This is a genomic window from Sphingobacterium sp. UBA7625 (assembly GCF_002484085.1).
Lineage (GTDB): Bacteria > Bacteroidota > Bacteroidia > Sphingobacteriales > Sphingobacteriaceae > Sphingobacterium > Sphingobacterium athyrii.
Genome location: NZ_DLJD01000059.1, coordinates 57,672 through 173,014, shown reverse-complemented (window position 1 = coordinate 173,014; position 115,343 = coordinate 57,672). Strand labels below are relative to the sequence as shown.

Sequence of the window (115,343 nt, the reverse complement as noted above, 5' to 3'; positions counted from 1 at the left end):
TTTTTCCCTTAAAGAATACAGTCAACCTAGATGAAGTCCGAAAGGTAAAAGATTATACAAGTTACATGCACTATTACAATGCGCATCGGGAGGAAATACGGACATTGGACAAAGTGGCCAATTATAAAAATTATCTTATCATGGAGCTCAAAAAATCAGATAGTTTTTGGATCGCCCTAAATCTGTCGAATAAAAGAATAATCGGGCTAACAAATATTCTCCCCGACAAAAGCAGCGACTATCTCAAATTTATGAGCGGAGATTTCTTACGCAGCAATGGTGAATACCTCTTCTCATTTCTTTCTCCTCAAGACATTCGCATTGCTATCAGTAAATCAAAAGAAGAGTTCCACCCCGTTAGCGAACGGCTCAAAGCCTTGGAAAAATCCAATAATCCTGTATTCGTCCGATTCAAACTCAAATGAGATCCATGACCAAAGCATATTTTCAAACTTTACTACTACTTACCTTTCTTATCTTATTAAACGTATCCAGTTTTGCTCAAACCAAAATCGAAGGTATTGTTATCGATACAACACATAATAATGTCCTACGATCCGCGACAGTATCCGTTTATGAGAAAGGCAATAAATCCGTAGACAAAATTACACTGACCGATACCTATGGAAAATTTTTCATTAACGATCTAGGCATCAATAAAACCTACTTATTGGAATTACGCTTTCAGGGTTTTAAGAAAGCGACACGAGAATTTATCTTAAAGAAAGATGAATCCAAAAATTTTGGAAAAATCCACATGGATTTTATGGAAAACGAATTGGAAGAAGTCGAAGTACTCCCTCCCGTCCGAATGAATGGGGATACCTTGGAATTTAACGCCGATGCTTTTAAGCTAGATAGCAATGCCGTAGTAGAAGATTTACTACGTAAACTTCCCGGCATTGTGGTGTGGGGTGATGGCAGTTTGACATACAATGGGAAAGAGATTCCCAACATACTTGTCAATGGCAAGGAATTTTTTGGATCCAGCAAAGCGATCGTATTACAGAATCTCGCCAAAGATGCCGTCCAGAAGCTGCAGATCTACGATAAGCGTGATGAAAAGGAAAAGAAAGAAAACCCGCTTAATGTGTCACTTGAAATGAATGTAACATTAAAAAAGGGTAAGGAAAAAATGTACTTCGGAAGTCTATCGTATGGTAGGGGTACAGGTAAACGTTACCAACAACATGCGAACTTTAACTTGTCAACCGGTAAATCACAATATACACTCGCCTATTCTGGGAATAACAGCAATAAATACCTGCAAAGCACAGATCAATTATTAAAAAATACCAGCTTTAAAGGCGTCGGTATCAACGCGGATTTTGATTCAGATTTTTTAAGTACAGGGATCAACAATCAACATGTACTTAGTGGCCGGTATCAGTATGATATTGTAGGAACCAACCAAGTCAATAGAAAACACCTATTGACAAGCAATGTGTTGAGCCGCTGGGATAATACACTCAATAAAGACCATTCAACGACCTCTTTTCTTTCCGATGACAATGCTGTTAATAATCAGCGTACGAACGATAACGAAAGCCACAACAAAAGGAGAAGCCTCGTAGCCGCCCTAAATTATACCAATACTGGCGGAAAAGTCGGCAATCGATTTACGAACCTAACAGCAGATGCTGATTTTGAGCACATCTCCAACTTAGATAATTCGGTCATCTTCAACGAATACAATTACACCAACGAACATGCACAAAATACAGTTCGAAATAATGGTGAATACCGCAAAAATAAACTATCCTATAGTACCAACATAGATCTGTATGACGTCAATTCAAGTCCTACGATGAGTATGCGTATCAAGAACGGAAATTCATTTGGCGAGCTCCTGACCTATAAATTGAAATGGAGCGGATCAGTCTCCGAAACACAACAATTCAATGAAATGCGGAGTGCCTATACGAACGCCGATAAACAGGAATTAAATAGACAGGATCATCGAACCTACGACAAATCACTCAAAGAATTTAGTCAAAATATTAACCTCAGTGTTCGATATCTTGATTGGACACTCGAAAATAATCTCAGTTTCTATCATACAACCACTAATGACAATGTTGTAAATTTAGTAGAAGACAAACCACAGATCAACTTGGATTTAACTCACTTGAGCAGGTTCAATCAGCTTCAATACGAGCCAAATCTTGAAAAATCCTTTCGCCTAAAAAGCCACTATCTACAAGGAAGAAGTAGCTCCTCTACAAATCTAACATTAGGAGCCGGACTACGTTTCTATAAAGCAGAGAATCGCTCGACACTCGATTATCGCAACCTAGAACAAACTTTCACAACATTTTTGCCGCAGGTTCGCCTCAGTCGATATTATAGTAAAAGCGGCCAATACTACATAAACAGCTCCTTAACTGTAAATTATGATGAAGAATATCCAAACCTGGACCAGCTTAGGCCCATTTATGATAACAGCAATGTTGCTTACCGCTTTTTTGGCGCAACACAACTTAAAAAAACACAGCGTGCTAAAGCAACCTTTTTGACGAGCTTTAATGAACAACGTCAAAATGGCTATTCGGGCAACATAAGCCTGAGTTATACGCAGTATAGACAGGGACTGACAGACAGTATTTTATTTAAAGAAGGGCAGCAACAAAGATATCTTGTTCAGATTGCTACTCCAATGCCCCTATTAGCTGTTAATGGCTATTTAAATAAAAATTATCCCCTCAGCAAAACACAAGCATTAAATTTTCAATTTAATGTTGGCCTCAACTGGGGAAATAAAATTCAATTTATCGATGCAATAAAACAAGAAATGGGTACAAATAGCCAAAATATCAGCTTAAAAAGCTACTACACCATTCTGGATCGTTATCAAATTGGCTGGATCAATGGCTGGAACCGTTATGCACGGCACAATAAACTATCCGAAAAAAACAATGACTATGTATCCAATTATTGGACTTCGGGAATAAGTATGAGCTATTCATTGTCGAAACGCTGGCAACTAAATAGTAACGGTACAAGTCGGTTATCCTACGCTAACAATTACAAAGATCATGCTTTCATCTGGAACATGAATACAACATATCGTTTACTCCCGGGAAATAATCTAGAACTAAAATTATCCGCCTATGATTTACTCAAGGAGAATAAAGGGTTATATATTAATAATGGACTTACCGAATTTACACAGGGCTATCGCAATAATTTAACGCAATATTTTATGCTATCTTTAACTTATTTCCCTCGGAAATTCGGTTTCAAATAAGATGCAATAAGAATAATAAATTTTATCAAGAAAGCCAGTAACTAAAATTTAAGAACCATGCGCCTTATTTTACTCACCATAATTACTCTATTTGCTTCACTGCACTTAAAAGCACAAAACCGCAGCATTTATATTCACACCGACAGGGATTATTATATTCCTACCGACACGGTCTGGTTTAAAGCCTACCTGCTCGAAGATGGAAGGCCTGCCAATACAGTATTCAACCTCTATATGCGCATGGCCAATGACGAAGGAATAGAATTTCAACGATCTGTCGCGATGGTCACCGAGGGCATAAGTGCAAGCTTTTTTATTATTCCTCCAGACTTCAAAGGAAACAATATTTACATCAACGCTTACGCACGAAATCAGCCATATTGTGTACAGAAACCTTACTTTAAAAAACTAGGCGTATTACATTTCGATGAGGCACAAACACCATCTGCTGCTCGCCCAAAATCCAAACAAACATTCTTACATATAAAGCCCAGCGGTGGAATATTATTAAGCGGAATTGAAAATCAGGTTCTATTTCATGCACTCGACCAATCTGGTTTACCTTTTATGACAAAGGGGAGTTTGCTGGACGATCAAAACAAACAGATCACGACATTTGAAACCGATTCAGCAGGACTAGCCGAAGTAACCTTCATCCCATCGACGTCAGCCCGCTATAGGATCGAATGGGTAGACACAAAAGGGGATTTTCGAAGAAATAGCTTGCCGCAAGCAGTATTGGGCATTAAAGCCCATATTGTTGCAGACACAAATTTGACAAGCACTCAATTACAAAGTAATAATGAAGCACAAAAAGTCTATATAAAAGCGAGTATTGGTCAACGGCTCCTGTTTTCGCAGAACATTGAGGTGCCACGCGCCAAGAAAACCAATATTCCAATTCAAAATAGTGATTTGGAATACGGAATTATGCAAGTACAAATAAGCGATATTCATGGAAATGTACTTTCCAAACAAAGTCAGCTGATTGGGCAAAATACAATCGAAATCACGCCTCGAGTAAGTATTGAGCAAGGCACAGGAAGCAAATCTGCAAATAGGCTGTCTTTAACACTTCCGAAGACAATTGAGCGAGCAAGTTTGTCAATTTCGATCACCGACATCGACGTACCTATTGACAGCTCTAGTAATATCGTAACCGATCTTATTTTCAAACCCATAACTGCATATGAAATTCCAAGTGCATTAAAAATCTTGCAATCGACCAAACATAAAGACCTTTTTATTAAAAGCCAATCCTGGCTTTCGGAGGTTTGTCCTACAGACTCAGTTATACAACCTGATACCTTGATTGTATTAAGCGGTCAGATCAGCATGCAGGCTAATACATGGCCAAAATTCTACAAACGCTATCTGAAATACAACCAGCGCAACTTCAAAGAAACCGGAAAAAGAAGGGGGATCTCTTTTGGTTACAAAGATTTTCAAAGACTTGGGTTCAAGTACACCGAAGCCGAAATGGATTCTCTCGGTAGGTTTACAGTGCCCAACTTAATTGTCTTTGATTCTATGGACACGCGCGTCAGCCAGATCCATTCTTTATTGAAATTTTATCCTTTCAAAGTCAATTACACTTTTGTAAACCCAAACAAATATAAGACTCCTTTTTACATCCCTATTTCTAAAGCAGGTCAAAAGCCAGGATATTCTGAACCGCAGGAGCATACAAATTTTAAGAGTTATTACTATACAGATGCTAAAGGAAATCGCATTCTCCCAACTGTTAATGTTAAACGCTTAACAAAGAGACAACGTGAGATCCAACTTTTAGAACAACGGTTTAAAATGCAGGATATTCCAACCAATCTCGAACCGGATCAAATATTGCTTCCATTACTAGACGAGGAAGTCCAGAAAAGAGACATGTCCTTGTACGATTATCTCCGTCGACATTTGAATGGATATAATTACGTGACTTATCTAAATGGACAGAGAAAACGTGATCCAGACCGAGCTTTTTTAATGGCCGACGTTTCTAACTATGCCTATATCAAATGTTATCGCTCATTTCCGCCTGCAAACGGAGCTGCAGCAGTCTTAATTTTCGAACTAGCACCATCAGAAAAAGATCGAGATTTTGGTAAATATGTAGACGAACAGACCATATTGGGTTATATGCCTATCAAACAGTTCACTCAACGCGACTATTCCAGTGAGGCTGACAAGGAACTGACGCCGGAGGATAATCGCATGACACTCTATTGGGATCCATTTGTTTCCATAGATAGTACTGCGGCATCCAAGCAGATCAAATTTTTCAACAACAGTAAGGCCAAAGGGTTCTATATTACTATCCAAGGTGTCTGCAACACCGGTCAGCTTGTTTACTATCGCCGTATCTTCAATAGTCCAAGATCTGAACGCCCAGAAAAGTAGGAATACGATTCACTTAGCCTATGGCTCCGGAATCCCGTCGAAATACTTACTGGATTAAAATCCTTCTGTCACTCATCGGAGGAACCAAAAAAAATTTCCCCAGAAAGTCATTCACTCGCTGGGGAAATTCAAATCAGACATCTTATCCCGGTATATGGATTAGCCGGGTTGTCTTTCCTTTTTTAGATTTAAAAACGGATTATTTAAGCACTATCGGGGCATATCCCCCAGCTCTAAATTCCGCCAAATGCGTTGATGTCGCAGTAGAACTCATCGGCGCCGTCATAGTTATACGGACATACCTGGCTTTGACCATCGATACATTATAATCATGCCATACTGCTGGACCAGCCGAATCAAAAAACAGATCTTTACCAACCATAGTCCAACTCGCTTTGTCCAATGACGTTTCAATATTGAATGTTTTAAAACCACCCGTATTATTATTATGTCGCCGTATCATTCCAAACTGCGCAAAATTTTCCACTTTCCCTAAATCAACAATAAACCAATGGGGGTAGACCGGATTATTTGACGAAGACCAGGTCGAATGCCAATATGTTCCAATATCACCATCAATCAACGAGCTCGCTTTCCCATTTGCGGCCCCCTCCTGGGATTCGGTCGAAGATACCTCTGCAGACCAGGTCGACCTACTCAACAACGTGGGTGCCTTTACTTCAGCATCTTGTACGGGTGAGGTCAGTCCGTCCGTTTCTATTGTGAAGGTAAAAGCTGTAGGCTTACCTTGAAGGTCGAATAATACTCTTTTTTCGACATCTGTGCTGTTATCTATCCGTACCGTTTTCGACTGGCCATTCAATTGGTAATTCACGATAATAGTAGCCGGATCCTTGCCCAGATTTGTCCAAGCCAGCCCCCCATTATTCCCGTCCATAAAGGCAACCATTGTTTTTAGTATTCCTTTATAAGCCAATACTCCGGGCGCTTGCTTCCGCTCATCCACAACTGCTACTTTCAATTCTTCATCCATAGTTAAGATCTTGAAAGCTACTTCCTTGGTTTCGTCTGTCAGATTCGAGATAACGACCTCACTCTCTTTATTCGAATCAAAGGTTCGAACGACCTCTTTACCATCTAGCACATAGCTAATTTTTGTTGCAATGGCTCGATCTGAAGTTTTAGGGAATACAAATTTTATTCCTCCGGGAACGGGTTCCAAAGTAAGTCCAGTAAGTTTATAGGCCGCTTCATAAGGTCCCGGCTTCAATGAAACCTTACTTAATTTTGATGCAGTTCCGTCCGAAGTGAAATATTGAACTGTAACCGTATAATCCTTATAATCTTTGAGAGTGATAATTGTCGGCTCATCAAATTTGCTCACTGTAATCACTTTCTCCTCAGCTCCCTCGGTATAGCGAATCTCTGCTTTAACGACTCGATCTGATAAAGCAGGCCAATGTATTTCTAATTTTTGGTTAAAAGCCGATACAAAAGTCAAATTTGTAGGCCTTGCTGTTGGGCGTGTCTCCGTCACAATGGTATCTTGATCCCCTTGCTTCGGAAAGGTAAGTTCCTCTTCTTTACAACTCCCCATACTTAGCAAAAAAGCTCCTAAAATGACATTAAATGCCCAGCTCATTTTAAAATTCCTTTTCATCTTTAAATAACGTTTATTCCACCAGTACGATGGAGCTTAGTTTATAATCTATTTTCTTATTGCTTTGGCAAGAGGAACTCTACTTCGTATTTATTTAAAAACACCTGCCCTTCCAATTTCCAATCTTTTAACGTCCGCACTTCCAACCAGTAAAATATCTGTGGGAAAAAGTCTGCTGCCTGAATAAAAACTGCATTGTCGCCCATCTCACAAGGCACTACTTCGGACGTCATTCTGGATTGGAAATCTCCACTAAGTCCCATTGCACTCTTACCCGCTACCTCATTCTGAATCGATCCGGTTTCAGTAGGTGACATCTTCCAATACCCTTTCAGGTTATTGGCAAAAGGAGATTTCGTCAATTCGTCCGTAGAACATAATGAATTACGGATTTCATCTTGTGTAAAAGCCTTATTAAAGATGGATACATTCGACACATCAAAATCCACCAAATCATAGGATATATTTGGTCTATAGCCAAAAATCAAGGGATCATTTGTTTTTATATTGGCTACATTCATTCCAGATGTCGTCGTTTCTTGGGCTAATGTCCCATTGTTATAAATCTTGATATTTACTTCGTCATTTCCGATCGCTTTGATGACTGTGGTCATGGTATACCACTCGCCATTGACTTTCGCTGTTTGGCAAGTAGCCTCCTTAACGCCATCACTGATCTTCACTTGCAAATCATTTCCCCAAGTATAATACATCCAACCTGGAGTACCCAACGATGTATTCGAATCCTTGCCGAATATACCGGAGTACCAATAGTTATACGTATTTGGAGAATAGGTCGATGAAATAATCGTATTGTTCAAATTAAATCTAAAACGAGCTGATATGGTTAACTCTTTCGTTGTGGCAAGATCATAATCACTTGAATTACCAATATCGCCACTTACTGCTCTTACCCCCAAAGGTTTATTTCCAGTACCGTCGTATCCCCACATCCGAACATAGCTCATAGGTTTTCCGGTTAGTTCGGCCCCTTTAAAGTTTTTATTCTGAAATATGGCAAAGGTATTCCGTTCTTGCATCGTTTTACCCCCGTAGGAACTTCCAACACCCCCATGATTTGACGTTAAGATAATCAACCAGTCTTCATTTTGATAATTTTTGCGGGCAGCCAGTCCTTTTGTTATTTCACCAATATAACCATCAACTTTCTTTAGGGCATTCGCATAATCGTTATTGCTCATTGTAAACCCACCTTTTTCGCCCGCTTCCAATAACGAGGTGAATTGTACGATCATACAATCCGTATTTTTGGTATTAAAAAGGTCTAGCACCTTTGTCTTTACATCTTCGTCGGTCGCTCCATTATAGGTTTCATTCGCGCTAACAAGCAGTTTGTCATTCATTGTCGCCGACCGTGATACAACGGTCGTTTTCAGTGAAGGTGCTATTGTAGCAATACGATACAACATGGACGGATAACCGGCAACATTTTTATGGGGATCATTTTCATCCGGTTTCGGAATAAAAGAGTCATCATTAATTTGGTGATTGGAATAGGTCACTCCACTCATCATGGTCATCCAAGACGATGGATCACTGGTATTCTCATCGGCCAATGCACTAAAGGTATACTTACTTGTCTTGAGCAACTCTGCCATATTAGCGGGTACACTCTTTTTTAATTCCTGCCCTACCAAGCCGTCCACGGAGATAAAAAGCACCTTCCGTTTAACTGCTTGTTGCAGATTCTGCTCATAGTCTTCATAAACTGCGGGTGGGTTAGCATATTTTGTACAGCCAACCAATAACGACACCGCACCTACGACAAGCACTAAGGCTCTCATTATATTGAATAATCTTTTCATAACTTAAGTTTATATATCGTAAAACACCCCTAACTCGGCAATTGCTACGTGTATATCTCCACCAGTATTTGGATCCGGGAACACAAATTTCACGTACTGCGCCTCCACGAGATTTGAAAAAGTAAACTCTTTCATTGCTGCATTCTGAGCCGTTGTTTGGGAAGCGCTAGCCAACGCATATTGCCCCATATCAGTCCAGTTTTTGTTGTCCTTGCTGATAAAAACGTTAACCTTAGTCGCGAAGGTTGAATTCGCTCTATTTTTATAATAAAAGCCTTTAAAGACATTAACTTCCTTCATATTCATGGTTAATTCCACAGGTAAAGTCGTCGGGATAGAACAGCCAGACCAGCACGTATGCCAATAGGTATTTGGATCGCCATCCGTCATTGCACTAAACTTACCGGTACTTTCGTTGGTTGCTGTCGCAACATTGGCCGTAAATTCAAACAAACCGCTAGGTAAGAAATAACGCGGTTGCAATACGCCCTCGCCCCCTGTAAATGTCAATGGATTGTATTCCCAAATCGCGCGATCCATTGGTGGATATTTCTCACGCATTTCACGTTTGGCCGAGCTACTTACCGGAATCCCCCAAGCGATAAAGAATCGATTAAAGTCTTTCCCTGTAAAGTTACATAGCTGGCGATAGAAATAGTCTCGCTTACCTTGATCCAAAGAACTTGTAAAATTTTCATTCCTCGCCTTACTATAGATATAAGGGAAAAAATCCCATCCTGACTCCCCATTTTTACCCTTTGTCTTATCGAAAATCTGAAGAAATGGCGTTAATCGTGCAAAAGGATCATCGGCATCGATACCCAATTCTTCAGGGAAATTGGAAAAATTCTTCGCCGAGGTCAGCGCAGCAAATTTCAGGGCCGCAGGAATCGATGTCTTTAAGGCATGAGCAAAATCAATCCGAGAAGTCACACCGCGATTGCGTGCCGCATTAAAAATAAACAAGTTGTTTGTTGTTTCTCCCAAATCCGACCAGCTCCAAGCCCATGTTGCTTGGTAATTATGTCCAACCTCATGATACGACCCCCATGAAGTTCCCTTTTTGATCGTGTTTGGATTTGTCAATTCATCCAACCAATATTCATCCTCCTGCATTATCCATGGACTACCACTATGGGCATAACCTAAGGATGGATGGATATCCATCACACCTCTCTCCCAAAATTCCGGATAGCGATTTTTTGGATCGGCGGCATCTGCAGACAATCCCATCCAATTGTAATAATCTTTGACATAAGTATCGTCCCACAAACGCAGCGCTTCATCCACCTGATCCATTTTTCCCGACTGGATGAATTTAACAACCAGTGAACGCGGAACGGAGAAGGCAACGCGCTCCCCGATAAGATCCATCCAAGGTACATCCTGCGATAAAACCTGTTTTTTCCAATCGGCCACCGTGGACTTCCCTAAAATAAAATCTGTGGTTTTAACAGCACCCGCTACCTTAATATTGACGGGAGTCGCACTTGCTTTCTGATTTATAATCCATATGGTTCCACCATACAAGTTTTTAATGTAGTTTGTCCCCGGGAACAATTCCTTTCTCGTGAACAGAATTGGATCCCTACGTGGCGCATCTTTACCTGTTATATTATCTGTATGTACACCTATCTGTACCGTCATGCCAACGGCGCCTGTAGGTACTGTAATTCGAATTACCTCTCCTGCGGGAGCATATAGTCCTGTTGTATAAATCGGCGCAGGTGTCACGCTGACCTTAAATTCGTAAGATGACACATACTTTCTATTCATCAACATAGAAATTGTGGTATCCTTAATACGGGTCACATTTTCCCCAACCAAACCGGGATATATTCGCGCTTTATGGTATAAACTTCTATCGGCCTTACCCATCGTCGTGTCTGTCACCAAGGCTGTTTCCGTGGAATCTCCAGATTGATATCCGTCTGGAAACTCAATACCATATTTACTGCAGGAAGAGGCAAAGGCCATCAACCCAACAAATAATCCAAAAACTAAATATCTCTTTCTCATTAGGTCAAAATTTGGTTATTTTCTAATTTGTGTATAGTTTGGCGTCCAGCTCTTGCCGTCCAAATTCCATGATGATTCTACCGATACGCCCAACCATTGAAAAATCATAAAGGGAATATCTACGGCATTCGGCACTAGACGATAAAACGATTCCTCAATTGGTGGTTGAAAGAACGGCACCAATTCATTGAAACTTGTCCAGGAAACCGGGCCCGTCAATTTAAAATTGCCGGCTCCCTTCCCCGTTTTCTCCGTCAGAAGAGTAGTATTGACATCTTCATATCCAGGCCAATATCCTTGAAGATTATCCCAGAATGGATACGTTTCATCAATATGAGTCACCCCACCGTATCGCTTTACTTCTTCGGCCGAAAAGGCTCGATTATAAATCTGTACATTACAGATCGAAATATTACAACCTGTATCTCCATCCCCTGGATTGAAGCCTAAGGTCAAAGGGCTTGTGTTATCAAGATTATTCCCATTGGCACCTACTTGAGAGGACTTTCCTGACACTGTCGCGTTTGTTCCGTCGGTATACACATAAACAGAATCCTGAGTCCCACTCCGTTTAATAACAGCGGTCAGCGCATGCCATTCACCATCATTAATACCGGGACCGAATGCTTGCCCTGCAATTGAGCTATTAAAACCCCAGTAATTTCCTTCTAAAAAGAAGTTCCAGCCAGCTCCAGTAAAACCAGCGACACGCTTTGCAAAAAATATCGGGTAATAATAATTAGAATTGGCGACATTGTATTTCAAAAAGAGGGTCATCGTCCAATCACTCCCCGTGCCCATATTAAATTTATTTTCATCAGCTAATTTACCAATGACCTGATTGTTGCTCGCATAAGTATATCTCGTCGCATTTGCCACAAAAGGAATATCTTTAGAATTGGGTCTTGGCACAATTTTCCGCGCAAACTTTGGCGAGTAGAATAACGTATACGTATCTCTTTTACTATCCCCATAAGGTGTAAAATCGGTCACCGGATCCGTAGATGCCCCCCCCTGAGCGGAAGTAATGATCACAATCCAGTTTTCCGTATTGAAGCTCGCTCTTTTCTTGATCGTTTCCCATAAGGATTTAACCTGCTTGTCCATTACGTTGACTGCAGCGACATATTTTGCATCCGCGGCGGTATAAGCTGATGATTTCCCAGCTTTATCAACTTCCGTCAAATGGATAACATTTAGATCGGATTCGGCATTTGACAACGACGTGTTCGCTGCAGTGACCACCGCAACATCATTACTTTCCACCTTAACTTCGGCATCATTACCCAAGGTAGCACCATACTTTGCGTCGGAAGTGAAAAGGCTCGATTTACGGCTTGTTGCATTTTGCTTCAATTTCGTAAAAATCGTTGGATACTTATTCAAGTCAATCGTGCTTAAATCTGTGCCGACGACTCTATTTTTAGCACTATTTACACCGGTCAGCAATGCGGCGGTAACCGATTGATTGGTTACCTCAAAATCCGTTGTCGGATCAGCTAGACTACCATAAGTCACCAAACCGTTACGCGCCATCAAATCGATATTCGTTGGAGCAATGTCCTGCATGGCAGGACCAGAAAGCCCATCAACGATAACCAACAACACCTTATCACGACTTTCTGGACTATCCTTTGCTTCATTGAAATTCTGCAACAAATTCGGAAAATCTTTATTACAAGCACCTAATATTATTAAGGTAGCAAGAACTAAAGAAATATATTTCAAAGTTTTTAAATACTTAATCATAACCAGTTTCATTTATTGGGTTAATTCTTGATTTCCAAACGTAGGAAGTTTCCTACTGTTTTTTGCCCATATTGGAGAATACTTCCTCCAAGCAACAATGCGGGTTCGCCTAAAGAGGATTTCGTTTCGATAACCTTAGCAAGATCGCCAGTGAATGGTCCTAATGAATTATATTTTTGCAGTAATTCGCCATTTTTTTCCAAGATCAATAAATTGGCTCTTGGCACACCAGCATAACTTTCTTGCGTTCCTTCAACAATGACTTGTCCGTTATTCAATATCTGTGCATAATTAATAATTCCAGTACCCATATCCTGCAGAATGAAAGTCTCATCAATTGTTCCATCTGTATTCATCAAGGCAATATTATTTACCTTTCCTGAAGCACCAGCACCTGTAAATATGCCCGAAACAGCTAATTTTTTTAAGGTACTATTATAGCTTACCTTAAATAATCGCGTAATATTTCCTTTTAAGGTAAAGGTCTCATCCAATGAACCGTCTGATTTGATACAAGCAATTCCGTTGGCCGCCTTACCATTGTAAGTCGTAAATGCGCCGACGATGACAACACGTTCATTATCAATCATGGCCGCATCCATGATCTGTCCATTGGCGCCGGAGTTATTCAGCGCAAAAGTAGAATCCAGTGAACCATCCTCTTTCATGCGAATGATACTCTTCGCGGTCGAGATAATATATCTACGGGAATCACGAGAAGAATAGTCGTAGTCAATCCTATAGTGCGATGTAAAGTTACCTACCGCGATTACCTTATTATCCGCCACAGTAAATGTTCTGATAATCATATCGTTTACACCTCCATTAAAGGCAGACACCGTATCCAATGAATTTTTCGGGTCATTACCCGGATTGATCACTTCTACAATCATGGAATCAATCTTACCATCATTATTGATACGGACAATATTATTTACCGCTCGTTTTGCAAAAGTTCCCAAAGCACCGGCAAAGATAAATTTACCATCGCCTGTCTTTGCGATAGATCGCACAAAACCGCCTCCGAATGCCCCTTGGCCAAATTTCATATTATCGCTTGTCTTACCATTCGCATCAATAAAATGTACCCCATTGCGGTAGACCTTTTGATTTTCTGGAACGTTTAGCGTAATTGCTTCATTTTCGAAGTTAGAGAAAGATCCAGCTACAATAAAACCACCCGCATTCGGTAAAATATCATATACTCCGCCTCGAAATCCGTTTACCATGCCATAGTTTTCGTCTACAGAAGTATTCCCCTCAATTTCCAGTCGTGGGCCATAAAAGATTTCTTCACCCACAACGATTTTGGCATTTCCGGAGGTAATCTGCGCCGGTATTTTAATCGTGACCAGTGAATCTTTCGCCGACACCACCTCTACCGCTGTGTTATTCACAAAAAAGTTAATTTGATCTAATTTTCCTTTCAGGCCTTTTACATAAAAATCCACCAATTCACCAGGTTTGGCCGTTCCTGGTTCTGGATAATTGATATAAAATCCGACTCCCAGTGGTTCCTTACCTCCTGCGTACGGATCTGTTCCGGTTACGATATCCTTGCTACAAGCAGCACATGCGATTAATGCTACAATCAGGACAGCTATTTTGGTTATTAAATTTCTTTTCATAGTAATATCAGATCGTTATTTAGGGAGCACACCCAACAAGTAAGCCTCATCTGCAAATTCGTAATTCTGAAATCCGAAGGAATGTTTCGAGAATTGCAGCACATGTAATACACCATTGGTCGGTTGAATATCCGATGTTGCTACCGGTGCTGTAATATAAGGGACAAAATAATCCTTAATCTCATCAGGCACACTAAAGGAATACGGAAAATTCAAATAAAGTTGACGATAACCCGCATATTTAATGACCTGTGTCCCCCCAGAGCTTTCATTTTTACTGACAACATCATTATAGAGCACACCAATATTCATATCGCCATCAGCTAGGTTTTTATATACCCCACCCGGAAATGCAGCCAAGTTTAGTGTATCAATCTGACGATAATCTTTGGCTACATTTTTACCTTTAAAAATATACCTGGACAGGTATTTTCGCCAAACTTCCGGTCTGATTTGCTCCAGTTTGGTGATAGAATCCTGTCCTGAACGGAATAATGTTTGATTCAACAGCCACACCGACTTCAAAATGCATGGATCGGGGGGAGCAAAGAAGGTTACTTCATCATTTTTGAGTACAGCATCCAATTTAGCAACTTTCAATGCCACCATTAGGGTATCAAACAAATCAGGTCTTGATTCCAGATAATTCCAGATCGTACCATTAAACTTCGCTTCATGAACACCCGTATCGATATAATCTTCTTTTTTACACGCCGAAAACAACGAAACTGCCATCAACAGTAAAAAAGTATATTTCCAAATCTTTTTCATGATCTATTCCTTTAGTTCCAGTAATTATTTAATTGCATATAAGGGTTATTTGTCCGGGCAGACTTATCAATTGGCCAGGTCCAACCACCCGAGTTAAAGGCTGCAACCGACATAGGAGCACTTGTGTATTCCGAATTGATTACCTTTTTCGTACGCACCAAGTCATAAAAGAAGTTTGCTTCTCCTAAGAGCTCTCTGACGCGCTCCCACCAGATAGCATCTTTCAAATCATCCCCACTGTCTCGAATAGGTGCTGCTTTAGCACGTGTACGAATGACGTTGACAACAGTTCTCGCTTCTTCATCTTTTCCCAATTCAGCCAGGGCTTCTGCTCGTAATAAAATTGGGTCAGAATAGCGGAATACCATCTGGTTATCATCGGGATTGTTGTTTTCACCTTCTTCCATAAATACGTTGGAGAATTTTAGACATTGAAAATCTCCATTTGTCGCATAGATATCCTTATCAAACCAATACACTTTTCGTTGGTCATCCTCCGTTGGTGGATACATTTTTTCGATAAACTTCGGGTCGTAATAGATATAGGACTTGGTTGTCACTTTATTCGGCGCATGGAGCACATAATCCGAATAGGCTGCCGACAAGTGAAAACTCTCTCCAAAATTGAAGTTTTGGACAATCTCAAACAAACCTTCTTTTGTCCGGCCTTTAAAGATTTCTTTGGTTCTACTTAAGTCCAACAAGGTATAGGCTCCCCCATTTTCTTCCATCAACTCTTTGCCTAGATCAGCGACTTTCTGATAAAGCACTGTTTTATCATCCGTTCCCAGTCCTGCGATCCACATATTGATATGCATATTAAGTGCGATTGCCCCTCCCCGCATTGCTTTCACAGCTACTACAGAAGGGTCATCATAGGTCCAAGGCAGATCCTTATAAGTCGCATCCAAATCGATTGAAAGATTCTTCAATACGGTGAACATATTTGTCCTCGGCAAGGGATTCGTATTTACATCCGTATAATAAGGGACATCACCATACAAACGCACCATGAAAAAATAAGCTAAGGAACGTAGGAAAACAGCCTCTGCCTTATAGGTTTTTTTCATATCCTCACTAAGGAATGGCATATCTTTATTTTCCAATTGGTAGATGACAATGTTCGCATTTTGTACCATCTTATAGAAGTTGTTCCATTGCGTAATTCTTAGAAAACCAAAATAAGAGAAATCATCTTGTCGAGCCATCAGACCATTCAGGTCATTGTTTTTAAGATAGCTGATATAATCCCTGTCCGATCCACTCGTAGCACTTGTTCTGTTTGTCGGAGCACAGCGCAAGTCGCCTGATGCCGGAAAAAAGATATTCGTCATGGTTGCTTCTCTGAAAGTAGAATAGATACCCCCCATGTACTGATCGACATCTGCTTGTCTGGTCCAGTAATTATTTCCCGTTAATTTGTCAATCTGAGTAATATTTAGGAAGTCCTTTCCGCAGGAGCCCAAACCTAGGGATGCTCCCAATATAAATAGATATAAAAATTTCTTTCTCATGTTGTCTTCGAACTTAGAATTGTACACTTACCCCCAATGAATAGGTTCTTCTACTTGGATAACCGTTTGAGCCATCACGTCCCACGCCTGTTACCAATTCTGGGTCTGGCCCTGAATAGTTACTGAATGTGTACACATTGTTTGCTGTCAGGTTGATCCGTGCAGATGATACGCCAAAACGACGTGCCCATCTTCTGTCAAAATTGTAGCCTACCGTGATCGTGTTAATTTTCACATAAGAACCATCCTCCATAAACATGGTTGAGTTGTAACGATAAGGATTATATAATGTCAAACGTGTAAAATCCGAAACATTGGGATAATCCGCATTGTCACCCAATTGGCGCCATACATTATAGGCATCCAAGGGAACATAGGCTCCCGGGGCCCCATCACCGTAGTTTTGTCCGCTTGGATCCGAATAGTTACGGAAGCGATCCGTCAAGGCTGTATTAAGGATATCACGGTCTATGGTATAGGATAACTGCGTACGCAAAGACCAATTTTTATAGCGTGTATAGAGATATAGTCCTCCTGTAATTGCTGGCTGCGAATTACCGACATAAACTAAATCATTTTCGTCAAGCACATAGTCGCCATTTAGATCTGTAAAAATAGGATCTCCGGCACGGAAGAACTTACCTTCATTCATTTGTCCGCCAGCTCTGTAGCGCAGTCCCGTTAGCGGGTTCACCGGTACTTGATCATTTGAGGTATAGACCCCTTTATAATCATATAAGACAAAAGTAAATGCATTACGCCCTAGACGAAAGAATTGAGGAAGGTCATATCCTGATCCATCCGCCTGTACCAATTGACGTGCTCCATCCGGCAATGAGGTTACATAATCTCTATTTATCGCAAACGTTGCATTCGCATTCAGTTCCCAATCCGAATTTGCTAATTTTGGTCGATATTGGATACTCAGCTCGTGTCCCTTGTTGACCATTGCTTTCTCGTTAGTCAATACATTTGAAAACGCGTTATGATTTGCAATTGGTTTTTTATCTAAAATCTTATCTGATTGCTTGTAATAAGTTTCGTAAGTAATATAAAGCGAGCTATTGAAAAATCCAAGCTCTGCTGCGGCAGACCATTGTGTTGTCGATTGAGGTACCAAGCCCGTATTGGGAGCAATATCCAGATCTAATGATGTTGTTGGTCTATTGTTGTAGCGACCATCATCAATCTTATACCAACCGTAGATGTCAGACAGGGTCCCCGCTGGTGAAATTGTCCGACCGACCGATCCTCTTAAGAAACCTGTATCCCACCAATCCACATTTTCCATAAATTTCTCTTTCTTGAAATTCCAACGTAAACCCGCTGAAGGATTTTTGGTCCAAGGTGTTGCACCACCGGTCAGCGAACTACCATCGACACGGTAGGTCAAATCAAGAATATACTTTGAATCGTAGTTATACGAAAAGCTCCCTGCATAAGCTACCGATCTAAAATTATTCAATGAGTTTAACAAACCTCCAAGCGTATTTCGTGTATTGTAGCTAATTCCCGTTTGAAATTGATCATTGGCCGTTCCGCGAATCTTCGACAAATCTTCGGAGGATGCGGATATTTCCATTTCCGTAAATCCATAGATACTAAAAAGATGTTTCTCTTTAATTGGCTTGACATAGGACAGTTGATTCCGGTTATAGACTTTACTTTTGTTACTATAATAACTGTATACTTCTGAAGAGTTCCCTAAAAGCACCTCTGGCGTATAACGATCTTTTGTCGAAGTTGTATAGTTATAGTTGAAGGTAACGGACGCACGTACATCTTTAATAGGTACATACTGCAATTCCAATTGCCCTAAATAATTCCCGGTTTTATTCTGGTCATCCACGCCCAATGCCGATAAGGCCCCCATACTTCCAGAAAATAAGGAAGGTGAAGGGTACAGCGAGGTTGTGTTGACCGATTTACCTACCCCCGTCTGCATCAGAGCATTCCCTGAGCCCATCTTATTTTGCGCCACATTGACATTGATATTGGTCATCATTTTAAAACGGTCACTCGGTTCATACTGCATATTGGAGGTCATTGCATATCTTTTAAAACCCGTATTGGCAATGATCCCATTTTCATCATAATAGTTCATATTGGCTTTGTAGTTGAATGTTCGTTCTCCACCAGATATCCCAATATTATGCGTCTGATTCATGGTATTGCGGTAGAAGTAAGATTGCCAATCCGTTGAGTTATTATAATAGGGATTCAGGGAATCGGCCAATATTGGGGAATCATTGATACGGCGTAACGCTGCGGCCAATGTTGTATCATTCATCAGGATTTGCTCCAAACGAACCATACGTTCTCCTTTACCACCGATTACGCGACGCAATTGCGGTACTGCGGACAGGAAAAACTGACCTTGATAATTTACGATAGGCACTTTCGAATTCCCCCGTTTGGTACGCACCTGAATAACACCATAGGCACCACGCGATCCATACATTGCTGTTGCCTGCGCATCTTTCATGACCGTAATATCTTCGATATCCTCTGGCGGAATCATAGAAATGGGCGATACACCGGGGCCGGCTGTCTCAAATCCATATTCATAACCCGAGTTATCATCAATAGGGACACCATCAATAACGAATAAAGGTGAGGTCGGTGTTACAAAGGTATTGTCACCGCTACCCGAAACATTAAAGTTGGACATCCCCCTGACGGCCATTGTTCCGCGCATTCCCGGGCTGCCTGTATTGTTCTGAATATTTAAACCCGCAACCTTACCTTGCAAGAGGTCAACAAAGTTTCCCGAAGGAATATCCTGTATTTCCTTACCGGAGATTGTTACTACCGACCCCGTCAATGTCTCTCTTTTACGCTGTTGGTACCCCACTACGACAGTCTCTTCCAGTTCTTGTGCGGTACTTTCGAGGGTCACATTGTATTCCTTTTTGCCAGCAACAATCGTATACTTCTCCGTACGATAGCCCTGATAGGAAAATATCATCACCCCGCTGTTTGGGACCGAAATCACAAATCGCCCATCATCTCCGGTTTTTCCCAGATCCCGTTTAGGGTTTTCTAAGCGTATAGAAACGCCACTGAGCGCCCTATTATCGTTTCCTTTCACGACACCCTTGACCATGGTTTGGGCCCATGCCTCCCCCGCAAACAAGGTGCAAATGAAAGTTAATATTATGCTAAATTGTTTCATAATCTTTAAGCTAATTAGTCCGTCCATCATCAGTCAAATTTTGGCGTTTCATTGGTGAAGCGAAACTGGATCTCCCAATCTCCTTCTTCGTAGATCGCAAATGGCATCTCAATCCCACAATCTTCAAGAAAACCAAACTGCCCTTTTCTGCGGAATTTGAAATTCATCACGGCATATGTACCATCGGTTGACGAATAATCAGTTTTGATCGGTGCCAAGGGAATTGGATAAGCAACATCGTAGATGACCTTGCCATTTTCAAATCTGTGGTTGAAACCATGTACTAATTTACCCCATTCTGTCGCTGCAAATTTCTTTACATCTATTGGACGGTTTAACGAATCCAAGAAACTTATGGTCAAGGTTCTACTTCCCGTCCCCTTGCTTTCCAACTTATTGAAATACACATTAATTAGGCTTGGATAAATATATTGATCAGTTCGTTCACCATACAAATTGGTTGTCCTGCTGGGATGCGTATAAGGAAGGGGCGATAAACCTGTCACTGGATCCATGATGCTTGGTTCAAATGCACGCTCACGATAAGGCTTTAATTTGAAATTCCGCAAATATCTGCGTCCACCAGTGTTACTGATTTCGATATCAAATACATAGCCTGAATCTGGCTGTGCTTTGACAAAATTTGAATTTACGGCCTGTCCCCAAAAGTTTATATTACCTGATTTCTCCAGAATCTCAAGAATTGGGCGATATTCTACCTTACGTTTACTTTCAATTTCTGCAATGGATTTCTCCTCACCACTATATGACTTTGTCCAGATTTTTACCGGAAATTTATCCTCAAAAAGTGTTGAAAGCTGTCCATCAATATCACGCACATTTACAATCTTGAAATTGAGCGGTTGTGAGGTATTCTGCCCTATATTGACAATATTATTATAGAATGTATTTCTTCCTAACAATGGCATAAATTCGTTGGTGCTATACACCACGTCGGTACCCAGTGAGTCTTGGTCATCCGGAATATACTTATTACATGAGGCCAGCATGAAAAGTCCGATCCCGAGCACCAATAACTGTTTTACCGATTTAAATATTTTCTTTTCCATGCTATTTGTTTAATAATTTAGCGAGTTTACTAAATCCGAAATTATGGCTTGGAGCCAGGACATGTAACATCCCGTTGTGGGTACGGATATTCACCACAGATGTCGCACTTTCCTGCCAGTAGCGTTGAAAAATAGACTTATTCATATCACTCAATATGATCTGTTGTTGACCGCCACCAATGATACCGGAAGCAGATGTCACTTTGTATTTTAAGGTCATACTATAATCGTCAATGGCTTTAATCACCTTTCCTTCCACAAAATCTCGCAAGTAGGGAGTATCGTATTCACCATCAAAGGCATAATGGTAAGTTAATGAATCAAGGATCAATTGGGGAATTTCTTCGAGGTAAAGTGGAGATCTGTTTCCCGCTTTTCGTACACCGTTCATGGCATCCAAAGCATTGGTAAAACTGCTGTTCGTCATGGCGAAAAAGGTCGTTTTGACATTGGCATCTTTCAACTTTGCACGTACCGAAGGAACACGATCCAAGACTAACAACAAGGAGTCATAGGTATTACCTTGTGATTCCAAAAATTCCAATGAAGTTCCGTCAAATTCAGTATACTTGACCTGAAAATCTTCGTAATAGGTATTTCCTTTTTTACAACCAGCAATGCCAAAGAGCAGTACGATTAACGATAAGCCTAAAAAAATATGTTTGTTTTTCATGATTATCTATTCTATTATTTCCAATATGAGTTTTGCACCAGTTTGGAGTTTCTTTCCAATACATCCGAGGAGATCGGCCAATAGATTCCACCTTTCTGAATTAAATCGTTCATGACTGGATTATTTTTCTTAATCTTTGCCAGACGTATTTGATCGTACCATCTCCAGCCTTCTCCCATCAATTCCCGTCTTCTCTCCAAAAAGATCTCTTCCAATAAGTCTTTTGGCGAGTTGCTGATATAGGGCTTTAGGCCACGGCGCTCTTTAATCACATTGAGGTACTTAATGGCATCATCACGCTGATTGAGTACAGCTTTTGCTTCTGCTTGCAGTAAGTAGATCTCTTCAAGGCGGGTAAAAACCAAGTTCGATCCAAAAATGGAAAAATCAGAATCACCATTACCATTACGGATGACTTTGATTTTACTAAAAATCGGGATATCGCCGTTGTAGTTGGTAAAGTAATTAGTCCGTACCAATCCCGACACCGAGTCAATACCGAAACGCGTGTCGTTGACGTCATCAAACAATTTATTGATCGTGTCTCGGCTCACATAGATATCCGGTTTAGCTTTGGTGACAATTGGATAACCCAAAGTCAATGATTCGATATGCCCAGTATTCGTCGCTTCACCCAATTCGTAGGAAGAGCGAATTGCTAAGATCTGTGCGCGCGTACTTGGCCCAAATAGACCATCAGCTGGATTCACCAATTCCGGTGTTGTCAACAATTCAAGACTCGCTTGTGAATAGTTGTCGATAACAAATCGGGAGTATACCTCGGAATTGATGTATTTGCCCTGCCAAGCCGCTACGTGTGCCAACAGGGAATAGGCTGTAATTTTGTTGACCAATACGCCGACCCAAGTAGCATAACTTTCGCCATAATAACTTTGTGTTCCGACCGCATAACGGTAAGGTAAATCCTGCGCCGCGGCTAATAGTTCGGTTTCCGCGAAAGCTAAAACAGTCGCTTCGGTCGATCGCGCAAGTTCCACAAAAGAACCGTTATCATACGAATCTTTTAACAATGGAACATCACCCCAGATACGGACCATATAGAAATACATCAGGGCACGGATTGTACGTGCTTGTGCAACATCAAACTTCATATCGCGCTCTGTATATCGCTTATCTTTGGCCATCACTTCGGGAGCCCGTTCGATAAAAAGCGATGCCGCATTGATGACCGCATAAAATCTACGCCAGTCTGTGAGATCTTTAAGTAAAGGATAAGCTGATCTCAATTTATTTTCTTGGACGACACGAAGATCGGCACGGGAATACGGTGTGAAATCACCGTAGCGCATCTCTCCATACACCCAATGCCCATAGTTATCAACCAACGCTGCCCGCATCAGGCCATAAATGCCCATTAGGTGCGCGCGTGTATCAGATATGGATTGCCATTCCAGTTTCTCGGAGCCGAGATTGGATGCAACAATATCCAATTTTTTATTACATGAGCTCGTAAAAGCAGTTATGCCCATTGCCATCAGTAACATGACCGTCCATCGATTATATCTTTTCATACTCTTTCTACTATTAAATTATTACAGCTCTAACTTAACGCCTAAGGAAACCATTGGAGACAATGGTAGTCCATAACCTGTATAATATCCATTAAAATCTATCAGTTCGGGATCCGCTCCTGAAAACTTGGAAATCGTCAATAAATTGGTACCTGCAATGTAAACATAAGCTCTACGAATGGTCTTCATCTTGTCTTTCACATTGTTCAATTGAGCAAGATCGTAGCCTATCGTCAAGGATCTCAACTTTAAGAAAGAAGCATTTTCCAAAAACAGATCTTGATCCACACGGTAGGCAACAATCGGGCTCCAAGGATTATAAATCGGGTATTTATCCAAATCAACATCTTGCTGCCAATGAAATACTTCGCGAATCCCATCCAATGAATTGGTGCTTTCGGTATTGATGAAATTATACTTATTTGAAGCGCGTTGATTCAAGGCCTTATGCCCAAGCGCAAAATACCATTGCATATTCAGGTCGAAACCTTTGTATTTGAAATAGTTTTGAAACGAACCTGTTAGTTTTGGCATAGCATTACCTTTCAAGACACGATCTTCATCATTGATTTTAAAATCTCCGTTTTGGTCTTTCCAGATCGGGTCTCCCGCGGCAAAATCCACTCCGTCAAACTGAAGTTTTTGACCGTTCTGTACGGGGATACTCACCTCGGTATCATAAGATCCTTGATTTTCGTACAACCAAAACTGATCAATGGCCTCGCCTACTTTTAATAGGCGATTACCCACTTTCAATTGCTTGCGCCCTCCTGGAAGTGCCGTCAATTTATTTTGATTATAATTTAGATTAAGTGATGTATTCCATTGTAATGTCTCAGGATTAGACAATACTTTTGCCGACAGGTTGACATCCACCCCAGTGTTTTTTACACTTAAGCCATTAACAATTTGTCCAGAATAACCATACTCAGCAGGAATTGGTGAATTAATCAATTGATTTACATCTTTCTTTTGGTATAAGGAGACTTCAAAATCAATTTTTTTCTCCAATAAGGTTCCATCAACGGTCAATTCAGCATGATCTGTGTAAGGCCATTTGATATCGTAACCTACCCAACCTTCTGAATAAGGTCTGGATGCAACGGCGAAACCATTATAGGACACCAAGGATTTTTCGGATCCCCAATTTAGATCTGCGGTATAATTTGGGCCAATGGCAAATTTACTCGTAAATACCGGTTTCCCAATTCGCGCCCAGGAACCCTTTACGCCTAAATGGTTAAATAAGTTGTCCTCATTTTCGGGAATCAAATGATATTTCGCAGCGAATGACGGTGTCATCAACCAACGTGAATCAGGTTGCATTGTTGAAGAACCATCATAACGTAATACCGCATTTAAGTCCAAGAGATTTTTGTAGCTATAATTGGCAGCCAAATACAGGGAATGCAATCGAAAATCCTCCCGGTTACTATAACGGTTCACATATAACCCACCTATTGGTGTCAAATACCCCTCCTTATTAGGATCACCATTTACCACGTTAACCTTGATAAAATCATTAGGTCCATCATAGGCACGTGCATAATTGTAACGATACAGATCTTGCGTATAAGAAGATCCTAAGGTCAAATCCAACTTATGCTGTTCTTGAAACTCCAGATTATATTCCAAACGGTTGTTATACACCAAACGCTGATTAAAACCAAAATAACTCGACATATAGTTATTGGTTTCCATCAATGAACCAGGGAAAAAAGCTTGTCTTGCACCCTCAGAATAATCAATTCCTAAGGAAGTATTAAATTTTAGGTTCTTGAGAAAATAAAGATCCAATGTTACCAGCGAATTTAAAAAATTGACCGTATTCTTATCCAAAGCCGTTTTATAGATATCTAGATACTGGGCATACATTTCCTTATTTGGTGAAATTGGCACCGATAAATCAGGTACATAGGACGCTTCACCGAATCGATCTCTGAGACTGCGGTTGCGATCTCTTAAACTACGGCTTGCATTGATTGTCGCGCCAAAATTCAACCATTTGAAGGGCGCCATATTAACGTTAAACAGGGCATTATAGCGCTCAATATTTGTCTTGTCGACAGAGCTTGCATTTTTGGTGTAACCACCCACAAAGGAAAAATTCGCGCGATCATTACCCCCACGGATACCAATGCTTCCACCGTAAATCGGCGTGGTTTTATAATATTCTTCATTCCAATTGGCCGGTCCATAATAATTTACATTGGTCGAATCACTGAGATAGCCCGGATAATTCAAACGGTCTGTTGCAGATCCATATTTATTATAGAATATCGACCGGAACATATTTTCATACTGGGCATTCACTGGTGTCACTACCGGTTTTGTGGCTAGTCCAACATAGGTATTAATGGAAATTTGGCGTTCCCCTGCTCGACCAGGTTTGGTCAGGATCCAAATTGCTCCATTAGCTGCTAGCGGTCCAAGCCTTGCCAATTTAACCGGATCTTTTATCACTTCGATAGACTCTACAGTTGCGAGGTCAATACCTGCGAAGTTGTCGGTTCCAGGTCCAATACGATTGAATTGATACTGTTGAATGGAGTAAGCAAAGTTGTTGTCTCTTGCGATAGGTATTCCATTAATAAATACGGTTGGTTGTACATTAACGGCGTCTTTGATTTCAAACAATGGCGATCCTAACCCGCGAAGCACCATATTCTTTGGTGCACCTGGTTCACCTGTCGCTTCTTGTACGTAGAGACCGGCAACTTGCCCTTTCAAAACTTCCGGAATACTGACAACGGGCAGTGTTTCAACGTTTCTTAAGTTTAGACTGTCTTTGACACCCTGCTTTTTCAATAAGGTGGCCAGTCGACCTTTAAGTAATCGCTTGTCAACCTCACTGATTTCAGAGGTATCCTGTTTTGAAGTCCAAAAATTCAAGTGGTTAGCCTTGGCATTTGGAAACATAGGGACAAGAAATAAAAAACAAAATAGTCTTTTCATTCGATTTATGTCTTAGGCATTAAAAAATTGGTACTGTTCGGCTAGTAAATAAGCTTAGTTTCGGCTTTAATAAATTTGGACTTGCGTCCTGTTAATCATTGATAGTATGTAACAATGCTACAACAATATTTTTAAAGTCAGACATAATGGGATAAACGAAATCGATTGCGTAATCAAAGCAAACGATTGCACAACTTCGTATTCATAGTCTACGAAAATGGTAGTTTTATAAATTTATAAAGAAAGTGGATCGCATCTTTATATTTAATTAAGAATCTCCTTGTTTTTAGTCAATATATTTTTATATTTATTTTTTAAAACCAATGGAAAATTATTCGCCATTTAGCGCATCTTAATCGAAGGATAGTCGCAATAAAATCGAAGGAAAAATTATAAGAAAATAGGAGTATTATCGCTATCTCGACATAGCTTTCTTTCAAATGATGCAGAAAATATGTTAGGCTATACTTTCTTAATCAAAATAACATTACAATAAAAACAGCTGTTAGCGATGACCTCCGTTTACATCATCGTACAGGCGTGCACACGTTTCGACCGCGGCCCTAGATTTTCTTTGCGTTTTAGAAAATTCATTTATAACTAATGCGGCACAAAAGGATTGGTCCGCATTAGTTATCTAAACATGTAAATAAGCCCACTCTAGCAGTCTTATCTTAAATATTCCGCTTGGGGATATTATTTTATTTTATACCCTTAAAAATCCGGTTCCACCGTATTTTAGAAAATCCATTTCCGTTTGTGTTCCAGCTCATCCAGGTAAATAAAGCTTTACCCACAATATGATCCTCCGGCACAAAGCCCCAATCCCTTGCGTCCAACGAATTATGTCTGTTGTCCCCCATCATCCAATAGTAATCCATTCTGAATGTGTAGGAATCCACTTTGTTGTCATTCAGGTATAAACCATCCGCCCTCTTTTCCAGGCGGTTATTTTCATAAACCCTGATCGCGCGTTCATAAAGAGGCAATGTTTGCGCGTTCAGAGCGACTTTCATCCCTTTTTTTGGAATCACAAAAGGTCCAAAGTTATCGTAATTCCATTTGTACTGCGGATCATTCGGGAATGTATTGGCTTCCGGTTCCCCTGCTTTGCGCAGGTTCATCTGCATCGATTTAACATTAGACCAAGATTTTACCATGTTCACCTGATCAGGTGTTAGAAAGACCACATAAACTCCGGGCTGAATCTGTGCGATTTCGATCCCCATATCACGCATTCGCTGTTCATCCAGGCCTGTCTCATCAGTCATCACGGTATAATCCATCTGACTTTCTGGAGCAACGAAGCCAGGTTGATCGTTTACATAAAGTACAGCATCGCGCATGCTGATTTTATCACCCGGCATTCCAACACAGCGTTTGATCAGATGCTCCCGCTTGTCCACTGGACGTGTTTGAATAGTAAACTGTTGATGGACGGCTTCGTAACCCATGGAGCGAACCAGATCGTAATAAGGCTGATCCTGATTCTCTATCGCGACAGTATCTCCGGCCGGCGCATTAAAAACAATGACATCATTACGTTTGATCTCCTGAAAACCGGGCAACCGCTTATAAGGAAGTTCGATCAGTTCAGAAAATGCTTTACCACCGAATAAAGGCATGGTATGATGTGCAAAAGGAAAAGCAATCGGCGTATTGGGAATACGGGGACCATAATTCAACTTACTGACAAACAAATAATCGCCGATCAAAAGCGACTGTTGCATAGAACCCGAAGGGATCATAAAAGCTTCCAGCAAGAAACCGCGGATCAGCGTTGCGGCCACCGTCGCGAAGACAATGGCATCCGCCCACTCTCGTACCATAGATTTCTTATAGGGATATTTGGTTTTAAATTCATTGTAGGATTCATGCAGCAGCCTCAGCTTATCCTCTTTTGTCAGCTGTGCGTCCTCAGCTGAAGCTTTCAGTTTTTTAGCATAAAGTCCATTTAGAAATTGAACGTTTTTGTCTCTTCCCCAGAGCGGTAATACGATAAAAGGGACCAGCACCGCAGCACAATTTTCCCAAAATCTTCTTTTACCAAAACAATGGATGAAATCCAGGTATAAATTATAAAAGACAAAGACATTCACGATCGGAATGACCAACAATACAATATACCAGACAGGCCGATTGGTTATCTGTCCTTGAATCCATTGGCTGTAAACAGGTACAATCCCCTCCCAGCCACGACGCTCCGCCTTCTCAAACAAAAGCCAAAAACCATAAGCAGCAATGATGGTCAGTACAATAAAAAGAATAAGCGCCATATGTTGTTTTTTTTCGAAATGTAAATGGATGAAAGTTAGTAAATAAACAGTCTGGATTGGTCTGATGGAGATTCTTTTGCCTGCTGTAGCTCATTATATCGTACAATGTATTTGATAAACACATCATAGTTATACTTTTGCTCCTTTTCAAATTCAGCAAGTAACTCTGGCTCATCATTAATTAACTGCGTGAAGGTAATCTGTCTTTTCTTTTTAGCATTGCTAAATAGGCCATTGTTGTTGCTATTGATTTCAGCGACCTCACCAGTTCCTTTTTTCAGTGCATATGCATATTTATTCTTATTAACCAATATAGTCGGCATCATTCCGGCACCACCGCCACCAACATTAACTGCGGCACCACCACTAAATTTTAGTTCTGAAACATAATAGGCCATTATTTCACCATCGGCCAGCACTTCCGCAAAAGTTGGATCCTGATCTATTCCCTTCTGTATGCGATACATTTTTGGGCTTGTTCCGGGGACCACTTCCAATCCTTTTTCTACATAGGATGGTGCATATACTTTCTTTTTGGACTGCCAGTACGCACGGTATACCTGGTCAGGTGTAAAAGTCAACTTTTCCTTTTGTTGATTTTCAAATTTAAGTTTATTGTCCTTTACAGATGAAATCTTCCCATATAAGGTGTCAGCATTCATCAACACCAGGTAATCTAGCTTCTTTTGATCCCCCTGAGCCCAAAGTGCTGTCGCTGAGAATAGAAAACACAGGGTGACAGCATTGGATAAAATTGAAATAATTTTCATTAGATATAATATATTAAATTATCTTTCGCAGTATAGGGAATCCTCCCTAATCATACAGATCGTTGGTATTCCTGCCGCTATCACAAAATTAACTGATCGCACAGGTTTTACACCAGCATTTTGTCGCATAAATCTACATAAAAATACGAGATTCAATGAAAAGTCCTTCGGCTTTAACATTTCATTTGCATCTCATGTTAAATTCCCATTCCTCGCCAAACTCAGCTAATGCCGCTATAAAAAAAGCCGCATCAAACATGACACGGCTTCAGTGGCGCTTATCGACTAAGTTTCTAGCCCTTATATTTACCCTCAAATTCGGTAGATGCTTTATTCACACCATTGCTCATATTTTCAAAGGCTTTATTGATATTATCCAGCAGTGCTGATTCGGCAGTAGCGTCAGGCGTTTTGTTCTTGCGCAACTCGATCAGTTTTGGATAGTCTTCGGTAACGATCTTTTTATAACCGTTGAGCCCATCGAGTACCGCCTTCTGAAAATTGGCGTCACCTTTGAAATCACCGAGATCCTCCACTTTCTTGATATCTTCATTCAAGGCTTTCTCCCAATCCGAACGAACCTGCTCTGCCTTCGTATAATCAGATGCATTCATGGCAGCATTCATATCAGTGATATGCTTTTCACTTCCATTGATGACCGTAATAATTGAATTGTTATAAGTTGCAGGATCCTTCGTTCCTGAACCACAACTTGACATCGTCAGTACCGCTACGGTCAAGATGCCTGTTATAAATTGTTTCATCATTGTTGATATATTTTATAATTTATTTGTTTTCTTATTTACAAACGCTCCCTCCTATCCATTCCGTATTGACCTCGAAGAAACTGCCGTAGTAACCCTTTAATCAACTTACTCAAAGATAGTTGAGCTACAGATTTCTTTTTATCACTGATTTCAGGGATTTATCATCACGAAATTAATTTCGCAACACAGTTGCTTTTGAAGTCTTTTTAACTATATTTGTTGCAACTTAATTGCAATACATAATTTACAAACAACTCAACAATTGATGAACAGGCGTACGATTTTTACTCTATTATTCACCTACGGCATCCTATATCCTGTTTTCGCACAAGAAAAAGCAGCAAAAACCATTGGACTGCGTGAGGTACATGTTGAGGGCAAACGTTATAAACATTCTGCGGAGGGCGTCCTATCTATGGATGTCTTAACCAGCGATTCCATACAGAAATATCAGGCAGGCAGCTTGATGCAGACCTTAAGTCGGCTACCCGGGGTCAATGCCATAGGCATAGGTGCCAGCCAATCCAAACCACAAATTCGGGGTCTGGGCTTTAATCGGGTAGCCACCCTAGAAAATGGGATTAAGCACGAAGGGCAGCAATGGGGTTTGGATCATGGGCTGGAAATTGATCAATACAGCATCGGCACCGCCGAAATCATCAAGGGAGCCGGTTCATTTATGTATGGGTCGGATGCCATTGGCGGTGTTATCCGACTCCTGCCACCAGCTGAACTACAAGCGAATGGATTGAAAGGTGTTGTTAATTTATTGACCAAGTCTAATAACGCTACTTATGGAGGATCCCTGCAACTGCAGGGCAGAAAAGGCAATTGGGTCTTCGGTGGCGGTGTAACACATTTGGATTATGCCGACTATCGTGTCCCGACTGACACAGTGTATGTATACAATTATGCGGTCCGGTTAAAGGATCGCCAGGTGCGCAATACGGCCGGCCGGGAGACCAACTTTCAGCTCAGGGGAGGTTATACATCCGATCAATTTTCCTCCATTTTCTATTTAAGCAATTATCACACTAGAATAGGCTTTTTTGCCAATGCACATGGTTTAGAGCCACGCGGAGTGAATACAGTCTTGTACGACCAATCAGACCGGGACATTCTTTACCCAAGCCAGCAGGTTAATCATTTTAAACTCATCAATCGAAATTATATCGCACAGGGCAGACATAAGATCTGGGTGGATCTTGGTTACCAAAGAAATTATCGCCAGGAGTTCAACAACTATACTGCACATGGGTATATGCCACCAGTCTATCCCAAGGATATGAACATGCCCATTCATCTTGAACGACGCTATGACAAAGAGATTGTTAATATTGCACTAAAAGACCAGTTCACCCTAGGCACACACCGGTTCACCGTTGGGGGCAATGCTGAATACCAGCACAATAAAATAGCTGGCTGGAGTTTCCTTATCCCGTCGTACAAACAACAGGCAGTGGGGGCATTTATTCATGACCAATATCCGATCAACGATCAAATGATACTCTATGCTGCTTTACGTTATGACTATAGCCACATACATACCTCACCCTATCAGGACTGGTTTGCCTCCACACTGGAGAACAATCAATCGGTTCATATTGTCAGAGCAGATGAACTTCGCCGTAGTTTCAATAGCTTGGTTTGGTCGTTAGGGGCAACGCGACAAATCGGCTCATGGGAAACCAAACTGAATGTTGGTAAAAGTTTTCGGGTACCTATTGCACAGGAACTCGCCGCCAACGGGGTAAATTATCATTATTTCAGTTATGAAAAAGGCAACGCATCCCTTTCACCCGAACAATCCTACCAAGTCGATTTCGCCCTGGCCCGGCGTTCGAGGAATGCTTACATTGCTTTCACACCCTTCTTCAATTATTTCGCGAATTATATCTACCTCAATCCCACGTCAGGTTATGATCAGTATTACGGAGCGGGCAATCAAATATTTGAGTATGCCGAAAGCAAGGTACGTCGCTATGGTGCTGAACTAAAAATGGAATATCGCCCTTTAGCTCACTGGAAGGTAGAAATACTGGGTGAATATGTTCGATCCGAACAATTATCCGGCAGCAAGAAAGGCTATACCTTGCCTTTCTCTCCTGCTCCTTCACTTTTGGTAGACCTCAGTTGGCTTCCAAAAAGCAGCACATATTTTAAGGAGTCTTATCTCTCTTTGGATTGCAAATGGACCGCCCGGCAAGACCATATTGTTCCACCAGAAGAAAAAACAGCAGGCTACCAAGTCTTCAATTTCAGAGCAGGAACACAGTTGACATGGGGCAAGTCAGCACTGCAATTGCGCTTACAAGTCCAGAATATGTTTGACACCAAATATATGGATCACACCAGTTTTTACCGTCTGATATCGCTCCCGGAACAGGGACGAAATATCGTCCTATCTATTGGTATACCATTTGGGAAGAAAAACCCAAGCTAATCGACATATTCATCCAATCACAGCACAACTAATTGATTAAACTCATGATAAAAACGAACACACAGATGCAGAGACTGAAACAATATGCGCTTATGGGCCTCATGTTGGCCTCCACCATCGCTTGTAAAAAGGATACCGAAAAGATTGACACCGAAAAACCAATCATCGATCTCAGTGCAGCAACAGCTTTTCCAAAGCAGTGCAGCCAAATCAAACGCGGGTCCAGTTTTACCTTTCACGCGAGACTATCCGACAACGTCGCTTTGGGCAGTTATAGCATTGACGTTCATCACAATTTTGACCATCACTCCCACAGTACCGAGGTAGAGGAATGTACATTAGAACCCGTCAAAAAACCTGTCAAACCGTTTGTGCTTGTCAAGTCCGTCAATATACCCGGACAACCACAACAGTATGATGCCCAACTTCAGATTGACGTTCCCGCAGACATCGATCCCGGAAATTACCATTTTATGATTCAAGTGACAGATCAATCCGGATGGAGCATACAACGCGGAATTAGCGTACGTATCGTGGAATAACGCCACTTAAATTGCAACTATACTTAAATTATTTTTTATTATAAAATTCAAATCCAATGAACATGAAAACTAGAAACATTAACTTATTCCTGCTGTTTACAGCGCTTGTCTTTGGCTTCCTGTCTTCCTGTAAGAAAGACGATGCCGATATCCCCATCTCAACAAAACCCGAAATCGGCACCCTGGAAATCGGATCCGATAATAATAAAACAGTAAAAGCAGGCTCGGATCTCCATTTAGAAGGTGATATTGTGGCGGAGGCACTCATCGACAAGATTGTTATCGAAATCCACCAGGAGGGCGGAGGTAACTTCAAATTAGCCAAAGTTTATACCGACGAAAAATATGTCGGTAAAAAAAATGCAACTTTTCATGAACACATGGACATTCCATCTGAAGCGCCTGCCGGTCAATATCATTTTCACTTTACAGTAACCGACAAAGCCGGGAATTCGACAACCGTAGAGTCGCCATTGACGATACAGGCGGCAGATGCCAAAGTTGCTTTTAAACTGGTCTTTACCGAAGTAGATGCCCATGCCCATGGCGATCACTTCCACGATATCGCTGATAAGTCTGGGGTAGAACCTATTTCAGTGAGCTTTGAAAACAGCGGCAAGGCATTAGGAGATGGTCACGCCCATATCAAGCCCGCAGGTGTTTATAAAATTGACTTCAAACAATTTGATGCCGCAGGGCAGGAAATTCAGGGGCAGTATATTAAAGATAAAGCAACAGCAAGCCTTTATAAAGCCTTCTTAACCGGTGGCGCTTTTGTTTTGAATTCCAATAGCACAACCTCAAGCGGTGCAGTCTTTCAGACAAAAGAAACAACTTATGGGGATGGTTCGACTGTAACAGGTGCCGTTGAAACGACTGGTATCACGAGCTATTTTACAGCCGGAAAAGATAATGCGGGGGAAAAAGATGTTGCCTTCGTGCTACGAAAATTTAAGGACGCAGCGACGAAAGCTACGATTACCCGTGCGGATTGGAACCGCGCCGACTATGTGGCGAAATATCCCGGAGAGGATATCATCCAACTATCCTTTGAGATGCATGCCGAAGAGGGTGAAGATTAATTTAAAGCGACGACTATTTTAATAAAAAACACCTAGTTAGGAAGGCTAACTAGGTGTTTTTTATCCAAATTATTTATATTCGCTATATTGAATTAGCAGGTAACACACATCAATAACAATTTATGACTATTTTTTTAGCCCTATTTTTTACAATTCTGATAGGACTAATATTATTTATCTTCTACCAATTCACAAATAAATCCAAATGGGTAACCTGGATTTATTTGAGCCTCCTGATTCCTATTTTTATCTTTTGGTTATATCTATTCAATTGGAGAGAGCCGAGTAAAGATCGTGTAGAATCACTGCTTGGATTCTCCATTGGAGATGATATAGAAGTTTTGCGCGATGATTACTATGACGAATTACGCGACTACGATTTAATTTATAAAATCAAACTCAGTGATAAAGCGATTCGTCAAATCGATAACAATCTACAACAAATAAGCACCTTTCCCCTAAATGACTCAATTTCGAAATCGAATTGGGTAAAAGAAAATCAGATTTATTATTACAACAAAACACAAAACAGTCTTTTTTATGACGTAAAAATTGACATCCGTGCCAAAACAATTGAATACCAAGAAACAAAGATGTAACAAGGATGCTTTGTTAAAATAAGCTTACCATCATCAATCTCTTACTTTTCCTAACATATTCCCTTTGGGATCGACCACAAGTTTCCATTCGTTTGATCCATTTTTTACTTCGAATGCATAAGTAACCTTTTGCTCCTCCGTAATCTTTTTGACATCTTCGATACGATAGCCGGGGAATTCCTTTTTTACATTGGCAATCACCGCTTGTGGTAAATCATTTTTTGCAAGTTCTTCCTTATGGCGCACAATTTTACCGTTGCTCTGAATCCAAACTTCGTGATCTGTTCCAAACAAACCCGTTTCAAATTCGGCTTCATAAAGACCCGCTTTCAGCTCCCAGTCAACCCCTTTTGCTTTCGGGAATTTTTGCTGAAAACTATTTACCACGACAGCAGGTACTTGACTTTGGGGAATATCCTGAGCAAAAGCTCCAATCGTTGTAAGTGCTAGGATACATGCACTTAGTATTGTTTTACATTTCATCATTTTACTTTCCTTAATGTATTACAAAGTAAAGCCCTGATTCTGTAAAGATTTGGGAATGTATTTATTTATGCTTGACGAAAATCCAGTTTAAACATATGCTGATTATTTCCATACTGGTATGCAATATGAAACCCATACAAATTACATATTGCCCGTACAATCGCCAGTCCCAATCCCGAGCCTTTGGATGAACTATCCGATTTATAAAATCTTGAAAAGACCTGTTCAGCATCCAGAGCCCCCTGAACACTTGTATTTGCAACCAGCAGTGCATTTTCAGTGATCGTAATATCAACTTGCCCGCCCTCGATATTATGGAACAAAGCATTACGGATCAAATTTGACACCATGATATTGGCCAGAGAACTATCTAACTGTAGGTTAAGCTCCAGTTGTTGTAGTACCTGTATCGTGATATTTTTAAATGCGGCCATATCCTCGAGTTCCTCGACGATATGTGTCACAAGGGTGTTGAGCGAAAGATCCTCGTTGTTTAAAAATTGCCTGTTTTCAATCTTTGTAAGCAATAATAGTGACTTATTCAATCGCACCAATCGCTCCGCAGTGTTCAATACTTCGGCAATTGCATTTGCCTGTTCAGGCTGCAAGCCCTCTGTTTCAGCCACCATTTCAAGTTTGTTGATCATTATCGCCAAAGGTGTCTGCAATTCATGTGAAGCATTCCCGATAAACTGCTTCTGCTGTTCATAGATTTCCTCGTTATGTTGGATCAATGTTGTTACAGCAAACTGCAAATCTTTGAATTCCATAATCTCGGTATCCATCGCCGGTTTGCCGTCTGATTTCCCAAGACGAAATTTGGTCAGCTGATCTAAAAAATGATACAGGGGACTCCATAATCGTTCGATAACCACCTTATTGATCGACACAATACTGACCACCAGCAGGACAAATAGAATCAGAACAGAATAAAACAGGTTTTTGATCAGATCACTCTCCTCGATCATCGAATTAATAATCGCAAGCTCGTAGTAATGCCCTTTATGCTCAAAAGCCGTTGTCAGCATACGCACAGGCTCAAGCTCAGGTTCAGGATCATCGTCATCCTGCATATAAAGCATGGTATCTTTATATACATTCTGCATGTTGATCGCCTGCTGTTCAGAAATTTCACGTACCTTATAATTGTTAACTCCAAATTCCAGATCCGGAGATACAATTGCCTCAGAAGCCAGCTCCTGAATAATTAAGCGCTTTTGATTCTCCAATTCCTCATCTATATTATCATGGATCACTTCCAGCATAAATAAATAAAAGATGGTCGACCATAGTGCAATCACAACAAGTACGGAGACAGCGAGATATTTAAGTGTCTGATTGGCTAATTTCATTTTTCAACAAGTTTATATCCTATGCCATAGACCGCCTCAAAATCCACATCCGCCTGTTTCGCCAAAAATTTCTTTCGAAGATTTTTAATCTGGGAATAGATAAAATCGAGATTATCTGCCTGATCGGTATTATCTCCCCAAACATGCTCTGCCAATGCGCTCTTACTGACCAGGCGGTTTTTATTCAGCAAAAAATAATTGAGGATATCAAACTCCTTTCTATTCAGTGCGACAGGTTCACCGGCAATCGAAAGACTACGTTCATTCAGATCCAGCAGCAGATTGCCCATTGCCAACGTATTTTTGCCATCACGTTGTTTTCTGCGCAATACCGCTTTAATCCGGGCATTTAACTCGGCGATATGAAAGGGTTTGGTCAGGTAGTCATCGGCTCCAAGTTCCAGCCCACGCAGCTTGTCATCCAGGGAATCCTTCGCAGAAATGATAATGACATTATCCGATTTACCCTCCTGTTTAAGTAGGTCCAAGACCTGCAATCCACTCCCCCCCGGAAGCATGATATCCAGCAAAATACAATCATAGTCATAGACCGAGACCTTATCCACCGCCGATCTAAAGTCGCCGGCAGTCTCTACGATATAATCTTCTTTAACAAGAGAGTCTTTCAATGTTTCCCTCAATTCCGCTTCGTCTTCAATTACAAGTATTTTCATTGGACAATTGTTTTTTTAACCAAATTTCACCTCTATTCAACTTTTCCTTACCCGTTACAAATGTATTCCGAATTTAGGAAAGAATTGGGAAAATGACTATTGTTCTTTGCCGACATCAGGACAGTCCATATCGAATAACTGTTTATTTTAATCCATTGCCTCAAATGCTATGGGCTTTTCGTATTTTAGGTCTGAGACATTGTACTATGGATAAACGAAATGCTAATAGCTGGGCACCGGTCATTGGGCTGGACGGTTTTCGCAAAGAACAGACCGCCGGCCGGGAAGAACTTCTCTTCAATGAATTACATGGCGAAAGGCTGATCGAAAAGCCCCATAAGCACGATTTTTTTATTATCAATTTATTTGATACCGCCTCTGGTGTCCATACGATTGATTCGATTGACTATCCGATTAAAAATCATCAGGTACATGTGCTATTCCCGGGTCAAATGCATAAGTGGCACGTTTATGCCGGTACAATTGGCTACCAATTGATGATCGAACGCTCATTTTTTGAGCATTTCGCACCCTTCTTTCGCTTTTCTTTTACCAACTACCAGAACCACCCTGTGATCGACCTGACTAAAGAAGCCTTCTTGCAGCTCCACTACGAATTTGAATCAGTCAAAAAAGAGCTGGAGCGTGAGCATTCATTGATCCCCCTGATTACAGCACGTGCTGGTGTGATCGCCGCCATCGTCAGCAGGGAAGCAGAGCATGTATTCACCGAATTTAAAGTCTATCAATCCGTCCCTCGTCTTGCCAAATTCAATATGTTGATAGACGAGTTTTTCAGGGAACAGAAATTAGTTGCTTTTTATGCCGAGAAGCTGTACATCTCCCCCAACTATCTCAATATTCTGTGCAAAAAACATTTGAAGATATCCGCCACCCAGCTCATCCATCAACGGATCTGTGTAGAAGCAAAACGCCTTCTTCAAAGTACGGAATCATCCATTAAAGAGATTACATTCGAATTGGGATTTGCGGATCAAGCCTATTTCTCGAATTTTTTTAAGCAGCAGACGGGTGTAAGTCCAAGTGATTTTCGGGAAAAAAGATAAATCGCACAAGAAATGGCAGAAATTACCCCGTAATACGCAAGGTCTCTGTATATACCTTTGTAAAAGGCTGATTCATTTAATGGATCAGTTAGATTGCACCGTAAATAGAAAATAAAATGAAACCAATAGCGCTTACACGCAAAGAATTTATACGGAACTCAGCTCTTGCACTCACCGGAGCAACATTGATCCCGGGCATGCTCGTCGCCGAAGATCGTAGGGAACTTAGTCCGCAGACTTTGGCTGGACACCAAGGCAAAAAAAGTTATAGCCTAAAGAATGTTTTATTGGAAACAGGCTTTGAATATGATGGAAATGGCAATGTCATCGCAACAAAAACTGATCTTTTTACAGTACAGATCGATGGCGGAAAAATCAAAAAAATTGGGCCCAACAGTACCGATGCCAATGCCGTAGATGCAAAAGGCCGTCTGATGCTCCCTTCGTTTAGAGATATGCACATCCATCTGGATAAAACATTTTATGGGGATAAATGGCAAGCCGTGCGCCGTGGTGCCGGAGGTGTCAAAGGAATGATCGCACTAGAGCAACAGCTTCTTCCGGAACTGTTAAAAAACTCGACCTATAAGGCAGAAAAACTGATTGAGCTACTACAATCCAAAGGAACAGCCTTCGCACGTAGCCACGTCAATATAGAGCCCACATCAAAACTGGATTCCCTACATCACCTACAACTTGCACTGGAAAATAAGAAAAACAGTTTTGGAGCCGAGTTGGTTGCCTTCCCCCAGCATGGTGTATACTACACGGATTCTGTACCCTACCTCAAAGAAGCTGCAAAAACCAATATTGATTTTATCGGTGGCGTGGACCCTTTTACCATTGACGGTGCCATCGAGAAAACCATGGACTTCACTGTTCAGCTGGCATTGGATCATAACAAAGGAATTGACATCCATTTGCATGAGTCTGGAGAATCCGGATTGAAAACGGTGGAGTATCTGATCAAAAAAGTAAATGAAAATCATGCTTTAAAAGGAAAAACCTACCTCAGTCACTGTTTTGTTTTAGGAAGGCTCGAGAAAGCCAAACAACAGGAGATCGCGGAAAAGCTCGGTGCAGCACAGATCGGTATTGTCTCTACGATTCCTTTTGCTGGCTTGATTATGCCTATCCCAACACTCCTGGAAAACAAGGTCACCGTGATGACCGGAAACGACAGCATTGTTGATCACTGGAACACCTTTGGGACAGGAAGTGTCCTACAAAAAGCCAATATAGCCGCCCAGGTATATGGACAGGTCACTGAGTACGGTCTGTCACGTATGTTAAAGCTGGCAACCGCAGGCCCGATTCCATTAGATGACAAAGGGCAACAGCAATGGCCAAAACCCGGTGATGACGCAAATATCGCACTTATCGATGCAAGCTGTTCGGCCGAAGCTATTTCGCGTATTTCACCGGTGGCCTCTCTGATCTATCACGGAAATATTGTCTACTAGGCTTCTGGCAGATAAAGCACTACTCACCAGGTCTATTTTAACACAATGGCGGTCAATTGCCTTTTACAGGCTCTTGATTGCCCCCCTTGTGAAATGATTGTCACTAAAATCGTACGTACGTCTGTCGACTCCATATCTGGTCCATGATGCCATGAAAAACAGAAAGCTCGGTGTTAGATCACACTGAGCTTTTTCATTCTGTAGCGTCTCTATTTCAGGAAATCGAAGCTAATGTCGTTATTTGACGAGCTTAACATTATCGAGACAACTACTATCGTTTAAACAGCCTCATTACACGAGGCTCTACCCAATCGCTGAGAATGTAGGCAACACCCAACATCAGGAGCGTAACGGCAAAAACAAGCACATATTTATTTACGTAGCCATGAAGCTGGTTGAAAATAATAAAACCGATATGCTGATGAATAAGATATAAAGGATAGGTCAGCATCCCAATTTTGATGAATTTAGGCGAATTGAGGCATTGTAGTTTCTTACAGGAGACAACTAACATCACCATATAAAATATAACGATGGTAACAGCAATTATATAGGGGGAAAAATCGCTATGAAAAGTTCTCGTCAGCCAATGAATACGGCCAATGGCACCATCGATCGACAGGTACACGCACCAGGACAATACGATAAAATGCTTTACAGCCGGTCCCTGCAAAAAAATCTGGCAAAATACGATTCCTGCAATAAAATAAGCACTCCAGTCCAGAATGAAAAGGTGGTGGACAGTATCATAAATTTCTGATGGTCCAACAAACAGCCGCAAGCTTGACAATAACAACCAGAAGTAGACAAGATAGTCGAGGCTCAGCTGCTTAAAGCGGTTTATGACAAGAAACACCGCGATAATAAGGTAAAATTTCAATTCAACATAGAGAGACCAATACGCCCCATCGATATTTCCCTGTCCGAACAGTTCCTGAATCATGGTCAGGTTGGCGAAGAGCTGTTTGAATGTCACAAGATAGCGCGGCGCCCCAAAGAAATAAACGGTCACAAATGTAATGATCAAACAGATCCAATACATTGGATACAAGCGTTTAAAACGTGAATAGCAAAATTTGGGCAACGAACGATGTTTGATGGAAAAGGCAATCACAAAACCGCTGATGATAAAAAAAAGGTCGACACCAAGATACCCATATTTAAAATATTCACCGATCTCATCGAAATGCAGCAGGGACATGTTGCCTCCTTTATACCCCCGATATAAGTAATGGTACAATACCACCGCAGATGCCGCGATAAAGCGAAACAGATCTATTTGATAGATTCTTTTGGATTCAGACATTTGAGCGCAAATATAGGCTGTTTCATTTATAGTTTCTGATGACGGCTTAAAAAGGACAATATTAATTTCTGAGCCCACGGCCGTCAATATACGTTGAACATAGCCCATGTAGCATCGAATTTATAACATCATTATGTGACTATGTCACATTGCATTTCCATCACATCGTGGTTAACTTTACTTACGTTAAACATCCGTAAAACGAGGAAATTATGAAAAAGAACCTATTAATAGTCTTTATTGCCGTCGCTGCCATATGCTTCGGTTATCAAGCAAAAGCACAAACAGCTACTTCGGCACCTGTTACTGTAAACATCAATCTAACCGATGCGATCTCAATTACCTTAGGGGCAGATCCCACAGTCAATTTTGACTATATCACAGCGGCTGATTATGCCGCGTCAAAAACGGTAACGAAAGCCAATCATTTTACGGTTGTCAGCAATCAGACTTATGACCTTACGGTAGCCGCAACGGGCACATTTCAACCGGCTGGAGGACCGGACTTAGATATTGTTACAGTTACTGTACCTGCTGCAACGGCCAATGGCGGCACTCCGGTTACCAATGTACCCCTTAGCACTACCTCTGCGGCTTTGGTCAATGGTTCTACGGCATCCACAGGCGCAGTTTATACGGTGAATTATACGATTTCAAATCCGGCGTCCCTATTGAATCTTACAGGATCTACTTACAGCACGACAGTAACCTATACCGCAACGCAACAATAAAAATTTGACTAAATATTTTTTTGTGAGATATTCTTTAGCCGTATTTGTTATCCTGATATGCAATACCCTGGTCCACGGACAGGGTATTTCCATTTCACCTTCGCGGATATTTTTCACCGGCGAAGCCGGACAGACCGTCAGTCAGGCCATTACGTTCAGTAATACTTCTACCGGCGCGCTATCCTTCGTCGCGAATCTGAAAGATTGGGACCGCGACTCGTTGGGCAGTAAACGGTATTATGCTACAGGCGCTAATACCGGGTCAAATTCTTCCTGGCTTACTTTATCTGAGAACGCGGTACAACTCGCACCTGGCGAAACAAAGGTGGTCAATCTTTCCATGACCATTCCAGATCATCCGGCAACGAAACAGCAACGCCATAGCATGCTTTTCTTTACACAGGTTAAAGAACAAAAAGCCGCCCAGACGAACGGATTTCATATGAACGTCCTGATTGAGGTCGGCATCCAGGTTTATTATACGCCAACAGGATTAAAACCCGGTGATCTAGAGTTTCTTGCTTTTGAAGATAAAGGTGCTGCTACTGTTCAGGAAGGCAAAGTTGTCCGGCGAATGGAAGTCAAGGTTAAAAACACAGGCCAGATCAACAAGGATGCCTATGTACGTTTTGAGCTGACCAATACGGAAACCGGTGAAGAGATACCCATCGACGCTGTAGCCATTGCCATGCTTCCTGATGCGGAACAATGGGTCCGTGTAGACCTACCTGGTAAACTTGCCCCCGGTCGATACCTCGCTGTTGCCATACTTGATGCTGGCAGCCAATATGATTTAAAAATTGCGGAAAAAGAAATTACATACTAGAACAAGTTTCGCCTTACTGTTTATTGGCGCTGTTTCCTATACAAATAGTGTAAAGGCTCAGGCAACTGTAACAGTACCACAGGCAAACATTCAGGCAAGAACCGACTATACAGCTAGCATTACCGCCGGACAATATTCAAGTGTATTGACTCTACTGCCCACCTTCCGTGTTAAAGCAGATGCATCTACATTTAACAGTACGACCAGTGGCAATTTCCCAACAAATCTTGTTCATATTAAGCTTTCGAGCATAGGAGCAGTCCCTTTATTATCGCTTTCTGGAAATAACGAGGTTGCCCTGTCAACGACAAATCAAAATCTATACACTGCACTTGCCAGCCTAGCGTCGGGAACAATAACAGCTAATGCCCGTATATCTACCTCCAGCCAAACCTGGGTTGCGGGGTCATATACGAATAATGTTTCCTTTTCCACGCAGGGCATTTTAGCGGGATCCATTACACCGACCAGCTTCGTATTGACGATCAATATCCCCGGATTTATTAGCCCTCCGGCCAGTATTGGTACGACCAGTTTGCTGGTCAATGACCTGAGCTATTATCGTGCTGCCAATGGCATTAGTAGCAATACTGTTATACCCCTATCGACCACTGTTGCTTATACCCCAAGTATTAAAACAGGGAACACACAATTTAGCTTCAGCAGCAGCGCAGCCTATAGTGCCTTACCTGTTGTTCCTGTTTCGACAGTCAATACGACTTTAACAGGGATCGCAAATGCGACCTCTACAGCTTTATCCACAACGGATCAATCCTTAACCAATACAGCCGGTATTACTGTGCCCACAAACAACAGTCAATCGTTGACCTATACGTATAGCATTGGATTAAACCAGCTGAAAACAAATTTTTTACAGGCAGGCACATATGCTGTCCCATTGACCTATACCTGGAACAAATTATCATCAGCCTATCCGAGCGGGAGCCTACAGGCACAAGCAAATGGCAATCTGTCTGTTGTTGTAAGCGACCTTAGCGAAATCGTTGCCAATCAACAATCCGTCAATCTTGTTTTTGCAACCGCCAATGATTATAAGAATGGCATCAATTTAAATATTCCGGCACATCTAAAACTTAGTAAAACAACACCATACAATCTCTACGTACGGGCTACATCGGCAAGTTTTACCTCAGGAACCAACAGTATTCCGTTAAATGTACTGCGCATCGGCCCAATGGCCGGTCAGAGCGGCATGAATACCGTTACACTTTCCACGACAGCTCAGCAGCTCATTCAGAATGCCGATCCTGTGATAGACCGTAATCTCAATATTCTTTACAGTATCCCAGCCAGCGCAACAGGTACACTGCTCAATAAACCTGCCGGCGCCTATACAGCCAATATTATTTTTAGCTTCGTCGCCCCTTAAAAACGCTTAACACCGACTTTTCTACGCTCATCCCGATAATTAAAATCAGGAATTATGTTATCCGTATCTGCTTTTACTTCGATTTCACAATGTTGATTTTCGATTGAGAAAGGCATTCCTTCGGTAACAACAGCGATGCTGTAATTTCCCAATGGAATGTACAGCACATAATCGCCGTTTTGTGAACTTAATGTACTGTAGGTCTTCCCTTGGCTATCCGTCGCAGTTATTTTTATTCCGCCAAGTTGCGGCTTTGTTTTTAGATACTTATTATCAACGACCTTAATGCGTCCTTTTAACGCTCTCGTTTTTATCAGCGGAATTTCCAGCCGCTGGTTTTTAGTCATCAATATATTTATCGGCCCCTGCGAAACCCAACCCTTACTATTCTCCACCTGTACCAAATAAGGACCAACCCCCATATCAACAAATTTTACACGCCCATTCCCGTCCGTCTGTGCTATTTCCTTGCCAACCCGCACCAGCACGGACCGAGCTTTGGCTTCTCCGACATCGTTGCTACCGTTATTGTTGTCATCTTCGAAAAAAGTCAGTTCCAGCTTATGGCCTTTCTGTCCGGCCCGTTGGCCAAAATTCTTTTCTATTCCCAGGCGAATCTGCCTATTATTAAACGAATAACGGTTCAGCGGATTAGGGTCAGGCGGTAAATTCGGATCGATTAGGAACAATGATTTTCCGCTTATTGCCGTATAGAATATTTCGGCCGTCAGATTCCAGTTGTCTTTAATCTGCCAGCGGACATTGCCATTCACCGAGAAATTATTACTTCGGGAGAAGCCATAATAGCTATACATGGTCGACAGCTGCACATGAAGCTGGTTATTAAAGGCATAAAATTGTGTATTCGGGCCCAACGAGTAAATGCTGTAATTCGAATTTGCGCTAGTCGCCAAAAGATCACTTAAGTAGTACGGGTTGATCTGAATAAATGTATTAAATCCAAAAAACGTATGTGTATAATTACCATTGATACGGACCGAATGAAATGGCGCAATAGGTCTATTGGAGGTGTTCCTGTAGGTATATCCATAATCCGTTTGCAGCGAGAACCGGTGGCCTGGGGTAAAAAAATTGAGATCAGCCACCGTACGAAAGGAATTCGACTTCCAGTTTGTCGGATTAGTTGCAATTCCCCACCAATTCTGATAGGTACCCTGTTGAGCCATAAAATAAGGCCTGAGATCAAGTTGTAGTTTTCCAAAGCCAGTATGGTAGCCCAACTCATAAATCTGTACCCTCGAAGCATTGTTAAAAAAATAGTTTCTGTCTCCGGCAAGGTATCTTGGATTATTATCCATATAGCTGATCCGGGCAGAAAGATTTCGATCGTTGGCCAGTGACATGGTTATGCGTGAATCTGTTTGGGTAAGACCTCTACGCAGTCCCACATAATAGGGTGAACTATAGTAATTGACACTTGTAAGCTGATAGTTGCCAAAAGAAGTATTGTAATTTATGCCCCCCGCTACCGCCAGCCTATTATTTCCACTTTCAACCTGTTCGATGCTTGTTCCTCCTTCCAGGAAAAGGTTATTATTATTGCCCAGATCAATAAAACCTTTACCACTGAACAGACCACTTCGGACGCCTCGATAATCATTATTGCTATGTAAGAAGGCCATGCTGTTCTCCTGATTTTGTTCGGTTTGAATGGCATATTTAACGCCAACAATTTCCCCGCCTGGAATCGGATTATCCATTTCTGTAAACAACATGTAATTGTTCTGGATTGCATATAGGCTGAGGGAACGCCGTTTATCGAATCTGTAAGTCCCTTTGATACCGCGCCCATTGATAAACTGATCGAGATTTTCATAAATATTACCCAGTTTCACCCCCCACTTTTCGGTATCATAATCCAGATAGGTATCGTATAGATTAAAGGTACGTTGATCTTGATAATAATCGAGATTCATTCGGTAGCTCAATCTATCTTTGTTGTTCAGATCAATTTTGCCGTCTCCCTGTAGCTGGTAAACCGAAATATCTTGCCCCATATTGATATAACGCAAAGCCGCTCTGTTGTCAAAGGGTTGGTTTTGCAAATTCATATTGGAAAAGAAACGCTTTACACTACCCACTGTCATCATACGGACACGGTTGGAGGCCAATACGCTACCGCCGCCCTCGACCGCCTGAATATCAACATCGAAATCCATATTTATATTTTTCTTACGCAAACGGGTTGTAAAAGTCAGCAAAGACTGCCCCCCTGCGACCAGTGTGAACGGCAGTGTCTCACCGATAATCTCCAGGTCAGGAGAAAGGTTAGGAAAACGCAACTGAACAGTCAGGGGTACCAGTCCACGATTGACAGCGCGTACTGAAAATTGTGTTTGCCCCGTGGCCTGATCCAGGTAATATTCCGATTGTTCGGTCTGTATCAGGAAAGACTGTTCCATCTCCAACTGCGTATAAAAAGACTGGGGGGGCTGTACTTTTACTGATGGATCAACCGATTCCAATCCGATCGTAAAGGTCTGTGTTCCCTCCGCAATCGTCTGGCGGTCGGCGATATATTTTAGCGGAAAAATTTTTGTTTCTTTGGCCTTTAAAATAACTGAAGCAGGTAATTTTATTAAGCCCCGAAGCGCGGCAGTATTCGCTGACAGCGGTCTTAATTCAATTGATCGATCGGTATGGTTAATGATGTTTAACTTATTGGAGAATGTCTGTGCGGATGTAATCTGAATCGTATCACGTTCAAAATAATACAAAATATCGTACTGTTGCTGACCTTTCGCTTGGGACAAGAGAAGAACAGCATGACAGAAAAGAAACAGGAAAATCCAGCGGTTTCTTATTGGCATAGCATACGATTCAAATATCCATAAAAGTCAGGCTAAATTCCATGAGATTAAAATATAAGGCGTCACATCTTCATGTAACGAAATTTTAGGCTGTCAATTGCGCGATCAGTTCGCCTTTGCTGTTGATCTGGAGCTTTCGGTAAATTCGTTTGATGTAAATCCGCACCGTGTCCAATGAAATGGTATATTTCTGAGCGATCATTTTGTAGCTCAATCCCTCGATGATCCCATTGGCAATCTGGAGTTCCCGTGCAGTAAGCAGGTCTTCAATTTTTTTTGATTTAAAACTTTGTTCGATCAATGCCCTGTTTACACCTGGACTCACAAAGGATCCTTCATTTAAGGTAATCTTAATTGCCGAAAGAAGCGAATCCATACAGGTTTGCTTCAATAGATATCCGACGGCACCGTGTCTAAAACAACTACGTACAGTCTTAACATCACAGGTATTGGTTAATATCACAATTTCAGTTTTGGGAAAAATACTTTTAACATGTTCGACGATCAGTGGTTCCTGGCGTTCAATATCCAGGATCAGTACATCCGGTGCAGCCATAGCTCGGTCCACTCGCCCCTTGCCGATGTCAAAAATAACTTCGATCTGATTTGCCGCTACTTTATTCTTTATATTAAGTATACGCTTCGTTTCTTGTCTCGCATGTTCGTCACTATCTATGATGCCTACAGTAATCATGTCCTTATTATTATTCTGTATTAAAATCAGTCATATACGCTCTGATATCATGTTCTGAAGCCACCTCGTATCAATTCAAATTCCGCGAACACAATCCAGATTGGGTTTTATCGTATTTGTATCTCTTTAAAAACAACTACTAGAAAAGAATTGTTTTATAAAAGAAAAAATCATAAATATATTAGAAATTTTTTTCGACACAAGACGACTTCTGTAAGGGCCGTAAAATCACGATATGGTATAAGTGGGCTCGCCAAGAAGGCGAATTGAAACTTTTCATAAGGTATAATTGCGTTTAATAAAATGGATTATACGCAATTATAGCCATTTTTTAAAGAATACCAAGGCCTTCTTTTTATTTTATTGAATAATTGTAAAAAAAATATTCTATAGCAGGTTCAGGATAAACATTTCCAATACCATAGGACTACTTTATAAATGGATTTCGGATATGTGCTTCCTATAAACTTGTCATTTAACAATATGTTTCAGATATTCACCATATCCAGATTTGCATAGCGGTTCTGCAACAGCTAACAATTGATTTTTATCAATATACCCCATGCGATAGGCAACTTCCTCGATCGCGCCTATTTTCATTCCCTGCCGTTCTTCAATGACCTGTACAAATTGTCCTGCTTGCATCAGTGACTGTATGGTCCCCGTGTCTAGCCAAGCCGTACCGCGGTCAAATATGCCGACTTTTAATTTGCCCTGGCGTAAATATTCTTTGTTGATATCGGTAATCTCCAGCTCTCCCCGTGCAGAAGGCTTGATGCTTTTTGCAATTGCAACGACATCATTGTCGTAAAAATAAATACCTGGAACAGCATAACTGGATTTTGGATGGTTGGGTTTCTCTTCGATAGAAACTACATTTTTCGCAGCATCAAATTCGACCACGCCATAACGTTCAGGATCCTGTACAGGATAAGCAAATACGACACCGCCATCAGGGTTAGCGCAAGATTGCAACAGCTTTGACAAGCCCGAACCGTAGAAAATATTATCGCCAAGAATTAATGCGACCTTGTCGTCACCGATAAACTTCTCCCCCAATATAAAGGCCTGTGCGAGGCCATCGGGACTTGGCTGTTCCTTATATTCAAAGCGACAGCCCAATTGAGAGCCATCTCCCAATAACTTTTGAAAGTTTGGTAAATCCTGAGGAGTTGAGATAATCAATATCTCGCGAATGCCTGACAGCATGAGCGTAGACAATGGATAGTATATCATTGGCTTATCGTATACGGGCATTAATTGCTTACTCACGGCGAGCGTTAAAGGGTGCAAACGGGTTCCCGATCCACCGGCTAATATAATTCCTTTCATTTTTATCCAGCTATTCGTATTGAGACTTTCGTATTTAAAATTTGGTTGTATAAGCCTTCAGCCTAATAATCTTTTTCTTTAATTTTTATTTTCCTCGGCCAACATTTTAGCCAGACTTAGTTTCCAATCCGGTACAGCTACATCAAAGGTCGCTTTAATCTTCGATTTATCAAGCAGTGAATACTTTGGCCGTTGCGCGGGTGTAGGGTAGGCACTTGTCGGAATTGGTTTGACCTGACAATCAAACGAACGGAAATCGCGTATCGCTACAGCAAAATCATACCAAGATATCTCCCCCTCATTGCTGTAGTTATAGATTCCGGCTTTCCAATCCGGGCCATCAGCGATTTTCAAAATCGCCATCGCCAAATCTTTTGCATACGTCGGGGTACCGATCTGATCATTGATGACATTTACTTGATCCCGTTCGGCCATTAGACGACACATCGTCTTGACAAAATTCTTCCCATAAGCAGAATACACCCAAGATGTGCGGATAATAATCGACTCGGGACACCATTTCTGAATAGCCCGCTCCCCGGCAAGTTTGGTCTGGCCGTAGGCATTGATCGGTGCTGTAGGTGCATCTTCGGCTAGCGGAACGGCAGAATTACCATCAAACACATAGTCCGTTGAAATGGCGATCAGCTTGGCACCATGAAGGCGACAGTATTGTGCAATCTCCTCACAGGCCAAATGATTGATCAAATTAGCTGTTTCATGTTCTTCCTCTGCTTTATCTACGGCCGTATAAGCGCCCGCATGAATAATTAAATCGGGCTGATACATGGCCAAAATATCCTGAATCAGCATAATCTGGTCCAAAGGCAATTGCTTACGGTCCAAAAAATAGCTCTCTTTTTCGGTATCATTGACCAATAATTCATACAATTCGGATCCTAGCTGTCCGGTAGCACCGGTAATGACGATTTTCATCAAAATCTTTTTTATTGTTTAAGCATCCTAATCTATATCCCCTCCGAATAGGAGCGTTATGTCGGTCAGGCACGCTGTTCTTCTATTACAATTTATCGGATAATGCGGTGAAGTTTTGCGCCTCTTTGTCTTTCTGGGACAAGATCATTTGTTCCGCTGGAATTTTCCAGTCAACCGCCAGCTGCTGATCTAATGGATGTACCCCCTCTTCCGCTTCTTTGTTATACTTATTGTCACATTTATAAGCAAATACCGCATGCTCGGACAATACTGAAAATCCGTGTAAAAATCCACGTGGTACAAATAGCTGCTTTTTATTTTCCGCGGAGAGTTCCACGGCAACATACTGCCCATAAGTAGGGGAGCCGGGCCGAACATCAACAGCGACATCCAGTACACTACCCTCCAGTACACGGACCAATTTTGCCTGTGCCTGGTCTCCGGCTTGCATATGCAATCCCCTTACAACACCATATTGAGATTTCGACTGGTTATCCTGCACAAAATGTGGATTGTAGCCTAAGATGGCAGCCAGTCTGTTTTCATTATAAGATTCAAAAAAATAACCTCTTTCATCTTCGAATACCACAGGCTCCAAAATAAAACAACCGGATAGTTTCGTTTCTGTATATTTCATATTTAAGCGCCGTGATATTGTTTATTATAATAGTGCTGATAGTCTCCCGAAGTCACATGATCCAGCCATTCCTGATTGGACAGGAACCAGTCTATCGTCAGCGACAGGCCCTGCTCAAAAGTTACTGACGGGCTCCAGCCCAGCTCTGCATTTATTTTACTTGCATCAATCGCATAACGCAGGTCATGGCCCGGACGATCTTTAACAAAGGTAATCAGGGAAGCTGCCGTACCCTGTTCCCGGCCTAATTTGACATCCATTTGTCGGCAAAGTTCCTTGATCAGGTCTATATTCTGCCACTCGTTAAAGCCTCCCACGTTGTACGAATCGCCATCCTTACCCTCATGAAAAACCAGATCAATCGCTTTGGCATGATCAATCACAAAAAGCCAGTCGCGCGTATATTTACCGTCTCCGTATACAGGCAATGGCTTATCGTGTAAAATATTATGAATGCACAGCGGAATCAGTTTTTCAGGAAAATGATTGGGCCCATAATTGTTGGAGCAATTGGTCAGCACTATCGGCAGTCCATAGGTATCATGATAAGCACGGACAAAATGGTCCGAGCTCGCTTTGGAAGCCGAATATGGTGAGTGTGGATCATATTTGGTGTCTTCGGTAAAAAAACCGGATTCTCCCAACGCACCAAATACCTCATCCGTAGAAACATGATGAAAACGTTTTCCCACAAAATTATTCTTCCAGATTGCATAGGCAGCATTCAACAGATTTACTGTCCCGATCACATTAGTCATCACAAATGCTGTCGGATCTGCAATGGAACGATCGACATGGGATTCTGCCGCCAAGTGAATCACACCATCCGGTTGATACTGTTCAAAAACAGCATTCATCGCCGCCTGATCCGTAATATCAGCTTTGACAAAGGCATAATTCGGACGATCCTCTATATCTTTCAGATTTTCAAGATTGCCGGCGTACGTTAGGGCATCCAAGTTAATAATCTGATAATTTGGATACTTTACAACAAATTCACGAACGACGTGGGATCCGATAAATCCTGCGCCTCCTGTGATTAATATCTTTTTATTCATATATCTTGATTATAGACAGCATACCGCTCGCGTTAATCTGTCCAACATTATTACCATAACTAAATAATTCCTTAAAATTAGGTTGATTTTTGCGAACTGGCAAGTTTTAATCGATAGGGATAAGCATACTATACACAAAAGTNNACTTTTGTGTATAGTATGCTTAGATTGCTTTACCTAAGGTTATGCTTTTTTAATAAGCGAATAAACGGGAACATCATCAATATACTCCTGTTCAATCGTGCTATCCAACGCTTCGTACTCGGAATTTTGAGATTTAAATTCCGGAACAATACGCTTCATTGCTGCCACCAATTCCATAAAATCAGGCAGATGCTGATCCGCATCCACAATTTGCTGACAAACAGCATTGATACGTTCTGCTTTCAGTATCAATTCATCGTGTTTTACTTTTGCAATCATAATTTTCGGATGATGCGTTTTCACGGTATTTTCATTATTGGCCAAAAGTTCTTCAAAGATCTTCTCTCCGGGACGCAAACCAACAATTTTGATATCAATATCTTCAGGATATCGGTAACCTTTAAGCTTGATCATCCGTTTGGCCAAATCCATTATTTTAACGGACTTGCCCATATCAAAGACAAATATCTCTCCCCCTTTCCCCATCACACCGGCTTCCTGCACCAGCTGACAAGCCTCAGGAATGGTCATAAAGAAACGCGTAATTTCGGGATGTGTCAGGGTCAATGGACCACCGCTTGCCATTTGTTTCTCAAAGAGCGGTATGACCGAACCATTTGAACCGAGCACATTACCGAAGCGTGTAATGATAAAACTCGTTTCAGACCTACCACTACAGCTACTCACATAGATTTCAGCCATTCGTTTGGTTGCCCCCATCACATTGGTTGGATTGACGGCCTTATCCGTAGAAACCATCACCATTTTCTTTGTACCATGCTGCATACAGAGATCAGCCACATTCTTACTTCCAAGTACATTTGTCTGAATGGATTCGTAAGGATTGGCCTCCATCAATGGCACATGTTTATAGGCCGCAGCATGGAAAACAAGATCCGGCTTATATTGTGCAAATATATTTTGCATAAAAGCGTAGTTGCGGACATCACCCACAATGCAATGCAGATGTTCGGGTTGTGTTGCTTTTATCGACTGTTGGATATCGTACAGCGCAGATTCCGCCTGATCCAATAGGATCAACTTTTTATAATGACGTCTTGCTATCTGACGTGCCAGCTCCGAACCAATGGATCCCGCCGCGCCCGTGACCAGAATCACTTTGCCGTTCATTTCTTCCTCAATCTCCGGGTGATCCAGCTTAATGGGCTTGCGACCGAGCAAATCTTCAATTTTTAAAGGGCGTATCTCCCGTTTTGCACCGGAGTTGAGCAAGATCCTCGCCGATGGCATAATTTTAAGTTCAAGCCCGATATTCTGAAACCAGTCCGAGACATATTCCAACCGTTCGGGGTCATTGTTTTCCACGGCAATGATCACCTGTGTAATTTCGTGTTTGCTGATATACTCCTTGGTAATTTCGGTAATATCCTTTATTTTCAATCCTGCAAGGCGTTTTCCGATACGTGAGACCTTATCTTCTACAAAGGCGACAACCTGGTACTTGATCCGGGGATCTTCTTTCAACAAAGAGAAAGATACCAGCCCGGGACGTGAAGCTCCAAAAATCAGCACATTTTCTCCTTTTCGAGCGGGTAGGAACAAATATTCAAAAATCGTTCGGTATACGACACGCGCTCCTACCATGATCACCATTAAAATACAGGCCTGCATTGTTAATACCCCGTACGAAAGACGCAGGTAATCGCCCGCAGATGTTCCCTTTTCAAAAACAGTTTTAACAACCAGGGTCAACAACATCAACGTGATATAGGCCGACGTGACCGTTTTAAATATTTTTATGGTATCGCGGATACCCGTTTGACGCACGATTCCTCTAAAGGTATTGTAACACAAAAACATCGCGAAGTACACCGGCAACACGAGCACAAGTTTCTTCAACATAAGTGCCACATCAAAAACACCTTTGAAATTATTGACGACGTAGTTTGAAAATACATAACTTGCAAATACAAACCACATATCAATGAGCAAAATGACCCACCGAGGATTATCCTTCCGCAACCGTTTTCTTAAATCCCATAGAGATCCCATCATAGCTTTCTTCTCTTTTAGTTTATTTCTTTACCGTCGTATCTTTTTGAAGTCTTACAACGTTTATGGCTTATTTCAATTTCATAAAAGTTGACCAAGATACTTAAAATTTAATAATCATTTGGGCCTTTTTACTAAAATATCAATAACGACGGATACCATATGCACGCTATTCGCATCATCGTGGAGTAAGCAACTATTATACCGAAAATATTACAAACAGCATAAAAATTAAAAAATGCCCAATATAAGGCGATTTAAATTTATTATTATTCAATAAAATCTATTCGTTCTTATATTTTATCTTTCTTCGTAAACATCAAAACTGGCATATTGTTTGTAAACATCCTGTAATACAGACAAAAACCATATACTTGAATAAGCTATTATGAATTTTTTTACCAAAATATTCAACCATAAGAAGTTGTCATCCGTCCGACCTTTGGCCCAACTGGAGTTTTTGGAAGTAGATATGCACAATCACCTTTTGCCCGGTATTGACGACGGAAGCATTTCGGTAAAAAATTCAATAAATTATATTCAGGATTTACAAAAATTGGGATTGAAGAAATTTATCTGTACCCCGCACATTATGGCCGGCGTCCACCCCAATACCAAATCTACGATTGAAGGGGCACAGACCGCCTTAATTAGCGGCCTTAAAGATATCGGAAACGACACGCCTATTTTTGCGGCAGCCGAACACATGATTGATGACGGCCTGACATCCCTTATTCAACAGGATCAACTCTGCATTATACCCGGCGGTTATGTGCTGATCGAGATGTCTTATCTATCCGAGTCCAAAGCATTATTTCATACAATTCGGGATATTCAAAAACTGGGCTACAAGCCTATTTTAGCACATCCCGAACGCTATAATTATTATCATAGCAATTTCAATATTTACAAACAGATCAAGGATGCGGGCTGTTTATTGCAGCTCAACCTACTCTCGCTCAGCCGATACTATGGCGTTGATACGAAAGCAATTGCAATGACCCTATTAAAATCAGGCATGTATGATTTTGCTGGCACAGACCTGCATCACGAGCGGCATCTTGAAGCACTACAGAAAATCGCAGAAAAATATCCGGTGCGCGAAATGTTAAAAACTTCACCGATCCTGAACCAAAGCCTGGCAGATCATTTCAACAACAGTAAATCTCAGGGCATTGCCGGCTAAAAAAAACTGTTACCTGTACCATCAAAACAGCAAATCATTTGACATTGACCTTTTTTGACTTCACTTTCAACAGCAATTAACGAATTACAACATCATTATTCATTCCTATTGCAAAAAATCACCGCTTCAAGGGGGAATAGTCGGTATAGGCACATAAAAATGCAGGTATACTATGACACCTGTATTTTTATGGTTTTCATAGGGCGTGTAGGGCGCTTGTATTGATACAAAAATACGATGTCAAAGGAAGCAAAAAGTATGAATCTCGACCTAAAAAGTATAAAAACAGGAATGAATAAAACTTATCCTTGCCAGCGCTTCCGGTATTCTTTTGGAGTTACGCCAGTTTCCTTCAAAAAAAACGTACTAAAATTATTTACATTGGTATAGCCCAGCTCCCAGGCGATTTGCTTGATACTGAGCGAAGACTCAGCCAATGACTTTTTACTCACGCGCAACAATTCGCTGGTAATCACGTCTTTTGGCGTAATTCCAAGCGCTTCGTTTGTTAAACTGGTCAGTTTTTTACTACCTATATTAAGCACGCTGGCATAATACATCACCCGTTTCTCCTTTTTTACATTTTTTTCCACGAGATCCTGAAAACGACGCACCAGCTCCATATTATACCCCAATAATTCACCCGGTCCTTTTTCTTCCATGTAAATAGCCGCGAGCAAAACCACTTGCTTGACAATATTATGTGCCAGGTCACGATAGATAGCTTGATTATAGTTCTGCTTGGAGAGCTTGAGCTGCTGTCCGACGAATTCGTAATACGTCGCGTATTCGTGAGGAACATTTAGTACCTGATAGGCATATCTACGCCTGTCGAATGATTTAAAACTGCGGATGAAGGAAGCATCGATGTCTGTACGTGCAAAAAAATTCTCGGAAAAGTAGATAATTAAAAAAGCACGCCACTCGTCCGGGTCAAATGCAATTTTAACTCCCCTTGGCACCAGGACGAGACTGTATTCGTCTACCTCAACCATTTTTTTATCAATCTGAATCCGGCAGCCACCCGTTGAGACAAAAAGAACCGTATAATTGTCCGTTGCCGTTGCATCAGCAATAGCCGAAGCCTCCCGCTCTATCCCGATCACACGATGAACTCCAAATTCCATAATTTCCAATTATCCGAAAATAATACCTTAAACAGCAACGTAGGCCAAGCGAATTTAATAAATAATTTGGAACGAAAAAAAACGCCTTCCCAAAAAGGAAAGGCGTCTCCATTAAACTTATTATTCAAATAGATCTTTCAGTATCTTAATTTCGTACACAACGCACCTGCACAGCATCACCGGAATTAATTCCATTAATCTGACAGTCCCAACCAATACTTCCTTTAGCTCCACCCATTTCAAATTTTTTGTATCCACCACCATTAGCTGTGATCAAATAATAAGCTTTATTATTCTCACCATTTAGTGTATTAGACGTACTATATTGACCAGCAAATAACATAAATAAATACTGATCTCTTGCCGCCCCAGGATGATTATATACACCATAGAACATTCCCATCTTGCCCCCAGCGTTACCGCTAAATGTATCTACCCATCTAGCTGCAGCATCGCTACGTCTATTTTCAGCACTATTTGGGTTTGTCCTTTGGATCAATGCACTTGCCTCCTGCTCAGTTGGCAATCTCCAAGTATTACCATCCACCAATTTGCAAGGGTCACCAGCCGCACCGTTTCGCTCTCTTGAAGGAGTTTGGTAAATCCAAGGATCCTTTGTATCGGATGTCGGAATAAATTTAGGCAACACATAATCAGGAAAGAAATAATCGCCGGCTGCATTATTCGCTTGCGCAAAGCCATACTTACCCGTACTTGGGTTGTAAACCAAATTTCCCAGTCCCCAAGTACTACCACCGATATTTACGTCAATTGGCCTTTTCAAAGTGATATCCAACTGATATTTCACACCAGGTTTAAGGTTCCATCCTCCTTTGGTTAGATTCTTTGCAACACTTCCGGCGATCGAAACACCAGACAGTACAATTGTACCATTTGCCGTAGCGGCCGTTGTAATAAAAGTAGAATCCGAATTGATTACTTTTCCGGTTGTATTTTTAAGATTGAACGCTACCGGATTTGCAGCCCCAGTAAAGGTCATTGCACCATTTGTAAGCGCCACATCAACAGCTGCATTGGAAGGAGCAATTGTTGCGCCTGCAATACTGCTTACAGATCCCAACTGCGAGGCATCAAATTTCAATGTCACTTGTGTAAACAAATGCGCCAGATCAGCATTCAATAGATTCTGTCCATCTTTAACCTCAAATGGAACCTGAGCTAACATAAAGTCCCTATCGGCAGTTAGACCTGCGAAATTCACGGTGTTCAGCTTCGCTCCAGGAGCAATTGAAGGCAAGGTCTTATTGGTACCGGACGCATAAATTACGAAAGTATATTTTCCTTTGTCGATTGCAAAATCCTGCGCGCTATTTCCCTGTGTAAACGTTTTTGTTTCCTTATAGTCACCCGCTGCATCAAATATTGCAACATAATAAACAGTACCTTGTTTCAATGCTTTCTGATCAGTACCTGTCGATACGGTAGCTGCACGGTTGGAAGCTTTTAATCCCGGTGCCCCTGTGGTTTCAGCGGTTAGCGTGGCCACCAATGTATATTGATTGTCAAATGGAATTTCTACTATTTGTGCTGCCGAAGCATAAGACCGGCCAACTGAAGCCGCTTTTACCGGACCTTCTGGCGCAAATGTCTGCCCTATATTTAAACTTACGGTAGGTCCATCCGGAATGACCACGTTATTAGTATCTTTACTACATGATGAGATGAAAATTACGCATGCCAAAAGAGAGGCTAAACCGAATTTTATTGTAAACTTGTTCATAAAATAATTGTTTATATCACTATTAATTTAATTACCCTAAATACTACCACTCTACATCCTGACTTTGCGTTTCAGTCTGCCAAGATTCGGTCATAGGACCACTTACAGAACCTTGATTGGAACCTGCAGCAACGCTGTATTCCAGCTCTACATGTAACGCATTCACACAAGGAGTTTCATAAGGAAGACGGCCATTTAGGTTAGCCAAATTTTTTGTGTTCGTTTTCATTTCTTATATTTTTAATGTTCTAAAGCAATTTATATTTGTGTAGCTTATACACACTACAAAAAAGACACTATCTAACTAATAACTAGATCTTTATTATAGAATAATATGACACTTCTTAATCAGAAGTTGCACGAAAGTAGATAATATTCGAAAGGGACCAAAGGAATTCGAGGGATGTTTAATTTCCTGTAGCTAAGCCGCTACAAACAAGTTAAATTAGAGACGTTTACATGACAATTCCATGAGGAGTTAAGGTCAGAACTGTAAAAACCCAACCCTGAAAAAGAATTAGGGTGCTACTATTTTAGAGCAGATCAAAAAGTAAGGTCTAAAAATGAACCGAAACCAGGGTTACAAATCCATTAATTGCTTAAACACTTTAATTATTATGAAAACAAAAACGCAAAAAAACAATAAAAAACAAAAAGCCTAAATCGATATATATTTTTCTAAAACAATAAACACAGCTTTATATTACTGTTTACCAACAAACATACATCGAGGCATAATGGGGAATATTTTTTTTAAAGACATAAGTTAAATTTATTAAGAAATTGATTATCGATATTTAAAAACATAAAATATAATTCAAAAATAATAGAGAAAATAACACAAGTGCTAACACGTGGCATTAAGAAACTATCTGTTCAAACATCTTAATTATAAAACAAAAATTTGACAGAAAAAAATTATTCCCTGTTAAAACAAAAAACAAAAAACTTTGTTAAAGCAGAGTATTAGCTAAATGTAAAGCGATAAAGACACTTAAAAAACATTTCAATTTTACATCAAAAGACAGTTATACAAAAAATATTAATAATAAAGGTCTGAAATGGAAAGATGATTAAATATCACAGGAATTTTATGCTAGAAAATAATTTACAATTTTTTTTTGCACAAGTTGATATTTAGTCGTAATATTACAATTCAAAAGTGTAAAGTGTGTTAGCCAAACTAGAAATAAAATAGTAGACATATATAAATTTATACAGCATTAACAGAATATTTATAACAAAATTGACGCAGCGATAACTACAACACTTGTCTGAACGCAGAGACAAGCAGCTTATCAAAACGTTAATTTCTAAATTTTTAACAATGAAAAATTAAATTGTCCATTAAATTTTAAACCCCATGCTAGCAATAGTATGGATATTATCCAAATAATATTATCATGAATAAGAACGCAAAAAAAATGTACGTAGCTCCGTCCATTAAGGAGCACGTTATTGAACTTGAGCAAGGCATTGCTGCAGGTTCTCAGGCCCAACCAGGCGCTACTCCACAATCAAGCGGCTGGGGAGCCGGAGCAGACGAAACCAATAACGGTGACGCATCCTAAACAAGTATTTAAATTATTAACAACAGAAAAGCACTAAAATGAAATTTCTACAAAAGAAAGGGGCTCACTGGGTTGTTGCAATGGCAATACTTGCAATACCAGGGACGTTGATAACGAGCTGCTCCAAAGATTCAAAAACAGAACTTGTTGACACAAAAAGCAACAAATTAACCATCTCAGTTGGCGGTATCAATACAAACAACGATGAAGGTGTAAAACGTATGGGTGTTTCCTCATCCAGCAAAACAGCACAAAGCAAAATTTATTCGTTCAGTGATGTCGACATGCAAATTTCGACGGATAATAATGTTCCTGTAAAAACCAGTAGTTTGGCTAATTCTGTACGTTCAAACGGCACAGCGGCTGACGTTGCTCCTGGAGTAACAGAGAATATGGAACAAGACACAAAATATGTAGTATATATCTACTCAGGAAATACACTGGTTACGTCAAAAGAATTATTGTCAGGCACTGCAGGTACTATCGAAGGTCTTGATCCAGCCGGATCCTACACTTGGGTTGCACTTTCATACAACGCGAAAGACACAGCGCCATCATTAACGCCAGCGAGTGGATCAATTGCACTTCCACAGAATAAAGACGTGCTTTATGCAACTGGCAGTGTTAATTTAGCGTCTAGCCCCACCATTAATATTCTATTTAACCATGCTTTTTCACGCGTTGGTATAGAATTAAATACTATCGGTGTTTTTGGTAATATCACTGGGAACCCTAGTGTTTCTGTATCAGGTTTGAATTTAGCAACAGGAAGCATTAATTTATTGGATGGTGTTGTGACCGCTGGTGCATCATTCACACCGACGCTTAGCTATGCCGACTTCAAAAATATTGATCCACTGCACAACGACGCTAAAATTGCTTACGTATATACAGCCTCAACCGCTGCACAAAGTGCTGTCAAAGTAACACTACAGAACTTAAACATTAACCACGTAGACGGGAGTTTAGCACGGACATACTTTGCAACTGCAACGGATTTCAATTTCTCTGTGACACCTGAGCTAGGCAAAAGCCATCGCTTATTGTTAAATGTTATTGAGTCACCATTGGTCACTAATTATGGTGGACGTCAAGTAAAATGGGGACGCTCTAACCTATACTATAGAGGCAATAGTGGCAACGGCCGCAATTATGCTTTCTATGCAAACAACACTTTGACAAGTAAAGCAAATGGTTATTTCGGTTTCGGAGCCCTTATCCCTGGCAAATTCGCAACAACTTCTACTCAAGGCGATCCATGCGCATTGGTTTATCCAGCAGGAATGTGGAAACAACCGGCTAAAGCAGATTTCGAGGGACTAGTTCGTGATGATATCAAATTTAATGATTTGACGGGTGCGCTAGGCGGCTTAGGACAAGTCGTTGATGCCACAGGTGTTACTGGTATCTTAAATATTCTTACGAACCTGCTAGGTAACGCTACATCTATGCTAATCAATACGAAAGCGCCAAATTCGTCGCTTGATCCAAATTCCCCATATACTTATGGGCAATATACAATTACATCTGGAGCTCCTGCCAGTGGCGACAATGCATTCGGCAACGCAGCTAGTGCTTCTAATAATTTACGTTTTTATTACAATGGTCAAATTTCAAACGTAAACGTGCTTCAGGCAATCGGTGAAGGAGATGGACTGCTTAATGTTGGTTTGAATGATATCTCGGCAGATCTTGTTGGCGTGCAAGTTGTCAATTTGGGTCTTCCAATACTCGATACTTACGGTAAAGCTACGGCTCTATGGACTAATGAACAAGGAACCAACATACTTGGTTTAGCGGGAGCTGGTACATGGGGATACTATGGTAATGCAGGAAGGGGGTTCGAGTGGACTGGACTTTTACCATCTCTTGGAGCTAGATTCCATATGGCTAATAACACTGGAGAATTGTTAAATGGTGTGAGTGTATTAGGCGCAGACTTATTAAGTACCACCTTCAAAAACGTTCGTTGCGTACGTACAAACTAAAATAATAAGGTATTTTTAACACCTCATATCAGAAAGCGGCTAGATAAAATCTAGCCGCTTTTTTTATTGTGGCCGACTACCTACAAAAATTCTTTTTTCACATTTTTTAACACGATTATCGTCAATTTTCACACGAAAAGTTCCAATAATATTTTCTACTTTTGAGCCATCAAGTCATTTTTTTTGCGTTCGACTTGATAATATTAATGGATAAAATGGAACGAAGGCGTTCGTTCCATTATTTTTTTACAACTGATAGCCAGTCTATTAGATCAAAATACACATCAGCTATTGCCAGTCTTTGCAACATAAGAAGCTGACGATCTACCCCCGAAACTTCTTAAAATACCGGCAGCCTAGCTTCTGATCGAGATGACGCGATGGAAAACTGATCTGCTGCGCTAAAGGATATCATTTTCAGAAAATAAAATGGGAAAAGTTACAGACAATGCATTGGCCACATTGATCTCATCACGGATTGTGGAGATCATGAATCAGACAGGACTCTCGCTCAATGGCCTCGCAAGTTTCTCCGGCTTAACGGCAGGCCCCCTGCGCAGCCATTACAATAAAACACTCACCATCACCGTGGAACATGTCGCAAAAATATGCCGGCCGTTTTCCATTTCACTTTCAGACTTTTTCAACCCGAAAATAGCGCTGAACATAGATACTGACAGTCTTCCCAACTTACATATTTTTAAAAAAACAATATCCGCTCAGGAGCAAAACTTCCTCCTGAAACAAAAAATCGAATCGGCAAATGAAGCCGTCAATGAGGACCTGAGAAGACAACGCGAGCTGATCGCCTATGTCGTTTATGCCTCGGATTATTTTTCCGAACCCCGGACACTCGAACAGATGGTCGACGATTTCCAGGAAAATTATAACATCAATTTTAGCACCGAAAGGATCTATAGCTTGTTACGAAAATATGTTGGCCGCGAAGTCTTACAACGAAAACCCTTGCCCAGAACAAAATGCAAAGGTCCCATCAGCAGAAGGCCCTTCCTGTATTTTAAGTCCGCGCCCCAAACCCAATAGCTATAAAGCCGTTATTGAAACAAACGTATTTGTCCCGGGTTGAAGCGGAAATGTCATCTGCCGCTGTCCGATTATTCTTTTCTCCCCCGTATCGCATGATATAGCCGGCCTATTCCCGAATATAAAATTTTTATACTTCTCTCCTTCGCTGTCGACTCCCCTACCAATATCGATGCGCGCTCTAATTAAAAGCACTTCAAACGGCCCCAATGTCCTAACAGCCAAAGAATCCACGGAAATTGCCCGGGCGTCACCCGATGAAAAATAAGCTTGATTCGGATTACAGCTGACCGAGATAATGGTACCCAGTCGAATTGTCAATAACGCTTGTTGCGCCATAGTGGTCCATCCATTGAATAACTCAAAAACCAATGTAATCACTATCAGAAATAACCGATTAACATTCATAGGGTATAATTTTCTTAGATTTTCATCTCAGCTAACTTTGCCTCAACGCACGTGGAATATGGCCTGTCTGCTTTTTCACAAAATTCCGGAAGTTGGATTCATCGTTGAACCCCATTTCATAGGATATCTGTGAAATAGATAGACTGGTATGCTTGATATATTTTACAGCCTGCTGAACTAAAACGGACAAAATCAACGATTTGGCGGTTTTGCCAGTCACCGATAAACATATATCTGTTAGCTTGCGCGCAGTGACGTGAAGCTGATCTGCATAGAATTGTACATAGGTATGTTCCCTGCAATGTTTATGAATCAACATCGAAAAATGATTTACCAGCGCAATATCGCTTGCGTTCTTTAGCTGCGACATGTGATCGCCTGCCGCTATATCATGATACGCATCCAATAAAAGCGATTCCACACAGTGGTGTGCAACACGATCAAATATATGCCCCTGCATTCGCACCATAACGAGGCGGCTCGTAATCTGTTGATTAAAAACCTGTTCGCCAAAGCGAGAGTCATGATACAGAACCGGGCTTTCTCCAAAAAATAATGGTGAATGAATTGTAGCGGTATCCTCGAGTGAACGTTCATAAAATGCGGCAGTGAAACAAAGCAGATAACCTTTGCCCAAACGCACATTTGACATGTCAATAAACCTACCGGGACCAACAAAAATCATCTGATTTGTGGCAAGACGATACTTTTCTTTCTCAACTACGATATCAATCGGTTCGAAAGTCTTGATTATCGTAAAAAAATCCCGTCTGTTCTGTCCGAAGTCCTGATCAGGAATACTCCGAAAACTAAAAAACTCAAAGCCGCCAGTCGTGATATCGCCAAGTTTATCAGGAGTTGTCATGCGAAACGATTGAAATGTTTTTTCTAATGATTACGGGCCGCTCATATTGTATCCCCATCTTTCCATAACCGAAAATTGCCTCCAACATCTGTTTCGGATTGCGTTTTGAAAAAATCCGCAGCGCTCCATTACGTCTGAAATCATTTATTTCGATCAGACAATCAGTAGCCGTATACCCGAATACTTTAATGGATGGAAATCGACGGCTCATTTCGCGCACGGTATCTATCCCATTCATCACAGGCATGTGCAGATCCAAAATACAAATCTGGGGCAATACTTTGCAAGAAGCAAGATGCCGGAGCAATTCGCTCCCGTTATCCGCCATAAATTGCAGGTCAAACAGATCAAGCTGCGCAGAAAGTAGCTCAATAATCTTTTGCTGGAGCCTGCAGTCATCTGCAAAAATCAACTTAATCTTGTTTTCCATGTATGCTTATTTTTCATTAAACTATAGTACTCCATCATTAAACCATCAAAAGATTAAGACGGAAGTATTTTCGTTTCCAACAATTTAATTTTCGAGACTTTGTTACAATCAAGTTTTATTTTTTCCCCGTCTATCTCAGGAGAAATTTTATCGAAAGAATTCTCCGATTCGACAAGTATTACCTCAACTTTTGGTTGTATATAATTACGTTTCGATTTCATCATTATGCTATGATTAGTTTTTTAAACATTTTCTAAATAACCACTTGGGGTAATAATGTTAGTCTAATTCAGACTAAAAAAAATATATTAATGCCTGATTTTCAATTATATAAATTTTACTCATTTTGATACGATAAGCATTCAGCTATTAATCTAGTATTTTTTTAATTCCATGGTTATTTTAACACAATCGTTTGCACTCGTTTAAAATAAAAATGGTATATTTGAGTAAGTGAAATTGTAGTCTGAATTAGACTAATTCGTATATACTATTATCTTTATACTCAGATATTAGTAAAAAGTGTACGCGATGATTTTCAATTTTACCCTGTTGAGTACAGGCTCGACATCCCTGATTGCCCTAAAATTTATCGATGAACAACAAAAAGAGTTTGTCGTTAAAACATCCTTAAAAATCATTCCTAACCGTTGGAATCAAGACAAACAGCGTCCGGACAACATTTATTTAAAAATTTATAAAAAGCTTAACGCAAAATTAGACGCGACCAAAATTGCCATATCAAATTACCTGAAGGAGGTAGCATTTAAACAACGTAAATTCTCACTCAATGTTTTAACCCAGCTCATAAAAAAATGCTGCATTTTAAAAGAAAGCCCTTTCGAAGCCGGAAGTCTATTGGAAGCGACAGACAACTTTATCCAGAGCCGTCTGCACCTCATTTCCGACATTACACATCGGCGGTACAAAGTCTTTTTTAATATGTTAAGGCGTTTCGAAGGTTTCCAGCGTAGAAATCTGATGATCAATGAAGTAAACAGCGACTTTGTAAAAGAATTTATAAAATTCGGAGAATTGGAAGCCTATAGCTCGAGCACAATTTATCGCACCATATATTTTGTTCGTACTGTCCTCAATTTCTTAGAAAAAAGAGGAATACGCACTTTAGTTTATGAACTGGAACTTCCAAAAATCAAAAAACAAAACCGTGTCATCAGCCTCACTGAAGACGAACTCATTCGAATCAAAGATACTGTCGTCCCTCCAGAATTGAAGGCTGCCAAAGACTGGTTGGTCATTAGCTGCTATACGGGGCAACGCGTTTCGGATTTTATGAATTTTAATCTTGATATGATGGAAATCCTTGACGGAAAACCCTGTCTTTCTTTTACGCAGCAGAAAACACAAAAGACAATACTGCTACCGTTGCATCCGACGGCCATAAACATTATGTCTGACAATGGAAACAACTTCCCTTCAAAACTTTCTGCTCAGAAATACAATGAACAGATTAAGGAAATCGCACGCCTTGCCGGTATAAATAGCCTGATCAAAGTTCGCACCCGAAGTGGTTTCAGGTCGACAGAAAAGCTGGTACAAAAGTGGGAAGCCATTACCAGCCATATCGGCCGACGTAGCTTTGCCTCTAATTTCTACGGCAAGATCCCAACACCGTTGCTTATGCAAGCAACAGGACATAGTACCGAGCTGATGTTTCAGCGCTATATCAGTAATACGGATACTGAACGAACACGCTCGCTTGGGGTTTATCTTGACGAATTATATAAAAGTAAATTCGTAGTGCCAGGATAAATTTAAATTTTTATTTCATGAATTATTGCACATAAAAGCGTAAATAAAATAAATTGCATCAACAACTAAAACAAGAAAATCCGCAAATTGCGAACGCTATTTCTTCGGATTAAAAACATTTTTAAAGCTGATAAATTAAGCGAAAAAATGAGCTGATCGCGTTTTCCATCCCCCCAATCGGAAAGCCGACAGCCATTCCGACAGCTAATTTATCATTCAGCCCCAATTTCACTTGTGGACGGAATGTTGTCTCCAGATTTCCTGAAGTAACTTCCTGATTCACCTCAAGACCAATAAAATGATCCGTTAGTGGCAAGGTATAATGCAGGGAGGTATTGATTTGCCAATTCATTTTGGTGGTATGTGATTTATAATGATAGGCAATTTCCGGTCCGGTATAAATCAATGTATGCCAGTTCGTATGCCAACTCTTTGCAGCGACGAAAAAGGGATTGAACGCTGTCCCCCCCGCAATGAAATTAAATAGCTGTGTATACCCTACCGCTAATGTTGTCGCCTGTTTTTTTGAGACATAAAAAGAATATTGTGATGACAGTCGCAAGCGTTCGAGTTCGTTGCTTGACTTTACATGCTCCATTTTACTTTTTGAATACATAAAATCGGTTTCCACTTCCAGCCCCAGACGCTCAATGGGCGCGAACTCATACTCCATTAAATAACCGTATTCATCCACGCTACGCATTCTTTTAATATCTGCCCCCACATTAAACTCCTTCTCCCCCTTTCTTGCACCGAGGTCCCGAACAAGATCATTGTATAACGGTTCCGCATGATGTACTTTATCGGGTAGGACTTTATTTTCTTGTGCATTGACCGAAAAAGAACACAGCAGGATACAAATTGTAAAGACTGTACCTAAAAGCTTTAGAAGTGATTTGTTGTTTTTCATACGACAAACCTCCAAGCGAATTATGGAAACAATTGGGAATTTTATCTCTTATCCCATTTTTTTTATTACCCAGATAAAAGCAATCATCTGCCCTAAAAAACAACATAACCAAAGCGGTAATAAAACCAAATACCACTGGCATTTCTTTCGTCCCCGACTGTAAGCTTCAGACCACAACACAATAGACTTAAACGCAACAAAAATGGTTGTAAAGACAAAGCCCAAGATTGCAATTACTACCCCAATCCACAAGATATCAGCAGAAAGATAGTTTCCAAAGAATTCGTCTGTTAGACAAGAATTCATAACCAGTACTGCAATAGCTGTAAGCATAATTATATAGCAAATGAGCACCCTTTCCAATAGCAATTTTGTATTGAACGTATATTTAGCTGCAGGTACCGGGCCAAACCAATATATCCCCATCCCCAATCCAACAAGGGTGGTGGTCATGCTTGGCAAATACAATAAAAACAATATGTAATCTGTGTCAAATAGCATTATTTTTCATTTCATAGGTTATTTTGGAAGGCCCTTAAATAATAGAACGAAGAGCATATCAATATCCAAAGTAAAGCTATACAAAATGGGAATCGTGCAAAATACCCCAAACGCGGTATTTTATTATCCTTTGTGAGGGTCTAATTTTGGAAAAGTATATTACAACAACTTATTATCCCAAAAGCTATGAAAAAAGTATTACTATTATTAGCCTGTTTCAGTTTGCTGTATTACACAGCGGATGCTCAATCCAAACCTGGAAAAAAATATTTGAACATTGGTTATGTCTCGCAACATCTCAAAGCGGCTGATGACCTTGATGGTGAATCCAAAATCAAGAGTAAGTTTGGCGCCTCACTCAGCAGTGGCCGTACATTCTTCCTGAATCAGGAACCGATTGCTAAAGTGCTATATTTTGGCATCGACTGGACTTATCTTGATTTAAATTATGCCCAATTTAAACAAACTGAGACCTATTCCATTGAAGACGGAAATGGCGGCATGATTACCGAGACAGATAACTATGTTACCCATAAAGGAGAAATCGGTATGCAGGTTGGTCCATCCGTCCATGTAGGTCTGACAGATGGGTTTACAGTATCAGGCCATGTCCGCTATGCTCCCTCCTACTCTTTACTTTATGCTGATGAAGAATTTTCCGGTGGGTTTGGCAACTTTTTCACGACAGGCCTATCAGCCAACTATGGTGCATTTGGACTAGGTTTTGAAGCACGCTGGGGATCAGCTAAACATAGTTTCAATATTGACATTGACGAGCTTGAAGAACAGGAAGTAACCGTAAAAGAGAAAATAAAACTGAACGGAAGCCGTATATTTTTGGCATTCAGATTTTAAACTATCCTAAAAAAACAGCAATAACGGCAGATATAATTTCTGCTATATAAACCTTGTAAAAGAGAAATATTATAAAACACTTCACGTAAAACACAACACCCATCCCCTGTGGATGACAATATGCTTCTTCATCCTGTTATTTACAGGATGTAGTAAAGACAATGACCTCATTGATGAAAACGATGCAAAAAAAAAGACGGAACTGGATCCCAGCGCTGGGATGAAGGTGATGGGCGTTTCGATCTCGAACCCTTCTCAAAAAATAACATTTACACCTCCAAATACACTGGTAGCCTCAAGACTGAGGCTGCCTTTTTTGACTTATACAAGGACCAACAATGAAAGACCAGAAACTCTTTTCTTATCTCATTAAATTAGCTCCGTTATTAGTAGCTATTTTGTACAGTTTCCTTGCCATCTTATTTGACATTTTACCATTATTTCACTATTTTTAGGCGATCTCAGCCGTATATGAAAAACAAGGATACCTAGCCAGTATCATTGTACTCGTTTTTGCTATTTTCTATGTAATAGATATTTAACCGATTGGAAGATGAAAAAACAGCAACATTTACTCTCTAACCTTTGGGACAGTTATCCTGATGCCATTTCTACTCAATACTCGGTTCCCAAAAAAGTGAACATTGGCCGATTTTTAACCGAGCTTTTGGCCATTGGCCCTTTTTATTATTATGTTATCAATATCGCAGATAATAGCTTGCATCATATTCATGAGAATCTACTTTCTTTACATGGCACAAAAACTTACCCAAGCACCGTAAAGAACATTATTGATTATATTCACCCCGAAGACTTAAATTTTGTCTTTGAAGCAGAGAAGGCGACCTTATTAAAAATGGAAGAAATGGGTTTTGGAAAAAATATATTATACAGAACCTCGTATTGTTTTCGAATGAAAGTAGCGGATGGAACGTATCATCTTTTTCATCACCAAGGGATTCATTTGAGCCAAGATCAAGAAGGACGTTTTACGACAGCATTGAATATTCATACGGACATCAATCACATTACCACTATTAACAATCATATTGTCCTTGTAAAAGCTGTAGGTGATCGCAATTACTGTCAACTAGATCTCTCAGCAGGACCAGCCGAACTTAACTTGCCAAAACTTTCCAAACGTGAAATGGAAGTACTCCGTTTATTAACGCAGGGACTGTCGAGCCAACAGATTGCTGACAAACTTTTTATTTCCCCATTGACCGTTCGTGTACACCGGAAAAACCTTCTCAAGAAGACGGCATGTTCCAATAGTGGTTGCTTAATCAAAAAATGTATTGAATTTGGCTTAATCTAAAAATACTCCAAATGGGGTATTTTACCCTAACTCTCCTATTGCTAATATTGTAAGGATGAAAAACAAGGAACATAGCCTGATTCCTATTTGGGAAAAATATCCGGAGATCTTTTCCTCAGAAGATACCGTGATGGATGCTACATCCATCCTTGAATTAATTTCAGAAATATTTATTACAGGTGATTATTACTACTATCTTATTGATATCCTCAAACAGCAGCTCAGTCATCAACATCCACAGCTCTGTGTTATACACGGCTTGGCAACTGTACCAGGCCACTTGCAGGAGATTATAGACCTAATCCACCCTGATGATCTTTCCTTTGTCCTTGAAGCCGAAGAACATTGTTATTATAAAGTCTTGGAAATAGGTGTAGAGCATATTAAAGCCCTCAAGACCTGTTATTGTTTTCGCATGCGTGTCGCAGACGGTTCTTACCGCCTGTTTCATCATCAAGCTATAGCCTTGATCACAGATAAAGAAAATAAGATCGTCCGTAGTCTCAATATTCATACCGATATTTCCCATCTGACGCGGACCAATAATTATATTGCGACAGTGATGGGCATTAATGGCCGCACTGACTTCTATCAAATAGACCTATCGGCCAAACCAAAAAAGGATTATAGCAACTGCCCATTGACCAAACGTGAACTTGAACTGCTGCCTTTTATCGCCCAAGGGATGTCGAGCATTGAAATTGCAAAACAACTTGAAATATCCCAGTTGACGGTGCGCGTACACCGGAAAAATATACTCCGCAAGACCAATACCTGCAACAGCAGCTCACTCATCAAACGCTGTATAGAATTGGGCCTTCTTCTGCATGCACAGATTATCAATCTCCCTCTTCCTGACGTATTATTCTAGCTCAAGTTTCATTGCAAAGAAAACATGCATTGCAAATTAGCTGTTATACTATTCAAAAAAAAGACTATTCTTTCGAATAGCCTTTCTACTTATTTAAATAAATGGAAATATATAGTTCCTAAACAAAACATATTAACATCTCCTTATTGGAGCTTTATACTACTCCAAAACTGATTAAATGTACAGGCGTCAAAACCTGTCATCATCGTATTGGGCCTAATGGTACCATCAGCAAATAAAATGAAGTTGGCACTCATGCCGTACACCATCGGTGGTTGAGCAGGCGATGTAATCACGCCAATTACCCGTTTCATGGTATAAGGAATAACACTATTTTTATCTGGGCAACCATAGACCGGCGCATAACTATTAATATGAGCTGTTTCAAAAGTTGTTATAACACCATTTTTCGGATATTTGACACTTTTCATATCTACTTTACCATCGCTCCTATAAGTAAACGTCAGCACTTCATCACTATTCCCATTTATCGGGTCTCCACCTCCTTCTATCCGGAGCGTTTTGCCCACAAATGTCCTATAAAGTTGATTGCTGATCGTTAGATCTATAACAATACTATCCATGCGTCCAGTAACAGGATCGGAGAATTTCACCGCCCAATTCTTTAGAACAATATCATTGGATTGAAATGTCCGGTTGGCATATCTTGAAGTAGCAATCAGACCTTTCGTAGATTGTATAAAATGCGCTATGGATCCATCTGAATAATTCAACAGCTTCCCATCTTCCTTAATATTAAACGTAATCAGTTCATTTTCCATTATTGTAACCGCATCGCCATTTTTCCATTCCCGCATCACACTTACTTTAGTCATATCAGAATTATCCGTCTCATGTTTCATCTGGACAAGAGTAAAATTCCTACGCTTCTGCTTATAGCTAAATGTTGTTTCCACCTTTGGGATAGGCTGTCCATTGTTTCCAATTACTTGTACCTTTACCGTTTCGGGTTTCTCCTGCTGCTTTCCGACCGTATAATAAGTCTTCGCTAATCCCTGATCATCTGTCTGCAGTTGTGTCTCGCTCAATGTGCCCACGATAATCCCCCAGGATACCGACTGCACCGTCCAGCTGACACCAATATTCTTTAGCGGCTGTCCCGCTTTGTTGGTCACTTTTACAACCAATGGTGCTTTCAGTTTTTCTTCCCAGTCCACTTCTTGCCCCGCACCACTGACAATGGTAATCCGCGCAGGCTCCCGGTCAGCGATAGCAACTTCCTGTTTCGCAAAAACAGCCCCTTCATGCGCACTGAACCTATAAAACACATTTAACTTACTTCCAAGCTTGGGTTTCACCATCGCCTGATGCAGATTATATACAAGTTCCACGATCCCTTTTTCTTTATCAGAGCTCAGGGTTTGTTCTGATAAAACATGAACTTTTCCTTCCTGCTCCAATTCCACCCTGAAGTCTACAAACACCGGATTTCCAATCAACGCTTTCTTGTTCTTGTCCTCAACCTGCATGACTAGTTTTAACCGTCCCGCCAGATCGGTCTCATCGTATACTAGCGTGGAGTTTTTCAATAGAGGTATCAACTGCATATTTTTTAGGTTGACTGCAGCTTGTCCTTGGCCAAAATACCAGTTGAAAGTCGACAAAGGATCGGTTTTGTCTAAAGGATCTGTATGAAAAGAACCAAATAACAGGCCTGCCTTCGCGAGCATTGTACTCATCGTCCCCATATCATACCATAGTGCGCTAAAGGCATCCGCTGTTACGGAAGATTGCTCCAGCTTACTTGATAAGGTTCCCATACCTTCATTGGAAAGATCGACCAATGGTCCCAATACCGTATTTACATACTGTAAAACTACGCCAGTTGTCGCAGTGACTGAGGGCTGTTTTGCAGGCCTTTTTATCCCCGGGAAACCTAATGTGTCTTTAGCAGTGGTATCGGCCGCTCTATTGGCTGCACGCGCAGCCAGTTTGTATGTTCCCACAGGTTTACCATCCCGCAGATAAACGCTATTTACGAGTTCCTCTACTTTTTTATCCCAATCGACCCGATAGAGCTGGAATTCAAATTCCTTCAGGCTGTATTGGCTGATTTTCAGTATAACCGGTAAACGCTTCCCTTCACGTTCAGTATACATACGTAGGATCTGATGCTCTTCATCCATCTCAACGATACATTGATCACCTTTATTTGCACTGAAAACGATGCGATGATCAGACCCGAGATCACTGGCCGACTCTGGAGAAATATAATACGCAAGGTATCCACTTTGATAGTCAGCTTTAGCGTATAACTCCTGCTTACTACCCGCTCCAGCACTTCCTGACACATACACATTACCAATTCCTGGCATTTGTTTGCTGTTGTACGCCGCCCGCTCTTTTTTTTCTAGCTGTCCGGTATTATCTTCATCTATTTCGCGTTCTTTTTTCGCACAGCTAATGGCTAAAAAATATCCCATGCACAGCATAAGAATATATAGGCTTATTCTTTTCATAATTTCACCCTTTCTTTAGGCGTAAAATTAATGGAGTACCTTAATCTATAAAATACCTCATTTGGGGTATTTTACAACTATTTCTATTGAATTATAGGAAAGAACAAACCTTCCTGCCTTTATACTAGACTTATAACGCTTTCAAATTAATCTTAGCCGACAGTACTGGATTAAGCGCCCCTTTATGCAACATCAAGGTAATCGTTTTGTATTTCACGAATTCTTTGGTGACGTACATATACCCTTTAAAATCGTTGGCCTTTCCCCATGAATTTTTAACAAGGTAGTATTCCTTTCCCAGCTGGTCCCTGGCCAGCCCGACGATATGCATTGCATGATCATCTGTGGTCTCCCAATTGTCGAAGGCCATCTGCCGCTCTTCGGCAGTAACTTTCCTTTCGGGCATCGGTTTGACGAACATGGCTTTTTTCTCTTCGCTGGACATCCTGTCAAAGGGCTTTTCGGGAACATAAGCAATACCATAAGGCCATGAGAACCCCTTCTCAGACACATCCGTTGTCCAGGCAATGGTAAAGCCCTGCTGCAATGCTGTATCAATAATCCCGGTTAGATCTTGCATCGGTACATTATAAAAACGATCAAAAGACCAATTGTCTGGCACCATTAGCACAAAAGGCTTATAGTACGGCTGATCTGTTACAGAAGCAAAGCCAATGTAATCATCAGGATCGATGCCGATCACCTGATCCGCAAATGATCGTGCCGTATAGGTTTTGCCCTTAAAGTCAAATTTTTCAGGTACCTCCCCAAGATGAGCATCAAGTGCAGCGCGGTAAGCCTGTTCCCAATTGGGGGTCAGTGGCCTGCTTTTCACAAGCACTTTGAGCATGGCATTCAGCTTGGGGGTCATTTTCTTAAAATCATTGTAGGTTTGGTTGCCGCGTAAGCCTGCGTAAGCAGTCCTCGGCATCGCACCGTACTTGCGAAATACATTCAGCACATCATGTAATTGCCCACCTTCACCCATCGTCAGCCCTCCGTGGAGACGCACAAAATTATGCGCTTTGTCCACATAGGCCTGTCGGGCTGTATAAACCTGTGAAATTTCAACAGGCTCTTTTCCCATGCGGATCATCTCCGACTCCAAAAATGAATTACCGGTATAGGACCAACAGGTATTCGATGCGCCCTGTTGTTTCACCGGAGTACAGCCAAGATTGATGACATCTGTAAATACATATTCCGTCCGCATCCGCTTGTACTTGTTTTTAATCAGTATTTTGCGGCCATAGTTGACTAGCAATGCCCCGATAACCAATACAAGTAGAATAATGACAGGCCTTTTATATCTTTTCATAAATTCTGATTAACGTCCGCCACTGACAATTGCCGTAAACCGAGGCCATAACTGCTTTAAAAAACTGTAAATCATCAAACCAAAAACAATGATAATAACGGGACAGAAAAAGTACAGGAACAGCAATAAGACTTCAGACTGTGGCTTGAGTACCTTAAATAAAAATTTGACCACAAAGACCAGCGGCAAACGATGGTAGACAAAAATAAAAAAGCTGCCATTGGCCAGGAACAGGTTTGGGCGCCAGCTTTCTTTTCCTATAAAATGAGCAACAACTGACACCGTAGCAATAAGACCTATGCTAATTCCCGCACAGTATAAATCAACCCACCAGCTTTTGTTCATAAATAATAACTGTGCCACAACAAGCAGGACATACAAAGGCACCGCGATCGATAGCATCGGCCGCATACCACTGACAAAGTTTTTATTGTTGATACTAAAATACGCCCCTGCAGTGAAGAAAAAGAAAGAAACCGTACTCAACCCCGGAAAATAAAAAAATGGATTAAAAATCCAGAGCAATCCCAATATAATTACGGCATAGGCCCGTAGCTTTTTGATCAGAAAATAGATTATTGGCGAAAACAGCACTACAACCATCAGATCACGGATAAACCAAAAGGGTGAATTAACAGGCAACGATTTCTTCAAATGCGGGTTAATCTGAGAGGTATCCCAAAAGGACCATAGCCAGTCCAGCATGCTATAATCCGTTATTAATTTGTTTCTTCCTGAAACTAAACTGCCCGACAAGAATGTCTGTGCAAGCAAAAGGAATAAAATGACCAACAGATTCCAGAAAACATAAGGAACCAACAGAGACCGGACACGATTTTTTAATTTTTGCAAATAAATTTCTCTAGAAAAACCAGCGGTTTTATAAAAAAACAGGAACCCTGAAATAAAAAAGAAAAGTGGTACACAGACCTCAAAAATAACTTTCGAAAACAAGAAAAAAACAGACGAGAAAATAGGATAATCCCTAAAGCTGATCTGTTTTGCTCCGGCCATGACAATATCAGAAAAATCGGTATGGATAAATACCACACCCACAATCAGGGGAAAGCGCAAAAAATCAATGGTCATGGATTGCAGCTTTTCTTCAGGCATTTTATAATGATAATCTTTATCCATTAGTTAGATTTACAATATGAATTAGCGCCATTAAATTACACATTTATAAGTAAATATCCCGCATATTGTTTTTTTAATCGTACAGATCAATATCATACATTAAGTTAACTTAATGCTTTAATAACAGGTTTCGAACAATATTTAATGTAGCAAAAGCGTTACATACTAACTAAACCAGAGAAAAAAATGAAACAATTATCAGTACGGGAGCGTCTAAACTATAGCAACAAATTTTAACACAAGATTAAAATAAAGCACTTAATATATTTGTAAAAAAGATCACCCCAGACCAGTACTAAAAATGAGCTCAATCATTCCGTATATTTTTTCCCTCACTATTGTACTAGCCCCTTTCCTCGCTTCGGCACAGCAAACATTTCTAAGCGGTACTATCCGTGATGCTACGACCGGAAAACCACTGAGCGGAGCCATTATTAAAAGGGTAAGGGACAGCATCGGTACGACCACAAACCCGCAGGGACATTATCACATCATGTTGCCTAAGGGCGCTCAGCAGTTAACGGTCAGTTACATCGGCTATCAGCAACAGACCGTTACGATAGAATTTCAGCAGCACCTTGCTAAGGACTTTGCATTAAAGCCCTTAGCCAACCGAATCGATGAAGTTGTTGTATCGGCCAAAGAGAAGGGTGAAGCCATCGACGACCCGCAGATGAGTACAGTTCATCTCAATATGAAAGATATTAAAGATGTCCCCGTCATCTTTGGCGAGAAAGACCTCGTTAAAACCATACAGTTGCTGCCCGGTGTACAGAGCGGCGGTGAAGGCTCTACCAATTTTCATGTACGTGGTGGTGACGGTGGGCAAAACTTGATCCTCCTTGATCAGGCTACTGTATATAATGCATCACATCTCCTCGGATTTTTCTCTACCTTTAATTCGGATGCGATCAAGGACGTACAGCTCTATAAGGGCGGCATACCGGCCCAATTTGGCGGCCGGATATCCTCAGTACTAGATATCTCCATGTTGGAGGGCAACAAAAAACAGTTCTCTGGCGAAGGTGGGCTGGGTATAGTTGCTTCGCGGCTTAATCTTGAGGGTCCTATTGTAAAAGATAAGAGTTCCTTTCTATTCAGTGCCCGCCGTTCCTATGCTGATTCATTTTTAAAACTGGCGAAAAGTAAAGATATGGATAAGAATAGCCTGTATTTTTATGATCTAAATGCCAAGCTTAGTTTTAATCTGGGTAAGAAAACCAACCTATACCTATCGGGCTATCATGGCAAAGACAGATTAAAGTACAATGACCTATTTCATCTTTTCTGGGGAAATACCACGGCGACGGCACGGTTGAACCACCGCTTTAACGATAAAATATCGAGCAACACCTCGCTTATCTACAGTGGGTTCAATTATCAGTCCGGTGTTTCCAGCGAGCAGATTGATTTTCAGGTGGCCTCCAACATCCGAAACGTCAATGCGAAGCAGGATTTTTCCTATTATGCGAACTCCAATCATACCATCCGGCTGGGGGTAAGCGCACTGGCACAGTCCATCCGGCCAGCCAATCTCTCTTCGGGCAAAAATCAGTCTGTCAATCCGACAGCCATTGAAAGCCAGCGGGGTATTGATCTCGGTGGTTATATCTCCCACGAATGGAAAGCTACCACCAACCTGTCGTTACAGTACGGCTTCCATGTCCATGATTTTATGGTCCTGGGCAAACGGACCTTCTATCAATTTGACAAAAACGGAATGCCTATTTCCGAAAAACAGGATAACAGCCAGATTGCCAAACACTATATCAATCTGGAACCACGTCTGTCCGCCAGTCTGATGCTAGATGAACGCAGCAGCTTAAAAGCCTCATACAACCGCATCGTGCAGAACCTGCATCAATTGACCAATACCACCGCCAGCCTGCCCACCGATCAGTATGTACTCAGTAGTCTCCATATTAAGCCACAGCGCGTAGACCAAGCCGTCCTTGGTTACTTCCGTACTTTTGCGAACAAGCAATACGATTTTTCGGTCGAGGCCTATTACAAACGTTTGGGCAATCAGATTGACGTACGCAATGGGGCCACCTTACAGGCGGATGCCTATTTTGAAGGGGAGCTGCTCTTTGGTATCGGCCGGGCTTACGGAATAGAGGGGCACTTGCGCAAGAATAGCGGCCGTCTTAAAGGCTGGATCAGCTATACCCTTTCCAAAAGCCGGCGTAAATTTAACGGGATCAATGAGGGGAAATGGTTCAATGCACGGCAGGATCGTACGCACGACCTCGCAATTGTGGCCAATTATGCCCTTTCGGACAGCTGGACAGTCAGCGGAACATTTGCCTTCAATACCGGAAATGCCGTTACCTTTCCGAGCGGAAAATACCTTGTCAACGGTAAATCCATGTTCTACTATACCGAGCGGAACGGTTACCGCATGCCTGATTATCATCGTCTGGATCTGTCAGCGACTTACACCCCCAATAAAACGGGCAAACGCTTTCATTCGAGCTGGACAATTGGTATATACAATGCCTACAACCGCAAAAATGCTTATACCATTGACTTTCGGGAAAACAAGGACAACCCCAATCTGACCGAAGCTTATAAAATTGTTTTATTTGGAATCATTCCTTCCGTCACCTGGAACTTTAAATTTTAGACCTTATGAATGCTAAACTGTCTTTTATCCTATCCAGTCTGTTGTTGCTGATTTCTTCCTGTGAAGAAAAAGTGGACCTTGATCTCAATGACGCTGCGGCACGCATTGTTATTGATGCCCAGCTATCCGACGCCAGTTCAGTCCAGCGAATACGCATTTCACGATCCGTAGGATTCGACGATCCCATCAATACTTCCGGGATTAAAGGAGCAACGGTATGGGTCAAAGACAATGAAAATAGAAACTACTCTTTTCAATATGAGAAAGATGGCTATTATATCCATCGTACCTTTAAGCCCCTTTCCGGCCGGACCTATACGTTGCATGTTGACGTCCAAAAGCAGCAATATGGTTCTACCTGCCGGATGCCCGCTTATGTTGCCGTGGAGTCAACCCATATTTCCGAAAAAAATCTCGGCGGAGAAAATTATTTTTTTGCAGCACTGACCTTTAAAGATCCCGCTAAAATTTCCAATTATTATATTTATACCCTCTCCACCAATGGCAGCCCCTTTCGTTTTGCACGAGCAGAGTCCGACCAATTTAACGACGGACTGAAAGTAACCCATTATATCACCGACCAGGAGAAAGACCTATCCCCCGGTGACACAATTACTGTACGCCGCTATTGTGTGGACCAAAAAACCTATCAATATTGGAACGAGTACCAAAGCAACAATCTCAGCAACGCCGCACCCGGGAATCCGAAATCCAATATTTCCAATAATGCGCTGGGCTATTTCTCAGTAGCTCCGGTCATGGAATATAAGCTGAAGATCACACAATGACCAAGGAGCCCATCGCATGCGAAAACTATTCACGGTTGTCACTCTCCTCCTTGCGTCCCTCCGCGATCAGTTCATTAACTTCGTTCATTTCTCCCTTTTCAAGCTCTTCGATATCTTCCGCCTGCTCATCCGAATAGCGGTCTATAAAGAAGGTACAGCCCATGGGAAAGTGATCAGAACCTACCGAAGGATAAATAAAAAGCTTGTCTATAAATACATTTGGGCTATGAAAAAGCAGATCCAGCGGAACCCTGAAAAACCAATAATTGGCATGAAAGGTCGATAAGATGCCACGCCCGATCCGTGCATCGATCAGCTTGCTTGTTTTTTTAAACAGGACCGAAGATCTTGCCCAGGCCACATTGTTAAAATCACCCGTCACCACCACCGGCATTTTATAATCGCGTACTTTTTTTGCCACACTGAGCAGATCACCATCCCGTTCTTTGGAATTTTCTTCCTCCGTAGGACTTGGAGGCGGTGGATGCACCGCAAAAAATATAAAACGGTGACCGTCTTCTGTCTCCAATTCAGCTTCTATACTGGGGATATCGTCGGCTACAAAGTAATGTACCTGACTTTTATTGACCTTGAGCTTGGTGTAAAAATGCATGCCGTAGGTATTATCCAAGGTCACTTTGACCACATTTGGATAGTCTGATTCCAATTCCCGCAGGGCATTTTCCCAAACCGCATCGCTTTCCATTGTCAAAAAAATCTGCGGCTGCTCTTTCCGGATCAGCTCTATAAAACGGTCGTGCTCTTTATTGAACTGCAAGACATTACAGGAGATAATTTTGATGCTATTCGAGGCATCTTTTCCCTTTTCATATATTTCTTTCCGCCAAAATTTAGTATAGCGAACCAAGATAAATACATGATAGCCAATCAATAGCGCCTGAACGATCTGTATGCTCCATATCCAGGGAGCATCCGCAACCAGGTAAAATCCCCAGGCCAACAATGGCACCTGAAAGACCAGCAGCTGCAGCTTCACAAACTCAGCCACACGAAACACCCAGTGCTGGCACCTGATAAAAGGCAGCAGACTAAGGACAATCAAGAGCCCCGATAAAACAAAAAATAAAATCTGCATATTGCTTTCAAAATTACTTCACAAAGATATGGCTTGAACAAGACATTTCCGTATCCAATCACTGACTGGCAGGAAGATCCCCTAAAAAGGGTTACGCTTTAATTTCTTTCGCAGTATAATCAACTCGTGTTTTGGACAGGGCATCCGGAAAATTGAACTTGATATAATCGATCATCTGTTCACGTATGTAACAGCGGAGATCAAAAGCCTGCCCTGAATTACGGCAGCTCATCAAACAGCGTATCTCCATGGAATGCTCCTTAAGATCAGTGACCTGCAATACATTTACTTGACCATCCCATAGGGGATGTCCAGTGAGTAAATCCGTCAGCTTTTCCCGAAGCTGCTGCACGGGGATGGTAAAATCGGTGTAGATAAAAACCGTTCCCAATATCTCTGCTGTAGTCCGCGTCCAGTTCTGAAAAGGTTTCTCGATAAAATAGGTAATCGGCAGTACCAGACGACGCTTGTCCCAGATATTGACCACCACATAAGTGAGGTTGATTTCCTCAACCTTTCCCCACTCCCCTTCAACCACCAGCACATCGTCCATTCGTATGGGCTGTGTAAATGCGATCTGAAAACCCGCCAGCAGATTCCCAAGTGATTTCTGTGCCGCAAAGCCAATGATAATACCGCCGACACCCACACCGGTCAGCAATCCTGCACCGATCTTTTGCATGCTTTCAAAACTTAATAATACAATCGCCAGTGCGACCACAATAATGATGGTCACCACCACTTTGCGGATAAAAACGATCTGTGTCCTGACCTTCCGCTCACGTAAGTTATTCTCCTTGTTGACATCAAATCGATGGTACAGATAATCTTCAAATACTTTGATCGCCTGAATCAAAGCCAAGGCGAAAAAGCTGACTAACAATATCTCGTTGATTTTGGTCACCACCTGTAATGTTCTGGCATTAAAATGCGCAAAAGGAAGTAAACTGTTAAAGACCAGCAATGGAATAAAAATACTCAATATCCTGTTGAATCGGCGAATGAATGAACGAAACAGGGAATAAGAAGACTGCTCGATCGCCTGCCTTCGCAACAGGGGTATAAACAATATTTTTATGAGCATACCAATCAGGAATGAAAATAGGATTAATGCCATATTCCAGAGCCACGCAGGCCAGTTCTGTGAAAGTTGGATTAATACTTCGGTCATAAAGTTATTTTTCTATTGCACTACATATAAATTACTACTATGTATAACTGTTGGGCAGAGCTAACGTTTGTTTTATTTTGAGAAAATACTATTTGCTATCACAAATGGATCACCTAAGAGCATAAAATTAGATCAAGATTCATCTTTGGTATATTTTTTGAACAAAGCTGGTCGTTTCAACTAGACACTAAATCCGCTTGCGATATACGGCAAGTATATACTATTAAACAGACAAATCCGTTTTATACAAAAAAATGAATTAAAACTATCCAATAATAGAATTAAACCAAACACACATAAAAACTATGAGCAAGAAAAAAGACAATTCAAGATGGCTAAATGTGGCCATATCCTGGGGCGCGAGTATCGTCATCATCGGGGTACTGTTCAAGATCCTTCACATTGGCGGCAGCACAGCCAACTACATGATCGGTATCGGACTTGGTGTTGAGGCACTTCTCTTCTTTCTGATGGGTTTCAATCCCCCACCGCCTGAGCCTGACTGGAGCAGGGTGTATCCTGAATTGGACGATAATTTCAATGGCGAGCTTCCTGTTCGTGGTAAAACAGTGGTTGCACAGCCCGCAGGCCCATCGGCGACAGCCGCCCTGGACAAGATGTTTGCCGACGCCCATATTGAGCCTGCAAGCATCGAAAACCTCGGCCGTGGATTACGTGATTTCAGCGAAAAAGTATCTGCTATCAACAAATTGTCTGATGTCTCGCTAGCGACAGATGAATTCACACAAAAATTGCGGACAGCAACCTCCAAGTTTGACAACTTAAGCTTAGCCTTTGAAAAAGCATCACAAAATCTCGTAGCGATGTCAAATACCTCCGGTGATACGGCAAACTACCACGACCAGGTAAAAAACCTGACCAGCAATCTTGGTCAGCTCAATGCCATGTATGAGCGTGAATTACGAGACTCTGCATCACACCTGCAGTCCATGAATAAGTTTTATGAGAACTTAAGCTATACCATGCAAAACTTCAACGAATCACTGGATGACTCCAAAGCATTTAAAGAAGAAGTGGGCAAACTGGCGAAAAATCTGAATGCATTAAATGCCATTTACGGTAATATGCTCAGTGCCATGAACCAGCCTCGTGTATAATTTATCCTTGTATTACTTAAATTAGAAAAAATGGCATTAGGAAGAGAAACGCCAAGACAGCGGATGATCGGCATCCTCTATCTGGTCTTGCTTGCTTTATTGGCACTCAATGTACCGGATTCAATCTTGGATGCATTCAAAAATATCAACAACAGTCTCGAAACATCCAAGTCAAATGTCAACACGGCTGTACAACAGCTATTCGCTGCATTTGAAAACACCAAATTAAAGGAGGAGCCCGCAAGGGCCAAACCTATTTACGAAAAAGCAAAAAAAGCACAGGCTATTATTGGCGAGCTCGATAAATATATTCTGTCCCTGAAAGAAGAATTTGTCAAACAGGGCGGTGGATACGACGAAGAAAAGGGTGACCTGGTCAAACGGGAAAATGAAGACATCTCTCCCAATCTGATGATCAATGAGAAAAAAGGAACGATTCTGAAGGACAAGATTAATGAAACCCGTTCCAAGTTATTGGCATTACTGACACCTGAAGAGCAAAAAATGGTTTCTTTTTCCCTTGAAGCCAAGAATCCGGAGAAGTCGGTGAATGGCAAAAGATCCTGGGAAGATATCAATTTCGGCAGTGGCACGCCATTGACCGCGGCGATGACCATTCTGACAAAGATCCAGACCGATGCACAAAATGCCGAGTCTGATGTGGTGAAGATCATTCTGGGCAAAATGGATCAGGCCGTGGTTAATCTGGACAAGTTTGCTGCAGTAGCCGTTGCGCCTACATCCTACTTGGTACAGGGACAACCTTACAAAGCAGAAGTCTTTTTAACCGCATCCGATTCCAAGTCCGAGCCGGCGATCTCTGTCAACGGTTCAGCATTACAGATTGTGGATGGTAAAGGGGTATACTCCGTACCGACCAACCGGGAAGGTATTTTTAGCTGGACTGGGGTGATTAAAGTCAAACAGACTGATGGATCCTTTAAGGAATATCGTACACCCCAGCAGACCTATCAAGTGGCCCGTCCTTCGGCCGTGGTATCACCGGATAAAATGAATGTCCTGTATATCGGCGTCAATAATCCGATTTCCGTTTCAGCTCCAGGCACACCTACCGATAAAGTTCGTGTGAGCATGAGTGGCGGGAGCATATCCAGTGCCGGTGGTGGCAAATATAATGTACGCGTAAGTTCACCGGGAACTGCCCGCATTGCCGTATCCGCCGAAGTGGCACCAGGCAAGACACAAACCTTGAGTTCGACCGAATTCCGTGTCAAAAGAATCCCGGATCCGATTGCCAAATTTGCCGGTAAAACAGGCGGTTCCATGGCGACAGTAGCGCTGAAAGCACAAAATGCACTATTTGCGAAACTGGATAACTTTGACTTTGACGCTACCTTTAAAGTGACCAAGTTTACGATGATTATTGCCAAACCCCGTGCAGACGCAATCGTACTGTCCACTTCGGGCGGGCAGTTAAGTTCAAGCATGGCATCTGCTTTAAATGGCATTGTTCCGGGTACACGCGTGATCTTCGACAATATCGTTGCTGTCGGTCCTGACGGGACGTCCAGACAACTCAATGCCGTCGCATTAACGGCAAACTAGCAAAAAAAATCACCCCCTACTTTTATACATAAGGCCTTCTCCTTTGCTGGAGAAGGCTTTTTTTGTGTGTTACCAACAGTTCAGGACAGTGGATTAAAAGTTTAATTGCATTATTGCAACGTAGTTCTTTCAGATCCCATTTTCTGCTTAAGATTACTTATCCATCACATGGAGCATGCCGTAACCTGAAAGAGTCTATTAACCAATAACTAAAGTAATTATTTACTTTTCTTGAAACACCAATTATTAAACAATTGAACTGTATGAATTACCAATTTTTCACGAGAACACTACTGAAAAGTAGTATTAAATTGCTTTGTCCTTTGATGGCGCTCGCCCCCATCTCGCTTTATCCCCACAGCTTAACCGAAAGGCCTATTTTATTGACCACAAAATTTGCGGGTATAACCGGACGTGTATTAGATCCCGAGGGGAAACCGGTCCATGGTGCGACCATCCTGGTCAAAGGCAGTAAAGCCGGGGTCAAGACCGGCGAAGATGGCGTATTCCATATCAACCTCCCCGCCGATAATCAAGTCATTATTGTCAGCTACATTGGCTATAAAGTGCAAGAGATAGACATGACCGGAAAAACAAGCATCACCATCCGGCTTGAATCCAATACAAGTATTGATGAAGTCGTCGTCGTGGGTTATGGTACAAAAAAACGCGGTGAAGTACTGGGTGCTGTGGCTTCGGTCGATCCTAAAGAAATCCAGGATATTCCCGCAGCAAATATTGCTGCAGCCCTACGTGACCGTGTTGCGGGCTTAGGTGTCAGCGAATCATCCGGCCGACCAGGTGCCGCCGTTACCCTCAATGTCCGGAATGCCTTTGCCTCAGATCAGGCAAAATTACAGGGTGTTACCAACGAGCCGCTATATGTCATTGATGGGATCATCTCTACTTCGGATGTATTTGAAAACCTAGACGCTTCTATGGTCGAAAATATATCGATCTTAAAAGATGCTTCAGCAGCTATTTATGGAGCTTCGGGCGCAAAGGGAGTTATCCTTGTCACGACCAAGAGAGGACAAGCCGGCAAGCCCCAATTGAGCTACAACGGCTATATTGGTATTTCAGATGCCACCGTCAAACCCAAAATGCTCTCAGCCTATCAGCATGCCAAATTGTTGAATGAAACCTATGCATTGAATAATGCACAGCCCACTGCGTTCTTTTCGGATGAAGATCTTGCCTACCTCAAAACCAATCCCTACAAAAGCTGGTATGACGAACTGTGGAAATCCTCCAAAATGGAAAGACATAATCTATCTATTTCCGGAGGGAGTGAAAAAGTCACCTTTTTTGCCGGCGGCAGTTACCAAAAAGAAGATGGCAATTATGCTGGCATGAACCAGCAAAAATATTCATTCCGATCGGGCTTCAATGCCGAAATCATCGATGGACTGAAGGCAGATGTAGCTTTTAACGTCAATAATACCAAAACCAACAGCCAAAATAGTCTGTCCGATGACCGCGACCAGAATTTCTACCAGACCCTGATTACGACCCCGCAATGGGTACCTATCCAGATCGATGGTCTGCCTGTCAACTTTAACAACATCAACGCCAATAGTAATACCAATCCATTGGCCATTATAAATTCAGGTTATTATCAAAAGCAAAACAATTCAAACTATAGCATCAATGCTTCGCTAAATTATGCCCCAAAAGCACTGAAAGGTTTTAATGCACGTATCCAAGTGTCACATTCCGGCACATCATCCAGTGGTCAGGAATACCTTCCAGCCTATGATCTATACGACTTTGTACGCAGGGGCAATAACAACTTACTCTATACCAATACTGTCAACAGCACCTTTCGTATGGATGGCAACAAAACAAAAATTGCTCCGTCACTGGGCAAGGGAAGCAGTTACCAAGGTAATCTTGTGTTACAATATGCCAATACCTTTGGCGATCACAATATGGCTGTGATGCTTGGCGCTGAGCAATCGGCATCCAATTCCGAGGGCTTATCGGCCTATTGGACCAACCAACAGCTATTGAATTTGGATGAATATTGGGCTTTCGACCAATCTACTTTTACGAATAATGGCCGAAGTATTGAAGAGGCCGTAAAACGATCTGTCTTCGGCCGCTTCAATTATGACTATAAGAAAAAATACCTCGTGGAGGTGATCACCCGTCTGGACGCATCCTCCCGCTTTGCCAAGGGCAATATCTGGGGCTTGTTTCCCACAGTCGCGACAGGCTGGGTAGTCAGCGAAGAAAACTTCTTTAAAGAGCTGAACTATATCAGCTATCTAAAAGTGCGGGCCAACTACGGTCTTGTGGGCGAGGATCGCGTCAACGCCCGTCTTTGGCAGGACCGCTTTAGTGTAGACCTGGTCAATACTGGTTACCTCTATGGCGAGACCCCAGTGGCATCCCTCAACCCGACAATTATTGCAAATCCAGATATCTCCTGGGAAAAACACCGTACGTTTAACTTTGGTATTGAATCGCGTTGGTTTGATAATAAATTGAGTTTCGGATTCGAGTATTACTTCCGCGATTCTTACGATGTATTTGACAAAGGGAATGATGAAAATTTCCCCATGTATGCCGGATTCAAAGCACCGGTGGTAAATTACCAAAAACGCAAAGGCTGGGGGACTGAATTCTCCCTGGGTTACCAAAATACATTTTCCAACGGGCTTAAGCTATCCACCAACATGAACTTTGGCTACTCGGGCAGCTATACCACACAGATGTTTTTCAACAAATTCCAGCTCTATGATTTCTCCTATCCCGACTGGAAGGTCGAAATGGGTACCGACTCCCGCAAATACAATACCGGCAATTATGGACTGATCTATGTGGATATGCTGCGTACACAGCAGGATGTGGATAATTTTCTGGCTAAAAACCCCAACTATACCATCGATGGTAAAGTGCCACAGGTCGGCTGGACAGTATACGAAGATACCAATGGCGACGGAAAAATTACCGAGAAAGATCTCACCACCATGTTTGAGAATACATCGCCTATTTTCTCTACGGGTGTTACCATTGGTTTAGCCTATAAATCTTTTTCATTGAACACCAACCTCCGAGCAGTTTTTGGCGGCAAAGCATTTTATGAATCACAGGCCATGACTGCCCCTACCGATAAAGTCAATGTACCCAGCTTCTGGGAAGACCATTGGTCATTGGATAATCCCGATGGCAGATTCCCCCGTTACGATGATGCAGCCATGATGAGAAAATGGAATTCGACATTCTGGGCGAAGGACGGGACGACGATCCGGATCAACAATATGGTGTTTAACTGGAGTGTACCCAAAAATTTTACCGATAAGATCAATGTACGTTCACTCAAGCTGATGCTATCCGGCAATAACTTATGGACGATCGTAGCCCCCTTTAAACACCGAGATCCCTATTCCTCATCCTTATATAACTATCCGACCATCCGGACGATATCCTTTGGTTTAAACTTTGGCATTTAATATACAAAGACATGAAAAGACATTTTAATTATATCATAGCCCTACTGATGGCATCCAGTACCGTCCTTATGACCCAAAGCTGTAAAGATGATTTTTTTGAACTGGTCGATCACGGAGGTCTTGACGCCCGTATCTGGGACAACGAAGGCGCAATAGAATTTTATCTGGCGGGCACTTATGCCATGATTATGCCGACCCATCCCCATGAGATCACCACCAATGACATGCAGATGCACTATGCCAGTGACGAAAACTATTTCTCGGGAACCAATGGCCCTAGCAAAAAAGTATTGGGATTAAGTGGTGAAATTATGCTCAATGATGTCAAATACATTGCAAGCAAATATCAGGGAACCAATGTCGGTGACAACCGCTATTTTGACATCGCCCGTTGCAACAATGCCATTGCGTATATCCCAACAGGCACGCTTACGACTGATGTAAAGAAAAAATTTTTAGGCCAGTTTTATGCGCTACGTGCTATGGTTTATTTTGAGCTCACCCGGCTGTACGGCGGTGTACCATTGGTTCTTGAACCTCAAAATCCCGATAACCTGAAACTGGAGGGCCGAGCTTCGGCAAAGGCTTGCTTTGGGCAGATCGTAAACGATCTGGATTCGGCCATGGTCAATCTCGATGGTGTGGTATGGGACGACGCCACAGGTCGCGGAAAAATAACAAAAGCCGCGGCGGCAGCACTGAAAGCCAAAGCACTATTGTACTGGGCAAGTCCACAGTTCAATCCTACGGATAACCCCACGCACCCCCATGAGGCACAACGTTGGGAAACAGCCCTGCAGGCCAGCAAAGAGGCTTACGACCTGTGCAAAGCCGACGGCCGGGCCCTGTTGCCCAATTATAACGAGATCTTTCTAAAAGAAGGCATTGCGAATACCGAGGCCGTGATTGTCCGTTCCTATTCAGCGACATCACCAAAGCGGTTCACCATTGTAGAGCGCGCTTCGCGTCCTGGATCCGAGGGCGGGTCACCAGCAGATTATTATGTCCCTACGACCCTATTGCTAGGCGCTTACGCCATGCAAGACGGAACACCGGCCAACAGCAGCAATACAAGTTATGACGACGCACTGTTTTGGAAAAACCGCGATCCCAGATTTAAACATACCATTGTCTATAACGGTGCCGAATGGCCTTTAAGTGGTAAGACTGGAAGAAAACAATGGAATTACAGTAATGCCGAAGATGAATTCTCCATTAAATCTTTTTATTGTAAAAAATTTGTCAATCCGGCACTTTCGTCTGCAGCTGTTGGGATTGCCAACGATATGGGCGGCAATGGCATGGACTGGATCGAAATCCGTTTTGCTGAGGTAATGTTGAATTATGCTGAATCAGCCAATGAAACGGGCAACCTCTCCCTTGCGAAGGAACTTGTCCGCAGCATCCGCCAGCGCGCCGGAATAGCACAGGGAAACTTTGACTATGGCTTATCGCTGGCATCCAACAAAGAGCAGATGCGCGATCTTATAATGAACGAGCGGCAGATTGAATTTGCCTTTGAAGGCAAACGCTATCACGACCTACGGCGGACACGGCGTATGCATACCTTGCAGGGGACTATTCAGACTTATTTATTTGAAGCAAAATCTGGGGCAGCAAAAACGTATCTCGAATCGGTAAACGCGGCCGGTATCCGCCATCGGGAAAGTCTGGATATGAACAACCGCGATACGGTACTGACCTATTTTAAATATCCTTACAACCTGCGTGCAGAGAGTTCCAATGGGGCCTTTGCCTTCCGTGACTATTACTATTTCTATCCCCTTCCCAATACCTTTATGAACTCCTCCCCTTTGTTGGAGCAGACTATCGGTTACGAGGGCGGTACATTTGACCCTTTAAATGATTAGTTATGAATCGTTCCTCTTTAACAGCTATTATACCTCATTATTTACAGATGAAAGCAAACTATATATTCGTTGTGCTCCTATTGGGCACATTACTTTCGTGTAAACGTGAAGGCGACAATATTTTCAATCTATTTGAAGATGTATCCGTCACGCTTCATATGGAAAACGAACACAATATCGGTACCTATAAGGATGTTGCCGTAGGCGACTCCATCTTCGTTGATTTTACCATCAGCTCCAAATCCAAAGATATGCACCAGGTCTGGATCTTTTATAATGGAGCCGGTGCCGCTGCCCTAAAAATACCATTAGGGGAAACAGAAAAAAGAAGTTTTCGCTATGTATATAAGATCCGAGCCGATAAAGTCGGCGAAAGCACCTTCCGGATTATGGCCGTTGACAGAGAAGGAGTGTTTATGGGGGATGGCTCTACCTCCGTTACCTACAATGTACTGTCCGATTACGTTCATCTCAACAACCGCGTGCTCTATATGCCTGATAGCGTAAACCGGAGCAGCGCCTGCTTTATCGACCTAATGGAAGGTAAAACCTATACCTATGCCGAGGCCAAACTACATCCGGAGAAAATAGATCTAGGTATGTACCGGACGTACACCGTGGAACCCAATGGAAGTCTCACCTTTAAATACAACATCTATTCGCTTCAGGCTAGTCCCATTCCATTTGGTGCCTTTGATTTTACCGACCTTGCAGGTAAAGGCCGCGCAACCTATTTTTCGGGCATCCAAAACAATCAGACCAGTGCATTTTTAAATACATTGACCTCAGGTGAAGCCATAAAAACGAATGCGATCTCGCGTAAGACAGCTAACCTCAAATTAGAAGACCTGAAGGTGGGAAGCCTATTTTATTTTAAGACTCCGGACGAAAAATATGGTGTCGTTATCGTCAATGCCCTGAGTGGTTTTGACAACAACCGTTACCTGAACATCAGTATCAAACGTCAAAATTAATCTTGTCCCTTTTTTCCCTTAATACCTGGGGTACCACAGCCTTGTGCGTACCCCTTTCTTACTTTCAAAGTAAGCAATAGCAAGCGAGGCACTATACGGCGCGTAAAATTAAAGAAAAATTATTACCTTTATATTAACAGTCATTTTATCTTGTTTTATAGTAAACCTAAGTCAAGCATATTAGCATGGTAAAAACAGCTAAAAAAAACGAACTTTCTAAGTCGGTATCAGGTCGTATCGATGAGATTTTGCGCTTCACAAAACTTCCTATACAGGAGTTAGCCCATATGACGGGCATTAATATTCGATCATTAAAGGGTTACCAGATAGGCAGTATTCCTATTACACTGGAATCGGTTCTCAAAATATGCACAGCATTATCAATCGATTTCCATGACTTCTGTGATTTTAACAAAAGGTTAAGTCAAAAGAAATTTATGGTTACAATTGGCTCGGCAATAGTATCATCGTATAGGAAGGAGGAGAAATAATTTGAAACAAACACAGGAAGATATTATTGCCCATGCATTTTCTAAAGTGCGTGAATTTCACGCCAAACATGGCCGAACTCCGGTCCGGCGGGAGATGGAAGACATTAATACGATCGCACGCCGATATTTTGGCGCCTGGAACAAATTTATCCTTGCGGCGGGATTAAAGCCTAATACCAGAACAAAAGAAGAGATAACAGCCAAACTATTGGCTCTGGTAAGCGATTTTTATGAAATGAACGGCCGAATTCCCATGCGCAGGGAATTTTCTGCACAATCATCCACTATAAATAACTATTTTGGGTCTTGGAACAAGTTTATTGCGGCAGCGGGATTTGCGCCCAATGACCGTAGAATTCCTTCCATTGGAAAGCTAAAAAATTCACTGGTCAAATTTTACCTTAAACATGGGCGATCGCCGAATATATCAGATTGCACAAGGAAAAATGGGCTCTACAATCCCTTATCCTATTACCGGCATCTGCATGTCAACAGCTGGGCCGATGTACTGGAGTACGTCAAGTTAAAGTCTCACTTTCGGGTTACCACGATGACGGCAGATGAAGCCAAAGAGAAAGTGATCAAACTGATCAAAAAGCACCGTATCAAATATTATAAAGACTACAAACGGCTAAAGCCTGAAAATTATCCCTCGGTTTGGTACCTGAAGGAAAAATTTGGCTGGAACAACCTATGTTATCTCGCCGGAACTAAAATACCCATTACCAAATTTAGCATCAGAGACTATTACCTCAGTCTCGCCAAAGAACTCGGCAGGGCACCGACGACAAAAGAACTGGAAGCCAAAATGGGTGTCACATCGGGTGCGATGGTCTGGAAAACCGGTCAACGCTTAAATCGTTTTATTGAATCTTTTGGTCAAAAGCCGGCTCATAGTACGCGAGAGCGTTGCAGGCTCAGCAAAAAGCAGCTTGCTGAACTCTATAAATCCAAAAGCATCGAACATGGTTATCCACAGGGAATGCCACGCAGCAAACTGATGGAGCTCACCGGTTACTCCAGGGATGTATATGAACTTCGTTTTTTTTCGATGAATGGACTGCGGCTTGTCTGTGGATTCAAATTGCTCCATAGTGGCAATAAGCGCTACACGGAGGAGGAGTTGCGTAATATCTTGAAGATGCCGCGTTACAGGTAAGAACATACAAATATTCAAGTCAAGATCAAAAGAAAGAGCCATTTCCATTGGGAAATATTTTTTAATAAAGGTGAGCGGTCACGACTACAGCATGCTTTGCTATATAATAAATCAGCCTGTTAATTATCCTTTAGGCACAAAATTTGTCATTGCAAAAAAAGAAAAGAACAGATCATGAAAAGAACAGCATTATTATTTACACTTGCAGCAGTTATGGTTTCCTGTAATCAAAAACCAAAAGAAACCGCAGCGCCTTCCGTTCCGCAAGATACATCAGCGACGGAGGAGCCTGCTAAAATTGACACATCGGCAACGCTTGACCTTGCGAGCATCCCCTATTCGGATGCAGATATCGGTGTATTTCCCTTTTTTACCCCACCAAAAGGCTATAAGGAGATGAACCAGCCCATCAATAAGGACTTTGATGTTTGCTATTTCGCTATTAATGGCGTCATGAAACCCTACGAGGGAAGGTTATATAAAGCAAATATTACCAATGAACAGGGTACGCAGTTTTCACAACGCTATTTTGAAAAGAGTATGGAAGATTACTTAGCATCAATAGGTGCTGTTAAAGTTTTCGATGGCACCATCACGGGCGAAGAATACGAACGGTACCATAAACAAGACCCCTATAAAGGTGATGAGGGCGATATTGGCTATGCGGATGAACAGATCCGTGTATACGTCATCCGTAGTAAAAATCAGGGCAATATCTTTATTCAATATACGGCAAATAATGCTGGTGCCAAGCTGAATATACTACAGGAAAACAACTTTAAACAAACCATCCAAAAAATCACGGCAGACGACATCAGCAAGGATCTATCGGAATCCGGAAAATCAATTGTTTACATCACGTTTGATACCGATAAGTCCAGCATAACCACAGCGGGTACTGATCTGGTTATTCAGATTGCTGAAGCGCTAAAAAATGATCCCACCCTTAAAATCGCCATTGAAGGGCATACGGACAATACAGGTGACGCGGCACATAATAAAAAACTATCTGATGATAGAGCGCATGCGGTGATGACTGCTTTAGTAGGGCAAAAAATAGACAAATCGCGCTTATCAGCCAAAGGTTACGGGGCCGAGCGACCGCTTGTAGCCAACGACTCCGAAGAAAACAAAGCAAAAAACCGCCGTGTCGAGCTGGTTAAGATCAAATAAACCTTACTTTTTGTAGCCCTATGCCGCTTTCGATACGAGAAGGCGCCATAGGGGCAAATAAGTGTTAGATACCTTTGTTATAAGCAGCGGGAGCCGGGCAACCTTCTCGTCTCAGTGCTGCTATTGGTACAGCGATTTCCTGCTTCCCAACGACCTTCCGGGTCACCTGACTGACAACAGACAGTATAAATAGGCCTTAATACAGTTTTTGACACAATTAGATCACATCATATTTTCATATATCTTATCAACAAGTTCGCAATAGAAAAAGTTTAATAACATATTTTAAAAAAAAGTAGCAATTAGAGGAATAAGAAAACAAGACTTAATCAAAAAAACAGCAGTTACCCATACTAGAAACACTATTATTCATTAAAAACAAAAGAAATAACAGAACAAAAGCAATAAAAACAAGAAAAAAAATTCAATTAAAACTTATTAGACATCAATAAAATAGTAAAAAAATAATAAATGGTATTTTTTTTAACAAAAAATTGAAAAATAAAACAAAAATAACGATATTTACAACACCTTATTAGGTTTATAATTGGTTATTGAAAGGTTTTCATTCTCCCAGCTTGAAAACCTTTTTTATTTTACCAAAAATCAGCCATATTTTCTTCCGATCAACACCCAATAGCAAGAAATACAGATTATTTCTCTCCAATTAGAGACCTATCCCCTACCTCTGCCTTCGGTATTCCATTATCTTCTAAATAATTACTATATTTTTACTTGTCTTTTCACTATAGATCGCAAAATAATTCTGCTCGCTCTGTTTGGCATATCTTACCGCGTTGGAAAACAGATTAAAAAAAATCTGAGACAAATCAACAAAAGAATGAATGAATTAATATTGTACATAACCCGAAATTAGCAGTATTAGATAAAACCAAGTTATAAACCCAAATTCACGATTACTTTTTATTCCGGCTTAATGGGTACGCGAATTTCAAGAAAATCAAACCTATACTTCGCGTAGTTTGAAGATCGTCAGAATTTAACCGAATTAAATTATGAACATCATCGCTCAACTTTTCAGCTTCTTTTTACCAAAAGAAAGCAATTTTTCCCGCCTTACGAACATCCTCCTATATTGCCTGATCGTATGGACAAGTGTTCCGTCGGCTTATGCGCAAAAGCAATCTGATCAATTTAAATTCGAAGGAAACTATAGCCCTCATCTGATCGGTAAAAGAATCGCTGCCCGATTTGTCCATGCAAAGCATGCGCTCCATGCCGGAAAATGGATAAGTTACCCCGAAACATTTTATTGGGCTGGCGCCCTTAAGTTTGCCGCTATCAGCAAAGATGAACAGTTACTTGAGCAAGTGCAACAAAAATTTGAAAAGTTGCTTTCCACAGAGAAACAATTCCTTCCTCCGATGAATCACGTCGATTTAAACATGTTTGGAAGCTTGCCTCTTGCGTTTTACCAACATCATCCTAGATCCGATTACAAAGATCTGGGAATGCGCTATGCGGACAGCCAATGGCAAGTACCGGCAGATGCCACACAGCAGGAAAAAGATTGGGCCACGAAAGGATACTCTTGGCAGACAAGGTTATGGATCGACGACATGTACATGATTACGATCGTGCAGACCCAAGCCTACAAAGTAAGTCGAGATATCAAATATTTGGATCGCGCAGCCAAAGAAATGGTACGCTACCTGGATGAATTGCAACGCCCGAACGGCCTTTTCTATCATGCCCCGGATGTACCCTTCTACTGGAGCCGGGGCAATGGATGGATGGCCGCCGGAATGACCGAGCTGTTATTAAATCTCCCCAAATCCCATCAGGATTATCCACGGATCATGACCGGATACCTCAAGATGATGAAAAGCCTCAAGCAGTATCAACAGTCCAATGGATTGTGGAACCAGCTGATCGACGAAAAAGATTTTTGGGCCGAGACTTCCGGTTCAGCGATGTTTACCTACGCCTTCATCAACGGGGTAAAGCAAGGCTGGCTTGGAAAAGATTACAAAAAAGCCATAGAAAAGGCATGGCCTGCACTCGTTGACAAAGTAAGCGCCGAGGGAACGGTATCCGATGTCTGCGTTGGTACCAATAAAAAGAATGACAAGCAATATTATTATGATCGTCCGCGCCATACCGGTGACTTTCATGGGCAGGCGCCCTACCTCTGGTGTGTCAACGTCCTCCTGGCAAGCGGCCGGGATAATTAGCCCTTGCCAGAAACCATACAACACAGATCTTATTTCACCTATTTAACCAAAATTTATAATGAAAAAGTGTAGAAAGAACTTCATACACCTCAGCATAGCTGTGATTTTCGGTATCCTTTTTTATTCTTGTAAGGAAAAAGACGGTGCCAGCGAAACCACGGCCGATGCCCCTGCCGGCCCGGTCCTTTTTAACGACTTTGCCCCAAAAAAAGGGGCGGTGCGCACTAGGCTGTATATCGAAGGAAGTAATTTTGGCAACGATGTCAACAAAATTAAAGTCTTTATCGGCGAACAGGAACTCAAAGTTGTCGGATCAAACGGCAAACAGATCTACTGCATGATCCCGCGGTACACCAGTTCGGGAAAAGTAAAAGTTGTGATCAGCCGTAGCTCCGGAGAATCGGTGGAACACATTTTCCCCGATGAATTCCAGTATGCCAAAAGTACCGCCGTAGGCACTCTCGCCGGGAATGTGGATGAAAACGGCAATTCATCCATTATAGATGGTAATTTTGATGAGGCAAGATTTGCCTATCCAGCCTATATCACCTACGAGCCTGAAAGCAATGCGCTCTTCGTCACCGAATTGGACAGGGCGGTGCGCCGGGTAGACCTGGAAACGAAAACAGTCTCGACACTCATTACCAACGGACAGGCCGGATTTACAAAAATGCAGACCACGACATTAAGTGCAAATACAGATACCTTATTCCTCACTGACGACAACCAGAATCTGACTGCCAGAACCAAGGTCGCGATCGCCTACTCCCTTCGCTCCGAAAACTATCGCCGGGTACACCCTTATCTGTATGATCCTGCGGCCTACTCTTGCGCCCCACACCCCATTCACAACAATATGTTCTACAATGGCTATGCAGGTATCGCCATCAAAAAGGCTGTGTTTGATCCATTCCTTAATGAGCTCGGACCCAAGGAACTGTTTAAGATCGGCGGCAACACCAATAACAGTTCGCTGATCTTTTTTCATCCAACAGGCAATTACGCCTACATCGTTTCCTACGGATGTATTTACAAGAGCCTATATGACTGGACGACCCGGGAACTGCAACCTCCCATTATCTTTGCCGGCAGCCCGACGGCCAAAGGCGACGTCGATGCCATCGGCACCTCCGCCAGAATTGAGCGCGCTTATCAAGGTGTATTTGTCAAGAACCCCAACTATGCAGGCCAGGCCGACGAATATGATTTTTACTTTTGCGACCAGTACAACCAGAGTATCCGTACGTTAGCCCCCACAGGTGTGGTGAGCACGTTTGCAGGCAAGGGCAGCCCCACGCCGGATGGCAGTAAAAGCGGCTACATTGACGGCGACCCGCGCAAGGAAGCCCGGTTTGCTGATCCGACCGGAATTGCCTATGATGAACAACGGAAGATATTTTATATCGCCGAGCGCAACAATAAACGCATACGGACCATATCTATTGAATAAAGCAATTCAGAAGCATACATAAAGATCCCTTAAAACGCTGTGATCAAAAGATAGCGTCCGAAGGGCCATATTGACCAATAATAAACCGATGAAAAAAAGAATTCTAATTCTCCTACTGGCTTTGATGACCGTTACGCTCAACTATGCACAGAACGGTTCGCGTGTACCGGTAACAATTACAGGAAGTGTGATCAACAAGGCAAAGGAACCGCTGAGCGGGGTCACGGTAACCATAAAAGACCAACCGGGACTGGGAACAGCCTCTGACAACAAAGGAAACTATACGATTAAAGCATCAAAATACCAATGGCTGGTGTTTGCTATGCTCGGTTACGAAAAACAGGAAGTACTGATAAAAGACGATCTAAAAATAGACGTTATCCTAAAGGAGGCAGACCATAGAGCCATGGACGAGGTCATTATCACAGCGCTTGGACCACAAAAGAAAGCCACGGTAACGGGTGCTGTCACCACGGTTGATCTCTCCCAGCTAAAGACACCGACCTCAAGTATCACCAACGCCCTGGCGGGCAATGTTGCGGGTGTAATGGCTATGCAGTCCAGCGGTCAGCCCGGAAGCAACATGTCCGAATTTTGGATACGTGGTATTTCCACATTTGGCGCAGGCACTTCCGCACTCATCCTCGTCGACGGATTCGAACGTAGCCTGAATGAGATCAGTATTGAAGATATCGAATCATTTTCCATCCTTAAAGATGCCTCCACGACCGCTATCTATGGTTCACGGGGCGCCAACGGTGTTGTGTTGATCACGACAAAGAAAGGAAAAACAGATCGTGTGAGCATCAATGGCAAACATGAGACCTCCTACAATACACGAACATTTACGCCCCGGTATGTTGATGGACACACCTATGCAAGCCTCATGAACGAATCACGCATCACCCGCAACGAAGAACCCTTTTACACCCCCGAGGAGCTCTTTCTCATAAAAAATCGACTCGATCCCGATCTTTATCCCGACATCAACTGGATGGATATGTTTTTAAAGGACGGTGCCTTTACACAACGTAGCTCGCTCAACTTCGACGGCGGAGGCTCACTGGCTCGCTACTTTGTATCCGGAAGTTACATCAATGAAGGCGGGATGTACGAAACCGACGAGAACCTCAAGAATTATAATACCAATGCCAATTATAAAAGATGGAATTACCGCGCCAATATTGATATGAACCTCACCAAATCCACATTGTTGAGAGTGGGTATCAGCGGGTCGCTGGGCAAGCAAAATCTCCCCGGCGGCACCTATGATGAAATCTGGGCTTCGCTTATGGGCCAGAATCCGATTTCTATCCCCATTAAATATAGCGATGGCCGTGTTGCCTCCAGAGGAGGGGCCGAGAAGCAGAATCCATGGGTACTGATCACACAGCAGGGATATATCGAAAACTGGGAAAACAAACTGCAGACCAATGTCACATTGGAGCAAAACCTCGATGTGCTGACCAAAGGATTACGTTTTGTAGGACGTTTTGGATATGACATTAACAACAACAATAATATCCGCAGAATGAAATGGCCAGAAGGCTGGATGGCTGAACGGCTACGCAACTCAGATGGCGATCTTGTACTCAAGCGAACAATTACCGAGCAGCTGCTGACCCAGCGTTCCAATGCCACTGGTGACCGCTTTGAAACGATGCAAGGTGAACTGCATTACAACAAACGCATCAAAGACCATAGCCTAGGTGGAGTAATACAGTATACCCAGGAAAAGCGCGTCAATACCTCCAATTATGGTGAAGATATCATGCAAGGCATAGAACGCCGAAATCAGCGACTTGCAGGCCGGTTTACCTACGGTTATCAATCACGTTACTTCTTCGACTTCAATTTCGGATACAATGGGTCAGAGAATTTTGCCAAAGGCCATCAGTTTGATCTCTTTCCGGCAGTTTCCGCCGCGTGGAACATAGCGGAAGAAAAATTCATCAAAGAACAGCTTACCTGGATGAACATGTTCAAGATCAGATATTCCTTTGGTAAGGTAGGCAATGACGCCATGCCCGTACGCTTCCCGTATCTAGCTTCTTTCAGCACCGATGAAAATCTCGGCTACAATTGGGGCGATATCGAAAGCAAAAATCTCTACCCTGGACTCACTTATTCGCGTATAGCCTCCAACTCCATTACTTGGGAAATTGCCACCAAACACGACCTCGGGCTCGACTTTTCTTTTTTCAATGACAAATTTGGCGGACAGCTTGACTACTTTCATGAACAGCGCGACGGAATATACATGGAACGTAAATATATTCCTTTTGTGGTAGGCCTACAGGGGCAGGATCCCCGGGCCAACGTGGGATCTACCCTCTCCAAAGGCTTTGATGGACAGATGCGGTTTACCCAAAAAATCAATCAGCTCAGTTTAACTGCACGTGGCACAATGACGTACAGTAAAAACAAGATCCTGGAAGCCGATGATCAGTTTAGCAACTATCCCTACACCACCCTTTCGGGGTTTCGGGTTAATCAGAATAAAGGGCTTATTGCCTTGGGACTATTTAAAGACTATGAAGATATCCGTAGCAGCGCCACCCAAAGTTTTGGACGCACAGCACCCGGGGATATCAAATACAAGGATATTAATGGTGACGGTAAGATTGACGATACCGATATCGTACCGATCGGCGCTACACGTTACCCCAACCTGATCTATGGCTTTGGCATATCAGCAAATTACAAGTCTTTTGATGCGAGCGTGCATTTTCAAGGTGCCGGAAAATCTTCCTTCTTTATCAATGGTTACACGGTATACCCATTCAGTCAGGGGGACTGGGGAAATATTCTGACCGATGTGGTCGAATCCAACCGCTGGATACTCGGAGTCAACGAAGATGTAAATGCCCAATATCCAAGGCTCAGTTATGGGGGCAGCGCAAATAACTACCGCGCTTCAACCTATTGGCTTAGGGAGAGTTCGTACCTGCGGCTCAAAACCCTGGATATAGGCTATGCCATACCCAATGGATTCACAAAAAGAGTTGGCGTCAAATCGGCACGCCTATATGCCATGGGCACGAACTTGCTGACCTTCTCCAAATTTAAATTATGGGATCCCGAGATGAATAGCTCCAATGGCCAGGCCTACCCACTGGCCAAAACAATCACCCTCGGACTTACCATCAACCTCTAACGATAGCAATCATGAAGAAAATACACCTATTCACACCCCTACTGATCAGTGCCAGTGTATGCCTATCCATTAGCTCCTGCTCCAAATACCTGGATGTCGAACATTTTTTTGATGACCGACAAAGTGAAGAACGCATTTTTAAAAGCAAGGATTATACCGAGCAATGGCTAGGAAACTGTTACAACAAACTATTGGATTACAACCTCGAAATGGGCCACCGAAATTATACCATCTCCAATTACTCGGACGATATGTTCTATAATGAATCCGGAGGAGGCAACGGCGATGAGTACCGGCGATTTAAATTTGGGGAGTACGATTATACCTGGCAGCGCCAATCGTGGGCACAGTCCTATGGCGGAATCCGCCAGGCCTCAGTCATGATCCATAGCATGGCCGAAGGCGGAGCTTTCACGCCCAAACAGGTAGCAGATTACAAGGCGCAGGCACGCTTTATCCGCGCCTACCTTTATTGGCTGCTCCTACGCAAATATGGTCCAGTACCGATTATGCCGGACAAAGGTGTAGACTACGACGAAAGCTACGACAAACTTGCCTACCCGCGCAACACCTACGATGAAGTAGCCACCTTTATTGCCGAAGAAATGGCCCTGGCAGCGCAAGATCTACCTTTGAAACGTGACAACCGCAATATCGCCCGTCCGACCCGTGGAGCGGCATTGGCAACACGCGCCAAAGCATTATTATATGCTGCAAGCCCCCTTGCCAACGGTAACGCCGAGATGAGCGACTTTACTGACGATAAAGGCCGAATGCTGATTTCGGCACAATACAACGAAGAAAAATGGGCACGTGCAGCTGCTGCGACCAAAGATGTGATCGATTTAAATACCTACAAGCTATACACCGCCGATTTTAAAGTCAAAGGCACAGCAGACTATCCCGCCACCATCGCCCCTCCTCATCATCCTGAATACTCCGAAAAGAACTTTCCGGAGGGATGGGCGAATATCGACCCTTTCGAATCCTATCGTGCCGTATTTAACGGTGACCTATATGCTGCCGAAAATCCAGAAATGATCTTTACCAGAGGAGAAAATCAAACCGATGAGAACCATGGCATTATCGCACTGACCAGACACCAGATGCCGCAGGTGGGCGGTGGATATAACTGCCATGGCATTACCTTAAAACAGTGTGATGCCTATGCCATGAATGACGGAACAGTATTTAACAGGCAAGAAATCCGTCAGAAATATGGGGCAAATATGTTTGTTCAAAAGGCCGAACTTGATCAGTTCAAACCACTCATGGAAAACGCCTGGAAGGATTTTGCCCATCGTGAACCGCGATTTTACGCCTCAGTGGCTTTTAGTGGCGCACTGTGGACTATGTCTAGCGCTACCTCCAACCTGTCCAATGTCACCAACAAACAGATCTTTTACTATCGGGGCGAAAATGAGGGCATGATCAATGGTGACCGCTGGCTACCCACTGGAATTGGTATGATGAAATTTGTCAACCCAAAAGATAATGCTACGGGCAATGGCGGCAAGATATACCCCAAGGTGGAGATTGCCATACGCTATGCCGATCTGCTGCTCATGTATGCTGAAGCACTCAATGAGATCAACGGTTCTTATATGATCGCAAGCTGGGACGGCAAGACCACCCACCAGATCAGTAGAAATATAGATCAGATGAAAAACAGTATCGGTATGGTCCGTATACGGGCGGGCGTCCCCAATTATGAAACAACCATATATACCGACCGGACAGCATTACGCCGTAAAATAAAAAGTGAACGACAAATCGAATTGCTGGGCGAAAATCAGCGGTACTACGATTTGCGCAGATGGAAAGATGCTCCTGTAGACGAGGCGGAGCAGATCTACGGCTACAACGTGTATATGACCAAAGACAATGCAGATCTATTTTATACACCTGTGCGCGTACCGCAACTCCAGACAATATTTTCTAAAAAAATGTATTTCTGGCCCGTAGACTGGGATGAGCTCCGCAAAAATAGACGCATGACACAAGCGCCGGGATGGCCTTCTTTCGATTGATGCTACAATTTTGAGAAAATTAACAGAAAACACCGCAATACGTATTGCATTATCTTTTAAGCATTAGAAATAAACAACAGATGAAAAAGCTTCATATCTATATTTTAACAATGGCGTTGGCCCTGTTTCAAACTGGATGTAATGATGAGTGGGAAGAAGAACTCTATACACAAATGGTATCTTTTAAAGCACCGATCGGAAGTGAGGGTGTGTCCGAGGTCTATCTGCGCTATAACAAGACCGGCGAAGTCACCTATAAATTGCCAATTATTCTCAGCGGCTCCAGGGAAAACGACAAAGACATCTACGTCAAGGTGGATGTGGATAGTGATACCCTGGCAACTTTTAATCAGGAAAAATATCAATACCGTAAAGATTTGTATTTTAAACAGCTTCCCAGGCAGTTTTTTGCGCTGCCCAATGAAAGCTGTCTGATTCCGAAAGGAGCACATACTGAAAATTATCCGATCAGATTTAAGTTTGACAACCTTGATCTGGTCGAGCGCTATGTGCTTCCGTTGTCGATTCAGGAAGACCCTACCTATGTGACCAATAATCGCAAGGGATGGCGCAAGGCCTTACTTTACGTCAAACCGTTTAATAATTATTCGGGCAATTATTCAGCCACATCGATGAATGTATATGCCGACGGGCAGACTAAAAACCCACTTGTATCCAGCGTGCGGACATCCTGGGTGGTAGACGAAAAAGCGGTGTTTTTTTATGCCGGCGTTTTGGAAGAGAAGTCAGAAGACCGGGGGCGTTACAAGATCATCATGGAATTTATGGAACCTTCGGAGGATGTTAACGGAATAAAATCAGGCACATTACATGTATACGCTGCTGACAAGTCCATCAACTTTGAGATGCTTGGGCAGCCGACCTATCAGCTACGGGAGATCGCAGACGCCACCAAAAAATATTTGGTCAAACAATATTGCACGGTCTATCTAAAATACAAATATGACGATATCACCACCATGCCCGGTGTACCCATACGCTACCGTGCCGAAGGAAGCATGACCATGGAGCGCTCCCGCAATACCCTAATTCCCGATGAAGACCAGGCAATACAATGGTAACATGAGATTTGAGGCTCAGCAATAACAAAAAATTAATCAAACAACTACATCCATGAAAAGAATGACAGTGACCTTTTACTTTATGATGAGCAGCATGTTATGGGTATCTGCTTGTCAAAAGACCAAACACGTAAGCGATTTCGATCCCATCCCGCAAAGTAGTGAGGAGCCGATAGACCATTCTACGGACGATACCGTAGTTGTGGACAGCACCTTCTCCAATCCGCTGCTGTCTGGTGGTCCTGATCCCTGGGTAATACAAAAAGACGATACTTATTATTATACCTATACCCAGGGCAGCAAGCTTGTGATCCTCGAAACCAAGAGCATGTCCGAACTCGCTTCCGCTCGTAGATATGAAGTCTACATACCTCCGGCAGATCAGCCCTTTTCAAAGAATTTATGGGCGCCGGAACTGCATGAAATAAATGGCAAATGGTACTTCTATTTTGCTGCAGATAATGGCAGTAATGCTAACCACAGGATGTATGTACTTGAAAATTCTTCTGCTACCCCCGTAGAGGGCAACTGGGAGATGAAAGGCAAAATTTCTGACAGTACAAATGAATGGGCCATTGACGGTACCATTTTTCGGCACGGCGCAAAAATGTATATGATCTGGTCAGGAGGCGATGCCGGCGCTCCACCCCAAAATATCTATATTGCTCCCATGAGCAATCCATGGACCATCTCCGGACCAAAGGTCATGATTACCTCCCCGACCTATTCCTGGGAGAAAAACGGAAATCCGATCAACGAAGGCCCTCAGGTTTTGATCAATCCCCAGGGTAAAGTCTACATCGTTTATTCTGGCAGCGGCTACTGGTCTGACGGTTATTGCCTCGGCCTGCTCTCTTTAAAAGAAGGCGGAGATCCACTACAGGCAACAGATTGGACCAAACGCAACCATCCCGTATTTTCCATGAGACCCGAAAGTAGCATTTATGGTCCCGGTCACAACGGATTTTTTAAATCTCCTGACGGAAAGGAAGACTGGATGATTTATCACGCACGCAGTGTGGCCAACGATGGCAATGCCATACGTCGTCCCTATATTCAGCAATTTTCGTGGCATGTAGATGGATCACCCAATTTTGGACTACCATCCAATGCTGCACTCAAACAAAGGCGTCCATCGGGAGAAAAATGGCGAAAAATCTATAACAAGAGCGGTTGGACTGTCGCTGGTTTTAGTTCCGAGGAGCCGAATAATAACCGATTGGCTGCCGCAGTGATCGATGACAATGTCAATTCCATCTGGATAACACGCTATTCAGTCAATCCCACGCAGTATCCCGACCATTACATAACCATCGACATCGGATCCGTTCAATCGGTAGACGGTTTTGTGATCCATCAGAAAGACGGCGACAGAAAGATCAGGGAACTGGAGATCCATGTCGGCAACGACAATCAAAACTGGGAAAATCTGGGCACCTTTTCGTTGAGTGATGTCAATCTCCTAAGACAGTTTATCGACCTGAGGCAAACCAAGCAATTCCGGTATTTTAAACTCGTACCCAAATCAGGTTACGACAACCAACAACAGCCCGGGCTGGCTGAAGTGGGTATATTCCGCAATAGTGGCTAGCTTGCATGTAGCGATCACCATTTTAAAAATAGCCTGATCATATATATCGGTTAATTTCGTAAAGGCATAAGCAGGGTTGCCGGCTTATGCCTATTTTTTTACGCTCAAATCAGCCCGTCAATTTAGGCCTTGGGCATTGATTTAAGATAAGTCGACGGAGATACCTTATAATATTTGTGGAAGTTTTTATTAAAAATACTTTGTGAACTATAGCCTACCATCGTAGCGATCTGCTGTAGGCTAAATTCATTTTGAGCCATTAACTCGGTCGCTTTCTTTAAGCGTATTTTATCGACAAGCTCCTTGGGCGAAAGCGCGGAGAGCTGCTTTATTTTGCGATAAAATGTTGGTCGACTCATTAACATATGTTCAGCAAGCTGATCTATGCCAAGTTCGGGATATTTAAAGTTTTTTTTGATATAAGCATCCAGTTTTTGTAAAAACTCGGCATCCAGTTTTGAGGGCGCCAGCATACGTACATCTTCAAAAGGTGCATGCGCAAAGTGTGTTTTTATATTCACCCTGTTTTTTAGCAGATTGTCCACCTGCAACAGTAAAAGTTCCAAAGGAAAAGGTTTTTGTACGTAAGCATCGGCGCCGACTTCAAGTCCTTCAATATGTGCGGCATAGCTGTTTTTGGAGGTAAGCAATAGTACCGGTATATGGCAATAGTTCAGATTAGATTTGATGAATTTACAGAGTTCAAAACCATCGATTCCGGGCATCATAATATCCGAGATCACCAGATCTATAATTTCATTATCCAGGATCTGTTTTGCACTTTCACCATTTTCGGCGGTGTGTGTATGGTAATTTTCGTCCAATTCTTCGGACAGGAACTCTAGAATTTCAAGATTGTCGTCTATAATAAGTATGTGTTGTCTCATAATCAATTTATTTTTTTCCAACTGCTGAGTTCAAACTCCCTATCCTGCCGTAGTGGCAGAACCAATTCAAATACTACGATCTTACCCCCGTTTTCGACAAGCAGTAGTGTACCGTTATGCAGCTCGCTGAGTGACTTTGCGAGCGAAAGGCCGATCCCGGTTCCAAAACCAGAGCTGTTGTCGATCCTAAAAAAAGGCTCAAAAATCTTTTTTGCAAATTTTTCAGGAATGGGCCGGCTATCATTTTCAACCCGGACGCTAAATCTATTGTTTTCCGTATCAGGATCTGCCAGCTTCACATCCACGTATGTGAGGCCATATTTTATAGCGTTTGAGAGCAGATTGCTCAATATTTTGATCGTAGCTTCCCGGTCGACAAAGGCGATGACATCATCCTTGGGGTATGTACAGCTCAATAGGATATTTTTTTGGTCCGCCATCTGTTCAAAGGAGGAGACCAATTCCTTTAATAAGTCAACTATATTCGTTTTTACAAAGTTGAGCCCAAACTGATGTAATTCTGTTTTTCGAAAATCCAAAAGTTCTGCTGTCAGTTCGGTCAGTCTTAATGCATTTTTCTCCACCTGGAATAAGTTTTTTCTGACTGTATCACTATCAGTGAACTTTCGTAGCATGCGCTGTACGCGTCCCAGGATCAGCGTCAACGGGGTTTGTATTTCATGGGTAATATGCGTAAAAAACTCTATTTTAGCAGCGTAGATTTCTCGTTCCTTTTCACGCTCAAAGCGCATGAGCTTTACTGCGTTTTTTCGAAGTGTCCATCGATGGTAATAAAAACAGATCAGCGCCAGAAACAAAAGAACCAATAACGTATATAGGCAATAGGCGGAAAATGTTCTCCAGAATGGCGGGTTTATGATAATGACAAGCCTGCGTTCAATACTTGACCAGCTCCCTGTATTGCTTTTGGCCCTAACAGTGAAAATATATTCTCCGGGCTGGATATCAGTAAAGTAAGCCTTTCTATTGCTAGCAAGAATTGTTCGTTTCTGGGCCAATCCTTCCAGTATATATTCATATCTGGTGACCTCTGGAGATGCATAATTGAGCGCGGCAAATTCGATACTAAAATTATTTTGGTTATAATCTAAACAGATACTGTCGAGGTAAACTACAGCGCGTTTAATCGGGCTGTTATCTACTCGGGGATGGACCGCTTTATTGTCTATCTCAATGCCTGTAATAAATAAAGGCGGGGGCGGTCCTGTTTTTAAAAAATCTTTGGGGTCAAAGGCGATCATCCCTTTTACTGATCCAAAGTACAAGATGCCCGTGCGGTCTTTGTAGGCCGAACTAAAATTAAACTGATCGGTGATCAATCCATTGGCTTGCTGATAATTTTTAAAAGTTCCGGTTTTGATATCCAGGCACAAAAGCCCCTTCAAGGAACTTATCCAAAGGTGCTGAAAATCATCTTCGAGCAAACTAAAATACACATTGGTTGGAAATCCCGTAGATGTATCATATCTTTTTGTTGTTGTTCGATCTTGGGCTAAACGGATCAGGCCGCCCCCTTCTGTGGCAAACCAGATTGCCCCCTGGCTATCTTCATGGATACCGTATACCGGAAATTCGGTGATGCGACCTGTTTTAACCGAGCTCCCGAATCGAATATTTCCCTGTACGCCTGACTTTGGGTGATAGTAATAGACACCATTCGACATAGTGCCCACCCAGATATACCCTTTTCTATCCTCGCGGATGGTCAGCACATAAGGCCGATCAGGAATATAGTTGATACGATCAAAAGTTTTTCTCTTGAGGTCATAGCTGAACAGTCCGGCATTTTCGTCATAAGCCGTACCGACTAATATCGTGCTATCACTTGTCTGAAAGACACTCAGAACAAAGTCGTTACCAGATTCGGCGGGTTGGCCGACAGACCTGTGCTGCTGAGCAATTAGCCCATTTCGGATATCCATAATTTCCAAGCCCCGATGAAAAGGACCTACAAGAAGGTGATCTCCGGCAGCGAGCAGACCATGGATATTGGGATAGGACAGCGCTTGTTTACCGGTCATTGGATAGCGCATAAAAAGTTGCCTCTGGGTATCATACTTATTGAGACCTGCATCTTCAGTTCCGATCCATAGATTACCCCGGTGGTCAGGAACAATCTCACGAACAGCATATCCGGATATCGAGTTTTGTCCTGCAATGGGGTAGAATTTCCTGAAACGCGCATTTTCAAGGGAGCAATAGTTGAGTCCACCAAAGAATGTGGCCAGCCAGAGCCCGCCACTTTTATCTTTGCAAATTTTATAAACTGCATTATCCGTCAGGGCATAAGGGTCATCGGCACGCTTGGCAAGATGCCGACAGCTTTTGGTATCGGGATTATAGATATACACGCCCGATTCGGTTGCGATCCAATATTCTCCATTATTTCCCTTACAGATATCCCTAACAAATAGATCGCTGTCGTCCTTTCCGTTAAGTGAAATTTTCGTTGTCGTTCGTTTATCCAGATCATAGTGTTTGAGTCCAGCCCCAAAGCAACCAATGAGCACGCCGGAATCATCAAGCGGAAAAATAGCGCTTATGGTGTTGATATTCGACTGCTTGATCGCGTTCACCGTTTTCATGGTTTTTAGAGGTGTCCCTTGAGAATCGAAAATATGCATTTCTCCCTGTTTATTTCCCGTCCACAGATTTTTAGCACTATCCAGAAATAAGGCGGTAGTCTGCATCTGATAGTTTGTGACCTTTCTTTTTTTTATGCTATATCGCCATAGCGAGGAATTGGCAATAAACCAGAGTTCATCACCATTGGCAATCACCTGTTCGATATACACCCGGGGGATCAGCTCAACTGGCGAGATCAGGTCACGAACGGTATCGTAATGGTACATCCCTTTTCCTGTACCGACCCATAGTATCCCGGACTTCCCTTCTGTCAAGGTATTGATTACGTTATTGCCGATGTTATTAAAAGGATCATTTTTATTCTCACAAAGCTTAAAATTATAGCCATCAAATCTGCATAGGCCAGCACGTGTGCCTACCCACATAAAGCCTTTGCTATCCTGTAAGATCGAGCGAACAGCATGGTGAGGAAGTCCATCCTGTGTCTGATAGTGCTTGAAATAATATTGACCATGGCAAACTACTACGCTAAACTGCAGGATCAGCCAAACTAAAAAAATAGGATAAGACATAATCTGTGTTGGCAATCGGTTCTTTCAAATATAATCAAATGTACCAAAAAATGCCAAGAGGACATGTGAGGGCATTTCCGACAGCCATAGTCTATTGAGACAAAAAAAAGGCACAGCGCGATCTAAATCAGGAATATATTGTCTAAAGTGGTGTATTTTGAGACAAAAAGACAAAAGATTGAGCTAAAAAGGAATAAAATTTTCACTTCTTTTGGAGTATTTAACATCCATTATACATGATAAAGAGAATACCCTCCGCCTTATTGTTATTCACCTTACTAATGTCCTTTGTCTTAAAGGGACAAGTTTTGATAAAGAATCCTTTACCCATAGCTTTCGGTGATCCTTTTGTATTGACAGATTCCGATGGAACATATTATATGTACGGTACCGGCGGGGATGTGGTCAAAGGCTTCGGAGCCTATTCATCCACCAACCTGCACGACTGGACTTTTGAAGGTCAGGTTTATCATCACGACAATAAAAATGGCTGGGGATCAGATGCCTTTTGGGCTCCTGAGGTTTACCAAAGGGACGGACGCTACTATATGCTGTATAGTGCTCAATGGAAAGATAATCCGAACCAAGAACTGGAGAATTTCAGGATCGGTGTTGCGGTATCGGATAAGCCCACCGGGCCATTTATTGACCTCTATGACCGGCCCATTTTTGACCCCGGCTATCCAATTATTGATGCCAATCTATGGTTTGAGGATGGCCGTGTCTACCTCTATTATTCAAGATGCTGCTACAAACACCCGGTACAAAGTGAGGTGGCCACCTGGGCAAAAAATAAAGGCTGGTATGATGAGGTTGAAGAAAGCTGGGTATATGGAGTAGAAGTTAAATCTGATTTTTCGGGTATCATTGGCGAGCCTAAATTACTTTTGCGTCCGCCACTGACAAAGGGTGTTTCGGACGATTGGGAGAGCAGGTCTGTCACCAGCAGGGAAGTAAATCGGAGATGGACAGAAGGTTCTTATCTCTTTAAAGAAGGCCATACCTATTATATGATGTATTCGGCGAATAATTTTGATGGTAAGAATTATGCGATCGGTTATGCGACCTCGGACAGTCCTTTAGGTCCTTTTGAAAAATTCGAAAATAATCCCATTTTACAAAAAAATGGCTCCGTGACGGGGACAGGTCACAATAGTATTGCCTATTCGCGGGATGGCAAGTATCGTTATTGCGTTTACCATGGCCGAACGGAAGCGACCGGGCATCAACGGTTGGTATTTATAGACCTTATGGAGATCGATGCCGATGGTAAACTTATCGTACATGGCCCGACATTAAAAAATTGAGATAGCATATTATCATTACAATCCGTTCAGCCAGCTATTCACCTTGTCCCGAGTTTAACCAATGCATGTAGCCGTATTGAGGGCAGGTCGCAAGAAATTCCATCAATAATTTCTGCAGCTTTTTAAAAAGCATATCAATTTTTTATAACCAAAAATTTAAATAATTTACAACTCTTTAGCTAATTAACTGGACGCTAAGTTGATTTTTTATATATTTGATATTGATCTTTAAATCTTTCGGTTTCAAGCAATATTATGACCAATAAACAACAGTCAAGAAAAAAATATCAGGGCGAGAAAAATAATAAAGAACGGACCATGGGGAAGTTAATTACTTCCGTTGGCAAAGTACTTGAAGAAAAAGGTTATTCAGGACTTACGATAGCTAATATTTCAAAGGTGGCCGGTGTCGACCGCAAGCTCATCGGTCTATACTTCGGGACGCTCGACAACTTGGTAGAAACTTATATCAAGGGCAAAGACTATTGGCTTTCAGCAACGATGAACGCTGTTGGATATTTTGGAAATGCACCCGAGGTTGGATCAAGGGGTTTTTTAGAATCTTTATTATTAAATCAACTGGATGATTTTCTTATCAATACAGAAATGCAAAAGATTTTGGCCTGGCAGATCTGCGAGGAATCTGTGCTAATGTCTGAGATTTCGCAGGAACGGGAAAAGATGAGTGCTCTTTTCTTTGCCTTTGCAGATAAAGAGCTTCAAGGTAAGGATCTCGACCTCAGAGCTGTTGTTACTATTCTGGTTGCAGGCATCTATTATATTGTTCTCCACTCGGCACATACAAAAAGTACCGTCTGCGAGATCGATATCTCCACCCCCGAAGGGCTGAATAGGATCAAAGCTTCGATCAAGAACATTTTAGGGTGGGCCTATAACTCGGTCGAAGAGCCTGCCGGATAAGCAAAGCGTATATGCTCAGCATAATTCCAAAAATTCAGAAGAGGACATAGCAGAAAATGGTATTGTATATGCTATTCTTTTTCAGTGCTATATTCGCTAATGAATTCGCCGGCTGCACGATCCTCCAGACGGGCGACGACCTTGAATGCGCTATAAATCTGATCGACTGAATATTGATGCTCTTCTAAAGTTTCAAAAAATACTTCATTCAACGTTTTTATCATTCTTTCAATCTGGTCGTAGGATTGCAGTGTTGTCATTGTAAATCTTATGCCTGAATGGTTTTTGGATACAGCGGGAAATACGCCGATGTTCAACAAAAATCCGCGCTTGATCATTCTTTCCATGATACTATATGCCAGTTCGGCCCTTGATGTACCAACGAAGAATATCCCCGAATCAAAATTCGAAATTAATGGCAAAGAGGTTGCTTTAAATAATGAGTTTGCATATTTTATCCTATTAGCCAGTTCAGTTTGCAGCACATAAATTTCGTCCGTTAAATGGATCTTTGCAGCGGCAACTGCAGCACCTAAGGTCGCTGGCTGCAAAGGACCGGAGGAATTGAACGGAGCCCCGCAGGCGCGCACTTTTCTGGCGATTTCCTTATTCGGAAAAACCAAAACACCACCGCCTGTAGCAAAGGCTTTGGCCATCGATGAGGCTACAATCATACGCTCGTGTATAGTATGGTTACTAAGTATATATCCTTTTCCGTTTTTGCCCAATATACTCATGCTGTGTGCATCGTCGATATAGGTATGAAATGTGGGAAAGGAGTCCAACAAATTAAAGATCTCATCTGCAGGACAGCGGTCCCCGAACATGGAATACACCCCATCGGCAAAATACCAAACCCTTTTATACGTTTTTTGAAGTGTTTCGATGCGTTCCTTCAGCACATCTAAGCGGTTATGCCGGAGGACTTCAAAGTGAATCGGCCAATTTGCCCTAAATACGTTTATGCCGCTTAACACGGAATTATGCAGTTGCTGATCAGCGATAACAGCATCCTCCGGATCCAGAATCACAGGTATGGCAGCCAAGTGTGCGAGTGTTGTCGTAGGGGCAACAATTGTAGGAGCTTCAAAAATCCTGTTCATCAACTCTTCCAATTCCCGGTATAAATCGATGGATACGTATGCTCTCGATTCGGAAAACTGTACGCCATATTTTTCTACCGCTGCTATCGCAGCACTTTTTAGACGTTCATCGTGTTCCAGTCCAAGATAGCTACAAGAGGTAAAGTTTACTAACTCGGAATCATTGATGCGGATAAGGTTGTCGGTTGTCAGATTACCTTCCTGGGTTAAATGAAGTATACCTCTTCTAACGCCTTCAGAAATGATCTGGTCAATAGCGCTCATAAAATTATGATGGTTCATACCTTTGGATTTTGTATTTAAGTTATTTATTAAAGTTATCAAATTTCTCTTAAATAGCAGAGCGGTTTCTCGTTATTTGATAAAGATATTATGTGAACATCAACATTCTATTGCCGGCGATACAGAATTACTGCGCTGAATTAAGTTTTTGTAGATAACAGCAACATCGAACCGTTTTACCTCTCCAGGTTTATTTCAAAAAAAACGGATAACATTCCTGCTATCCGTTTTTCCTTATCACAAAAAAACACTTGTTTCTACAAACCGTTCAACCAATTATTCACCTCATCCTGTGTCTTTCCAGTCTTTTTTTGCAGCTTACCGACCAACTCATCTTCTTTGCCTTCTGCATACAGTAAATCATCATCCGTAAGATCTGCATACTGCTGTTTTACTTTGCCTTTGATTTCATTCCAACGGCCTTTCCAAGTTAATTCGCTCATAAATATTTTCCTTTCGTTGTTTATGAATAGAACAGCCTGAAACCAGAATCGTTTAAAAGAAATTGTTATAAAATGTTAAATTAGATAAGCAGCGCATTTGCAGTCATTTTATTGTTTACGCTTACATATCCGGTTTAAAATACGGCTTAACGAGAAACTCACAAGCGTTCCGACCAATGCCGTCAGTGCGCCGTTAATCAGGTCGCCTACTGAAAAAGAAACCCAGATACCACAGAGTGTACCACCGATTGCCGATAGTCGCATATCACTAAGTTTCATTGATCGCTCCTTTCTCTGTCGGGTTCATCCTTTGCCTATCTTGCGCCTGTTCCCCTCTCCTCCCCTTCTTATCTTCCGAGCCTGTTTCATCCGTCTCCCCTTCACTTATCATCTGATCATCTTCGTTTATGACCGATTCGATGATTCCCAGCCCCAGCGCAAGATACCGGACGATATTTAATGCCTTTCCGGGCAGCTTTATCGGTGCTGCGAGTACTAGTCCCAGCACCTTTCCTATTTTATTGACTATTTTTTTCATCTGTATAAATTATTTATTAGTTCATTTTCCAGGCATTAGTCATGTTCCCTCCCGTCAGCCTATTTTCGATAGACAGGATGACCTTACCACTTTTTACATGGTCGATCAACACTTGATATAAATTCAGGTAAGCCTCCTGTGATTTATATACTTCATAGTCTTCGCGGTTCTTGTCTCTATGGAAGTAAGTCCCCACCAGCAGGCAGCCCATAGTATCCGCATGCGTATTGCCAATATGGATATAGATATTGCTGAAAGCTGGGACATCCCGTATCTCGATCATCCCCTGATGCATATCCGGAAAACGCTTTTTATAAGCGGTATTCATCCCGCCCCAATAGTTAACGCCCAGCCGATACCTCCCGGCCGGAATACAGGTTTGTCCTTTGATTTTATGATCACGGATTCTGTCTTCGAGGACATAACATTGAAACAGGCCATCTATATACAATTCAGACAGGGTACTATTTTTCCCCTGTCTGACTCTTTTGAGCAGCATATTCATTAGCGCACCAGGATATTGGCGGAATCACTCCAGTCACCTACCCCTTGGGTATTGATCGCGCGCACCTGCACTTCGTAGAATTTGCCCACTTCCAATGGAGCGATAATATTGCTCCGGGACGAAGTCGTCGTAAACCGATCCCCCCATTCGACCGGAATATCCGTTCGTATGCGATAGCGATATTCGTAGATGGTCGCTATCTTTTGGGGCGCAAAATCCAGCTTCACCTGTCCGGACTGCCGTCCGTCCGAGAGCCGCACATTATCCACTTTGAGGGGCACCTGATTGGCAAAGGAGGTGCTATTGGTCGGGAATCCCGAACTCAGTAAGGTAGAGAGATGGCCTTGGGCCACCGAATTGACGTAGTACCCCAGCTGCTGCATCACCACAATAAGCGGGCTGCGGCTCTCATCTTTGAGGGCGGTATCTTCGGGCGAACCACGCTTGCGTGCAATGGCCAGCTTGGCCGTGAAATCCTCTAACAAGATCTGTATATCCGCCAGTGCGGGCGTCGGTGCTGGGTACTTGGCGTTGCCGGTCATTGCACCGATAATTGTATTGCAGCTGATGACCAGTTCATCATCTTTCATTTTTCCAAACCCGATCAAGGCTTTCATTTTTGTTGCCATATTTGTTCTATTTATTGACCTGCAAATGCTATTTAGCAGAGTCAGTTAAAAATCTGTTTGTTAACGGTTAAATATTCCTCGCGAGATCATTTAATGACACAAACATAGTATGGGAACGGACCGAAAATGAAGTTTTGACCTAGATTGAGCTTAATTGAGCCCATTTGAGCCAACCTGATCGGAAAGACATCAGAAAGTGATGATTTTGCGGGGTGATTGCTCAGCTTCGCACAGTAAAATAGTGATTCCGTCACTAGGAATATTCGCATAATTCAGTGACTGATCCGAGCAGACCAGTGAAAAGTCCATTTGGCCAGGTGGGGAAATGAAACAGACCAGTGTTTGTTCAAACTTTCCGGGTGACTAAACGACAAATTCCCCCGACTGCACCAACCAGTCCGGGGAATTTTTCATTCGGCCGAGCGACTTTCCGTTTCCGTCATAGAAAAAAAACAAACAGTCAACGGTCTGTTTCACACTTTTAGTCGGGAAGATCACAAAGTCACCGCGCGAAGTCACCGATCCTTAGCGCGAAATCCAATTGCTGCCGTCCTGAAATTATATTTTCCCTTTGAGTCTGCTCCTTTCAAGGGCTTCGGTCAGATCTTCTTCAAAGTAGCGATCGTCCCCGGTCAGGGTCATCGGATTGAGCAATCCCTCCTGCACACGGCGCTTGTAAGTCGAGACGCTGATACCAAGGTATGTCGTCACTTCGGTATGTGTCCAGAGTTTACGCTCGCGCAGTGGCTTTTGTTCTACTTTCTTTACTTTAAGGATGAGGATCAGGGTCGCCAGCAGGCGGTATATCGCCCCTAAAATTTCAATCAATTTTTCTATACGATCTATTAATGTATGTAAGAATATACTTAGGTTCATGGTCTATGGGTTTAAGACCATCGACGTACAGGTAGGGTTATTTCTATCGACAAAGAAAAATCAGCTCTTTTTCACGGTCTGCCAAGCCCTGCGAAATAAAGGAAAATACCCACGGATGGTAAAGGTTTATAATTACCTTAAATTACGAATTTTTCAGCTGAAACTATGAATTATTGATCACCTAAAGGGGGGAGAATGTCAGCTATATAGAAGGAAATAATGTATATATGGGACATTTCCTACAAGAAATATCCCATATTTTATATTAGTAGCCCGGATTTTGTGCCAGATTGCTATTTCCTGCAATGGCTTTATTGGGTACCGGAAAACGGTTTAGATGTTGTGAATTACTGGGATTATGGTCCCACCATGGTTCTGTAATAAATGCATTCCAACGGATCAGGTCGGTGCGGCGACGTCCTTCACCAAGAAATTCTATACTCCATTCATCCAAGATACGATATTTATCTATCGTTGCCGCAGTCACTGGATTTGGGTCCGTGTCATTTATAAAATTACGTTTTCGGACAATATTGAACAGCTCCGCTGCCCGCTGCT

Annotated in this window: 87 protein-coding genes (2 of these 87 cut by a window edge); 38 read left to right on the top strand and 49 right to left on the bottom strand. The window is 42.0% G+C overall.

The genetic code is table 11. The annotated features are described in order from the left end of the window. The 3 genes in view from B4G94_RS25965 to B4G94_RS25955 are tightly spaced (at most 57 nt apart) and all read left to right on the top strand, a layout consistent with a single transcriptional unit that may run on beyond the window. Positions 1–425 carry the end of a 6-bladed beta-propeller gene (locus B4G94_RS25965; RefSeq protein WP_286863036.1) on the top strand. It extends 733 nt beyond the left edge of the window, so only the last 425 of its 1,158 coding nucleotides appear in the window; the start codon falls outside the window, past its left edge; the stop codon is at positions 423–425. Between the two features lie 5 nt (positions 426–430). Then, complete coding sequence (locus B4G94_RS25960) at positions 431–3,247, top strand: hypothetical protein (RefSeq protein WP_286863034.1); 2,817 nt, start codon at positions 431–433, stop codon at positions 3,245–3,247. A gap of 57 nt (positions 3,248–3,304) precedes the next feature. Next, positions 3,305–5,644, top strand: coding sequence for a hypothetical protein (locus B4G94_RS25955; RefSeq protein ID WP_286863033.1), 2,340 nt, complete (start codon positions 3,305–3,307; stop codon positions 5,642–5,644). Positions 5,645–5,843: 199 nt separating this feature from the next. Here B4G94_RS25955 and B4G94_RS25950 read toward each other — a convergent pair whose 3' ends face one another. The 15 genes from B4G94_RS25950 to B4G94_RS25880 all read right to left on the bottom strand — a co-directional run bounded on the left by B4G94_RS25950 (position 5,844) and on the right by B4G94_RS25880 (position 29,990). After that, positions 5,844–7,265: a discoidin domain-containing protein gene (locus tag B4G94_RS25950; protein WP_286863032.1), complete on the bottom strand. Its 1,422-nt coding sequence runs from the start codon at positions 7,263–7,265 to the stop codon at positions 5,844–5,846. A gap of 56 nt (positions 7,266–7,321) precedes the next feature. Next, positions 7,322–9,091, bottom strand: coding sequence for an alkaline phosphatase family protein (locus B4G94_RS25945; protein WP_286863031.1), 1,770 nt, complete (start codon positions 9,089–9,091; stop codon positions 7,322–7,324). Positions 9,092–9,100: 9 nt separating this feature from the next. After that, the gene (locus B4G94_RS25940) at positions 9,101–11,110 is read right to left on the bottom strand and encodes a M60 family metallopeptidase (protein WP_286863030.1); all 2,010 of its coding nucleotides are present in this window, start codon (positions 11,108–11,110) and stop codon (positions 9,101–9,103) included. A 15-nt stretch (positions 11,111–11,125) separates the two neighbouring features. Then, the gene (locus B4G94_RS25935; RefSeq protein WP_286863029.1) at positions 11,126–12,859 is read right to left on the bottom strand and encodes a LamG-like jellyroll fold domain-containing protein; all 1,734 of its coding nucleotides are present in this window, start codon (positions 12,857–12,859) and stop codon (positions 11,126–11,128) included. 20 nt (positions 12,860–12,879) lie between these two features. Then, positions 12,880–14,487, bottom strand: coding sequence for a DUF5008 domain-containing protein (locus B4G94_RS25930; RefSeq protein WP_286863027.1), 1,608 nt, complete (start codon positions 14,485–14,487; stop codon positions 12,880–12,882). Between the two features lie 15 nt (positions 14,488–14,502). Next, on the bottom strand, positions 14,503–15,258 hold the full coding sequence (locus tag B4G94_RS25925) for a hypothetical protein (protein WP_165305383.1): 756 nt from the start codon (positions 15,256–15,258) through the stop codon (positions 14,503–14,505). Positions 15,259–15,269: 11 nt separating this feature from the next. Then, positions 15,270–16,772, bottom strand: coding sequence for a RagB/SusD family nutrient uptake outer membrane protein (locus tag B4G94_RS25920; protein ID WP_165305382.1), 1,503 nt, complete (start codon positions 16,770–16,772; stop codon positions 15,270–15,272). Positions 16,773–16,785: 13 nt separating this feature from the next. Continuing rightward, positions 16,786–19,947, bottom strand: coding sequence for a SusC/RagA family TonB-linked outer membrane protein (locus B4G94_RS25915; protein ID WP_286863026.1), 3,162 nt, complete (start codon positions 19,945–19,947; stop codon positions 16,786–16,788). A gap of 29 nt (positions 19,948–19,976) precedes the next feature. After that, on the bottom strand, positions 19,977–21,017 hold the full coding sequence (locus B4G94_RS25910; RefSeq protein ID WP_286863024.1) for a DUF5007 domain-containing protein: 1,041 nt from the start codon (positions 21,015–21,017) through the stop codon (positions 19,977–19,979). Position 21,018: 1 nt separating this feature from the next. Next, positions 21,019–21,690, bottom strand: a complete 672-nt coding sequence (locus B4G94_RS25905) for a hypothetical protein (RefSeq protein WP_165305379.1) — start codon at positions 21,688–21,690, stop codon at positions 21,019–21,021. Positions 21,691–21,704: 14 nt separating this feature from the next. Further along, positions 21,705–23,222 carry a RagB/SusD family nutrient uptake outer membrane protein gene (locus B4G94_RS25900; RefSeq protein WP_165305378.1) on the bottom strand — a complete coding sequence of 506 codons (1,518 nt, stop codon included), beginning with the start codon at positions 23,220–23,222 and terminating at the stop codon, positions 21,705–21,707. A gap of 21 nt (positions 23,223–23,243) precedes the next feature. Beyond that, positions 23,244–26,177: a SusC/RagA family TonB-linked outer membrane protein gene (locus B4G94_RS25895; RefSeq protein ID WP_286863023.1), complete on the bottom strand. Its 2,934-nt coding sequence runs from the start codon at positions 26,175–26,177 to the stop codon at positions 23,244–23,246. 701 nt (positions 26,178–26,878) lie between these two features. Further along, positions 26,879–28,453, bottom strand: coding sequence for a signal peptidase I (gene lepB, locus B4G94_RS25890; RefSeq protein ID WP_286863022.1), 1,575 nt, complete (start codon positions 28,451–28,453; stop codon positions 26,879–26,881). 35 nt (positions 28,454–28,488) lie between these two features. Next, complete coding sequence (locus B4G94_RS25885; protein WP_286863021.1) at positions 28,489–29,223, bottom strand: hypothetical protein; 735 nt, start codon at positions 29,221–29,223, stop codon at positions 28,489–28,491. Between the two features lie 293 nt (positions 29,224–29,516). Next, positions 29,517–29,990, bottom strand: a complete 474-nt coding sequence (locus B4G94_RS25880) for an LIC11966 family surface protein (protein WP_241254897.1) — start codon at positions 29,988–29,990, stop codon at positions 29,517–29,519. Positions 29,991–30,255: 265 nt separating this feature from the next. Here B4G94_RS25880 and B4G94_RS25875 point away from each other — a divergent pair, with 265 nt between their 5' ends. The 4 genes from B4G94_RS25875 to B4G94_RS25860 all read left to right on the top strand — a co-directional run bounded on the left by B4G94_RS25875 (position 30,256) and on the right by B4G94_RS25860 (position 34,656). Beyond that, positions 30,256–32,433: a TonB-dependent receptor gene (locus B4G94_RS25875; protein ID WP_286863020.1), complete on the top strand. Its 2,178-nt coding sequence runs from the start codon at positions 30,256–30,258 to the stop codon at positions 32,431–32,433. A 65-nt stretch (positions 32,434–32,498) separates the two neighbouring features. After that, the gene (locus tag B4G94_RS25870; RefSeq protein ID WP_286863019.1) at positions 32,499–32,975 is read left to right on the top strand and encodes a DUF4625 domain-containing protein; all 477 of its coding nucleotides are present in this window, start codon (positions 32,499–32,501) and stop codon (positions 32,973–32,975) included. Between the two features lie 62 nt (positions 32,976–33,037). Next, positions 33,038–34,057, top strand: a complete 1,020-nt coding sequence (locus B4G94_RS25865; protein WP_286863018.1) for a DUF4625 domain-containing protein — start codon at positions 33,038–33,040, stop codon at positions 34,055–34,057. Between the two features lie 122 nt (positions 34,058–34,179). Continuing rightward, positions 34,180–34,656, top strand: coding sequence for a hypothetical protein (locus B4G94_RS25860; protein WP_286863017.1), 477 nt, complete (start codon positions 34,180–34,182; stop codon positions 34,654–34,656). A gap of 33 nt (positions 34,657–34,689) precedes the next feature. Here B4G94_RS25860 and B4G94_RS25855 read toward each other — a convergent pair whose 3' ends face one another. The 3 genes from B4G94_RS25855 to B4G94_RS25845 form a co-directional block, all read right to left on the bottom strand. After that, the gene (locus tag B4G94_RS25855; RefSeq protein ID WP_286863015.1) at positions 34,690–35,142 is read right to left on the bottom strand and encodes a PepSY-like domain-containing protein; all 453 of its coding nucleotides are present in this window, start codon (positions 35,140–35,142) and stop codon (positions 34,690–34,692) included. Between the two features lie 65 nt (positions 35,143–35,207). Next, entirely contained in the window at positions 35,208–36,494 is a 1,287-nt protein-coding gene (locus B4G94_RS25850; protein ID WP_286863014.1) for a histidine kinase dimerization/phospho-acceptor domain-containing protein, read from the bottom strand. Next, positions 36,491–37,168: a response regulator transcription factor gene (locus B4G94_RS25845; RefSeq protein ID WP_286863013.1), complete on the bottom strand. Its 678-nt coding sequence runs from the start codon at positions 37,166–37,168 to the stop codon at positions 36,491–36,493. Before B4G94_RS25845 ends, B4G94_RS25850 begins: the two co-directional genes overlap by 4 nt. Positions 37,169–37,374: 206 nt before the next feature. On the opposite strand from B4G94_RS25845, the gene B4G94_RS25840 reads away from it, so the two are divergent. Next, a complete protein-coding gene (locus B4G94_RS25840; protein ID WP_286863011.1) occupies positions 37,375–38,235 on the top strand; it encodes a helix-turn-helix domain-containing protein in 861 nt (286 codons plus the stop codon). Positions 38,236–38,351: 116 nt separating this feature from the next. Further along, positions 38,352–39,698 (top strand): amidohydrolase, encoded by a 1,347-nt coding sequence (locus B4G94_RS25835; RefSeq protein ID WP_108635169.1) that lies wholly within the window; start codon positions 38,352–38,354, stop codon positions 39,696–39,698. A 271-nt stretch (positions 39,699–39,969) separates the two neighbouring features. Here the strand turns inward: B4G94_RS25835 and B4G94_RS25830 are convergent, their stop codons facing one another. Then, positions 39,970–41,004 (bottom strand): acyltransferase family protein, encoded by a 1,035-nt coding sequence (locus B4G94_RS25830; protein WP_286863010.1) that lies wholly within the window; start codon positions 41,002–41,004, stop codon positions 39,970–39,972. Positions 41,005–41,216: 212 nt separating this feature from the next. Between B4G94_RS25830 and B4G94_RS25825 the strand changes: the two genes are divergently transcribed. From B4G94_RS25825 to B4G94_RS25815, 3 genes are read left to right on the top strand one after another with little or no spacing between them, the layout of a single operon-like run. Beyond that, a complete protein-coding gene (locus tag B4G94_RS25825) occupies positions 41,217–41,735 on the top strand; it encodes a hypothetical protein (protein WP_286863009.1) in 519 nt (172 codons plus the stop codon). A gap of 22 nt (positions 41,736–41,757) precedes the next feature. Further along, positions 41,758–42,561 carry a fimbrial biogenesis chaperone gene (locus B4G94_RS25820; protein ID WP_286863008.1) on the top strand — a complete coding sequence of 268 codons (804 nt, stop codon included), beginning with the start codon at positions 41,758–41,760 and terminating at the stop codon, positions 42,559–42,561. Further along, positions 42,536–43,951 carry a hypothetical protein gene (locus tag B4G94_RS25815; protein ID WP_286863007.1) on the top strand — a complete coding sequence of 472 codons (1,416 nt, stop codon included), beginning with the start codon at positions 42,536–42,538 and terminating at the stop codon, positions 43,949–43,951. Before B4G94_RS25820 ends, B4G94_RS25815 begins: the two co-directional genes overlap by 26 nt. On the opposite strand, the gene B4G94_RS25810 is transcribed toward B4G94_RS25815, so the two are convergent. The 7 genes from B4G94_RS25810 to B4G94_RS25780 form a co-directional block, all read right to left on the bottom strand. Further along, positions 43,948–46,782, bottom strand: a complete 2,835-nt coding sequence (locus B4G94_RS25810; protein WP_286863005.1) for a hypothetical protein — start codon at positions 46,780–46,782, stop codon at positions 43,948–43,950. The two genes, B4G94_RS25815 and B4G94_RS25810, sit on opposite strands and share 4 nt — an antisense overlap. Positions 46,783–46,867: 85 nt before the next feature. After that, positions 46,868–47,476, bottom strand: a complete 609-nt coding sequence (locus B4G94_RS25805; protein WP_286863003.1) for a LuxR C-terminal-related transcriptional regulator — start codon at positions 47,474–47,476, stop codon at positions 46,868–46,870. 471 nt (positions 47,477–47,947) lie between these two features. After that, the gene (gene rfbA / locus B4G94_RS25800) at positions 47,948–48,808 is read right to left on the bottom strand and encodes a glucose-1-phosphate thymidylyltransferase RfbA (protein ID WP_286863002.1); all 861 of its coding nucleotides are present in this window, start codon (positions 48,806–48,808) and stop codon (positions 47,948–47,950) included. A gap of 78 nt (positions 48,809–48,886) precedes the next feature. After that, a complete protein-coding gene (gene rfbD / locus B4G94_RS25795) occupies positions 48,887–49,744 on the bottom strand; it encodes a dTDP-4-dehydrorhamnose reductase (protein ID WP_286863001.1) in 858 nt (285 codons plus the stop codon). An 85-nt stretch (positions 49,745–49,829) separates the two neighbouring features. Beyond that, the gene (gene rfbC / locus B4G94_RS25790) at positions 49,830–50,381 is read right to left on the bottom strand and encodes a dTDP-4-dehydrorhamnose 3,5-epimerase (RefSeq protein ID WP_286863000.1); all 552 of its coding nucleotides are present in this window, start codon (positions 50,379–50,381) and stop codon (positions 49,830–49,832) included. A gap of 2 nt (positions 50,382–50,383) precedes the next feature. Then, a complete protein-coding gene (gene rfbB / locus B4G94_RS25785) occupies positions 50,384–51,439 on the bottom strand; it encodes a dTDP-glucose 4,6-dehydratase (RefSeq protein ID WP_286862998.1) in 1,056 nt (351 codons plus the stop codon). Positions 51,440–51,622: 183 nt separating this feature from the next. Beyond that, a complete protein-coding gene (locus tag B4G94_RS25780; protein ID WP_286862997.1) occupies positions 51,623–53,599 on the bottom strand; it encodes a polysaccharide biosynthesis protein in 1,977 nt (658 codons plus the stop codon). Between the two features lie 385 nt (positions 53,600–53,984). Between B4G94_RS25780 and B4G94_RS25775 the strand changes: the two genes are divergently transcribed. Beyond that, the gene (locus tag B4G94_RS25775) at positions 53,985–54,782 is read left to right on the top strand and encodes a tyrosine-protein phosphatase (RefSeq protein ID WP_286862996.1); all 798 of its coding nucleotides are present in this window, start codon (positions 53,985–53,987) and stop codon (positions 54,780–54,782) included. A gap of 302 nt (positions 54,783–55,084) precedes the next feature. Here B4G94_RS25775 and B4G94_RS25770 read toward each other — a convergent pair whose 3' ends face one another. The 3 genes from B4G94_RS25770 to B4G94_RS25760 form a co-directional block, all read right to left on the bottom strand. Beyond that, the gene (locus B4G94_RS25770; protein ID WP_286862995.1) at positions 55,085–55,909 is read right to left on the bottom strand and encodes a helix-turn-helix domain-containing protein; all 825 of its coding nucleotides are present in this window, start codon (positions 55,907–55,909) and stop codon (positions 55,085–55,087) included. Between the two features lie 145 nt (positions 55,910–56,054). Next, positions 56,055–57,650: a hypothetical protein gene (locus tag B4G94_RS25765; RefSeq protein WP_286862994.1), complete on the bottom strand. Its 1,596-nt coding sequence runs from the start codon at positions 57,648–57,650 to the stop codon at positions 56,055–56,057. Positions 57,651–57,693: 43 nt separating this feature from the next. Continuing rightward, positions 57,694–57,879: a hypothetical protein gene (locus tag B4G94_RS25760; RefSeq protein ID WP_108635179.1), complete on the bottom strand. Its 186-nt coding sequence runs from the start codon at positions 57,877–57,879 to the stop codon at positions 57,694–57,696. 1,174 nt (positions 57,880–59,053) lie between these two features. Between B4G94_RS25760 and B4G94_RS25755 the strand changes: the two genes are divergently transcribed. The 3 genes from B4G94_RS25755 to B4G94_RS25745 all read left to right on the top strand — a co-directional run bounded on the left by B4G94_RS25755 (position 59,054) and on the right by B4G94_RS25745 (position 62,253). Then, positions 59,054–59,221 (top strand): hypothetical protein, encoded by a 168-nt coding sequence (locus B4G94_RS25755; protein WP_181390600.1) that lies wholly within the window; start codon positions 59,054–59,056, stop codon positions 59,219–59,221. Positions 59,222–59,259: 38 nt separating this feature from the next. Further along, positions 59,260–61,209, top strand: coding sequence for a fimbrillin family protein (locus tag B4G94_RS25750; RefSeq protein WP_286862993.1), 1,950 nt, complete (start codon positions 59,260–59,262; stop codon positions 61,207–61,209). 429 nt (positions 61,210–61,638) lie between these two features. Beyond that, positions 61,639–62,253 (top strand): hypothetical protein, encoded by a 615-nt coding sequence (locus B4G94_RS25745; RefSeq protein ID WP_286862992.1) that lies wholly within the window; start codon positions 61,639–61,641, stop codon positions 62,251–62,253. Here the strand turns inward: B4G94_RS25745 and B4G94_RS25740 are convergent, their stop codons facing one another. From B4G94_RS25740 to B4G94_RS25730, 3 genes are read right to left on the bottom strand one after another with little or no spacing between them, the layout of a single operon-like run. Further along, positions 62,254–62,661: a hypothetical protein gene (locus tag B4G94_RS25740; RefSeq protein WP_286862991.1), complete on the bottom strand. Its 408-nt coding sequence runs from the start codon at positions 62,659–62,661 to the stop codon at positions 62,254–62,256. A gap of 31 nt (positions 62,662–62,692) precedes the next feature. After that, positions 62,693–63,526 carry a helix-turn-helix domain-containing protein gene (locus B4G94_RS25735; protein ID WP_286862990.1) on the bottom strand — a complete coding sequence of 278 codons (834 nt, stop codon included), beginning with the start codon at positions 63,524–63,526 and terminating at the stop codon, positions 62,693–62,695. Beyond that, complete coding sequence (locus B4G94_RS25730) at positions 63,513–63,956, bottom strand: response regulator (protein WP_286862988.1); 444 nt, start codon at positions 63,954–63,956, stop codon at positions 63,513–63,515. Before B4G94_RS25730 ends, B4G94_RS25735 begins: the two co-directional genes overlap by 14 nt. Positions 63,957–64,487: 531 nt before the next feature. On the opposite strand from B4G94_RS25730, the gene B4G94_RS25725 reads away from it, so the two are divergent. After that, the gene (locus tag B4G94_RS25725; RefSeq protein ID WP_286862987.1) at positions 64,488–65,729 is read left to right on the top strand and encodes a tyrosine-type recombinase/integrase; all 1,242 of its coding nucleotides are present in this window, start codon (positions 64,488–64,490) and stop codon (positions 65,727–65,729) included. Between the two features lie 121 nt (positions 65,730–65,850). On the opposite strand, the gene B4G94_RS25720 is transcribed toward B4G94_RS25725, so the two are convergent. Next, positions 65,851–66,639, bottom strand: coding sequence for an HAEPLYID family protein (locus B4G94_RS25720; RefSeq protein WP_286862985.1), 789 nt, complete (start codon positions 66,637–66,639; stop codon positions 65,851–65,853). Positions 66,640–66,687: 48 nt separating this feature from the next. Next, positions 66,688–67,140: a hypothetical protein gene (locus tag B4G94_RS25715; protein ID WP_286862984.1), complete on the bottom strand. Its 453-nt coding sequence runs from the start codon at positions 67,138–67,140 to the stop codon at positions 66,688–66,690. A gap of 186 nt (positions 67,141–67,326) precedes the next feature. Between B4G94_RS25715 and B4G94_RS25710 the strand changes: the two genes are divergently transcribed. From B4G94_RS25710 to B4G94_RS25700, 3 genes are all read left to right on the top strand, one after another. After that, positions 67,327–67,995: a hypothetical protein gene (locus tag B4G94_RS25710; protein ID WP_286862983.1), complete on the top strand. Its 669-nt coding sequence runs from the start codon at positions 67,327–67,329 to the stop codon at positions 67,993–67,995. Positions 67,996–68,548: 553 nt separating this feature from the next. Further along, the gene (locus B4G94_RS25705; RefSeq protein ID WP_286862982.1) at positions 68,549–69,313 is read left to right on the top strand and encodes a helix-turn-helix transcriptional regulator; all 765 of its coding nucleotides are present in this window, start codon (positions 68,549–68,551) and stop codon (positions 69,311–69,313) included. 55 nt (positions 69,314–69,368) lie between these two features. Beyond that, complete coding sequence (locus B4G94_RS25700) at positions 69,369–70,184, top strand: LuxR C-terminal-related transcriptional regulator (protein WP_286862981.1); 816 nt, start codon at positions 69,369–69,371, stop codon at positions 70,182–70,184. A 143-nt stretch (positions 70,185–70,327) separates the two neighbouring features. On the opposite strand, the gene B4G94_RS25695 is transcribed toward B4G94_RS25700, so the two are convergent. The 3 genes from B4G94_RS25695 to B4G94_RS25685 all read right to left on the bottom strand — a co-directional run bounded on the left by B4G94_RS25695 (position 70,328) and on the right by B4G94_RS25685 (position 75,119). Beyond that, entirely contained in the window at positions 70,328–72,664 is a 2,337-nt protein-coding gene (locus B4G94_RS25695; RefSeq protein ID WP_286862980.1) for an Ig-like domain-containing protein, read from the bottom strand. A 130-nt stretch (positions 72,665–72,794) separates the two neighbouring features. Further along, positions 72,795–73,982 (bottom strand): aminopeptidase C, encoded by a 1,188-nt coding sequence (locus B4G94_RS25690; protein ID WP_286862979.1) that lies wholly within the window; start codon positions 73,980–73,982, stop codon positions 72,795–72,797. Between the two features lie 9 nt (positions 73,983–73,991). Continuing rightward, positions 73,992–75,119, bottom strand: coding sequence for an acyltransferase family protein (locus B4G94_RS25685; protein WP_286862978.1), 1,128 nt, complete (start codon positions 75,117–75,119; stop codon positions 73,992–73,994). Positions 75,120–75,420: 301 nt separating this feature from the next. Between B4G94_RS25685 and B4G94_RS25680 the strand changes: the two genes are divergently transcribed. Both B4G94_RS25680 and B4G94_RS25675 read left to right on the top strand, forming a co-directional pair. Continuing rightward, a complete protein-coding gene (locus tag B4G94_RS25680; protein WP_286862977.1) occupies positions 75,421–77,745 on the top strand; it encodes a TonB-dependent receptor in 2,325 nt (774 codons plus the stop codon). A 5-nt stretch (positions 77,746–77,750) separates the two neighbouring features. Next, entirely contained in the window at positions 77,751–78,533 is a 783-nt protein-coding gene (locus B4G94_RS25675; protein WP_286862976.1) for a DUF4249 domain-containing protein, read from the top strand. A gap of 25 nt (positions 78,534–78,558) precedes the next feature. Here the strand turns inward: B4G94_RS25675 and B4G94_RS25670 are convergent, their stop codons facing one another. After that, positions 78,559–79,629: an endonuclease/exonuclease/phosphatase family protein gene (locus B4G94_RS25670; RefSeq protein ID WP_286862975.1), complete on the bottom strand. Its 1,071-nt coding sequence runs from the start codon at positions 79,627–79,629 to the stop codon at positions 78,559–78,561. Between the two features lie 91 nt (positions 79,630–79,720). Beyond that, a complete protein-coding gene (locus B4G94_RS25665; RefSeq protein WP_286862974.1) occupies positions 79,721–80,800 on the bottom strand; it encodes a mechanosensitive ion channel family protein in 1,080 nt (359 codons plus the stop codon). Between the two features lie 305 nt (positions 80,801–81,105). On the opposite strand from B4G94_RS25665, the gene gldL reads away from it, so the two are divergent. The 14 genes from gldL (at position 81,106) to B4G94_RS25600 (ending at position 104,115) form a co-directional block, all read left to right on the top strand. Further along, the gene (gene gldL / locus B4G94_RS25660) at positions 81,106–81,918 is read left to right on the top strand and encodes a gliding motility protein GldL (protein WP_286862973.1); all 813 of its coding nucleotides are present in this window, start codon (positions 81,106–81,108) and stop codon (positions 81,916–81,918) included. Between the two features lie 30 nt (positions 81,919–81,948). Continuing rightward, complete coding sequence (gldM, locus tag B4G94_RS25655) at positions 81,949–83,484, top strand: gliding motility protein GldM (protein ID WP_286862972.1); 1,536 nt, start codon at positions 81,949–81,951, stop codon at positions 83,482–83,484. A 263-nt stretch (positions 83,485–83,747) separates the two neighbouring features. Continuing rightward, positions 83,748–86,942, top strand: a complete 3,195-nt coding sequence (locus tag B4G94_RS25650) for a SusC/RagA family TonB-linked outer membrane protein (protein ID WP_286862970.1) — start codon at positions 83,748–83,750, stop codon at positions 86,940–86,942. An 11-nt stretch (positions 86,943–86,953) separates the two neighbouring features. Beyond that, positions 86,954–88,813, top strand: a complete 1,860-nt coding sequence (locus B4G94_RS25645) for a RagB/SusD family nutrient uptake outer membrane protein (RefSeq protein ID WP_286862969.1) — start codon at positions 86,954–86,956, stop codon at positions 88,811–88,813. 47 nt (positions 88,814–88,860) lie between these two features. Next, the gene (locus tag B4G94_RS25640; protein WP_286862968.1) at positions 88,861–89,787 is read left to right on the top strand and encodes a hypothetical protein; all 927 of its coding nucleotides are present in this window, start codon (positions 88,861–88,863) and stop codon (positions 89,785–89,787) included. Between the two features lie 185 nt (positions 89,788–89,972). Continuing rightward, the gene (locus B4G94_RS28180) at positions 89,973–90,278 is read left to right on the top strand and encodes a helix-turn-helix domain-containing protein (protein ID WP_108635204.1); all 306 of its coding nucleotides are present in this window, start codon (positions 89,973–89,975) and stop codon (positions 90,276–90,278) included. 1 nt (position 90,279) lies between these two features. After that, positions 90,280–91,437 carry a homing endonuclease associated repeat-containing protein gene (locus B4G94_RS25635; protein WP_286862967.1) on the top strand — a complete coding sequence of 386 codons (1,158 nt, stop codon included), beginning with the start codon at positions 90,280–90,282 and terminating at the stop codon, positions 91,435–91,437. A gap of 174 nt (positions 91,438–91,611) precedes the next feature. Beyond that, the gene (locus tag B4G94_RS25630) at positions 91,612–92,610 is read left to right on the top strand and encodes an OmpA family protein (protein ID WP_286862966.1); all 999 of its coding nucleotides are present in this window, start codon (positions 91,612–91,614) and stop codon (positions 92,608–92,610) included. A gap of 1,016 nt (positions 92,611–93,626) precedes the next feature. Beyond that, the gene (locus B4G94_RS25625) at positions 93,627–94,805 is read left to right on the top strand and encodes a glycoside hydrolase family 88/105 protein (protein WP_286862965.1); all 1,179 of its coding nucleotides are present in this window, start codon (positions 93,627–93,629) and stop codon (positions 94,803–94,805) included. Positions 94,806–94,863: 58 nt separating this feature from the next. Further along, the gene (locus B4G94_RS25620) at positions 94,864–96,255 is read left to right on the top strand and encodes an IPT/TIG domain-containing protein (RefSeq protein ID WP_108635208.1); all 1,392 of its coding nucleotides are present in this window, start codon (positions 94,864–94,866) and stop codon (positions 96,253–96,255) included. A gap of 88 nt (positions 96,256–96,343) precedes the next feature. Next, complete coding sequence (locus B4G94_RS25615) at positions 96,344–99,412, top strand: SusC/RagA family TonB-linked outer membrane protein (RefSeq protein WP_108635209.1); 3,069 nt, start codon at positions 96,344–96,346, stop codon at positions 99,410–99,412. 11 nt (positions 99,413–99,423) lie between these two features. Then, a complete protein-coding gene (locus tag B4G94_RS25610; protein WP_286862964.1) occupies positions 99,424–101,442 on the top strand; it encodes a RagB/SusD family nutrient uptake outer membrane protein in 2,019 nt (672 codons plus the stop codon). Between the two features lie 80 nt (positions 101,443–101,522). Then, entirely contained in the window at positions 101,523–102,524 is a 1,002-nt protein-coding gene (locus B4G94_RS25605; protein ID WP_286862963.1) for a DUF4973 domain-containing protein, read from the top strand. Between the two features lie 52 nt (positions 102,525–102,576). After that, positions 102,577–104,115 carry a family 43 glycosylhydrolase gene (locus B4G94_RS25600; protein WP_286862962.1) on the top strand — a complete coding sequence of 513 codons (1,539 nt, stop codon included), beginning with the start codon at positions 102,577–102,579 and terminating at the stop codon, positions 104,113–104,115. A 122-nt stretch (positions 104,116–104,237) separates the two neighbouring features. On the opposite strand, the gene B4G94_RS25595 is transcribed toward B4G94_RS25600, so the two are convergent. Further along, on the bottom strand, positions 104,238–105,002 hold the full coding sequence (locus B4G94_RS25595; RefSeq protein ID WP_165305341.1) for a response regulator transcription factor: 765 nt from the start codon (positions 105,000–105,002) through the stop codon (positions 104,238–104,240). Between the two features lie 2 nt (positions 105,003–105,004). Next, the gene (locus tag B4G94_RS25590) at positions 105,005–108,181 is read right to left on the bottom strand and encodes a ligand-binding sensor domain-containing protein (RefSeq protein ID WP_286862961.1); all 3,177 of its coding nucleotides are present in this window, start codon (positions 108,179–108,181) and stop codon (positions 105,005–105,007) included. Positions 108,182–108,417: 236 nt separating this feature from the next. Between B4G94_RS25590 and B4G94_RS25585 the strand changes: the two genes are divergently transcribed. After that, positions 108,418–109,488 carry a glycoside hydrolase family 43 protein gene (locus tag B4G94_RS25585; RefSeq protein ID WP_286862960.1) on the top strand — a complete coding sequence of 357 codons (1,071 nt, stop codon included), beginning with the start codon at positions 108,418–108,420 and terminating at the stop codon, positions 109,486–109,488. A 255-nt stretch (positions 109,489–109,743) separates the two neighbouring features. Then, on the top strand, positions 109,744–110,409 hold the full coding sequence (locus tag B4G94_RS25580; protein WP_286862959.1) for a TetR/AcrR family transcriptional regulator: 666 nt from the start codon (positions 109,744–109,746) through the stop codon (positions 110,407–110,409). 71 nt (positions 110,410–110,480) lie between these two features. Here B4G94_RS25580 and B4G94_RS25575 read toward each other — a convergent pair whose 3' ends face one another. The 8 genes from B4G94_RS25575 to B4G94_RS25540 all read right to left on the bottom strand — a co-directional run. Beyond that, positions 110,481–111,794, bottom strand: a complete 1,314-nt coding sequence (locus tag B4G94_RS25575) for an aminotransferase class I/II-fold pyridoxal phosphate-dependent enzyme (RefSeq protein WP_286862957.1) — start codon at positions 111,792–111,794, stop codon at positions 110,481–110,483. A gap of 257 nt (positions 111,795–112,051) precedes the next feature. Next, positions 112,052–112,237 (bottom strand): CsbD family protein, encoded by a 186-nt coding sequence (locus tag B4G94_RS25570; protein ID WP_108635218.1) that lies wholly within the window; start codon positions 112,235–112,237, stop codon positions 112,052–112,054. 108 nt (positions 112,238–112,345) lie between these two features. Beyond that, entirely contained in the window at positions 112,346–112,516 is a 171-nt protein-coding gene (locus B4G94_RS25565) for a hypothetical protein (protein ID WP_286862956.1), read from the bottom strand. Further along, the gene (locus B4G94_RS25560; RefSeq protein ID WP_286862954.1) at positions 112,506–112,775 is read right to left on the bottom strand and encodes a hypothetical protein; all 270 of its coding nucleotides are present in this window, start codon (positions 112,773–112,775) and stop codon (positions 112,506–112,508) included. The genes B4G94_RS25565 and B4G94_RS25560 overlap by 11 nt, the downstream gene beginning before the upstream one ends. A gap of 16 nt (positions 112,776–112,791) precedes the next feature. Then, on the bottom strand, positions 112,792–113,280 hold the full coding sequence (locus B4G94_RS25555) for a DUF5675 family protein (RefSeq protein WP_286862953.1): 489 nt from the start codon (positions 113,278–113,280) through the stop codon (positions 112,792–112,794). Next, complete coding sequence (locus B4G94_RS25550; RefSeq protein WP_286862952.1) at positions 113,280–113,909, bottom strand: fibronectin type III domain-containing protein; 630 nt, start codon at positions 113,907–113,909, stop codon at positions 113,280–113,282. Before B4G94_RS25550 ends, B4G94_RS25555 begins: the two co-directional genes overlap by 1 nt. A 558-nt stretch (positions 113,910–114,467) precedes the next feature. Then, a complete protein-coding gene (locus B4G94_RS25545) occupies positions 114,468–114,785 on the bottom strand; it encodes a hypothetical protein (protein WP_286862951.1) in 318 nt (105 codons plus the stop codon). A 265-nt stretch (positions 114,786–115,050) separates the two neighbouring features. Continuing rightward, positions 115,051–115,343 carry the 3' end of a RagB/SusD family nutrient uptake outer membrane protein gene (locus B4G94_RS25540; protein ID WP_286862950.1) on the bottom strand. 1,387 nt of this gene lie beyond the right edge of the window, so only the last 293 of its 1,680 coding nucleotides appear in the window; the start codon falls outside the window, past its right edge; it ends in the stop codon at positions 115,051–115,053.

What these genes read in the sequence shown, in the direction of transcription:
- B4G94_RS25695 (WP_286862980.1), bottom strand. Translation starts at nt 72,664, where the DNA reads ATGAAAAGAATAAGCCTATATATTCTTATGCTGTGCATGGGATATTTT.
- B4G94_RS25870 (WP_286863019.1), top strand. Translation starts at nt 32,499, where the DNA reads ATGCAGAGACTGAAACAATATGCGCTTATGGGCCTCATGTTGGCCTCC.
- B4G94_RS25615 (WP_108635209.1), top strand. Translation starts at nt 96,344, where the DNA reads ATGAAAAAAAGAATTCTAATTCTCCTACTGGCTTTGATGACCGTTACG.
- B4G94_RS25755 (WP_181390600.1), top strand. Translation starts at nt 59,054, where the DNA reads ATGAATAAGAACGCAAAAAAAATGTACGTAGCTCCGTCCATTAAGGAG.
- B4G94_RS25915 (WP_286863026.1), bottom strand. Translation starts at nt 19,947, where the DNA reads ATGAAACAATTTAGCATAATATTAACTTTCATTTGCACCTTGTTTGCG.
- B4G94_RS25580 (WP_286862959.1), top strand. Translation starts at nt 109,744, where the DNA reads ATGACCAATAAACAACAGTCAAGAAAAAAATATCAGGGCGAGAAAAAT.
- B4G94_RS25920 (WP_165305382.1), bottom strand. Translation starts at nt 16,772, where the DNA reads ATGAGAAAGAAATTTTTATATCTATTTATATTGGGAGCATCCCTAGGT.
- B4G94_RS25675 (WP_286862976.1), top strand. Translation starts at nt 77,751, where the DNA reads ATGAATGCTAAACTGTCTTTTATCCTATCCAGTCTGTTGTTGCTGATT.
- B4G94_RS25715 (WP_286862984.1), bottom strand. Translation starts at nt 67,140, where the DNA reads ATGCTATTTGACACAGATTACATATTGTTTTTATTGTATTTGCCAAGC.
- B4G94_RS25550 (WP_286862952.1), bottom strand. Translation starts at nt 113,909, where the DNA reads ATGGCAACAAAAATGAAAGCCTTGATCGGGTTTGGAAAAATGAAAGAT.
- B4G94_RS25925 (WP_165305383.1), bottom strand. Translation starts at nt 15,258, where the DNA reads ATGAAAAAGATTTGGAAATATACTTTTTTACTGTTGATGGCAGTTTCG.
- B4G94_RS25725 (WP_286862987.1), top strand. Translation starts at nt 64,488, where the DNA reads ATGATTTTCAATTTTACCCTGTTGAGTACAGGCTCGACATCCCTGATT.
- B4G94_RS25910 (WP_286863024.1), bottom strand. Translation starts at nt 21,017, where the DNA reads ATGGAAAAGAAAATATTTAAATCGGTAAAACAGTTATTGGTGCTCGGG.
- B4G94_RS25605 (WP_286862963.1), top strand. Translation starts at nt 101,523, where the DNA reads ATGAAAAAGCTTCATATCTATATTTTAACAATGGCGTTGGCCCTGTTT.
- B4G94_RS25720 (WP_286862985.1), bottom strand. Translation starts at nt 66,639, where the DNA reads ATGAAAAACAACAAATCACTTCTAAAGCTTTTAGGTACAGTCTTTACA.
- B4G94_RS25730 (WP_286862988.1), bottom strand. Translation starts at nt 63,956, where the DNA reads ATGGAAAACAAGATTAAGTTGATTTTTGCAGATGACTGCAGGCTCCAG.
- B4G94_RS25935 (WP_286863029.1), bottom strand. Translation starts at nt 12,859, where the DNA reads ATGATTAAGTATTTAAAAACTTTGAAATATATTTCTTTAGTTCTTGCT.
- B4G94_RS25685 (WP_286862978.1), bottom strand. Translation starts at nt 75,119, where the DNA reads ATGGATAAAGATTATCATTATAAAATGCCTGAAGAAAAGCTGCAATCC.
- B4G94_RS25545 (WP_286862951.1), bottom strand. Translation starts at nt 114,785, where the DNA reads ATGAACCTAAGTATATTCTTACATACATTAATAGATCGTATAGAAAAA.
- B4G94_RS25565 (WP_286862956.1), bottom strand. Translation starts at nt 112,516, where the DNA reads ATGAAACTTAGTGATATGCGACTATCGGCAATCGGTGGTACACTCTGT.
- B4G94_RS25760 (WP_108635179.1), bottom strand. Translation starts at nt 57,879, where the DNA reads ATGAAAACGAACACAAAAAATTTGGCTAACCTAAATGGCCGTCTTCCT.
- B4G94_RS25690 (WP_286862979.1), bottom strand. Translation starts at nt 73,982, where the DNA reads ATGAAAAGATATAAAAGGCCTGTCATTATTCTACTTGTATTGGTTATC.
- B4G94_RS25775 (WP_286862996.1), top strand. Translation starts at nt 53,985, where the DNA reads ATGAATTTTTTTACCAAAATATTCAACCATAAGAAGTTGTCATCCGTC.
- B4G94_RS25700 (WP_286862981.1), top strand. Translation starts at nt 69,369, where the DNA reads ATGAAAAACAAGGAACATAGCCTGATTCCTATTTGGGAAAAATATCCG.
- B4G94_RS25905 (WP_165305379.1), bottom strand. Translation starts at nt 21,690, where the DNA reads ATGAAAAACAAACATATTTTTTTAGGCTTATCGTTAATCGTACTGCTC.
- B4G94_RS25570 (WP_108635218.1), bottom strand. Translation starts at nt 112,237, where the DNA reads ATGAGCGAATTAACTTGGAAAGGCCGTTGGAATGAAATCAAAGGCAAA.
- B4G94_RS25680 (WP_286862977.1), top strand. Translation starts at nt 75,421, where the DNA reads ATGAGCTCAATCATTCCGTATATTTTTTCCCTCACTATTGTACTAGCC.
- B4G94_RS25765 (WP_286862994.1), bottom strand. Translation starts at nt 57,650, where the DNA reads ATGAACAAGTTTACAATAAAATTCGGTTTAGCCTCTCTTTTGGCATGC.
- B4G94_RS28180 (WP_108635204.1), top strand. Translation starts at nt 89,973, where the DNA reads ATGGTAAAAACAGCTAAAAAAAACGAACTTTCTAAGTCGGTATCAGGT.
- gldM (WP_286862972.1), top strand. Translation starts at nt 81,949, where the DNA reads ATGGCATTAGGAAGAGAAACGCCAAGACAGCGGATGATCGGCATCCTC.
- B4G94_RS25845 (WP_286863013.1), bottom strand. Translation starts at nt 37,168, where the DNA reads ATGAAAATACTTGTAATTGAAGACGAAGCGGAATTGAGGGAAACATTG.
- lepB (WP_286863022.1), bottom strand. Translation starts at nt 28,453, where the DNA reads ATGGCGCTTATTCTTTTTATTGTACTGACCATCATTGCTGCTTATGGT.
- B4G94_RS25940 (WP_286863030.1), bottom strand. Translation starts at nt 11,110, where the DNA reads ATGAGAAAGAGATATTTAGTTTTTGGATTATTTGTTGGGTTGATGGCC.
- B4G94_RS25805 (WP_286863003.1), bottom strand. Translation starts at nt 47,476, where the DNA reads ATGATTACTGTAGGCATCATAGATAGTGACGAACATGCGAGACAAGAA.
- B4G94_RS25855 (WP_286863015.1), bottom strand. Translation starts at nt 35,142, where the DNA reads ATGATGAAATGTAAAACAATACTAAGTGCATGTATCCTAGCACTTACA.
- B4G94_RS25665 (WP_286862974.1), bottom strand. Translation starts at nt 80,800, where the DNA reads ATGACCGAAGTATTAATCCAACTTTCACAGAACTGGCCTGCGTGGCTC.
- B4G94_RS25640 (WP_286862968.1), top strand. Translation starts at nt 88,861, where the DNA reads ATGAAAGCAAACTATATATTCGTTGTGCTCCTATTGGGCACATTACTT.
- B4G94_RS25780 (WP_286862997.1), bottom strand. Translation starts at nt 53,599, where the DNA reads ATGATGGGATCTCTATGGGATTTAAGAAAACGGTTGCGGAAGGATAAT.
- B4G94_RS25960 (WP_286863034.1), top strand. Translation starts at nt 431, where the DNA reads ATGACCAAAGCATATTTTCAAACTTTACTACTACTTACCTTTCTTATC.
- B4G94_RS25880 (WP_241254897.1), bottom strand. Translation starts at nt 29,990, where the DNA reads ATGATGAAACAATTTATAACAGGCATCTTGACCGTAGCGGTACTGACG.
- B4G94_RS25595 (WP_165305341.1), bottom strand. Translation starts at nt 105,002, where the DNA reads ATGAGACAACACATACTTATTATAGACGACAATCTTGAAATTCTAGAG.
- B4G94_RS25830 (WP_286863010.1), bottom strand. Translation starts at nt 41,004, where the DNA reads ATGTCTGAATCCAAAAGAATCTATCAAATAGATCTGTTTCGCTTTATC.
- B4G94_RS25950 (WP_286863032.1), bottom strand. Translation starts at nt 7,265, where the DNA reads ATGAAAAGGAATTTTAAAATGAGCTGGGCATTTAATGTCATTTTAGGA.
- B4G94_RS25620 (WP_108635208.1), top strand. Translation starts at nt 94,864, where the DNA reads ATGAAAAAGTGTAGAAAGAACTTCATACACCTCAGCATAGCTGTGATT.
- B4G94_RS25740 (WP_286862991.1), bottom strand. Translation starts at nt 62,661, where the DNA reads ATGAATGTTAATCGGTTATTTCTGATAGTGATTACATTGGTTTTTGAG.
- B4G94_RS25955 (WP_286863033.1), top strand. Translation starts at nt 3,305, where the DNA reads ATGCGCCTTATTTTACTCACCATAATTACTCTATTTGCTTCACTGCAC.
- B4G94_RS25895 (WP_286863023.1), bottom strand. Translation starts at nt 26,177, where the DNA reads ATGAAAAGACTATTTTGTTTTTTATTTCTTGTCCCTATGTTTCCAAAT.
- B4G94_RS25930 (WP_286863027.1), bottom strand. Translation starts at nt 14,487, where the DNA reads ATGAAAAGAAATTTAATAACCAAAATAGCTGTCCTGATTGTAGCATTA.
- B4G94_RS25710 (WP_286862983.1), top strand. Translation starts at nt 67,327, where the DNA reads ATGAAAAAAGTATTACTATTATTAGCCTGTTTCAGTTTGCTGTATTAC.
- B4G94_RS25770 (WP_286862995.1), bottom strand. Translation starts at nt 55,909, where the DNA reads ATGGAATTTGGAGTTCATCGTGTGATCGGGATAGAGCGGGAGGCTTCG.
- B4G94_RS25840 (WP_286863011.1), top strand. Translation starts at nt 37,375, where the DNA reads ATGGATAAACGAAATGCTAATAGCTGGGCACCGGTCATTGGGCTGGAC.
- B4G94_RS25865 (WP_286863018.1), top strand. Translation starts at nt 33,038, where the DNA reads ATGAAAACTAGAAACATTAACTTATTCCTGCTGTTTACAGCGCTTGTC.
- B4G94_RS25735 (WP_286862990.1), bottom strand. Translation starts at nt 63,526, where the DNA reads ATGACAACTCCTGATAAACTTGGCGATATCACGACTGGCGGCTTTGAG.
- B4G94_RS25860 (WP_286863017.1), top strand. Translation starts at nt 34,180, where the DNA reads ATGACTATTTTTTTAGCCCTATTTTTTACAATTCTGATAGGACTAATA.
- rfbD (WP_286863001.1), bottom strand. Translation starts at nt 49,744, where the DNA reads ATGAAAATCGTCATTACCGGTGCTACCGGACAGCTAGGATCCGAATTG.
- B4G94_RS25945 (WP_286863031.1), bottom strand. Translation starts at nt 9,091, where the DNA reads ATGAAAAGATTATTCAATATAATGAGAGCCTTAGTGCTTGTCGTAGGT.
- B4G94_RS25630 (WP_286862966.1), top strand. Translation starts at nt 91,612, where the DNA reads ATGAAAAGAACAGCATTATTATTTACACTTGCAGCAGTTATGGTTTCC.
- rfbB (WP_286862998.1), bottom strand. Translation starts at nt 51,439, where the DNA reads ATGAATAAAAAGATATTAATCACAGGAGGCGCAGGATTTATCGGATCC.
- B4G94_RS25645 (WP_286862969.1), top strand. Translation starts at nt 86,954, where the DNA reads ATGAAAAGACATTTTAATTATATCATAGCCCTACTGATGGCATCCAGT.
- B4G94_RS25670 (WP_286862975.1), bottom strand. Translation starts at nt 79,629, where the DNA reads ATGCAGATTTTATTTTTTGTTTTATCGGGGCTCTTGATTGTCCTTAGT.
- B4G94_RS25835 (WP_108635169.1), top strand. Translation starts at nt 38,352, where the DNA reads ATGAAACCAATAGCGCTTACACGCAAAGAATTTATACGGAACTCAGCT.
- rfbA (WP_286863002.1), bottom strand. Translation starts at nt 48,808, where the DNA reads ATGAAAGGAATTATATTAGCCGGTGGATCGGGAACCCGTTTGCACCCT.
- gldL (WP_286862973.1), top strand. Translation starts at nt 81,106, where the DNA reads ATGAGCAAGAAAAAAGACAATTCAAGATGGCTAAATGTGGCCATATCC.
- B4G94_RS25885 (WP_286863021.1), bottom strand. Translation starts at nt 29,223, where the DNA reads ATGAAAATTATTTCAATTTTATCCAATGCTGTCACCCTGTGTTTTCTA.
- B4G94_RS25875 (WP_286863020.1), top strand. Translation starts at nt 30,256, where the DNA reads ATGAACAGGCGTACGATTTTTACTCTATTATTCACCTACGGCATCCTA.
- B4G94_RS25590 (WP_286862961.1), bottom strand. Translation starts at nt 108,181, where the DNA reads ATGTCTTATCCTATTTTTTTAGTTTGGCTGATCCTGCAGTTTAGCGTA.
- B4G94_RS25585 (WP_286862960.1), top strand. Translation starts at nt 108,418, where the DNA reads ATGATAAAGAGAATACCCTCCGCCTTATTGTTATTCACCTTACTAATG.
- B4G94_RS25745 (WP_286862992.1), top strand. Translation starts at nt 61,639, where the DNA reads ATGGGAAAAGTTACAGACAATGCATTGGCCACATTGATCTCATCACGG.
- rfbC (WP_286863000.1), bottom strand. Translation starts at nt 50,381, where the DNA reads ATGAAATATACAGAAACGAAACTATCCGGTTGTTTTATTTTGGAGCCT.
- B4G94_RS25650 (WP_286862970.1), top strand. Translation starts at nt 83,748, where the DNA reads ATGAATTACCAATTTTTCACGAGAACACTACTGAAAAGTAGTATTAAA.
- B4G94_RS25575 (WP_286862957.1), bottom strand. Translation starts at nt 111,794, where the DNA reads ATGAACCATCATAATTTTATGAGCGCTATTGACCAGATCATTTCTGAA.
- B4G94_RS25825 (WP_286863009.1), top strand. Translation starts at nt 41,217, where the DNA reads ATGAAAAAGAACCTATTAATAGTCTTTATTGCCGTCGCTGCCATATGC.
- B4G94_RS25850 (WP_286863014.1), bottom strand. Translation starts at nt 36,494, where the DNA reads ATGAAATTAGCCAATCAGACACTTAAATATCTCGCTGTCTCCGTACTT.
- B4G94_RS25555 (WP_286862953.1), bottom strand. Translation starts at nt 113,280, where the DNA reads ATGAATATGCTGCTCAAAAGAGTCAGACAGGGGAAAAATAGTACCCTG.
- B4G94_RS25750 (WP_286862993.1), top strand. Translation starts at nt 59,260, where the DNA reads ATGAAATTTCTACAAAAGAAAGGGGCTCACTGGGTTGTTGCAATGGCA.
- B4G94_RS25625 (WP_286862965.1), top strand. Translation starts at nt 93,627, where the DNA reads ATGAACATCATCGCTCAACTTTTCAGCTTCTTTTTACCAAAAGAAAGC.
- B4G94_RS25610 (WP_286862964.1), top strand. Translation starts at nt 99,424, where the DNA reads ATGAAGAAAATACACCTATTCACACCCCTACTGATCAGTGCCAGTGTA.
- B4G94_RS25900 (WP_165305378.1), bottom strand. Translation starts at nt 23,222, where the DNA reads ATGAAAAGATATAATCGATGGACGGTCATGTTACTGATGGCAATGGGC.
- B4G94_RS25810 (WP_286863005.1), bottom strand. Translation starts at nt 46,782, where the DNA reads ATGCCAATAAGAAACCGCTGGATTTTCCTGTTTCTTTTCTGTCATGCT.
- B4G94_RS25560 (WP_286862954.1), bottom strand. Translation starts at nt 112,775, where the DNA reads ATGAAAAAAATAGTCAATAAAATAGGAAAGGTGCTGGGACTAGTACTC.
- B4G94_RS25705 (WP_286862982.1), top strand. Translation starts at nt 68,549, where the DNA reads ATGAAAAAACAGCAACATTTACTCTCTAACCTTTGGGACAGTTATCCT.
- B4G94_RS25600 (WP_286862962.1), top strand. Translation starts at nt 102,577, where the DNA reads ATGAAAAGAATGACAGTGACCTTTTACTTTATGATGAGCAGCATGTTA.